The organism is Thermocatellispora tengchongensis, from assembly GCF_014202315.1.
Lineage (GTDB): Bacteria > Actinomycetota > Actinomycetes > Streptosporangiales > Streptosporangiaceae > Thermocatellispora > Thermocatellispora tengchongensis.
The window spans coordinates 68,242-183,584 of the sequence record NZ_JACHGN010000021.1; the positions used below are offsets into that span (position 1 = coordinate 68,242).

Annotated in this window: 94 protein-coding genes and 1 pseudogene (1 of these 95 running past the window's edge); 29 read left to right on the top strand and 66 right to left on the bottom strand. The window is 72.7% G+C overall.

The window, feature by feature from the left end; translation table 11 throughout:
* The 8 genes and pseudogenes from HNP84_RS38200 to thrC form a co-directional block, all read right to left on the bottom strand.
* A pseudogene (locus tag HNP84_RS38200) lies at nt 1-1,157 on the bottom strand (hypothetical protein); the annotation flags it as partial.
* 81 nt (nt 1,158-1,238) lie between these two features.
* Nucleotides 1,239-1,907, bottom strand: coding sequence for an L-threonylcarbamoyladenylate synthase (locus HNP84_RS38205; RefSeq protein ID WP_376772021.1), 669 nt, complete (start codon nt 1,905-1,907; stop codon nt 1,239-1,241).
* A gap of 38 nt (nt 1,908-1,945) precedes the next feature.
* Nucleotides 1,946-2,800, bottom strand: coding sequence for a peptide chain release factor N(5)-glutamine methyltransferase (gene prmC / locus HNP84_RS38210; RefSeq protein WP_185054916.1), 855 nt, complete (start codon nt 2,798-2,800; stop codon nt 1,946-1,948).
* A gap of 10 nt (nt 2,801-2,810) precedes the next feature.
* Nucleotides 2,811-3,863 (bottom strand): peptide chain release factor 1, encoded by a 1,053-nt coding sequence (gene prfA, locus HNP84_RS38215; protein ID WP_185054917.1) that lies wholly within the window; start codon nt 3,861-3,863, stop codon nt 2,811-2,813.
* A 111-nt stretch (nt 3,864-3,974) separates the two neighbouring features.
* Nucleotides 3,975-4,193, bottom strand: coding sequence for a 50S ribosomal protein L31 (gene rpmE, locus HNP84_RS38220; protein ID WP_185054918.1), 219 nt, complete (start codon nt 4,191-4,193; stop codon nt 3,975-3,977).
* 242 nt (nt 4,194-4,435) lie between these two features.
* Nucleotides 4,436-6,424 (bottom strand): transcription termination factor Rho, encoded by a 1,989-nt coding sequence (gene rho / locus HNP84_RS38225; protein WP_185054919.1) that lies wholly within the window; start codon nt 6,422-6,424, stop codon nt 4,436-4,438.
* Nucleotides 6,425-6,881: 457 nt separating this feature from the next.
* Nucleotides 6,882-7,817 carry a homoserine kinase gene (gene thrB, locus HNP84_RS38230; RefSeq protein WP_185054920.1) on the bottom strand — a complete coding sequence of 312 codons (936 nt, stop codon included), beginning with the start codon at nt 7,815-7,817 and terminating at the stop codon, nt 6,882-6,884.
* Nucleotides 7,818-7,853: 36 nt separating this feature from the next.
* Nucleotides 7,854-8,912, bottom strand: a complete 1,059-nt coding sequence (gene thrC, locus HNP84_RS38235) for a threonine synthase (RefSeq protein ID WP_185054921.1) — start codon at nt 8,910-8,912, stop codon at nt 7,854-7,856.
* 249 nt (nt 8,913-9,161) lie between these two features.
* Here thrC and HNP84_RS38240 point away from each other — a divergent pair, with 249 nt between their 5' ends.
* A complete protein-coding gene (locus HNP84_RS38240) occupies nt 9,162-10,703 on the top strand; it encodes a glycosyltransferase family 2 protein (protein ID WP_185054922.1) in 1,542 nt (513 codons plus the stop codon).
* 427 nt (nt 10,704-11,130) lie between these two features.
* Here HNP84_RS38240 and HNP84_RS38245 read toward each other — a convergent pair whose 3' ends face one another.
* Together HNP84_RS38245 and HNP84_RS38250 are read right to left on the bottom strand one after the other, a co-directional pair.
* A complete protein-coding gene (locus HNP84_RS38245; protein WP_185054923.1) occupies nt 11,131-12,165 on the bottom strand; it encodes a phosphotransferase family protein in 1,035 nt (344 codons plus the stop codon).
* Complete coding sequence (locus HNP84_RS38250) at nt 12,162-12,791, bottom strand: hypothetical protein (RefSeq protein WP_185055021.1); 630 nt, start codon at nt 12,789-12,791, stop codon at nt 12,162-12,164. The genes HNP84_RS38245 and HNP84_RS38250 overlap by 4 nt, the downstream gene beginning before the upstream one ends.
* A gap of 26 nt (nt 12,792-12,817) precedes the next feature.
* Between HNP84_RS38250 and HNP84_RS38255 the strand changes: the two genes are divergently transcribed.
* A complete protein-coding gene (locus HNP84_RS38255; RefSeq protein ID WP_185054924.1) occupies nt 12,818-12,997 on the top strand; it encodes a hypothetical protein in 180 nt (59 codons plus the stop codon).
* Nucleotides 12,998-13,109: 112 nt separating this feature from the next.
* On the opposite strand, the gene HNP84_RS38260 is transcribed toward HNP84_RS38255, so the two are convergent.
* The 7 genes from HNP84_RS38260 to HNP84_RS38290 all read right to left on the bottom strand — a co-directional run bounded on the left by HNP84_RS38260 (nt 13,110) and on the right by HNP84_RS38290 (nt 22,674).
* Nucleotides 13,110-14,804 (bottom strand): glycosyltransferase, encoded by a 1,695-nt coding sequence (locus HNP84_RS38260; protein ID WP_312926682.1) that lies wholly within the window; start codon nt 14,802-14,804, stop codon nt 13,110-13,112.
* Nucleotides 14,801-16,093, bottom strand: coding sequence for a glycosyltransferase family 2 protein (locus tag HNP84_RS38265; RefSeq protein WP_185054925.1), 1,293 nt, complete (start codon nt 16,091-16,093; stop codon nt 14,801-14,803). The genes HNP84_RS38260 and HNP84_RS38265 overlap by 4 nt, the downstream gene beginning before the upstream one ends.
* 360 nt (nt 16,094-16,453) lie before the next feature.
* Nucleotides 16,454-17,749 (bottom strand): homoserine dehydrogenase, encoded by a 1,296-nt coding sequence (locus HNP84_RS38270; RefSeq protein ID WP_312926683.1) that lies wholly within the window; start codon nt 17,747-17,749, stop codon nt 16,454-16,456.
* Entirely contained in the window at nt 17,746-19,128 is a 1,383-nt protein-coding gene (lysA, locus tag HNP84_RS38275; RefSeq protein WP_185054926.1) for a diaminopimelate decarboxylase, read from the bottom strand. Before lysA ends, HNP84_RS38270 begins: the two co-directional genes overlap by 4 nt.
* A gap of 167 nt (nt 19,129-19,295) precedes the next feature.
* Nucleotides 19,296-20,081: a neutral zinc metallopeptidase gene (locus HNP84_RS38280; RefSeq protein ID WP_185054927.1), complete on the bottom strand. Its 786-nt coding sequence runs from the start codon at nt 20,079-20,081 to the stop codon at nt 19,296-19,298.
* 52 nt (nt 20,082-20,133) lie between these two features.
* Nucleotides 20,134-20,781 carry an anticodon-binding protein gene (locus HNP84_RS38285; RefSeq protein ID WP_185054928.1) on the bottom strand — a complete coding sequence of 216 codons (648 nt, stop codon included), beginning with the start codon at nt 20,779-20,781 and terminating at the stop codon, nt 20,134-20,136.
* A 21-nt stretch (nt 20,782-20,802) separates the two neighbouring features.
* A complete protein-coding gene (locus tag HNP84_RS38290) occupies nt 20,803-22,674 on the bottom strand; it encodes a hypothetical protein (protein ID WP_246519217.1) in 1,872 nt (623 codons plus the stop codon).
* A gap of 94 nt (nt 22,675-22,768) precedes the next feature.
* Between HNP84_RS38290 and HNP84_RS56435 the strand changes: the two genes are divergently transcribed.
* Nucleotides 22,769-24,439 (top strand): asparagine synthase-related protein, encoded by a 1,671-nt coding sequence (locus tag HNP84_RS56435; RefSeq protein WP_185054929.1) that lies wholly within the window; start codon nt 22,769-22,771, stop codon nt 24,437-24,439.
* Between the two features lie 629 nt (nt 24,440-25,068).
* On the top strand, nt 25,069-26,754 hold the full coding sequence (gene treS, locus HNP84_RS38300; protein ID WP_185054930.1) for a maltose alpha-D-glucosyltransferase: 1,686 nt from the start codon (nt 25,069-25,071) through the stop codon (nt 26,752-26,754).
* A 92-nt stretch (nt 26,755-26,846) separates the two neighbouring features.
* Here the strand turns inward: treS and HNP84_RS38305 are convergent, their stop codons facing one another.
* From HNP84_RS38305 to HNP84_RS38315, 3 genes are read right to left on the bottom strand one after another with little or no spacing between them, the layout of a single operon-like run.
* Nucleotides 26,847-29,123, bottom strand: coding sequence for an ABC transporter permease (locus HNP84_RS38305; RefSeq protein ID WP_185054931.1), 2,277 nt, complete (start codon nt 29,121-29,123; stop codon nt 26,847-26,849).
* A 4-nt stretch (nt 29,124-29,127) separates the two neighbouring features.
* On the bottom strand, nt 29,128-29,877 hold the full coding sequence (locus tag HNP84_RS38310; protein ID WP_185054932.1) for an ABC transporter ATP-binding protein: 750 nt from the start codon (nt 29,875-29,877) through the stop codon (nt 29,128-29,130).
* Nucleotides 29,874-30,380 (bottom strand): PadR family transcriptional regulator, encoded by a 507-nt coding sequence (locus HNP84_RS38315; protein ID WP_185054933.1) that lies wholly within the window; start codon nt 30,378-30,380, stop codon nt 29,874-29,876. The genes HNP84_RS38310 and HNP84_RS38315 overlap by 4 nt, the downstream gene beginning before the upstream one ends.
* A gap of 134 nt (nt 30,381-30,514) precedes the next feature.
* Between HNP84_RS38315 and HNP84_RS38320 the strand changes: the two genes are divergently transcribed.
* The 7 genes from HNP84_RS38320 (at nt 30,515) to HNP84_RS38350 (ending at nt 37,953) form a co-directional block, all read left to right on the top strand.
* A complete protein-coding gene (locus HNP84_RS38320) occupies nt 30,515-31,792 on the top strand; it encodes an ABC transporter substrate-binding protein (RefSeq protein ID WP_185054934.1) in 1,278 nt (425 codons plus the stop codon).
* An 88-nt stretch (nt 31,793-31,880) separates the two neighbouring features.
* The gene (locus HNP84_RS38325; RefSeq protein WP_185054935.1) at nt 31,881-33,215 is read left to right on the top strand and encodes an ABC transporter substrate-binding protein; all 1,335 of its coding nucleotides are present in this window, start codon (nt 31,881-31,883) and stop codon (nt 33,213-33,215) included.
* Nucleotides 33,216-33,227: 12 nt separating this feature from the next.
* Nucleotides 33,228-34,913: an ABC transporter permease subunit gene (locus HNP84_RS38330; protein ID WP_376772022.1), complete on the top strand. Its 1,686-nt coding sequence runs from the start codon at nt 33,228-33,230 to the stop codon at nt 34,911-34,913.
* On the top strand, nt 34,913-35,812 hold the full coding sequence (locus HNP84_RS38335) for a carbohydrate ABC transporter permease (protein ID WP_185055026.1): 900 nt from the start codon (nt 34,913-34,915) through the stop codon (nt 35,810-35,812). Before HNP84_RS38330 ends, HNP84_RS38335 begins: the two co-directional genes overlap by 1 nt.
* A gap of 736 nt (nt 35,813-36,548) precedes the next feature.
* Complete coding sequence (locus tag HNP84_RS38340) at nt 36,549-37,226, top strand: uracil-DNA glycosylase (RefSeq protein WP_185054936.1); 678 nt, start codon at nt 36,549-36,551, stop codon at nt 37,224-37,226.
* Between the two features lie 19 nt (nt 37,227-37,245).
* A complete protein-coding gene (locus tag HNP84_RS38345; RefSeq protein ID WP_185054937.1) occupies nt 37,246-37,596 on the top strand; it encodes a hypothetical protein in 351 nt (116 codons plus the stop codon).
* 63 nt (nt 37,597-37,659) lie between these two features.
* A complete protein-coding gene (locus HNP84_RS38350; RefSeq protein ID WP_185054938.1) occupies nt 37,660-37,953 on the top strand; it encodes an MTH1187 family thiamine-binding protein in 294 nt (97 codons plus the stop codon).
* A 277-nt stretch (nt 37,954-38,230) separates the two neighbouring features.
* Here HNP84_RS38350 and HNP84_RS38355 read toward each other — a convergent pair whose 3' ends face one another.
* Both HNP84_RS38355 and HNP84_RS38360 read right to left on the bottom strand, forming a co-directional pair.
* On the bottom strand, nt 38,231-39,034 hold the full coding sequence (locus HNP84_RS38355; protein ID WP_185054939.1) for an SAM-dependent methyltransferase: 804 nt from the start codon (nt 39,032-39,034) through the stop codon (nt 38,231-38,233).
* Nucleotides 39,035-39,203: 169 nt separating this feature from the next.
* Nucleotides 39,204-39,677 carry a MarR family winged helix-turn-helix transcriptional regulator gene (locus HNP84_RS38360; protein WP_185054940.1) on the bottom strand — a complete coding sequence of 158 codons (474 nt, stop codon included), beginning with the start codon at nt 39,675-39,677 and terminating at the stop codon, nt 39,204-39,206.
* Between the two features lie 57 nt (nt 39,678-39,734).
* On the opposite strand from HNP84_RS38360, the gene HNP84_RS38365 reads away from it, so the two are divergent.
* Nucleotides 39,735-40,511: an alpha/beta fold hydrolase gene (locus HNP84_RS38365; RefSeq protein WP_185054941.1), complete on the top strand. Its 777-nt coding sequence runs from the start codon at nt 39,735-39,737 to the stop codon at nt 40,509-40,511.
* A gap of 768 nt (nt 40,512-41,279) precedes the next feature.
* Here the strand turns inward: HNP84_RS38365 and HNP84_RS55510 are convergent.
* Complete coding sequence (locus tag HNP84_RS55510; RefSeq protein ID WP_185054942.1) at nt 41,280-42,155, bottom strand: hypothetical protein; 876 nt, start codon at nt 42,153-42,155, stop codon at nt 41,280-41,282.
* Nucleotides 42,156-42,525: 370 nt separating this feature from the next.
* Between HNP84_RS55510 and HNP84_RS38375 the strand changes: the two genes are divergently transcribed.
* Nucleotides 42,526-44,082, top strand: a complete 1,557-nt coding sequence (locus HNP84_RS38375; RefSeq protein WP_185054943.1) for a choice-of-anchor I family protein — start codon at nt 42,526-42,528, stop codon at nt 44,080-44,082.
* Here HNP84_RS38375 and treZ read toward each other — a convergent pair.
* From treZ to glgX, 3 genes are read right to left on the bottom strand one after another with little or no spacing between them, the layout of a single operon-like run.
* Nucleotides 44,079-45,824, bottom strand: a complete 1,746-nt coding sequence (treZ, locus tag HNP84_RS38380) for a malto-oligosyltrehalose trehalohydrolase (protein ID WP_185054944.1) — start codon at nt 45,822-45,824, stop codon at nt 44,079-44,081. The two genes, HNP84_RS38375 and treZ, sit on opposite strands and share 4 nt — an antisense overlap.
* The gene (gene treY, locus HNP84_RS38385) at nt 45,817-48,030 is read right to left on the bottom strand and encodes a malto-oligosyltrehalose synthase (RefSeq protein ID WP_185054945.1); all 2,214 of its coding nucleotides are present in this window, start codon (nt 48,028-48,030) and stop codon (nt 45,817-45,819) included. The genes treZ and treY overlap by 8 nt, the downstream gene beginning before the upstream one ends.
* Entirely contained in the window at nt 48,023-50,128 is a 2,106-nt protein-coding gene (gene glgX, locus HNP84_RS38390; RefSeq protein ID WP_185054946.1) for a glycogen debranching protein GlgX, read from the bottom strand. The genes treY and glgX overlap by 8 nt, the downstream gene beginning before the upstream one ends.
* Before the next feature lie 185 nt (nt 50,129-50,313).
* On the opposite strand from glgX, the gene HNP84_RS38395 reads away from it, so the two are divergent.
* Nucleotides 50,314-51,258: an alpha/beta fold hydrolase gene (locus tag HNP84_RS38395; protein ID WP_185054947.1), complete on the top strand. Its 945-nt coding sequence runs from the start codon at nt 50,314-50,316 to the stop codon at nt 51,256-51,258.
* A gap of 177 nt (nt 51,259-51,435) precedes the next feature.
* Here the strand turns inward: HNP84_RS38395 and HNP84_RS38400 are convergent, their stop codons facing one another.
* Nucleotides 51,436-51,729, bottom strand: a complete 294-nt coding sequence (locus tag HNP84_RS38400; protein ID WP_221337275.1) for a hypothetical protein — start codon at nt 51,727-51,729, stop codon at nt 51,436-51,438.
* 435 nt (nt 51,730-52,164) lie between these two features.
* Here HNP84_RS38400 and HNP84_RS38405 point away from each other — a divergent pair, with 435 nt between their 5' ends.
* The 4 genes from HNP84_RS38405 to HNP84_RS38420 all read left to right on the top strand — a co-directional run bounded on the left by HNP84_RS38405 (nt 52,165) and on the right by HNP84_RS38420 (nt 54,280).
* Nucleotides 52,165-53,037: a helix-turn-helix domain-containing protein gene (locus HNP84_RS38405; protein WP_185054949.1), complete on the top strand. Its 873-nt coding sequence runs from the start codon at nt 52,165-52,167 to the stop codon at nt 53,035-53,037.
* A 55-nt stretch (nt 53,038-53,092) separates the two neighbouring features.
* Entirely contained in the window at nt 53,093-53,296 is a 204-nt protein-coding gene (locus HNP84_RS38410) for a DUF397 domain-containing protein (protein ID WP_185054950.1), read from the top strand.
* A gap of 577 nt (nt 53,297-53,873) precedes the next feature.
* Nucleotides 53,874-54,089: a DUF397 domain-containing protein gene (locus HNP84_RS38415; protein WP_185054951.1), complete on the top strand. Its 216-nt coding sequence runs from the start codon at nt 53,874-53,876 to the stop codon at nt 54,087-54,089.
* Entirely contained in the window at nt 54,086-54,280 is a 195-nt protein-coding gene (locus tag HNP84_RS38420) for a DUF397 domain-containing protein (RefSeq protein ID WP_185054952.1), read from the top strand. The genes HNP84_RS38415 and HNP84_RS38420 overlap by 4 nt, the downstream gene beginning before the upstream one ends.
* An 89-nt stretch (nt 54,281-54,369) precedes the next feature.
* On the opposite strand, the gene HNP84_RS38425 is transcribed toward HNP84_RS38420, so the two are convergent.
* The 6 genes from HNP84_RS38425 to HNP84_RS38450 form a co-directional block, all read right to left on the bottom strand.
* Complete coding sequence (locus HNP84_RS38425) at nt 54,370-55,986, bottom strand: trypsin-like peptidase domain-containing protein (protein ID WP_185054953.1); 1,617 nt, start codon at nt 55,984-55,986, stop codon at nt 54,370-54,372.
* A gap of 98 nt (nt 55,987-56,084) precedes the next feature.
* Complete coding sequence (locus HNP84_RS38430) at nt 56,085-57,992, bottom strand: hypothetical protein (protein ID WP_185054954.1); 1,908 nt, start codon at nt 57,990-57,992, stop codon at nt 56,085-56,087.
* Nucleotides 57,993-58,097: 105 nt separating this feature from the next.
* Nucleotides 58,098-60,551 carry a GcvT family protein gene (locus HNP84_RS38435; protein ID WP_312926692.1) on the bottom strand — a complete coding sequence of 818 codons (2,454 nt, stop codon included), beginning with the start codon at nt 60,549-60,551 and terminating at the stop codon, nt 58,098-58,100.
* 117 nt (nt 60,552-60,668) lie between these two features.
* A complete protein-coding gene (locus tag HNP84_RS38440; RefSeq protein WP_221337276.1) occupies nt 60,669-62,609 on the bottom strand; it encodes an alpha/beta hydrolase in 1,941 nt (646 codons plus the stop codon).
* A gap of 64 nt (nt 62,610-62,673) precedes the next feature.
* Nucleotides 62,674-63,342, bottom strand: a complete 669-nt coding sequence (locus tag HNP84_RS38445; protein ID WP_185054955.1) for a DUF998 domain-containing protein — start codon at nt 63,340-63,342, stop codon at nt 62,674-62,676.
* A gap of 84 nt (nt 63,343-63,426) precedes the next feature.
* Nucleotides 63,427-65,643, bottom strand: coding sequence for a rhamnogalacturonan lyase family protein (locus tag HNP84_RS38450; protein ID WP_446697328.1), 2,217 nt, complete (start codon nt 65,641-65,643; stop codon nt 63,427-63,429).
* 167 nt (nt 65,644-65,810) lie between these two features.
* Here HNP84_RS38450 and HNP84_RS38455 point away from each other — a divergent pair, with 167 nt between their 5' ends.
* A complete protein-coding gene (locus tag HNP84_RS38455; protein ID WP_185054956.1) occupies nt 65,811-68,675 on the top strand; it encodes a glycoside hydrolase family 2 TIM barrel-domain containing protein in 2,865 nt (954 codons plus the stop codon).
* On the opposite strand, the gene HNP84_RS38460 is transcribed toward HNP84_RS38455, so the two are convergent.
* Together HNP84_RS38460 and HNP84_RS38465 are read right to left on the bottom strand one after the other, a co-directional pair.
* A complete protein-coding gene (locus HNP84_RS38460) occupies nt 68,672-69,952 on the bottom strand; it encodes a hypothetical protein (protein WP_185054957.1) in 1,281 nt (426 codons plus the stop codon). The genes HNP84_RS38455 and HNP84_RS38460 overlap by 4 nt on opposite strands.
* Nucleotides 69,953-70,206: 254 nt before the next feature.
* On the bottom strand, nt 70,207-70,869 hold the full coding sequence (locus tag HNP84_RS38465) for an NAD(P)H-binding protein (protein WP_185054958.1): 663 nt from the start codon (nt 70,867-70,869) through the stop codon (nt 70,207-70,209).
* A 90-nt stretch (nt 70,870-70,959) separates the two neighbouring features.
* On the opposite strand from HNP84_RS38465, the gene HNP84_RS38470 reads away from it, so the two are divergent.
* A complete protein-coding gene (locus tag HNP84_RS38470; RefSeq protein WP_185054959.1) occupies nt 70,960-71,325 on the top strand; it encodes a cupin domain-containing protein in 366 nt (121 codons plus the stop codon).
* Nucleotides 71,326-71,340: 15 nt separating this feature from the next.
* Here HNP84_RS38470 and HNP84_RS38475 read toward each other — a convergent pair whose 3' ends face one another.
* From HNP84_RS38475 to HNP84_RS38535, 13 genes are all read right to left on the bottom strand, one after another.
* Nucleotides 71,341-72,345, bottom strand: coding sequence for a LacI family DNA-binding transcriptional regulator (locus HNP84_RS38475; protein ID WP_185054960.1), 1,005 nt, complete (start codon nt 72,343-72,345; stop codon nt 71,341-71,343).
* Nucleotides 72,342-73,415, bottom strand: a complete 1,074-nt coding sequence (locus HNP84_RS38480) for a Gfo/Idh/MocA family protein (RefSeq protein ID WP_246519236.1) — start codon at nt 73,413-73,415, stop codon at nt 72,342-72,344. The genes HNP84_RS38475 and HNP84_RS38480 overlap by 4 nt, the downstream gene beginning before the upstream one ends.
* A gap of 13 nt (nt 73,416-73,428) precedes the next feature.
* A complete protein-coding gene (locus HNP84_RS38485; RefSeq protein WP_185054962.1) occupies nt 73,429-74,271 on the bottom strand; it encodes an amidohydrolase family protein in 843 nt (280 codons plus the stop codon).
* Complete coding sequence (locus tag HNP84_RS38490) at nt 74,268-74,735, bottom strand: VOC family protein (protein WP_185054963.1); 468 nt, start codon at nt 74,733-74,735, stop codon at nt 74,268-74,270. The genes HNP84_RS38485 and HNP84_RS38490 overlap by 4 nt, the downstream gene beginning before the upstream one ends.
* Nucleotides 74,732-75,922, bottom strand: coding sequence for an ABC transporter permease (locus HNP84_RS38495; protein ID WP_185054964.1), 1,191 nt, complete (start codon nt 75,920-75,922; stop codon nt 74,732-74,734). The genes HNP84_RS38490 and HNP84_RS38495 overlap by 4 nt, the downstream gene beginning before the upstream one ends.
* Complete coding sequence (locus HNP84_RS38500; RefSeq protein ID WP_185054965.1) at nt 75,912-77,519, bottom strand: sugar ABC transporter ATP-binding protein; 1,608 nt, start codon at nt 77,517-77,519, stop codon at nt 75,912-75,914. The genes HNP84_RS38495 and HNP84_RS38500 overlap by 11 nt, the downstream gene beginning before the upstream one ends.
* Nucleotides 77,513-78,496: a sugar ABC transporter substrate-binding protein gene (locus HNP84_RS38505; RefSeq protein WP_185054966.1), complete on the bottom strand. Its 984-nt coding sequence runs from the start codon at nt 78,494-78,496 to the stop codon at nt 77,513-77,515. The genes HNP84_RS38500 and HNP84_RS38505 overlap by 7 nt, the downstream gene beginning before the upstream one ends.
* Before the next feature lie 70 nt (nt 78,497-78,566).
* Nucleotides 78,567-79,565 (bottom strand): alpha-ketoacid dehydrogenase subunit beta, encoded by a 999-nt coding sequence (locus tag HNP84_RS38510; protein WP_185054967.1) that lies wholly within the window; start codon nt 79,563-79,565, stop codon nt 78,567-78,569.
* Nucleotides 79,558-80,505, bottom strand: a complete 948-nt coding sequence (locus HNP84_RS38515; protein WP_185054968.1) for a thiamine pyrophosphate-dependent dehydrogenase E1 component subunit alpha — start codon at nt 80,503-80,505, stop codon at nt 79,558-79,560. Before HNP84_RS38515 ends, HNP84_RS38510 begins: the two co-directional genes overlap by 8 nt.
* Complete coding sequence (locus HNP84_RS38520; RefSeq protein ID WP_221337277.1) at nt 80,498-81,877, bottom strand: lyase family protein; 1,380 nt, start codon at nt 81,875-81,877, stop codon at nt 80,498-80,500. Before HNP84_RS38520 ends, HNP84_RS38515 begins: the two co-directional genes overlap by 8 nt.
* 3 nt (nt 81,878-81,880) lie before the next feature.
* Nucleotides 81,881-82,639, bottom strand: a complete 759-nt coding sequence (locus HNP84_RS38525; RefSeq protein WP_185054969.1) for an SDR family NAD(P)-dependent oxidoreductase — start codon at nt 82,637-82,639, stop codon at nt 81,881-81,883.
* Nucleotides 82,640-82,835: 196 nt separating this feature from the next.
* Nucleotides 82,836-83,084 carry a PASTA domain-containing protein gene (locus HNP84_RS38530; protein ID WP_185054970.1) on the bottom strand — a complete coding sequence of 83 codons (249 nt, stop codon included), beginning with the start codon at nt 83,082-83,084 and terminating at the stop codon, nt 82,836-82,838.
* A 200-nt stretch (nt 83,085-83,284) separates the two neighbouring features.
* Entirely contained in the window at nt 83,285-84,220 is a 936-nt protein-coding gene (locus HNP84_RS38535; protein WP_185054971.1) for an RNA polymerase sigma-70 factor, read from the bottom strand.
* A gap of 258 nt (nt 84,221-84,478) precedes the next feature.
* On the opposite strand from HNP84_RS38535, the gene HNP84_RS38540 reads away from it, so the two are divergent.
* Entirely contained in the window at nt 84,479-85,330 is an 852-nt protein-coding gene (locus tag HNP84_RS38540; protein WP_185054972.1) for an SDR family NAD(P)-dependent oxidoreductase, read from the top strand.
* A 143-nt stretch (nt 85,331-85,473) separates the two neighbouring features.
* Here HNP84_RS38540 and HNP84_RS38545 read toward each other — a convergent pair whose 3' ends face one another.
* The 4 genes from HNP84_RS38545 to HNP84_RS38560 are packed head-to-tail and all read right to left on the bottom strand — an operon-like array spanning nt 85,474 to nt 87,619.
* On the bottom strand, nt 85,474-86,364 hold the full coding sequence (locus tag HNP84_RS38545) for a phosphotransferase family protein (protein WP_185054973.1): 891 nt from the start codon (nt 86,362-86,364) through the stop codon (nt 85,474-85,476).
* A 13-nt stretch (nt 86,365-86,377) separates the two neighbouring features.
* Nucleotides 86,378-86,860 (bottom strand): glycine-rich domain-containing protein, encoded by a 483-nt coding sequence (locus HNP84_RS38550; RefSeq protein WP_185054974.1) that lies wholly within the window; start codon nt 86,858-86,860, stop codon nt 86,378-86,380.
* The gene (locus HNP84_RS38555; protein ID WP_185054975.1) at nt 86,857-87,162 is read right to left on the bottom strand and encodes a hypothetical protein; all 306 of its coding nucleotides are present in this window, start codon (nt 87,160-87,162) and stop codon (nt 86,857-86,859) included. Before HNP84_RS38555 ends, HNP84_RS38550 begins: the two co-directional genes overlap by 4 nt.
* 43 nt (nt 87,163-87,205) lie before the next feature.
* Complete coding sequence (locus tag HNP84_RS38560) at nt 87,206-87,619, bottom strand: ATP-binding protein (RefSeq protein ID WP_185054976.1); 414 nt, start codon at nt 87,617-87,619, stop codon at nt 87,206-87,208.
* A 412-nt stretch (nt 87,620-88,031) separates the two neighbouring features.
* On the opposite strand from HNP84_RS38560, the gene HNP84_RS38565 reads away from it, so the two are divergent.
* Complete coding sequence (locus HNP84_RS38565; protein WP_185054977.1) at nt 88,032-89,363, top strand: NsdA family TPR-like regulatory protein; 1,332 nt, start codon at nt 88,032-88,034, stop codon at nt 89,361-89,363.
* Complete coding sequence (locus HNP84_RS38570; protein ID WP_185054978.1) at nt 89,360-90,253, top strand: phosphotransferase family protein; 894 nt, start codon at nt 89,360-89,362, stop codon at nt 90,251-90,253. The genes HNP84_RS38565 and HNP84_RS38570 overlap by 4 nt, the downstream gene beginning before the upstream one ends.
* A gap of 381 nt (nt 90,254-90,634) precedes the next feature.
* Here the strand turns inward: HNP84_RS38570 and HNP84_RS38575 are convergent, their stop codons facing one another.
* Nucleotides 90,635-92,422 carry an aldehyde ferredoxin oxidoreductase C-terminal domain-containing protein gene (locus HNP84_RS38575; protein ID WP_185054979.1) on the bottom strand — a complete coding sequence of 596 codons (1,788 nt, stop codon included), beginning with the start codon at nt 92,420-92,422 and terminating at the stop codon, nt 90,635-90,637.
* Between the two features lie 291 nt (nt 92,423-92,713).
* On the opposite strand from HNP84_RS38575, the gene HNP84_RS38580 reads away from it, so the two are divergent.
* On the top strand, nt 92,714-93,763 hold the full coding sequence (locus HNP84_RS38580; RefSeq protein WP_185054980.1) for a CHAP domain-containing protein: 1,050 nt from the start codon (nt 92,714-92,716) through the stop codon (nt 93,761-93,763).
* Here HNP84_RS38580 and HNP84_RS38585 read toward each other — a convergent pair.
* The 9 genes from HNP84_RS38585 to HNP84_RS38625 all read right to left on the bottom strand — a co-directional run bounded on the left by HNP84_RS38585 (nt 93,726) and on the right by HNP84_RS38625 (nt 102,992).
* Nucleotides 93,726-94,799: a glycosyltransferase family 9 protein gene (locus HNP84_RS38585; protein WP_185054981.1), complete on the bottom strand. Its 1,074-nt coding sequence runs from the start codon at nt 94,797-94,799 to the stop codon at nt 93,726-93,728. The genes HNP84_RS38580 and HNP84_RS38585 overlap by 38 nt on opposite strands.
* Nucleotides 94,796-96,232 carry a D-glycero-beta-D-manno-heptose 1-phosphate adenylyltransferase gene (gene rfaE2 / locus HNP84_RS38590; protein WP_185054982.1) on the bottom strand — a complete coding sequence of 479 codons (1,437 nt, stop codon included), beginning with the start codon at nt 96,230-96,232 and terminating at the stop codon, nt 94,796-94,798. The genes HNP84_RS38585 and rfaE2 overlap by 4 nt, the downstream gene beginning before the upstream one ends.
* 85 nt (nt 96,233-96,317) lie before the next feature.
* Nucleotides 96,318-97,508 carry a rod shape-determining protein RodA gene (rodA, locus tag HNP84_RS38595; protein WP_312926703.1) on the bottom strand — a complete coding sequence of 397 codons (1,191 nt, stop codon included), beginning with the start codon at nt 97,506-97,508 and terminating at the stop codon, nt 96,318-96,320.
* Nucleotides 97,505-99,388 carry a penicillin-binding protein 2 gene (gene mrdA / locus HNP84_RS38600; RefSeq protein ID WP_185054983.1) on the bottom strand — a complete coding sequence of 628 codons (1,884 nt, stop codon included), beginning with the start codon at nt 99,386-99,388 and terminating at the stop codon, nt 97,505-97,507. The genes rodA and mrdA overlap by 4 nt, the downstream gene beginning before the upstream one ends.
* 28 nt (nt 99,389-99,416) lie before the next feature.
* Entirely contained in the window at nt 99,417-99,920 is a 504-nt protein-coding gene (locus HNP84_RS38605; RefSeq protein ID WP_185054984.1) for a rod shape-determining protein MreD, read from the bottom strand.
* Nucleotides 99,917-100,723, bottom strand: coding sequence for a rod shape-determining protein MreC (gene mreC / locus HNP84_RS38610; protein ID WP_185054985.1), 807 nt, complete (start codon nt 100,721-100,723; stop codon nt 99,917-99,919). The genes HNP84_RS38605 and mreC overlap by 4 nt, the downstream gene beginning before the upstream one ends.
* Before the next feature lie 13 nt (nt 100,724-100,736).
* Entirely contained in the window at nt 100,737-102,032 is a 1,296-nt protein-coding gene (locus tag HNP84_RS38615) for a rod shape-determining protein (protein ID WP_185054986.1), read from the bottom strand.
* 161 nt (nt 102,033-102,193) lie between these two features.
* Nucleotides 102,194-102,658 (bottom strand): SRPBCC domain-containing protein, encoded by a 465-nt coding sequence (locus tag HNP84_RS38620; RefSeq protein ID WP_185054987.1) that lies wholly within the window; start codon nt 102,656-102,658, stop codon nt 102,194-102,196.
* A gap of 1 nt (nt 102,659) precedes the next feature.
* Nucleotides 102,660-102,992, bottom strand: coding sequence for an ArsR/SmtB family transcription factor (locus HNP84_RS38625; protein WP_185054988.1), 333 nt, complete (start codon nt 102,990-102,992; stop codon nt 102,660-102,662).
* A 156-nt stretch (nt 102,993-103,148) separates the two neighbouring features.
* On the opposite strand from HNP84_RS38625, the gene HNP84_RS38630 reads away from it, so the two are divergent.
* Nucleotides 103,149-104,420, top strand: a complete 1,272-nt coding sequence (locus HNP84_RS38630; RefSeq protein ID WP_185054989.1) for a serine hydrolase domain-containing protein — start codon at nt 103,149-103,151, stop codon at nt 104,418-104,420.
* Between the two features lie 483 nt (nt 104,421-104,903).
* Here the strand turns inward: HNP84_RS38630 and HNP84_RS38635 are convergent, their stop codons facing one another.
* Nucleotides 104,904-105,545 (bottom strand): TetR/AcrR family transcriptional regulator C-terminal domain-containing protein, encoded by a 642-nt coding sequence (locus HNP84_RS38635; RefSeq protein WP_185054990.1) that lies wholly within the window; start codon nt 105,543-105,545, stop codon nt 104,904-104,906.
* A gap of 74 nt (nt 105,546-105,619) precedes the next feature.
* Between HNP84_RS38635 and HNP84_RS38640 the strand changes: the two genes are divergently transcribed.
* Complete coding sequence (locus HNP84_RS38640) at nt 105,620-107,047, top strand: FAD-dependent monooxygenase (protein WP_185054991.1); 1,428 nt, start codon at nt 105,620-105,622, stop codon at nt 107,045-107,047.
* Between the two features lie 161 nt (nt 107,048-107,208).
* Here HNP84_RS38640 and HNP84_RS38645 read toward each other — a convergent pair whose 3' ends face one another.
* Complete coding sequence (locus HNP84_RS38645) at nt 107,209-110,034, bottom strand: ATP-binding protein (protein WP_185054992.1); 2,826 nt, start codon at nt 110,032-110,034, stop codon at nt 107,209-107,211.
* Between the two features lie 19 nt (nt 110,035-110,053).
* Complete coding sequence (locus tag HNP84_RS38650; RefSeq protein ID WP_185054993.1) at nt 110,054-110,392, bottom strand: hydroxyisourate hydrolase; 339 nt, start codon at nt 110,390-110,392, stop codon at nt 110,054-110,056.
* 226 nt (nt 110,393-110,618) lie between these two features.
* On the opposite strand from HNP84_RS38650, the gene HNP84_RS38655 reads away from it, so the two are divergent.
* Complete coding sequence (locus HNP84_RS38655; RefSeq protein ID WP_185054994.1) at nt 110,619-110,780, top strand: hypothetical protein; 162 nt, start codon at nt 110,619-110,621, stop codon at nt 110,778-110,780.
* Nucleotides 110,781-111,092: 312 nt separating this feature from the next.
* The gene (locus tag HNP84_RS38660; RefSeq protein ID WP_185054995.1) at nt 111,093-114,053 is read left to right on the top strand and encodes an AfsR/SARP family transcriptional regulator; all 2,961 of its coding nucleotides are present in this window, start codon (nt 111,093-111,095) and stop codon (nt 114,051-114,053) included.
* A gap of 74 nt (nt 114,054-114,127) precedes the next feature.
* Here HNP84_RS38660 and HNP84_RS38665 read toward each other — a convergent pair whose 3' ends face one another.
* A complete protein-coding gene (locus HNP84_RS38665; RefSeq protein ID WP_185054996.1) occupies nt 114,128-114,517 on the bottom strand; it encodes a hypothetical protein in 390 nt (129 codons plus the stop codon).
* Between the two features lie 233 nt (nt 114,518-114,750).
* Here HNP84_RS38665 and HNP84_RS38670 point away from each other — a divergent pair, with 233 nt between their 5' ends.
* Nucleotides 114,751-115,343, top strand: the 5' portion of a protein-coding gene (locus HNP84_RS38670; protein ID WP_185054997.1) for a PhzF family protein. The gene runs 202 nt beyond the window's last position; only the first 593 of its 795 coding nucleotides appear in the window; it begins with the start codon at nt 114,751-114,753; the stop codon falls past the right edge of the window.

The following is a 115,343-nucleotide window of genomic DNA, read 5'->3' on the forward strand; positions in this document are numbered from 1 at the left end:
ACCTGCTGCCCATCGGCGCCCGTCGCGGGAGGCGCCACCTGCTGCCCATCGGCGCCCGTCGCGGGAGGCGCCACCTGCTGCCCATCGGCGCCCGTCGCGGGAGGCGCCACCTGCTGCCCATCGGCGCCCGTCATAGGAGGCGCCACCTGCTGCTGTCCGTCGGCGCCCGTCGTGGGGGGTGCCGTCGGCTGGGGGGTGGTGTCGGTCGTGGCGGGGGTGCCGGTGCCGGGGGGTTGGACGGTCTGGTCGGTGGCGGGCTCGGCCTGGTCGAGGACCGGGGTATCGGGCTGGCCCGGATTGGTGGGGCCCTGGGGATCGACCTGGCCCGGCGGGCCGTCGGGGGTGGGGGCCTTGCCCTGCTCCTCGAACGTCACCACCGGCATGTCGAGGGGCTGGGCGTTCTCCAGGTTCTGCACGATGTCACGCAGTTCGTCCATGGTCGGCGGATCGAGCGGGACCGCGACGACCTTGACGCCGTCCACCTCCAGCACCTGGGGCTTGCCCACCTGGGAGGTGTCGGTGTCGTCCGGGTGGTCCTTCTGCGGAGTATCGATCTTGTCGGAGCCGGAGTCGCGGGTGTCCTGCTTGCCGGGGTCCTGCGGGTCGGTCTTCTCCCCCTTGTCGGGGTCCGCGCGATCCGCGTCGGGCTTCTTGTCGGCGTCCGACTTCTCCGTCTTGTCGGACTTATCAGACTTGTCGGTGTCCGACTTATCGGTCTTGTCGGTCTTATCGGTGTCCGTCTTGTCGGTGTCCGCGCGACCGGTGTCGGTCTTGTCGCTCTTATCCGTCTTGTCGGTCTTGTCGGCCTTGTCTGAGGCGCCGGTCTTGTCGGAGGTGTCGGTCTTCGCGCCCTGGTCGGTCTTCGGGGCGGGGTCGTCGGCGGGCCTGTCGTCCTTCTTGGGCTGGGCGACGTCGGTGGCCGTGTTCTGCTGTTCCTGCTTCTCCAGAAGCTGGAGGCGGGCCGAGACGTCGCGGACCATCTCGTCGCAGGCGTCGGCGATCTGGACGGGGCGCTGTGTGGCCGGCGCGGAGACGCCCGCCACGCTCAGCACACGGGCGATCTTGCCCTCGGCGGTCCGCATCTGCGTGGCCGCGCGCTGCACCTCGGCCAGCATCTGACGAACGAGCTTGGGTTCCATTCCGTCGAACTTGCCCATGCGCGTCTCCCGGAAGTGTCGGCCCACCTCACGGTACCTGCGCTACGCCCGTTCGTCTCGGGGATAATCAGCCGGTATGGCTTAGTCGCCGCCCGTATTGTCGCCGTCGGTCGCGACATATCCCACAACGCCGCGCAGCTTCTCGACGGAGATCGCGCCCTTGCGGAGCAGACGCGGCACGGCGGTGGTGAGGTCGAGGATCGTCGAGGGCACGTTGTCGGCGCACGGGCCGCCGTCGAGGTAGACCTGGACCGACTCGCCGAGCTGGTCCTCGGCCTCCTTGGCGGTGGTGGCGGGCGGGGCGCCGGCGCGGTTGGCGCTGCTGACCGCCATCGGGCCGGTCTCCTTGAGCAGGTCGAGCGCCACCGGGTGCAGCGGCATGCGCACCGCGACGGTGCCCTTGGTGTCGCCGAGGTCCCACGACAGGGAGCGGTTCGCGCGGCAGACCAGGGTCAGCGGGCCGGGCCAGAACGCGTCGATGAGGTCCTGCCCGTACGGCCCGAGGTTCTCCACCAGCGCGTTCGCCGCGCGTACGGTGCCGACGAGCACCGGGGTGGGCATGTCGCGCCCGCGGCCCTTGGCTTCGAGCAGCGCGGCGACGGCCGTGGGCGTGAAGGCGTCGGCGCCGATGCCGTAGACCGTGTCGGTGGGCAGCACGACCAGCTCGCCGCGGCGTACGGTGGAGGCCGCGTCGGTCAGGCCCGCGGCACGCTGGTCGGGGTCGGCGCAGTCGTATCGTCGGATCGTCACGATAGGCATCCTTCCAGGTGGCCGGGGTGCTCCTGACGTCACTCCTGGCCGAAGCGCGCGGTCAGGAAGCGGTCCCTGCGGGTGAGGTCCTGGTGCACGCGGGTGTCGCGCCAGCCGTGCTCCTCGGGGAACAGCAGGTAGACCGCCGAGCCCTGGACGTCGGCGTGCTCGACGGCGACGAAGCCGCCGGGACGCAGCAGGCGGCGCGCGGTGCGCTCGACCGCGCGCACCTCGTCCAGGCCGTCGGGGCCGGAGCCGTACAGGGCGCGGCCGGGGTCGTAGTCGCGGACCTCGGGGTCGCGCGGCACCGCCCCCGGCGGGATGTACGGCGGGTTGGAGACGACCAGGTCCACCTGGCCGTTCAGCTCGGGCAGCGCGTCGGCGAGGTCTTCGGGGTGCAGGGTGACCCGGCCCTGGCCCAGCTCGGTGATGTTGCGCTTGGCCCAGGTGTAGGCGCCGGGATCGACCTCGACGGCGTGCACCCGCGCCAGCGCGACCTCCTGCGCGATCGACAGCGCGATGGCCCCGGAGCCGGTGCCGAGATCGACGACGATCGGCGAGGCGACGTCCATTTCGCGAAGCCGGTCGATCGCCCACCCGGCCACGACCTCGGTCTCGGGGCGCGGCACGAAGACGCCGGGGCCGACCTCCAGCGACAGGTAGCGGAAGTAGGCGCGGCCGGTGATGTGCTGCAGCGGCTCCCTGGCCTCGCGGCGGGCGATGCCCTCCCAGAACAGGGCGTCGAAGTCGGAGTCCTTGACGGTGTGCAGCTCGCTGCGGCGCACGCCGTGCACGAAGGCCGCGATCTCCTCGGCGTCGGTGCGCGGCGACGGCACCCCCGCCTCGGCCAGGCGGGCCGTGGCGAGGGCGATCTCGTCGAGGAGCAGGCTCATGGCGTGATGATCAGGAGTGGGCCGCCAGCTTCTCGGCCATCTCGGCGTCGAGCAACGCCTGGATCACCGCCGACAGCTCGCCGTCGAGCACCTGGTCCAGGTTGTACGCCTTGAAGCCCACCCGGTGGTCGGAGATGCGGTTCTCGGGGAAGTTGTAGGTGCGGATGCGCTCGGAGCGATCGACCGTGCGCACCTGCGACTTGCGCTCGGCGGCGGCCTCGGCCGCGGCCTCCTCCTCGGCGAGGGCCTGCAGCCGGGCGCGCAGGACGCGCATGGCCGACTCCTTGTTCTGGAGCTGGCTCTTCTCGTTCTGGCAGGAGACGACGACGCCGGTGGGGAGGTGCGTGATGCGCACCGCGGAGTCGGTGGTGTTCACGCTCTGGCCGCCGGGGCCGCCGGAGCGGAAGACGTCGATGCGCAGGTCGTTGGGGTCGATCTGGACATCGACCTCCTCGGCCTCGGGGTAGACGAGCACGCCGGCCGCGCTGGTGTGGATGCGGCCCTGCGACTCGGTGGCAGGCACGCGCTGCACGCGGTGCACCCCGCCCTCGAACTTCAGCTTCGACCACACGCCCTCGTCGCCCTTGCCCTTGATGGCGACGGTGACGTCCTTGTAGCCGCCCAGGTCGGAGTGCTGGGCGTCGAGGATCTCGGTCTTCCAGCCGACGCGCTCGGCGTAGCGCAGATACATCCGCAGCAGGTCGCCGGCGAACAGCGCGGACTCCTCGCCGCCCTCGCCGGCCTTGATCTCCATGAGGATGTCCTTGGAGTCGTTGGGGTCGCGCGGCACCAGCAGGTGGCGCAGCCGCTCCTCCAGCGGCGCGATCCGCGACTCCAGCTCCTTGGCCTCCTCCGCGAACGCGGGGTCCTCGGCGGCCAGCTCCTTCGCCGCGGCCAGGTCGTCGCGTACGCCGTTGAGCTCCCGGTAGGTCGCCACGATCGGGGTCAGCTCGGAGTAGCGCCTGCCGAGGGTACGCGCCTGCGCCTGGTCGGCGTGCACGGCGGGGTCGGCGAGCTTGGTCTCCAGCTCGGCGTATTCACTGAGCAGCTCGTCCAGATTCACCGTGCGTACCTCCACAACTACAACCACGACGACAACAGCGGCAACATCGCAAACGCCGACCCGGACACGCCTCGACGGGGCGAGGCGACGCCGGGCCGGCGCATGGTCGGGCTACTTGCCCGCGGCCTTCTTCCCGAACCGCTTCTCGAAGCGGGCCACCCGGCCGCCGGTGTCGAGGATCTTCTGCTTGCCCGTGTAGAACGGGTGGCAGGCCGAGCACACGTCGGCGTGGATCACGCCGTTCTTGGCGGTGCTGCGGGTCGTGAAGGAGTTGCCGCAGGTGCAGGTCACCTGGGTCACGACGTACTCGGGGTGGATATCGGGCTTCATGTCATCGTCCTCTCGCAGGCCGCGGTCGCCGGGTCGCCATTCGTATCGTGCCGAGGGGCACTCACGCGCCTTCCGCACACCGGTGTGGGCGCGGGCGGGAACCGGTACCGCTGCGGTTCGGCTACCAGTGTGCCAGATTCGACAACCACCCCAGGCCGCGTCGCATTCCCGGGAGGGCGCCGATCCGGCGGCACGGCGACGGCGGGCCGGGAATCCGGCCCGCCGTGCCGCGCGTACGCTCGTCAGTCGCGGTCGTTGCTCACGGTGGTCTTCTGGACCTGGAGCAGGAACTCCGCGTTGGACTTGGTCTCCTTCATCTTCTCCAGCAGGAGCTCCAGGGCCTGCTGCATGTCGAGCGCGTGCAGCACCCGGCGCAGCTTCCAGACGATCTGCAGCTCCTCCTTGGCCATGAGGATCTCCTCCTTGCGGGTGCCGGACGCGTCCACGTCCACCGCGGGGAAGATCCGCTTGTCGGCCAGGGACCGGTTGAGCTTGAGCTCCATGTTGCCGGTGCCCTTGAACTCCTCGAAGATGACCTCGTCCATCTTGGAGCCGGTCTCGACCAGCGCCGTGGCGAGGATCGTCAGCGAGCCGCCGTTCTCGATGTTGCGGGCGGCGCCGAAGAAGCGCTTGGGCGGGTAGAGCGCCGTGGAGTCGACACCACCCGACAGGATGCGCCCGCTCGCCGGGGCGGCGAGGTTGTAGGCGCGGCCGAGACGGGTGATCGAGTCGAGCAGCACGACCACGTCGTGACCCAGCTCGACCAGGCGCTTGGCGCGCTCGATGGCCAGCTCGGCGACCGTGGTGTGGTCCTCGGCGGGCCGGTCGAAGGTCGAGTGGATGACCTCGCCCTTCACCGACCGCTGCATGTCGGTGACCTCTTCCGGACGCTCGTCCACCAGGACGACCATCAGGTGGCACTCGGGGTTGTTGCGGGTGATCGCGTTGGCGATGGCCTGGAGCACCATCGTCTTGCCGGCCTTGGGCGGCGAGACGATCAGACCGCGCTGGCCCTTGCCGATCGGCGAGACCATGTCGATGATCCTGGTGGTCAGGACGTTCGGCTCGGTCTCCAGGCGCAGCCGCTCCTGCGGGTACAGCGGCGTCAGCTTGTTGAAGTCGGGCCGGTTGCGGGCCTGCTCGGGGTCCATGCCGTTGACGGTGTCGAGGCGGACCAGCGCGTTGAACTTCTCGCGCCGCTCGCCCTCGCGCGGCTGCCGCACGGCGCCGGTGATGACGTCGCCCTTGCGCAGGCCGTTGCGCCGGATCTGGGCCAGCGAGACGTACACGTCGTTGGCGCCCGGCAGGTAGCCGCTGGTGCGCACGAACGCGTAGTTGTCGAGGATGTCCAGGATGCCGGCGATCGGGATCAGCACGTCGTCGTCGCCGATCACGGGCTCGTTGGCGTCGAAGCGGTCGCGCCCGCGGCGGTTGCGCTCGCGGAACCGGCCGCGCCGGCCGCGGCGGCCGCCCTCGTCGTCCGGCTCGGCGCCGTTCCGCGCCTGGTCACGCGTCTGGTCACGGCTCTGGTCGCGGGTCGCGTCGCGCTGCTCGCTCCGGCTCTGCTCGCCACGGCTCTGCTCGCCGCGGCTCTGCTCGCCGCGGCTCTGGCCCGCGTCGGCGGCGCGCTGGTCGGCGCGGCTCTCGGCACGCGCGGACTCGCGCTCGCGGCGCTCGCCCCGCTCGCTGTTGCGCGCGCGGCGCTCGCGGCGGCTCTCGCCGCGCTCCTGCCGGGCCTCGGCCTGCACGGTCTCGGCCTGCTCGACGGCGGGCGCGGACGCGGCGGCCACGGGCTCGGCGGCGGCCACGGGCTGCTCGGCGGCGGGCTGCTGCTCGGCGGCGGGCTCGGCCACGGCGGGGGCGGCGGAGCGGGAACGTTCCCTGCGGGTGCGGGTGGGGCGCTCGGCCGGAGCGGCGGGCTCGGCCGTCGCCGCGGGCGCGGGGGCCGCCGCCGGGGCCGCGGCCTCGGCGGGAGCGGCGTTAGCGGTCGCGCCGGAGTCGGCGGAGACGCCCTGCTTCTCCTGGATGGCCGCGATGAGCGCGCTCTTGCGCATCCGCCCGGTCCCGCTGATGCCCAGGCTCGACGCGAGCTGCTGCAGCTCGGGCAGCACCATGGCGGACAGGCCGGTGCCGGAGCGACGGCGCGGCTTCGCCGCGGCGCGGGTGGGGGTATCGCCGGCCGCCGGCTGCGCTGAGCCGGTGTCGGAGAGGAGTTCGGTGGTGTCGCTCACTAAGGGTCCTTCCCAGGGGTCGGGCGTCGGCTGCGATAAGCCGTCCGTCCCGGAGGTGCGATCGATCCGGTGGGACAGACCGGTTCGGGGTGCACATTTCGATCCTTGGCCGCCCCGAGGGACGGCTGCCACTGTCGGGGACATGCGCGTCCGCGCGGTCACCGTCAACGACTGCCGACGGTGGGTGCGTGGAGGTCACCCCCCGGATTGTTGCCGCCGGCCAGATATGGCCGCAGCCGATATATCCCCGCATTCGCCGCCCCTCGACGCGCCAACCGGATGTGGGCCAACCGGAGACGACGGATTCGGGGAGGGTGTGCTGCCCACGTCTGACGAGGTGGAGCATGATGCAGCGATGTGTGGCTGACAAGCACGCACCCATCATGGGGGCATCTGGTGCGGCTATAAGCCTAACATCACCAGCGCACACGGCTATTCCCTGAAGGTCGAAGAGGTATCAGCGTGTCTCGGGAAACTGGACGCTCGCACCGTCGGTGGCGACGTCCAGTGGCTGGATGTGCCAGTCATTACCCACTTCTGGCGCGATCAAATCCTGTGTGCCGGCTGTCGCGAAGGCGAGAACCGTGGGCCCCGCCCCCGACACGACGGCGGGAACGCCGATCGCGCGCAGTCGTTTGACCAGGTCCGCGGTCTGCGGCATCGCGGGCGCGCGGTAGTCCTGGTGCAGCCTGTCCTCCGTCGCGGCGAGCAGGAGCGGGGTCTCCGGCCGTTGCGTGACCGCGGCGACCAGCAGCGCCGCGCGCCCCGCGTTGGCGGCGGCGTCGGCGTGTGGCACGTGTTCGGGCAGGCATCCCCTGGCCACCTCGGTGGACAGCCGGTGACCGGGGATCACGACCACGGGCCGGATCCCGGCATGCGGTCGTAGTTTCACCATACGCGGTGGCCCGGCGGGTTGCGTCCACGCGATCGTCAGACCGCCCGCCAGGCACGGCGCGACGTTGTCGGGATGCCCTTCCAGCTCGGTGGCCAGGGCGAACACGTCGTCGTCTGAGAACACGTCGTCGGAGAACCGCGCCTCGTCCTTGGCGGCCAAGGCGCGCGCGGCGAGGATGCCGGCGCAGATCGCGGCCGACGACGAGCCGAGGCCGCGCGCGTGTGGGATGCGGTTGCGGCAGCGCAGCGCGATCCCCGGCGGCTGCGGCGCGCCCATGCGGTCGAACGCCGCGCGCATCGCGCGTACGACGAGATGCCCCTCGCCGAGATCCAGCTCGCCCGCGCCCTCACCGGCGACCTCGACCCGCGCGGTGGTGCCCGTCAGCTCGGCCTCGACCTCGTCGTACATCGCCAGGGCCAGGCCCAGCGAGTCGAATCCGGGGCCGAGGTTGGCCGAGGTCGCGGGCACGCGGACCACCGCGGTGGCACTGGAGGACATCGATCACCTTCTGTGGGGGGCGGGAACCTGAGGGCGTCAGGCGAGTTCGAGGGCGCCGGCGGCGGCGTGGGCGTCGACCGGGATCGTGACCGGCGCGGGCGCGCCGGCGATGGCCCAGTCGGGGTCCTTCAGGCCGTTGCCGGTGACGGTGCACACGACGCGCTCGCCGCCGCGTACGAGGCCCTGCTCGTGCGCCTGCAGCAGGCCCGCCACGCTCGCCGCGGAGGCCAGCTCCACGAACACGCCCTCCTCCTGGGCCAGCAGCTTGTACGCCGCCGCGATCTGGCGGTCGGTGACCGACTGGATCGCGCCGCCGGACTCGTCGCGGGCGGCCTCGGCCAGCTTCCAGGAGGCGGGGTTGCCGATGCGGATCGCGGTGGCGATCGTGTGGGGGTGGGTCACCGGGGCGCCGTTGACGATCGGCGCCGCGCCGCTGGCCTGGAAGCCGAGCATGCGCGGGGTGCGGGTGGCCACGCCGTCGGCGGCGTACTCCTTGTAACCCATCCAGTACGCCGAGATGTTCCCGGCGTTGCCGACCGGCAGGCAGTGCACGTCGGGCGCGTCGCCCAGGACGTCCACGATCTCGAAGGAGGCGGTCTTCTGACCCTGCAGCCGGAACGGGTTGACCGAGTTGACCAGCGCGATCGGGTAGCTCTCGGACAGCTTGCGGGTCATGTCGAGGCAGTCGTCGAAGGAGCCGTCGACCTGGAGCAGCTTGGCGCCGTGCACCAGCGCCTGGGCCAGCTTGCCCATCGCGATCTTGCCGCGGGGCACGAGCACCGCGCAGGTGAGCCCGGCGCGCACGGCGTACGCGGCGGCGGAGGCGCTGGTGTTGCCGGTGGAGGCGCAGATGACCGCCTTGGCGCCCTCCTCGACGGCCTTGCTGATGGCCATCGTCATGCCGCGGTCCTTGAAGCTGCCGGTCGGGTTGAGCCCTTCGACCTTGAGGTAGACCTCACACCCCGTGAGGGCGGAGACCCGCTTGGCGGGCACGAGCGGCGTGCCGCCTTCGAGGAGGGTTACGACGGGCGTCGTGCTCGTCACCGGAAGTCGGTCACGGTACTCCTCGATGAGGCCACGCCACACCCTGGTCATGATCGGCTCCTCTCGCGCGCGGCCGGTGGGGCCGGGCCGCCTGCGCGCCAATGCTGCCAACGCTCGCTTGCGCTGCATCCGCTACCTGCGGTGTTGTGCACAGAGTCTACGGCGTGCGGGGTCGGCCCGCTCCAGGCCGGGCATCGGATGACCGTTAACCGTGTTTCGTCCGGTAGACGGGTGAGCCGTGGGGACCGGTAGGGTTCGGCCAAACTTGTCCGCCGTAACGCGCACGAGGAGCTGTTGACCATGACAGGTGGATCGGGCACCGACGCCTGGTCGAGCCACCGGCCCCTGATCCGGCACAACGACTACTCGCCGCTGGAGCCGCCGCGTCTCGGCGAGTGGCAGCCCACCCTCCCGGTGAGCGTCATCATCCCGGCGCACGGCGGGCAGCGGAAGCTGGACCTCACCCTGGCCGCCCTCGCCGCGCAGACGTACCCGGTGCACCTGCTGGAGGTCATCGTGGTGGACGACGGCAGCACGCCACCGCTGCGGCTGCCGGAGATCGCCCCGATCGACACCCGCATCGTCACCCCCGATCCGGGCGGCTGGGGCATCGGCCACGCGCTCAACGCGGGCGCGGCGGTCGCCGACGGCGTGCTGATCCAGCGCCTCGACGCCGACATGGTCACCTGCAAGGAGCACATCGAGGCCCTGGCTCGCTGGCACCACCTGACCGACTACGTGGTCACCATCGGCTACAAGTCGTTCGTGGAGTTCGACGAGGCGCGCGAGCCGACCCCCGAGCAGGTCCACGACGCCGTACGCGGCGAGGGGCTGGGCGCGGTCTTCGACCTGTCGGCCGCGCTGCCCAGCTCGACCGAGGCCACGATCGCCAAGCTGGACGGCCTGCGCGCCAGCCGCAACCCGTACCACGTGTGCACCGGGCCCACGCTGTGCCTGCACCGCAAGCTGTTCCACAAGGTCGGCGGCATCGACCCCGAGGTGCCGCGGGGCGAGGACACCGAGTTCGCCTACCGCCTGGCCGCGGCCGGCTCGGTCTTCATCCCCGACCCGGCCGCGCGTGCCGTCCACCTCGGGCTCCCGGGCCAGCGCACCGACAAGGAGCGCACGGTGCGGGTCGCGGGCACGTACCTGGCCCACCGCGTCCCGCTCCGCCGCGACCTGCGCAAGGACCGCGGCCGGCACTGGAAGGTGCCGTACGTGGAGGTGGTGCTGGAGGTGGAGGGCGCGAGCGAGGAGTCGGTACGCGCCGCGGTGACGGCCGCGTTCGCCGGCACGGTGGACGACGTGCTCGTCACCCTCGTCGCCCCCTGGTCCAAGCTCCCCGCCGGGCGCCGCCCGGTCCTGGACGACCCCGACCTGGACCTCAGGCTGATCCGCGAGCTGTTCTCCCACGACGAGCGCGTCCGCTTCGCCGACGAGCCCGCCCCCTCCCCCGCGCCCATCGCCTTCCGCTACACGGGCCCGGTGACCACCCCCCTGGGCCCGGACACCCTCAAGCGCATGATCGAGGAACTCCAGGAGCACCGCGCCGGCTCCCTGATCACCGACGTCCCCGGCGACCCAGCCGCCCAGGCCCGCCTGGACCGCACCGAGGCCCTGAGCCGTGCCCACCTCCTGACCACCCCCGACACCACCGTGGACGAGACCATCGAGGCCACGCACGGCATCCGCCACGGCACCCACACGGCGTACTGGCCGGCCCCCGAACCCCCCAAGCCCACCCCGGCCCCCGCCCCCGCCCCGCCCGCTCCCCCCAGACCGCAGCCGGCGGACCGCCCGTCACTGTTCCGCAAAATCCGCAACACCCTGAACTCCGACTGACTCCGATTCGGGGTGCCCGCTTGTCTCCGGGCTCGTGCGGCCGGCGGAACATATGCGCCATTTCCGGGATGCGGCCGAATACCGGGCCCCCAAGCTCCGCACGGCCTTTTCCGCCGTCACCGGAATTCGCCGTCGGCCGTCTCGGATATGGCGCCGGGGAGTGTGCGGGCAACGGTGGATCTTCCGCATGGGCGGGATGGGGGTGAATGCCGGAACCTCCCGCGCTCCCGTGGGTGGTGGCCGGCATGGGGTGGGGTACCACCATGCCGGGCGGCGGCTCGCCCAGTCGCGCGGGACACTCCTCGCGTTGACGTGGCCACGTGGTCCCGGACCGGCGGGCGGTCCGGGCCGACACGCACCGGCACCACCTCGCGCCGTACCTGGTGCTGGTGGGTCCTCGCCGCCTGCCGGCCCGGCACAGAAGAGGTCAGTACGGTCGGGTGGCCGGGAGGGGGCGAAGGGTGGGGTGGTTTGTGTGGAGGGCTCGGCGCATGGCGGTGCACAGGGCGGTGAAGGCGCGCAGGTGGGGGGACGGCGTGGTGGTGGCCCTGGCCAGGCGGTGGGCGAGGCGTTCCCGGGCGGTGGCGGTGCCCCATTCCCAGTCGGTGGTCACGAGGGCGGCCAGGTGGTCCGCGGTGCCGCGGCGGGCGCGTTCCACCAGGCTGTCCCCGCGTAGCAGCCAGCCCGCGCACGCGTCGGCCAGGTCGCCGGTCACGTGGGCGCCGGTCAGGGCGTGCCAGGTCGCCCGGTACGCCGCCTCCGCCTCCGACAGGGTGGGCTCGCGGATGTCCATGGCGCACCAGCAGGTGGGGAAGGCCGCGCGCAGGTAGGCGAGTTCCACCAGGCCGTTGCCCAGGGACGCCTGTTCCAGATCGACGAAGCGCACCCGGCCGCCGGAGTACCTGGAGTTGTCGGGGCACGGGTCGCCGTGCAGCAGGGCCTGCGGCTGCGGCCTCTCCGACAGCCGGCCGAGCAGATCGCGCAGTTCGGCGGGGGTCCCGGGCGGGATGGGGACCCCCAGCGCGCCGGCCAGGGCGAGGAACGCCTGCGCGTCCTGCTCCGAGGGCGGCTGCCAGGAGGGCAGGCCGGGGGTGTGCCGGACCGCGGCGGCGTGCAGGCGGGCCAGCGACTCGGCGTACCGGATCGGCCAGTCGGGGCCGGGGGGCTCGTCGGGCAGGTGCTCCAGGATCAGCACGTGGGCGGTCTCGTCCTGGCCCAGGAGGGCGCAGGTGGCGGCGTCGGGGGCGGTGCCCGCGAGGCCGAGGGCGGTGACCTCGCGGGCGAAGCGCTCGGCGGGCGTGCGGAGATCGGCGCCGGGGCCCCCGGTGATCCGCTTGACGATCACCTGGCGGCCGGGGTACGAGACCTGCCACACGTGCGAGCGGGGGCTGCTCGCCAGCACCCGTACGCCCGACGGCTCGCCGAGGGCCGCCACCGCGGCCCGCGGGAGGTCCGGGGTCACCGGGGAAGATCCACGTTGACCCGGATCTCGCCTCCCAGGTGGGCGCCGGGGCACAGGTCCAGGTCGTCGCCGCTCCAGAAGCGGCCGGGGTCGTACCAGTTGGGGCGGCGCCCCTTGGGCAGCAGGCCCATCTCCTCGTACGTCACCGCGACGACCTCGGCGCAGTAGGCGCTCTCCAGCGACTCCTCGCGCACCCGGCGGAGCCTGGGCAGCCGCCCTCGCAGCCAGCGGCCCGCGAGCCGGGCCGTGGACGGGAAGGGCGTGCCGTCCAGACGGGCGATCACGCGCAGCAGCGCGTCCTCCATCTCGCGGGTGACCGGCGGTTCGAGCTGGCGCAGCCAGGCCCGCTGGCCGTACTTGGAGGCCCACACCTCCACCGCGGCGCGCAGGTCGTGGAGTTGCACGCCGCGCTGGTGGGTGCCGGTCCACATGTCGGGCAGCGAGCGGCCCAGCTCGGCGTGCCACATCAGCGGCGGCATGTCGTCGATCACGACCGACATCCCGACATGGTTGACCGGGCTGTTGGTGGTCAACTGGATCGCACGGTCGGGCGCGCTGCGCCCGCGAAACAGCCATATGTCGCCCGTGTGGGTGACCCTCAGCGCCTCGTCGAGGCTGATCCGCATGCTCGGCATCTGGCTACCCTAGACACATGCGTCTGTGGAAGGTACTCGGGCTGGCGGGATTCGCGGGGGTCGCGGCGACGGGGGTGCTGATCGCGCGGGCCGAGCGGCGGCGGCGGGCGTACACGCCGGAGGAGATCCGCGCCCGGCTGCACGAGCGCCTCGCCGAGGCCGAGGCCAAGCCCCAGGCCGATTCGGGCACGAAATGAGGCGCCTTTTCCGGCGCGGTTGACCGGGCGTCATTTCCGCGCCGCCGTCGGCCGGGCGTTCTCTTCGCACTGCTCTCGGGCGGGCTCGTTTTCTGCCGCTCCCGGCCGGCCGTCATTTCTCCTCGGAGCCGCGGGAAAGGGCACGTTTGAGGGTGGCGGCGAGTTTCGCCGGGCCGCCGGTGCGCTGTTGCGTTTGCGCGGCCTTTTTCGCCGCGGCCAGCTCCTTGCGTGCGGCGCCCAGCTCGCGGCGGAACTCCACGGCGCTCTTGCGCCATTTGCCGGCCTCGTCGCGCCAGCGGGTGACCTGCTCGCGCAGCCGCTCGGCCTCGCGGGTCAGCCGGGCGACCTCGGCCGCGGCCTCCTGTCGGGCACGGTACGCGCTGCGCCTGCCGGTGATCGGCGGGGCCTCGGCGGCGGGGGTGAAGTCGTACGCGCCGCCATCGACCCACAGCACGCCGAAGACGTCCTCCACGGCGTCGTCGAGGTCCTCGCCCTCTCCGGCCACGATGACGGCGCGGGAGAAGGCGGCCGTACGCTCCAGGCGGGCGGCCGTCACCCCCTCGGCGGTCTCGGCGAGCAGCACGTTGACCAGGCCGTAGCCCTGCTCTCTGGCCAGGTCGAGCAGCCGGGCGACGGAGTCCTCGCCCGGCACCCACCCGGCGGGCACCCGCAGGTGGTAGGGCGCGAAGGACTGCTCGGAGAACGCGCGGAGGCGCACCCGGCCCTCGTGCGCGTAGTGGCCCCGGATCAGCACCAAATCGAGATCGGGGTCGGTGAGGGGGGCGCGGCGCTCGGGCACGAGGGTGTCCCATGGGCCGATGATCTCGACGGCGACGTCGGGGATCGTGCCGGCCAGCACGGCGTCCACGGTCGCGCGCACGGCGTCGTACCCGGCGTCGGCCTCCACCGTGACCTGCACGTACGGCACCTTCCAGCTCCGCCCCGGATGCGAGCGCAACCACCGGTACGACGGGATGCGGTCGGCGATGAAGGCGTGGCTGACCCGGTCGATCGGGGCCTTGTCGCGCATGCGCATGGAGGGCCCGAGGTGGTAGCCGACCGCCTCGGGGTCGGGCACGAAGACCGCTCCCGCCTGGGCCAGGCGGTAGCCCAGCTCGGTGTCCTGGCCGAGCACGAGATCGACGTCCATGGGGCCGGTGCGGCGCAGCAGCCGGGCGTTGACCGAGGTGGCGCCCCCGACGTGCAGGCTGAAGGCGCGGTGGGGGTCCTCGACCAGGCCGCCGGTGCGTTCGAGCAGGTCGATGAGCCACTGGTGCGGCTCGGCGGGCTCGAACAGCGCGGCCAGGTCGGCGGTCTCGGCGACCACCTCGGGCGCGGGCGGCTCGGCGGAGGTGAAGCGCAGGTAGCTGGCCACCACCAGGTACGGCGCGAGGTGGTGCCAGCGCATGTGGGCCTCGACCGCCTGCCGGGCCGGGACCACGTCGGAGTCGAGCCAGTGGATCACGTCGCCGGTGGCCGCGGCCAGGCCCGCGTTGCGCGCGCTGGGCCGGCCGGGCGACTCGCAGGTGATCAGCCGGGTCAGCTCGGGCCGGATCGGGCCGAGGCGCAGCGGCGGGTCGCTGCCGTTGTCCACGACCACGACCTCGATCAGCTCGGCCGGGTAGGTCTGCGCGGCCAGGCCCGCCAGCACCAGATCGAGCTTGCGCTGGCCGTTGTAGGCGGGCACGACCACGCTGACCGTGAGCGAGGGGGTCCACGAGCCGAGCGCGGGCGGGGCCAGGGCGGTGTAGTCGTTGCCCCGGATGCGGGCGCAGGCGGGTGCGGTCGCGGCGGCGCCGGCGGTCACGGCCTGTCCTCCTTCTCCCCTGGCCCGGCCTGACCGGGCTCGTCGGGCTGATCGGGCTCGCCGGGGGGCCCGGGATGCTCCAGGATGGCGCTGGGCCGGAAGCCGCGCCACTGGTTGGCGGCCACGCGCAGGAAGTGCCCGAGCGGCAGCCGCCAGGTGTGCTCGCCCTCGTGGGAGCGGCGCAGGACGTAGCCCAGGCCGTGGGTGCGGTAGATCCGGCCGCCCTCGGCGTGGATGCGCTTGAGCAGGTCGGCGTCCACGCCGCGGTCGAGCGGGGCGAACCCGCCGCAGTCGCGGTACGCCGCGGCGCCGAGCAGGATCGTGCCGCCCGCGACGTGGTCGCTCCACACCTCGCTGGTGTAGTCGGTGCGCCGGACGGTGGCCTTCAAGGGCTCCAGGTAGAAGAACTCCGCCGCCGTGCCCACCACGTCGGCCCCGGAGTAGGTCTTGGCCAGCAGCAGGTCGGCGAGGTGCTCGGGGCCGTACCAGTCGTCGTCGTCCCACTTGGCGAGGTGGTCGCCGCCGGCGCGCTCGGCCGCCCGGTGCAGCAGCTCGCCGAACGGGGTCGCGGCGGGGGCCTCGACGACGGTGAGCGGCAGCGGGAAGCCCGCCACGGCGCGGCGTACGCGCTCGTCGGTCTGGGCCACGCCGTGCAGGCCGAGCACCACCTCGACCTGGACGTGGCGCTGGCGGGCGATCTGGCGCAGCGCGCCGCCGAGCAGGTGGGGGCGCATGCTGGACATCACCACGGTCACCGACGCCGGGCGCTCGCGCGTCTCGCGGTGGGCGTGGCGGCGCAGCCGTACGCTGTGCTCCTCGCGGCGCAGGTCGGCCACCGACCGGATCGGGGCGGGGGCCTCGGCGGGGGGCGGCCCCGGCCGCCAGGCGCGGAGCAGGGCGGCGAGGCCGGGGTCGGCGTCGTCCACCCATCGGGGGACCTCGTCGGAGTACAGGGGCACGCCGGCGGCGGCGAGGGCGAGCACGGGCGCGAGCGGCGCGGGCGCGGCGGGCCAGGCGACGCGCACCCCCTGGGCGGGCCGCAGCGGCGCGACGCGCCCGGCCGTGAGCGGCGCATCGCCCGGCACCGCCTCGCCGGAGGCGCGCACCGCCGACCACCCGCCGCCGGTCCAGCTCAGCACGGCCGGAGGCTCGGCCGGGGTGCGGGTATAGCCGCGCGGCGTCGCCGGCTCGGCCGGTCCGGACGCCCCGGCCCCTGCGGCCGGCTCCCCGGCCCCGCCCGGTCCGGACGCTTCAGGCGGGGGTGGCGCGGTGTCCGCGACAGCGCTCATGCGGCCTCCTGCGTCGGCCGCACGAGCGCACAGCGACCGTGCCTACTTGTTCGCTCGCCACGCTCGCTCATGCGGCCTCCTGCCTCGGCCGCACACCGTGCTCACTGGTTCGCTCGCTCATGCGGCCTCCTGGGTCGGCCGCACGAGCGCCCGGCAACTGTGCTTACTGGTTCGCTCGCTTCGCTCACTCATGCGATCTCTGCGGTCGGGGGTCTCCGGGTCGGGGGCGCCGCCCCATGGGCCCGCGGCCCTGGAGCTGCCCGGACACCCTACTAGGAGTCGGCGTGCCCGGTCAGGCGACGTCCCGACTTCACCGCCGGAATGCGGCCTCCGCGGAGAAAGTCCCTGCGCTCGCGGGGGCTACGGCGTCTCGTCGCCCTCCACCCGCATCACGCTCGCCACCGCGCGTACGATGTCCAGCTCGCGCAGGCTCTCGATCGTGCCCGACAGGGCGGCGTCGGTGGCCCGGTGGGTGACCAGGACGAGCTGGGCGTCGTCGCCGTGGCCCTCCTGGCGGACGGTCTGGATCGACACGTCGTGCTTGGCGAACATGTCGGCGACCCGGGCGAGCACGCCGGGCTTGTCGGCGACGTCCAGGGAGACGTGGTAGCGGGTGACGGTCTCGCCCATGGGGTGCACCGGCAGGCCGGCGTAGGTGGACTCCTCTGGGCCGCGGGCACCGGACAGGCGGTTGCGGGCCACGGCCACGATGTCGCCGAGCACGGCCGAGGCGGTGGGGGCGCCGCCGGCGCCCTTGCCGTAGAACATCAGCTCGCCGGCCGACTCGGCCTCGACGAACACCGCGTTGTACGCCTCGCGCACCCCGGCCAGCGGGTGGGTGCGCGGGATCATCGCCGGGTGCACCCGCACCCCGACCGAGCGGCCGTCGTCGGAGCGGGCGCAGATGGCCAGCAGCTTGATGACGTAGCCCATGGCCTTGGCGCTGGCGACGTCGGTCGCGGTGACCTCGGTGATGCCCTCGCGGTGCACGTCGGCGGCGGTCACCCGGCTGTGGTAGGCGAGCCCGGCCAGGATGGCGGCCTTGGCGGCGGCGTCGAAGCCCTCGACGTCGGCGGTCGGGTCGGCCTCGGCGTAGCCGAGGGCCTGGGCCTCCTCCAGGGCGTCGGTGAAGGACGCGCCGGTGGAGTCCATCTTGTCGAGGATGTAGTTGGTGGTGCCGTTGACGATGCCGAGCACCCGGCGCACCCGGTCGCCGTTGAGCGATTCGCGCATCGGGCGGATCAGCGGGATCGCGCCCGCGACGCTGGCCTCGAAGTACAGGTCGGCGCCGCCCGCCTTGGCGGCGGCGTGGATGGTGGCGCCGTCCTCGGCGAGCAGGGCCTTGTTGGCGGTGACCACGGACTTGCCCCGGGCCATGGCGGCCAGGATCAGCGACCGGGCGGGCTCGATGCCGCCGATGACCTCCACGACGATGTCCACGTCGTCGCGGGTGACCAGCGCCTCGGCGTCGGTGGTCAGCAGGGCGGGATCGACGTCGGCGTCGCGCTTGCGGCCCAGCCTGCGCACGGCCACGCCGGCGAGTTCGAGCGGCGCGCCCACGCGGGCCGCGAGGTCGTCGGCCTGCTCGTGCAGCAGGCGCACCACCTGCGACCCCACCACGCCACAGCCCAGCAGGGCCACTTTCAGCGGTTTCACAACTGCCCCCTCAACAGGTCGTCCTCGGTCTCCCCGCGCACGATCACCCTGGCCGCGCCGTCCTTGACCGCGACGACGGCGGGCCTGGGCTGGTAGTTGTAGTTGCTGGCCAGCGAGCGGCAGTAGGCGCCGGTGGCGGCGACGGCGATCAGGTCGCCGGGCACGATGTCCTCGGGCAGCCACAGGTCGCGCACGACGATGTCGCCGCTCTCGCAGTGCTTGCCGACGATCCGCGAGAGCATCGGCGCGGCCTCGCTCTCGCGGGAGGCCAGCACGGCGGTGTACTCGGCGCCGTAGAGTGCGGTGCGCACGTTGTCGCTCATGCCGCCGTCCACGCTGACGTACGTGCGCAGCCCCTCGACGTTCTTGACCGTGCCGACCTCGTACAGGGTCACGCCGCCCGGCCCGATGATGGCGCGGCCCGGCTCGACGGTGAGGCGCGGCACGGGCAGCCCGGCGGCGGTGCACACCTTGGCGACGATGTCGCGCAGGGCGTCGGCGATCATCTTGATGTCGGGCGCCTCGTCGCCGTCGGTGTAGGCGATGCCGTAGCCGCCGCCGAGGTCCAGCTCGGGCAGCACGACGCCGTGCTCCTCCTTGATCTGGACGAGCAGCCCGGCCAGGCGCTGGGCGGCGACCTCGAAGCCGGCGGTGTCGATGATCTGCGAGCCGATGTGGGAGTGCAGGCCGGCGAGTTCGAGCTGGGGCAGCGCCAGGATGCGGCGCACGGCCTCGGCCGCCGCGCCGCTGTTGAGCGACAGGCCGAACTTCTGGTCGTCGTGGGCGGTGGCGATGAACTCGTGGGTGTGCGCCTCGACGCCGGTGGTGACCCGGACCAGCACCTTGGGCCGGGCGCCGTGGCGCTCGGCGAGGAAGCCGAGGCGGGCGATCTCCTCGAAGGAGTCGACGACGATGTGGCCGACCCCGGCCTCGATCGCGCGCTCCAGCTCGGCGGCGGACTTGTTGTTGCCGTGCAGGGTGATCCGCTCGGGCGGGAAGCCGACGCTGAGCGCGACGGCCAGCTCGCCGCCGGTGCACACGTCGAGGCCCAGGCCCTCCTGGTCGATCCAGCGGGCGACCTCCTTGCACAGGAACGCCTTGCCCGCGTAGTGGACGTCGCTGTCGCCGAACGCGATGGCGTAGTCGCGGCAGCGGCTGCGGACGTCGTCCTCGTCCACCACGTACAGCGGCGTGCCGTACTCCCTGGCCAGGTCGCGCACGTCGACGCCGCCGACCATGACGGCGCCGCCCGCGCGCCCGGACGTTCGGGGCCAGATCGCGGGGTTGAGGGCGTTGAGGTCGGCGGGAGACATCGGCGGGCGCTCGTGCGGCAGCATCTCGGCGTGCCGGTCACCGGCGGGGTGGGCGAAGGGACTCACCCGAACGAGGCTATAGGACCCGCTGATCCGGATGGGACGCCTGACCACACCGTGAGACGCGATCACCGGAATTCATCCCGGATTCAACGCCGTTATCCGAATATTATCCGGTTTCGCGTCACCGCAGGTCAGGAGACTCAGGAGACTCAGAAGACCGGTCAGGAGTCTCAGGAGACCTCGTCGGCGGGGGCCGCCCACGTGTTGCAGGCGCCGATCGTGCCGCTGTCCTGGCCGCGGTGGATCCAGATCGCGCTGTTCCTGGCCGAGCCGTGGGTCTGCCGCTGGGTGATCGCGTTCTCGTCCTCCACGGAGTGGGCCCGCAGCACCATGAGCCCCTGGGGGTCGATGCCGCGCAGGGTGACCGCCGCCAGGCAGTCCGCCTGGAGTTCCAGCCGCCGGGACCACGCCTCGTCGAACACCTCCGGCCCGCTCTGCGCGGCGATGCCGGTGATCTCCTGTACGTGGTGGGCGTACTCGTGGGCGAGGGTGAACATGGAGGTGAACGACCAGTCGTCCTCCACCAGCACGTTGACCGAGTGGATGTCGGGGCAGTAGATCCCGGCCCAGTCGTAGTCCTCGGTGCCGCATCCGGCGTTCTCGGGGGTGTCGATCAGGTTGACCTCCTCCGGCGGCTCGTACTCGTAGCCGGCGGCGGCCAGCGCGGCGGTCCAGGTGCGGTCCAGGCACGGGATGAGCGCGCGCAGCGTGGCCGTCACGTCGGCCTCGCGGTCGGCGGGCAGCGCGCACCGGCTCTCGACCGGGCCGGTGTAGTACAGGGGGTGGGTGGCGGCGCCGGACCTGGGCGAGCCGGGGGCGGTGCCGAGCGCGTCGCGCAGGTGCGGGGCGAGCAGGGCGAGCCCGGCGATCACGGCCGCGAAGGCCAGCGCCACCGGCAGCAGCCGCCGGACGAGGCTTCGCCGGCTGCCCTCGTGCACGACCACCCGAACCCCCATCTCCCCGGCGACTCCCCCACAATGCCGCTTTTTCGCGACCCGGGAGGGTCTATCACAGGCGATCGGGCGGTGTCTCGCCAATTGCGGCGAGCCCGGCGGCGAGCACCGCGCGCACGGCCCGCGCCTGCCAGACCCGGGCCGTGTGCACCGGCAGCACCGGGGCGTCGCCCACCGGGTGGGCCGGGGCGTGCTCGTGCGCGTCGTGGTAGGCCGTGGCCAGCCGCACCAGGTACGCCGGCGGCGCCGGATCGCCGCCCTCACGCCGGCCCGGCACCTCGGCCAGCACCCGCAGCACCGCGCGGTCGTGGCGGCCGGACAGCTCCCCGGGCTCGAACGGCCCGTCCACCGGCACGCCCAGCTCGCGCGCCCAGCGCTCGGCCCAGGCGGCGCGGGCGTGCGCGTAGCGCACCGCGAAGCCGGGGTTGGCCCAGGTGCGCGGCCGGTCCGGCCACGGGGACGGCCGGGGGCGGGCCGCGACCGGGTCCAGCAGCTCGGGGACCAGCGCGCCGGGCACGCCGGCCACGATCTCCAGCATGCCGCCGGGCCGGGCCCGGACCTCGGTGACGCCGGGCAGGGCGCGCACCCGCTCCGCCGCCGCGGCGTCCGGGGCGTGCGCGACGTACACGGCCTCGCGCTCCCACGAGCCGCGCGGCGCGGGCGGGCCGCCGAGGACCCCGGCCAGCAGCCGGATGGACGTCATGCCGAGGAGCCTACGGGCCCCTCAGGCCAGGGCGTGCGGCTCGGCGCGGCCGTACTCCACCAGCCTGGCCGAGGAGAGCAGGGCCGGATCGTCCTCGCGCACGCGCACATAGTTGAACCGGTCGGCGGAGAAGACCCGCACGCCGTCCTCGCGGCACTGGCGCATCAGCACCTCGTCCCACCCCTCGGACAGGTCGGCGATGCCCAGGCCGCGCAGCACCGTACGCCGGGCCAGCAGGGTGCCGCCGCAGATCTCCGGCAGGTACCGGTACGCCGCATCCGGCTGGCGCAGCACCGTCGCGCCCGGCCCGCGCAGGTAGGCGTAGTAGGACGCCTTGCCCACCACGTCGGCGGTCGTGTACAGGAACGACCTGGCCAGGTCGGCGAGGTAGTGCTCGCCGTAACCGTCGCGCGGGTCCATGACCGCCACCAGGTCGCCCTCGCACAGGTCCAGCGCCCGGTTCAGCAGGCCGCCGGTGGTCAGGCCGGGCTCGGCGACCCGGACGATCACGTCCACGCCGGGCATCGCGTCGCGGGCGTGCTTGCCGGCCTCCTCGGCGGCGCCCTCGTCGGCGGTGACGATCACGGCCTGGGCGACCCCCGACTGCGCCGCGACCTGGGCCAGCCCGTGGTCCAGGTCGCCGCCCGCCGTGGCCGGGACGATCACCGAGACGTTCAGCGTGGCGCGGGCGGCGGGCAGGCCGATCTCCTCCAGGAACTCGTCCACCCGCTCGGTCATCGTGCCCCGCGCGTACGCCTGCCGGATCGCGGCGTGCGCCCGCCGGTCGTCCGGAGTGGGCCCGATCGGGGTACCGCAGGCCGCGATCTCGGCCAGCCGCCAGTCGGGCGTGCTCTGCGGCACGGTGACGGCCTTGGGCCACCGGTAGGACGTGAGCACGTCCGGATACGACAGGTGATCGGGCAGCATCTCCTCCAGCGTGAGCACCCGGTCGAACCGGTCGCCGGCCAGTGGCAGCGGGTTGTGCACGCGGGGCTGGATCGCGAACGGCAGCAGCCCGGCGCGGCGGTGCACGGCCCGCCAGCGCGGCAGGTCGGCGTGCACGGCGGTGAAGACGTACTCGAACAGCTTGGCCGTGGCCCGGTAGTCGGCCAGGTCGCCGCCGGTGTGCCAGAACGCGGTGCGGATGCCGCGCTCGGCGCACCAGGCCAGCAGCGCGCGCAGCCCCTCGCCCGGCTCGCCGATCACCTCCTCGGCCCACGGCCCCTCGGTGACCGAGCCGACCAGCAGCAGGTGCGGCACCTCAAGCGGCAGCACCCGGGCGAAGTCGCGCGGGGTGAACCCGACGGTCTGGCGCCACTCGTAGCGCAGCAGCGCCTCCTCGTGCGGGTCGAGCACGGCGGCGACGGTGAGGTGGGGGCGGGTGTTGGGGCCGGTCGGCACCCGGAACGGCTTGAGCTTGACCGACCTGCCCTCGATCGTGCGCACCGAGGACCTGGCCTGGAACGCCGCCCCCGGCGCGGCCTGCTTCTCCGCGGACGCGGGCGCGGCCACGGGCTGCCGCTTGGGCGCGGCCGGGCGCGGGGCCGGGCGGGCGGCGCCGCGCAGGCCGCGCGCCAGCCGTACCGGGTTGCTCTTGCCGGTCTTGATCGCGTCGCCGAGCCGGGACCAGCGGGCCACCTGGATCGAGGAGAGCTTCCACTTGGCCACCTCGGTCTGGTAGCGCTGCTCGGCCAGCTCGCGGCGCAGGCGCTCCTCGCTCGCTCGGGAGCGGGCCAGCTCGTCCTCCGCCGCGGCCAGGCGCTCCTCGACGGCGCGCAACTCCTCGGTCGCCCGCTCGGCCTCGGCCAGCTTGGCCTGCGCCGCGTCCAGCAGGCGCGCCAGCTCGGCGGCGCGTTCCGCCTGGGCCATGGCGTCGCGCAGCGCCCGCCTCAAGCCCTCTACTTGCTCGCCCGCCACGTCAGTCCTCCGATCCTGAGCGGTGCAAAAGGATACCCTTCGGATAATCGCCATCAGAAGGAGTTGGACCGTGCGCAAGGGTGAGTGGCCCGCGTTCACCGTGCGGCCGTACGTGTGCGGCGCGATCGGTGAGGCCGACCCCGCCGCGCTCGACGCGCTCAAGGCCGCCGGGCCCAGGGTGCGCGCCGCGCTGCACACCTCGGGGGCCGCGCTGTTCACCAGCCGTCCGCTGCCGCCCTACTGGCGCACCGGCGAGCGCGACTACGCCTTCGCCTGGGGCGAGCGCCGTCCGCTGGTGTCGGGATCGTGGATCTCGGTGGCGGAGACGTACGAGACGCCGGGGCTGATCGACGACGGCGAGCGGGTCACGCTGCACGCGGGGGCCCTCGGCCTGGTGGACGTGTACTACCTGGCGGCGGGCGGCGCGGTGTACTTCAGCTCGCTGCTCGAACCGCTGCTGGCGCTGGTGCGCGGGCCGTACGAGGTGGACTGGACGGCGTGGGCGGCGATCCTGCGGGTCACCTTCCCGCTCGGCGACGACACCCCGTACGCCGGGGTGCGGCGGCTCGCGGGCTCCAGCGCGCTGGTCTACGAGCGGCGTACCGGGCGGATCTCGCTGGACCGGCGCCCGCCGCGCTGGGTGCGCGAGGAGCCGTACGAGGCGGGGCGCAGCGCGGGCGAGATCCTGGCGATCCTGCACGAGGTCTACAAGGAGTTCGAGGACCGGCCGCTGCTGGTGCCGGTGAGCGGCGGCTACGACTCCCGGCTGCTGTGCTCGGTGGCCGTTGCCCGGGGCGCCGACGTGGAGTCCTGGACGACCAGCCCCGACGACGGCACCGACACCGACATCCCGTTCGCCCGCGCGATCTGCCGCGAGCTGGGGGTGCGGCACCGCGTGATCGCGCAGGACCCGGCGGCGTACCCGGACGACGCGCGGGCCGTGGCCCGGCGCCTGGAGTACCTGACCCCGCACCACGCCTGGTACGCGCCCTTCGCCCGTGAGGTGCACCGGGCGGGCCGCACCCTGGTGGACGGGCTGGCCGGGGGCCCGCTGCTGAAGAACTTCATGGTCAGCGGCGACGCGCTGACCGCGTCCTCGGAGGCCGAGCGCAAGGCGGCGGTGCTGAAGTCGCTGTCGCTGGGCGCGCCGTCGGTGCCGTTCCTGGCCGAGCCCGCCGCCGCGTGGATCGAGGACGCCGTGCGCGCCTCGTTCGCCGCCGCGACCTCGATGCTGCACGGCCACCGCGCCGAGCTGCCGCTGTCGGTGCTGCACACCCGCACCGTGCGCGGCATCGCCCGCTCGCCGGTCAACCTGGTCGGCCCGGAGGTGTCCTTCGTGGCCCCGTTCATCCACCCGGAGTTCTTCGACGCCGCCCTGTCGGTGGGGGTGGCGCGCAAGGACCGGGGCCGGTTCTACCGGGAGGTGCTGCACGCGGCGAACCCGCGGGTGGCGGCGCTGCCGTCCACGAACGTGGTCAAGCAGCCGCTGACCCGGGTGCCGCTGCGCTCGACGGCGGCGCCGGCGCGGGCGTACGGGCACCGGATGCTGACCACGGTGGCCGAGCGGGTGCCGGACCTGCTCTCGCCCGAGCTGCACGCGGTGGTGGCCGAGGGGCCGGACGCGCTGGCCCGGTTCAACGGGTGGAACGACCGGTTCTGGGTACGCGGCCTGGTGCTGTTCGGGGCGTGGCTCGACGACTACGCGGACGTACTGGGCGACCTGACCCCGCCGTGGCGCTGACACGCCCGCTGAGCACGTGTTTCACCGGGGAGAACGGAAGGTAACACGGTAATTACGGGCCTGGGCCGCGAATGTGCGCGACTTCTCCCTCGTACCGCCCTTTATCGTGCTTCGTCCGGCGGCCTGCGCTGGTAGTGTTCGGCTGAAAGCACGCCATAGGACGGGACAGAACCACGAATTCGGTCCCGGCGTGGGCGTTGGAGCTCGTGGGGATGACGGCTCCGGGCGGGCGTGCTCCTCCAACATCACAGCCGGATCTTCCGGTGACTGTCGTTCTGCCTTCTTTCAAGTGAGCGAGAGTTGACCTCCTCCCCACACCCAACGGCGGGGGGTTCCAGCCCTCACGGGCCGGATCTTCCTGCTTCACCGGCGACTGCCCGCGCGCACCGGAGGGTGCGCGACCGGTCTTGCACGGCCTCCACAGGCTTCGCATCCCGCCGGCCCGGCCGTAGGCCCGGACAGGCCGAGTTGGTCATCGCCAGACCACCCGGATACCCGAATATTACCATCAGTGAGGTTGTCGTGACGAACAGTGCGCGAGATCGATGCACCGTTCAGGCATCAAGGGCCTTCCCGGGCTCTGGAGTCCTCCCCATGGCCGCATCCTGGGCTCTCCTTGGGAGTCACCGATGACAATGACATCTCCCGGCGCCGAGCCGGTCAGCGAGACCTTCGTCTCGGCCGATCCGCAGTGGTACAAGCGGGCGGTGTTCTACGAGGTGCTGGTCCGGGGGTTCAAGGACTCCAACGGCGACGGCACCGGCGACCTGCGCGGCCTGATCGACAAGCTGGACTACCTGCAGTGGCTCGGCGTCGACTGTCTGTGGCTGCTTCCGCTGTACGAGTCGCCGCTGCGCGACGGCGGATACGACATTTCCGACTACATGAAGATCCTTCCGGATTTCGGGGATCTTGGGGACTTCGTGGAGTTGGTCGAGCAGGCCCACGCCCGCGGCCTGCGCATCATCACCGACCTGGTGATGAACCACACCAGCGACCGGCACCCCTGGTTCCAGGCGTCCCGGCACGACCCCGAGGGGCCGTACGGCGACTTCTACGTCTGGTCCGACACGCCCGAGCGCTACCCGGACGCGCCGATCATCTTCATCGGGGCCGAGGAGTCCAACTGGACCTACGACCCGGTGCGCAAGCAGTACTACTGGCACCGCTTCTTCCACCACCAGCCGGACCTGAACTACGACAACCCGGCGGTGCAGGAGGCCATGCTGGAGGTGCTGCGGTTCTGGCTGGACCTCGGCATCGACGGCTTCCGGCTGGACGCGGTGCCGTACCTGTTCGAGCGCGACGGCACGGCCTGCTCCGGCCTGCCCGAGACCCACGCCTACCTGCGCCGCGTCCGGGCCGAGGTGGACCGGCTCTACCCCGACCGGGTGCTGCTGGCCGAGGCCAACGGCTGGCCCGAGGACGTCGTGGAGTACTTCGGCGACCCGGCCACCGGGGGTGACGAGTGCCACATGGCCTTCCACTTCCCGCTCATGCCGCGCATCTTCATGGCGGTGCGCCGGGGCAGCCGGGAGCCGATCTCCGAGATCATGGCCCGCACCCCGAAGCTCCCGGAGAAGGCGCAGTGGGGCATCTTCCTCCGCAACCACGACGAGCTGACGCTCGAAACGGTCACCGAGGAGGAGCGCGACTACATGCACGCCGAGTACGCCAAGGACCCGCGCATGCGCGCCTACCTCGGCATCCGGCGCCGCCTGGCCCCGCTGCTGGACAACGACCGCGACCAGATCGAGCTGTTCACCGCGCTGCTGCTGTCGCTGCCCGGCTCGCCGGTCATGTACTACGGCGACGAGATCGGCATGGGCGACAACATCTGGCTGGAGGACCGCGACGCGGTCCGCACCCCGATGCAGTGGAGCCCCGACCGCAACGCCGGGTTCTCCTCCGCCGACCCCGGGCGGCTCTACCTGCCGGCCGTGATGGACCCGATCTACGGCTACCAGGCGGTCAACGTGGAGGCCCAGGAGCGCAACCCGGCCTCGCTGCTGCACTTCACCCGCAAGATGCTGGAGATCAGGCGGCAGCACCCGGTGTTCGGCACCGGCGCGTACAGCGAGCTGTGGTCCTCCAACCCGGCGGTGCTCACCTTCGTCCGCGAGGAGGGCGAGGACCGCATGCTGTGCGTGAACAACCTGTCGAAGTACCCGCAGCCGGTGGAACTGGACCTGCGCAGGTTCGCCGGGGGCACCCCGGTCGAGTGCCGGGGCGGAGTGCCGTTCCCGGTGATCGGCGAGATCCCCTACCTGCTCACCCTGCCGGGCCACGGCTTCTACTGGTTCGCCATCAAGTAGATCCCTCTCAGTCAGGGGGCACGGGCCTGTCGCCCGTGCCCCCTGAGCGTTGTGGCGAGCGGCACTCTGGAGCGCGCGGGCCCTGTTCCCCCTCAGCGTGTTGCTAGCGGCACCCTGGAGCGGGCGGCGCGGTGGGCGGGGATCAGGGCGACCAGGAGCGCCGCGCCCACCGCGACCAGCATCGTCACCGCGAGCGTGGCCGCCGGCGGCGTACGGCCGATGCCCGCCCCCACGCCGCTGGTGTGGCCCTGGAGGTCGATCAGGCCGCTGCTGACCGAGGCCCCGGCGAGCGTGCCCGCGAGCACGCCGAGCAGGACCAGCAGGCCGGTTCCGGTGACCAGCGTGGCGGTCACCTGGCGCGGGGTGAGGCCCATCGCCTTGAGCACCGCCAAGTCGAGGGCGTGGTCACGCAGGCCGAGCGCGCTCGCGGTGAGCAGGTTGGCCAGGCCGATCAGCGCCAGCACCGCGATCAGCGCGACGATGACCACCCGGATCACGGCCAGCCGCTCGGCCGGGTTCTCCACCCGGGTGACCTCCAGGTCCTGCCCGGAGGCGGCCAGCAGCCTGGCCCGGGTCTCGTCGGGGTCGGCGCCCGGCTTGAGCACCAGCGCGTAGAACTCGGGCGGCACCGCGTCCTTGGCGGCCAGGCTGTCCAGCCCGAACGACAGCACCTCGCCGTCCTGGTCGGGCTCCACCACCCGGCCCACGATGCGCAGGATCAGCGGCGTGCCGCCGACGGTCACCCGTACCCGGTCGCCGATCTTGACGTCCAGCAGGTCGAGCAGGCCCTGCCCGGCCACGGCCTCGCCCCGGTCGGCGTACCCGCGCCCCTCGACGGCCACGAACGGGTACGGCTGCGCGGACGTGCCGATCGCGCGGGCCAGCACGGTGCGGGTCTGCTCGGGTTCGAGGGCGTCCACCTCCGAGCCCGGATAGTACGCCGCCACCCCCGGATCGGCCTTGATCAGCCGCTCGGCCTCGGCGGCGGGCAGCTTGCCGGGGCGCACCGTGAGCGCGGCGGCCTGCCCGACCCGCTCGGGCTGGTCCAGGAAGCCGTCCAGCGTGGCCCAGCAGCCCAGCCCGATCGTGATCATGGTCATCGGGATCGCGACGCCGAAGGTGGTCAGCAGGGCCGGGCCGCGCCGGGTGAAGGCGTCGCGGGCGCCCAGCACGAGAGCGGGCGGCAGGCGTACGAGGAGGGCGAGCCTGGCCAGCTTGGACAGGTGGCCGCGCGGCGGCGCCGCGGGAGCGGCCGGGATCGGCGGCGTGCGCCCGCCGCGCCAGGCCGGCACCGCGACCGCGACCAGCACCGTCGCGGCCGTGCCCGCGGCGATGGCGGCCGTGGGGCCCAGCGACAGCGGCAGGCCCGCGCCGTCGAGCACCAGCATCGTCACGAGCTGCCCGCCCGCCAGCCCGAGCGCCACGCCGAGCAGGCCGAGCGCGCCGTGCTCGACCACGAGCATGCCGGTGATCTGGCCCCGGGTCAGGCCCAGCGACTTCAGCGTGGCGAAGTCGCGCGACTGCATCAGCACCCTGCCGCCCACGGCGTTGGCCACCGCCAGCGCCGCCGCGACCAGCCCGACCACGCCGAACAGCGCCAGCAGCAGGCCGAGCAGCCGGTTGTCCAGCTCCATCGACGCCCGCACCTCGCGCCAGGTCGAGACGCGCTGGATCTTCTCCGCCAGCAGCGTCACCGCCCCCTGGGCGACCAGGCGGGCCGACTCGGGGTCGGCCAGCCGCAGCCCGATCACCGACTCGCTGCGCCCGGCCGCCGGCTCGACCCGGTCCAGGGTCTCGGGCAGCACCCAGGCCAGCCCCGGCGTCCACTCGGGGTAGAAGCCCTGCTCGGCGGTCTCGGCGATGCCGGCCACGGCCAGCTCGTGCCGGGCGCCGTTCAGCGCGGTGACCGTGAACGGGCTGCCCAGGCGCAGCCCGGTCGCCCTGGCCAGCGAGCGCTCCACCACCACGCCGTCAGGGTCGGCGGAGTCGAGCCAGCGCCCCTCGCGTACGACGGGGTGGGCGACCTTCGGCGGCGTGGCGGGCAGCGCGCGCAACGCGACCGGCGACTTCTTGCCGTCCTGCACCAGCGTGACCGGCGCGCTGCGGTACGGCCCCGCCACGCCGGTGACGCCGGGGAGCCCGGCCAGCTTGCCCGCGTCGGCGGTGTCCTGGGCGCTGATCCACACGTGCGCGCCGTCGGTCTGGGTGAACAGCCCGCGCCAGGGGTTGGTGCCGTCCTCCAGCAGGGTGGCCGAGGTGATCAGAGCGGTGACGATCCCGGCCACGGCGAGCACCGTGAGCAGGGCCTGGCCGCGCCGTGCCCGCAGGTCGGCGCGGATCCACCTCCGGGACGCCCGTAGCGCGCTCACGCGCTCAGCTCCGCAGCTCGACCACGTCGCCGGCGCCGCCCCTGGGCCTGCGGACCGGGCGCGGGATGGCGCCGTCGTCCACGATCTGGCCGTCGAGCAGCGAGACCACGCGGTCGGCGAGGCTGGCGACGCGGGCGTCGTGGGTGACCATGATGATCGTCTGGCCGTCGCGGTGCACCTCGCCGAGCAGGCGCAGCACGTCGCGGGTGTTGCGGCTGTCGAGGTTGCCGGTCGGCTCGTCGGCCAGCAGCAGGCTGGGCTTGTTGGCCAGGGCGCGGGCCAGCGCGACCCGCTGCTGCTCGCCGCCCGCGAGCTGCGCGGGCGAGGCGTCGGCGCGCTCGGCCAGGCCCAGGGCGCCCAGCAGGTACTCCCTGCGCTCGCGCGCCTGCCGGGGCGTGGCGCCCGACAGCAGCGCGGGCAGCTCGACGTTGTCGGCCACGGTCATGTTGGCGACCAGGTTGAAGAACTGGAACACGAAGCCGACCTTGTCGCGGCGCAGCACCGCCCAGGCGCTCTCGGAGAGGGTGTCCACCCGCTTGCCGTCGAGCCAGATCTCGCCGCTGGTGCGGGTGTCGAGCCCGCCGAGCATGTGCACCAGCGTGGACTTGCCCGATCCGGACGGCCCCATGATCGCCACGAACTCGCCCGGATCGACCCGCAGGTCCACGCCGTCCACGGCGGTGACCGGGACACCGCCGGTCTGGTAGATCTTGACCAGGTTGACGGTTCTGACGACCGGTTCGGGACCGCTCACGCCATCTCCTCCTGGCAGCGCTGGAGCCAGTCGAGATCGGCCTGCAGGTGCATCATGGCGCCCTCGACCAGGAGGTGGGCCACCCGGTTGGCCGGGTCGGTGGCGGCGGCCAACTCGTTCAGCTCGCGCATCTGGCCGAGGTAGTGGCGGCGCTGCCGGTTGATCAGCGCCATGCGGTCGGCGACCCCGGTCAGCGGAGCGAGGACCAGCTTCATGAAGAACTCATCGCGCACCCGGGGGCCCTCGCTGGGCTCGTCCACCCAGGTCTCCAGGCGCTCGCGGCCGGCCGCGGTCAGGTAGTAGACCTTCTTGTTCGGCCGGTTGGACTGCTCGACGTCCACGGCGCGCACCAGGCCGTCCTTCTCCAGCCGGCCGAGCGTGACGTAGATCTGCCCGATGTTCGGCGAGGGGTAGGCGCCGCCGAAAGTCTGCTCCAGGGCCTGTTTGAGCTCGTATCCGTGGGCAGGTTCCTTGGCGAGAAGTGCCAGCAACGGCAGCCGCAACGCCTTACCTCCTCGAAAAGGCTCGTTACCTGAGCGTTACTGGAACATCGGTTGACTCCCACATTACCGCTGTGCATAACATGCATGCATCTACCTAACACGTATGTAACAGCAAGGAAACCGAGGGGTAGCACGTGCGCCGACTGGTCCCGATCGCGCTCGCGGCGACGCTGCTCGCCGGCTGCGCCGCGGTGACCGGCGACGACGCCGACACCGCCGAGGCCGGGTCCGGGTCAGGAGGCACAGGCCCGATCACGCTGGTGATCGGCCGCGACACCACGGCGTACCTGCAACCGCTGCTCGACCGGTGGAACCGCGACCACCCCGCCGAGCCCGTCACGCTGCTCGAACTGCCCGAGGCGGCCGACGAGCAGCGTGCCCAGATGGTCGCCAACCTGCAGGCCAAGAGCGACCGCTACGACGTGCTCGGGCTCGACGTGGTGTGGACGGCCGAGTTCGCCGACGCCGGGTGGATCGTCCCGCTGGAGCGGGGCATGTTCCCCCTCGACCGCTTCCTGTCACCGGTCGTCGACACGGCCGTCTACCAGGGCAAGCTGTGGGCGGTCCCCTACTCCAGCAACGCCGGGCTCCTCTACTACCGCAAGGACATCCTGGACAAGGAGGGCCTCAAGCCGCCCAAGACCTGGGCCGAGCTGCGCGAGCAGGCGATGACCCTGTCCGCGAAGTACGACATCGGCGGCTACGCCGGGCAGTTCCTCGCCTACGAGGGCCTGACGGTGAACTTCGCCGAGGCGTACCAGTCGGCGGGCGGAGAGGAGATCATCCGCTCCGACGGCGCCGAGGTCACCCTGGACACCGGCAAGGCCGAGGCCGGCCTCGACTTCCTCGTGCGCGGGTTCCGGGAGGGGTGGATCCCGCGCGAGGCCCTCGGCTTCAAGGAGGAGGAGTCGCGGCTGGCCTTCCAGGAGGGCCGGCTGCTGTTCGCGCGCAACTGGCCGCACGCGTACGGCCCGGCCACGCACTCCTCGGTCAAGGGCAAGTTCGCCGTGACCCGCCTGCCCGGCCGCGACGGGCCGGGAAGCAGCTCCCTCGGCGGCTACAACCTGGCCATCAGCGCCTATTCCAAGCGGCAGAAGTCGGCGCTGGCCTTCATCCGCTACTTCACCGGGCTGGAGAACCAGCGCCTGGTGCTCACCGAGGGCTCGTTCCCGCCGGTGTGGGCCGAGCTGTACGACGACCCGGCGCTCATCAAGCGCTTCCCGTACCTGCCGGTGCTCAAGGAGAGCATCCTCACCGCCCGGCTGCGTCCGGTGAACGCCAACTACAACCAGCTCAGCCTGGCCATCGCCAGCTCGGTGAGCCGCGCGCTGAGCCCGCCCTTCCAGGAGTCGAGCGGCGACATCGCCGCGTCGATGAGAACCGAGCTCAACGAGATCGTCCGGGCCCGCTAGGCGGAGGCGACCCCTCCGTAAGGCAGGCCGTCATCCCCTTCTTACTCACCGTTCCGGCATCGGGGGCATAACGCAGGAGGTATTCAGGATGCGCAGAGCCAGATCCCTGGCAGTCGTCAGCGGTGTGGCGGTGCTGGCGCTCGCGGCGGCGGCGTGCGGCAGCGGCGGCGGCGAGGGCGCGGCGCCCGCCGCCACCACGTCCGGCAGCGGCGCCCCCGCGGCCAAGCCCCTCGACGGCGTGACCATCGAGGTCGCGGCCAAGTGGACCGGCGAGGAGCAGGCGAACTTCCAGAAGGTGCTGCAGGCGTTCCAGGACAAGACCGGCGCCAAGGTGACCTACGCCTCCACCGGTGAGGACACCGGCGCCTACCTCGGGCCCCGCATCGAGGGCGGCAACCCGCCCGACATCGCGATGCTGCCGCAGCCCGGCCTGTTGCAGCAGTACGCCGAGGAGAAGGCGCTCAAGCCGCTGTCGTCCGAGGTGCAGGCCGAGATCGACAAGAACTACACGCCGTACTGGAAGGAGCTCGGCTCCGCCGACGGCCAGGTGTACGGCGTGCTGGTCAAGGCCGCGCACAAGTCGCTCATCTGGTACCGCACCCAGGCGTTCGAGGACGCCGGCGTGCAGCCGCCCACCGACTGGGCCGGCCTGGTCAGCACCGCCCAGACCGTCGCCGACTCCGGCACCCCGCCGTTCTCCCTGTGCGGCGCCTCGGGCTGGACGCTGACGGACCTGTTCGAGAACGTCTACCTGTCCACCGCCGGTCCGGAGAACTACGACAAGCTCTCCAAGCACGAGATCCCCTGGACCGACCCGACGGTCGGCACCGCCCTGACCAAGATGGCCGAGATCGTGGGCAAGCAGGAGTTCGTGCTCGGTGGCAGCTCCGGCGCGCTGCAGACCGACTTCCCGACCTGCGTGACCGCGGTCTACGGCCAGAAGAAGGCCGCCATGGTGATCGAGGCCGACTTCGTCGCCGCCTCCGCCACCGAGTCGGGCGCCACGGTCGGCCAGGACGCGCGGTTCTTCCCGTTCCCGGCCGCCGGCGACACCAATCCGGTCGTGCTCGGCGGCGACATCGCGGTGGCGCTGAAGGACTCCAAGGGCGCGATGGCCCTGCTCGCCTACCTCGCCTCCGTGGAGGGCGGCTCGGTGTGGGCCAAGCAGCCGGGCTACCTGTCGGCCAACCGCAACGTCTCGCCGGACAACTACCCGAGCGAGGTCACCAAGCAGCTCGCACAGACGATCATCGATGCGGGCGAGGACGTCCGGTATGACATGTCCGACCTCGCGCCCAGCGCCTTCGGCGCCACCGACGGCAAGGGCGAGTGGAAGGTCCTGCAGGACTTCCTCCGCAACCCCACCGACGTCAAGGGCACCCAGGAGGCGCTCGAAGCCGAGGCCGAGAAAGCCTGGAAGTAGGAGGCGAAGGCCGTGACCGACCGGTTAGACGGCCCGCAGGAGCCGACCGGCGACGCCACCGTCGCCGGCGGCCCCTCCCCCGAGCCGCACCACCGCGACCACACCGCCACCGGCGCCCGGACCACCCGGACCGCCCGTGACGCCGGCGCCGAGGACGAGAATCGCGACGCCCCGCCCGCAGGCGGCGGGCGTAAGGGATCGGACGCGCCGCCCGAGCGCGACGCGCGTACGGGATCGGACACACCGCCCGCGCCCGGCGGGCGTACGGGGTCGGACACACCGTCCGAGCGCGACGCGCGTACGGGATCGGACACACCGCCCGCGCCCGGCGGGCGTACGGGGTCGGACGCGCCGTCGCCCCGGGTGGCGACGGGGGGACCCGCGGCGCCGACCGCGGCGTCCGCCAGGACCGCGCGCCTCGGCCCCTCGCCCCGGCTGGCGATCCTGTTCCTGCTGCCCGCGCTCATCCTGCTGGGCGCGATGGTGGTCTACCCGATCATCTACTCGATCTTCCGCAGCCTGTACGACGCGCCGGGCGACACCTTCGTCGGCCTGTCCAACTACGGCACGATCTTCAGCGACCCGTCCACGCTCACCACGATCAGGAACAACCTGATCTGGGTGGTGGTCGCGCCCATCCTGGTCACCACGCTGGGACTGATCTTCGCGGTGCTGACCGAGCGGATCAAATGGGCGACCGCGTTCAAGCTGATCGTGTTCATGCCGATGGCGGTCTCGCTGATGGCCTCCGGCGTGATCTTCCGCCTGGTGTACGACCAGGACCCGGACAAGGGCGTGGCCAACGCGGTGATCACCACCGTGCGCGACGTGTTCGGCTCCAGCACCGGCTACCCGGGCGCCAGGCCCAGGGAGAACGACCAGTCGCCGCTCGTGCAGAACGGCGCCGTGGTCACCCGGCAGGCCGTCCAGGCGGGTCAGCCCGTGGCGCTGCCCCTGGTCGGCATCCGCCCGGACGCCCTGCCCGACGACGCGGCACCGGCCAAGGCCCCGGCGCAGAGCGGCGGCGGCCTCGCGGGGACCGTGTGGCTGGACTTCGCGCCCGGCGGAGGCGGCCAGGCCGGCCAGGTCGATCCCAACGAGCGGGGCTTGCCCGGCGTCACGGTCGAGGCGCTGCAGAACGGGGCGGTCAAGGGCACGACCACGACCGCGGCCGACGGCAGCTTCAGCTTCACCGGGCTGCCCGCCGGCGAGTACACGCTGCGGCTGCCGCCGTCCAACTTCACCGCGCCGTTCAACGGCCTGTCCTGGCTGGGCCCGACGCTGATCACTCCGGCGATCATCGGGGCGTTCGTGTGGGTCTGGGCGGGCTTCGCCATGGTGCTGATCGCCGCCGGCCTCGCGTCGATCCCGCGCGACGCGCTTGAGGCGGCCCGCATCGACGGCGCCACGGAGTGGCAGGTGTTCCGCCGGATCACCGTGCCGCTGCTGTCGCCGGTGCTGCTCGTGGTCTTCGTCACGATGATCATCAACACGCTGAAGGTGTTCGACCTGGTCTTCGTGATCGCACCGGGCTCCGTGCAGCAGGAGGCCAACGTGATCGCGCTGGAGATGTGGCGGGTGTCCTTCGGCGGCGGCAACAACCAGGGCCTCGGCTCCGCGCTGGCGATCTTCCTGCTGGTGCTGGTGCTGCCGTTCATGATCCTCAACATCCGGCGGTTCAGGAGGGAGCAGCAATGATGACGACCGCGACCCTCGACAGGACCGTCGGACGGCAGGCGGGAGCACCGGCGCGCGGCGTCGTCGGCCGGGTGATCGACCGGGTCGGCGGCGGACTGGTGCAGACGCTGCTGATCCTGATCGCGCTCTTCTGGCTGGTGCCGACGCTGGGCCTGCTGGTCGTCTCGCTGCGCGGCGAGACGTACAACAACGCCTCCGGCTGGTGGACGGTGTTCACCGAGCCCGCCCAGCTCACCCTGGAGAACTACAGCAACCTGCTGGCGACCGGGTTCACCGCCTCGTTCTGGAACACCGTGTTCATCACCGTGCCGGCCACCGTGCTGGTGATCGGCATCGCGGCGATGGCGGCGTACGCGTTCGCGTGGATCGACTTCCGGGGCCGCGACGCGCTGTTCCTGGTCGTGGTCGGCCTGCTGGTCGTGCCGATCCAGATCGCGCTCATCCCGATCGCCAAGCTGTACGGCGCGCTGAACATCTTCGGCTCGATCGCGAGCGTGGTGCTGTTCCACGTCGCCTTCGGGCTCCCCTTCGCCATCTTCCTGCTGCGCAACTTCTTCGCCGGCATCCCCAGGGAACTGCTGGAGGCGGCGCGCATGGACGGCGCCGGGGAGTGGAAGATCTTCCTGACCGTGGTCTTCCCGCTGGCCAAGCCGGCGGTGGCCTCGCTGGGCATCTTCCAGTTCCTGTGGGTGTGGAACGACCTGCTCGTGGCCCTGGTCTTCGCCAACACGGACAACCAGCCGATGACCAAGGCCCTCCAGTCGCAGATGCGGCAGTTCGGCACCAACGTGGACATCCTCGCGCCGGGCGCCTTCCTGTCGCTGATCATCCCGCTGGTCCTGTTCTTCGCCTTCCAGCGCTACTTCGTGCAGGGCATGCTCGCGGGCTCGGTCAAATGAGCCCGCCGAGATGACCCTCGCGGCCGAGTGCCCGCCCCACGGGGGCAGGCGGGCACTCCAACGGCCGCACCACCAGCCGCGAGTTCGCCCCCACAAACCGGCTCCCGCACACCGCCGCCGTCGTCATCCCGGTGCGGCCGGACCTTCCGGCCGCCGCCGGGCTGACGCACGCAGGGCTCCTCACGACCTGGCACCACGCTCGCCATCACGGCGACCGCCTGGGCTGCGCCACCGATCCCCTCGTGACCGCATCCGCCGAGGGCCCCACGCCGCCTTTCTTCCAGCCCGTACGCGGCGCCGCGCCCCCGGCGGCGTCCTCGTGTCCGACGTGCGCCTGGCCGGGCCGAGCCCATGCCCGCGTGGCGTGCAGCGAGGCGGAGGACCGGGCCGTGGCTCTCCCGCGCCCGAGAGGACGCCGTACGGGCTGACCCGTGAGATGACCGCCTTCCGCGCCGCGCCGGCGCCCTCTGGCCCCGCTCCCCCGACGAGACCCACCACCTGCGCCTCTACACCACCGGCGAACTCACCGCCATCTCCACAGCGCGAGGCTCACCGCGATGGCAGCCTCCCCGCTACGGCCCCGCCACCCCGCGCCCGCCCGCAGCCAGCGTCACCACCCGCCCCCGCCCCCGCCACGGGTCACCCCCCCGGCTCCACGGAAACCCCATCTGTCGCGTTTGATCATTTTTCCGGTAGTCGGCGCGGCTGTCGGTGCGGGCCACTAGAGTTTCGGACCATGGTCGCACGTCCGTTGCACGAAGTCGTCGAAGCAGGTTGGGCCGCCGCTTTGGCCCCCGTCGCCGAGCAGATCGCCGCGTGTGGCGAGTTCCTGCGCCAGGAGATCGCCGCCGGCAGGCAGTACCTCCCCGCCGGAGCCAATGTGCTCCGCGCCTTCCAGCAACCGTTCGACGAGGTCAAAGTGCTGATCGTCGGCCAGGACCCGTACCCGACGCCGGGTCACCCGGTCGGGCTGAGCTTCTCGGTGGCGCCCGACGTGCGCCCGCTGCCGGGAAGCCTGGTCAACATCTTCAAGGAGCTGATGGAGGACCTCGACCTGCCCAAGCCGAGCAACGGCGACCTGACCCCGTGGACCGAGCAGGGCGTGCTGCTGCTCAACCGGGTGCTCACGGTCATGCCCGGCAAGCCCGCCTCGCACCGGGGCAAGGGCTGGGAGCAGGTCACCGAGCAGGCGATCAAGGCGCTCGTCGCCCGTGACAAGCCGCTCGTGGCCATCCTGTGGGGCCGTGACGCCCGCAATCTGCGTCCGATGCTCGGTCAGTATCCGGCGATCGAGTCGGCGCACCCAAGCCCTCTGTCCGCGCGCAGCGGCTTCTTCGGCTCCCGTCCCTTCAGCCGGGCCAACGAGCTTCTGGAGCGGCAGGGGGCCACACCGGTGGAGTGGAAGCTCCCCTGAGCCTGCGAGGATATTCACTATGAGCGACGAGTCCGACGGCGAGCGTTTCCTGCGCATCGCCGTGGAGCTGACCGTCGAGGTGCTCGACGTCGCCGCGCTACAGGCGGCGGCGCTGGCCGAGATCCGCAACCCCGAGACCGAACTGGACGACGACGAACGCCTGGAGCAGGCGGAGCTGGTCCGCAGCGACGAGACCGGCGCCACCGCCCTGCAGTGGCTGATCGACCCCGAGCACGTGGTGGGCCTGGTCGAGCACATCACCGAGGTCGAGCCCCGCGAGGCCATGCTGGGCGTGGAGCCCTCCGACGGCCCCGACGACGACGCCGAACACGCCCACGACCACGACGACGACCACCCCCACGACAACTGAGCGCATCCGACTCCGGGCACAATCGGCGATGAGCCGAAGATCCATCGCCGATTGGAGCCAGTCATGATCGTCGCATTCTCGGTGACCCCGCTCGGCGTGGGCGAGGCCGTCGCCGAGCCCGTCGCCAGGGCGGTCAAGGTCGTGCGCGACAGCGGCCTGCCCAACCGCACCGACGCCATGTTCACCACCCTCGAAGGCGAGTGGGACGAGGTGATGGACGTGGTCAAGCGGGCCGTGGAGGCCGTCGCCGAGGTCGCCCCCCGGGTCAGCCTGGTGCTCAAGGCCGACATCCGCGAGGGCGTCACCGACGGCATGACCGCCAAGCTGGAGTCCCTGGAACGACACCTCGGCTCCTGAGCACAGCCAGGCGGCGGAACCCCGTACGCGGCGGCCGAACTCCCGGACTCACCATGGCCGCCCGCTTCGGCGTACGCACCCACTTCCCGCCGCCCCCGCTGCGCCCTGGCGCCCAGGGGCGAAAGGCCCAGCGCACGCCACGAAACCTGATACGCACAGCCGACCCGGAACCTGATGCGCTCAGCCGACCCAAACCTGTGCGCACAACCGACCCGCCGCACCCGCGAACCCACCCCCACCTCGGCACGCACCGAGCAAAGGTGCGGCAGTGCGGCGGTCAGGGCTTGCGGGCCAGGCCGCCCCAGCCGAGCATGGCGAACTCGCGCTGGAGGTGGGAGGAGATGAAGGCGTCGGTGTCGAGGAACTCGAAGTCACCGAAGAAGCGCTTGATCTCCGAGACCGTGCGCGGGAACAGGGCCGCGTTGGAGTGCTCGTAGACCTCGGTCAGCTTGCCGGTGTCGTCGCTGCGCGACTCGCCCGCGGTCATGTGGCTGATGGCCAGGTAACTGCCGGGGGCCATCATCTCGCGGAGCTTGGCCACCTGGTCGTACGGGTCGGGGATGAAGTGCAGCATCGCCATGAGCAGCACCGCCACCGGCTTGCCGGGGTCGATCAGACCTCCGGCGACCGCCTGCTCCCAGATCTCCTCGGGGCGGAGCAGGTCGCCTTCGACGATGGCCACCGTGGGCGAGTTGGCCAGCAGCGCCCGCCCGTGCACGCAGACGACCGGGTCGTTGTCCACGTAGACCACCCGCGCGTCGGGCGCGATCGAATGGGCCACTTCGTGCACGTTGCTCTGCGTGGGCAGCCCGGCCCCGATATCGATGAACTGCCGGATGCCGGCCTCACCCGCCAGGTGGCGTACCACGTTGCCCAGGAACTCCCGGTTGTGCCGGACACCGTCGCGGGACTCGGGGAACGCCTTGATGATCTGCTCGGCCGCCTCGCGGTCGGCGGCGAAGTTGTCCTTGCCTCCGAGCATGTAGTCGTAGATGCGGGCCACGTTGGGGACCTTGCTGTCCACCCCGGTGGGGACGCGCTCCGCTTCACGCTCGCCTTCAGTGGGGGTGTGCTCGCCCATGACCCTCCCTCGCCGACGGCCACCGCGTCCACCTCCCGGCTGGGCCCCGCCCATCCGGTCGGCTCTTCCTCCTCGCGCCGCGAGCGTACCGCAGCCGACCGACACAATCCCGGCATTTGTGACACACGACTCCACTCCCGGCCGATCCTGTCCGGTGCGGCACACCAGCTCAGTCCACCTCGACGTGGTCGAGGAAGTGGAGGAGGTGCGACAGGACCCGGATGCAGGCGGCGACCTCGGCTTCGGTGAGGTCACCGGCGGCCTGGCCCAGCACTGCGCGCTCGCGGTCGGCGACGGCGGTGATGGCGATCCGGCCCTGCTCGGTCAGGCGGATCAGGGAGGACCTCTTGTGCGCCGGGTTGGGGACGGACTCGACCAACCCGCGTGCGGCCGCGTCGTTGATCATGCGCTGGACGAACTGGCGGCTCAGCGCCTGGGCGCGGCCCATCTGGGGGACGGTCATCGGCCCGTGCTCGCGGAGCATGGTGAGCACCGCGCGCACCCCCACTGAAAGCCCCTCGATCGGGGAGTCCAGCTCCACCTTGCGATAGGCACGCCGGTACAGCGGCCCCACCAGGTCGAACACCTCGGCGAGCCGGTCGGCCAACTCTGGGGCGGCCGGGCCGCCGTCTGTCTCACTCACCCCACCATGATGACACCTAGGTTGTCATCTTCGGCCAATAATGACACCTTAGTTGTCATGAAGGATCTGTTCTGGCTCGACACCGGCACCGGCCGTCCGCTCGTCCTGCTGCACGGCGGCTTCATGGACCACGGCATGTGGGACCCCCAGATCCCGGTCTTCGCCTCGCGCTACCGGGTCATCGCCCCCGACGCCCGGGGCCACGGCCGCTCCGCCAACCCCATCGAGCCGTACCGGCTCACCGACGACCTCGCCGCGCTGCTGCGCCACCTGAACACCGGGCCCGCGATCCTGGTGGGGGTCTCCATGGGCGCGGGCATCGCGGTGGACACCGCGCTGGAGCATCCGGACCTGGTCAGCGCCCTGGTCATCAGCGGGGCCGGCACCAGCGAGCCGTACTTCGACGACCCCTGGACGACCCAGGCCCTGGCCGCATGGCGCTCGGCGATGGCCTCCGGCGATCTGGACGCCTCGGTCGAGAGGTTCATGCTCCTCGCCGCAGGCCCGCATCGCACCCTCGACGACCTCGACCCGGACGTCTTGAGCCACCTGCGCCGGATGACCCGGACCACCATGTCCAAACACACCACCGACGAACCCGACCTGCTCGTCCCAGTGCGCGACACCTGGGCCCGCGCCGCCGGCATCGAGGTCCCCGTACTGGCCGTCAACGGCGCCCTCGACTCCCCCGACCACATAGGCATGGCCGAACGCCTCACCCGCACTGTGCCCAACGGCCACGCGATCTCAATCGACGGCGCCGCCCACTACCCCAACCTGGAGCGCCCGGACGCCTTCAACAAGATCGTGGAAGACTTCGCCCGCGACGTGTGATCGCCCTGGCGGGAGAGAGCTGCCCGAGCCGGGAGCGTCCGGGCAACGGTGCGTCTTCCTTGCGCGCAAGGCGGGTGGGGTAGGTGCCGGAACCTGCGGCAACGCCATACCCTCCCGCCGCCGCCTCCTCCCGAACGGGGCACACGGGTGTGTCCGTGTTCGGGAGGGGGCGGTGGGAGGGCGTCGCGTACGCGCAGGTTCCGTCACCCGCCCCCATCCCGCCTTGCGCAAGATCCACCATTGCCCGGACGTCCCGGGCACACCTGGACACACCCCTCGGGGTCAGGGGGTGGCAGTCGGAGGCGGGGATGTCCTGGTCCAGAGGGTGGCGGCCCGAGACGGGCATGACCTGGCCCAGCAGGTGACCGCCCCAGACGGGCACGCCCCGGTTCAGGGGGTGGCGGCCCGACGCCGGGATGACCTGGCCCAGAAGGTAGCGGCCCGAGACAGGAACGTCCTGGTCCAGGGGGTGGCGGCCGGACGCCGGGATGACCTGGCCCAGAAGGTGGCGGCCCAAGGCGGGCATGCCCTGGCCCAGAAGGTGGCGGCCCGAGACGGGCATGCCCTGGCCCAGAAGGTGGCGGCCCGAGACGGGCATGCCCTGGCCCAGGGGATGGCGGCCCGAGACGGGCATGCCCTGGCCCAGGGGATGGCGGCCCGAGACGGGCATGCCCTGGCCCAGGGGATGGCGGCCCGAGGCGGGCATGCCCTGGGGATCCGTCCTACGCCTCCCTGTACGCCCCTGCTGTGTGTGCAGGCGGGGAGGCATCAGGCGGCCTCCTGGGTGGTTTGGGGGGTGGGGCAGAGGGCGGCGGGGAGGTGAGAAATGCGGGCCGGTGTGGGGAGTGGGCGGGTGGGGGTGGGGACCTTGGCGCAGGCGGTATCGGCCGGAGGGCCGAGGGGGTGGACGGTGAGGGTGGGGGCGGGAGTGGGGTGGCCGGGTTGCCAGCGGAGGGTGAACTCCATGCCGTCTATACGCAGGGAGTCGTCGATCGTACGGGTCGGTGCTAGCGGGTGGTCGCGGAGGAAGGCCAGGTGGGCGGTCAGGAGGCGGTCGGCCACCAGGCGGGCGCCCGTGACCGTGCACAGGGTGTGGCCGCATGCCGCGGCGGCCATGACGATCTCGGGCATGCCGAACCTGCGCAGGCCGCGGCCGGCCACGGTGCCCTGGGGGCCGGGGCGCCAGCCGATCCAGTCGTCGGTGACCGTGAAGTCGGGGCGTTCGCCGGCGCAGTCGGTGCAGTGGAAGACGACCGCGCCGGTGAGGGGATCGACCACCACGCCGTCGCACTCCGTGGCCAGGGCGCGGGCCGCCGCTCGTGCGGTGGGGGCCACGTCCACCTGGTCGGCGGGCGCGGCCGTGGCGGTGACCACGATGTGGTGCGCGGCCCGGCGTACGCGGTCGCGTTCGGGGCCCTCCTCGCCTGCGGCGCCCAGCATGGCGTGCACCTGCCGCCACGGTGAGTCCTTCGCCCGGCGGCGGGACAGGCGGAGGCGGTCGGAGCCGAGCCACTCGGCGGCGCAACGGCGGTGCGGACGGCACATCCGCCAGGGCACGACGGAGCCCAGACCTGACGGGACCCGGTCTATGGCGACCACGAATATCGAGGTGGTCTGGCGGGGCACGGCGAATGTGAGCTGCATTGAGCCCTCCTAGGCGGTGCGGCTTGCGGAAATCTCGGGAGTGTGGGTTTCCTTGCGCGGCGGCTCTCTTGTGGAGCAGCTTGCGCCGAGTCGAGGGCGCCTGGTTGGACCGAACGCGGTTCTGTGGATGGCGGGAGAGCCTGCCGCGATGCTGTGGATAAGTGCGGCGGAGTGCCTACGGCACGCGGAGGCGGCACACGTGTTTCGTACGACGGTATGCGGGCGGGGCTGCGGTGGGGACTGCGGTGGGGAGGGCGGCGTATCTGCGGGGCGTCGCGGAGAGTGGGGCAATGTAGTGGATTTGTGGGGTTAACGGGGTGGTCACGCCTTAGGCAGCGGCAAGTCATGGAATTTCGTGACACTCCGTCGCATGCGTATCTCCACCCCGTTCCGCGTCGGCGCGGTCACCCTGGCGTTGTCGGCGTTGTTGCCCGCCGGTGTCGCCTTCGGGCAGGCTCGGCCTGCTGGTATTGAGTTGTCGTTGCTCGGCCGGTATTCGGCCGGGGCCGTCGGTGTCGGTGCGGCGGAGATCACGGCGTACGATCCGAAGACCCGGCGGGTCTTCGTGGTGAACGCGGAGCAGGGCACGGTGGACGTGCTGGACATCGGCGATCCGCGTGACCCTCGGAAGATCATCACGCTGGCGACGCCCGGGGCGAACAGTGTGGCGGTGCACGGTGGGCTGGTGGCGGTCGCGCAGCAGGCGGAGGACAAGACCGCGCCCGGCAGTGTCGCGTTCTTCGACGCGCGCAGCGGGAAGAAGAAGGGGCAGGTCACGGTGGGGGCGCTGCCCGACATGCTGGCCTTCTCCCCCGACGGCCGGTACGTCGTGGTGGCCAACGAGGGCGAGGCCGCCTCCTACTGCGCCGGGGCCGTGAACGATCCGGAGGGGTCGGTCGCGGTGATCGACGTGCGGCGGGGCACCGTGCGTACGGCGACGTTCCGGGCCTGGAACGGCAAGGAGGACGAGCTGCGCGCGAAGGGCGTGCGGATCAGCGGGCCGGGCGCGAGCGCGAGCCGGGACCTGGAGCCGGAGTACGTCACCGTCGAGGGCGGGACCGCCTGGGTGACGCTGCAGGAGAACAACGCGCTGGCCGTCGTGGACCTGAAGCGGGCCGCGGTCGTGGGCATCGTGCCGCTGGGGCTGAAGGACCACGCGCGCGCAGGCATCGACGCCTCCGACCGCGACGGGAAGATCGACATCCGGCCCCGGCCGGTCAAGGGCGTGTACATGCCCGACTCGATCGCCGACTTCCGCGCCCGCGGGCGTACGTACCTCGTCACCGCGAACGAGGGCGACAGCCGCGACTGGGACTGCCACTCCGACGAGGTGCGGGTGAAGGACGTCCAACTGGCGCCGGAGAGGTTCCCGGACGCGGCCACGCTCAAGAAGGACTCCGAGCTGGGGCGGCTCACCGTCCTGGCGGACTCGCCGAAGGACGCGAACGGCGCCTACACCGACCTGTACGCCTTCGGCGCCCGCTCGGTGTCGATCCGCACGACCTCCGGTGAGCTGGTGTGGGACTCCGGCGACGAACTGGAGCGGCTCGTCGCGCAGGAGCTTCCCGAGCAGTTCAACTCCGACAACGAGGAGAACGACTCCTTCGACTCGCGCAGCGACAACAAGGGCCCCGAGCCCGAGGGCGTGACGGTCGGGTCGGTGCGCGGGCGTACCTACGCCTTCGCGGGGCTGGAGCGGGTGGGCGGCGTCGTCGCCTACGACGTGAGCGACCCGCGTGCGCCGCGCCTGGCCGGCTACGTGAACACCCGGGACTTCGCCGGCTCGGTGGAGGACGGCACGGCGGGCGACGTCGGACCGGAGGGCGTGCTGTTCATCGACGCCCACGACAGCCCGACGCGTACGCCGCTGCTGGTGGTCGGCAACGAGGTGAGCGGCACCACGGCCGTGTACGAGGTGCGTTCCTAGCCCTGGTTCACTCTGAGAACGGCCAGCGATCTGGGCGGCAGGAGCAGGCGGTCGCCGTCCAGGATGATGTCCTCGTCGGAGCCGAGCAGGACCTTGGCCGGCGCGATGGGCACCGTCGCGCGGGCCGGGCCCAGGTTGGCCGCGACGCGCAGCGACCCCCGGTGGACGACCAGCCACCGGGCGGTCTCGTCGTAGTCGACGTGGACCCGGTCGAGGCGGGGGTCGGTCAGCTCGGGCAGGACCTTGCGCAGCGCGATCAGGTCGCGGTACCAGTTCAGCAGCGAGCGGTGCGGCTCGCGGTCGAGCTCGCTCCAGTCGAGCTTGCTGCGCAGGAAGGTGGTCTTGTCCTGCGGGTCGGGGGCCTTGTCCGCCCAGTCGGGGTAGCCGTGGTCCACGAACTCGCGCCTGCGCCGGTCGGCCTCGCCCGCGGCCAGCTCGGGGTCCTCGTGGTCGGTGAAGAACAGGAACGGGGTGCGGGTGCCCCACTCCTCGCCCATGAACAGCATCGGCGTGAAGGGGCCGGTCAGCAGCAGGCCGGCCCCCACGCGGAGGAGTTCGGGGGGCAGGCGGTCGCCCTCGGCGCGGTTGCCGATCTGGTCGTGGTTCTGCAGGGCGCACACGAAGCGGTAGCCGGGCACGTGCCGGGCCGGACGGCCGTGGCTGCGGCCGCGGAAGGTCGAGTACGTGCCGTCGTGCAGGTAGGCCGAGGTGAGCACCTTGGCCAGGACCTCCAGCGAGCCGAAGTCGCAGTAGTAGCCGTGCCGCTCCCCGCTGAGCGCGGAGTGCAGGGCGTGGTGCACGTCGTCGTCCCAGACCGCGTCCAGGCCGTAGCCGCCGGACTCGCGCGGGGTGACCAGGCGGGGGTCGTTGAGGTCGGACTCGGCGATCAGGGTGAGGGGGCGGCCGAGGCTGGCCGCGAGGAGGTCCACCTCCACCGCCAGCTCTTCCAGGAAGTGCACGGCCCGCTTGTCGTGCAGCGCGTGCACGGCGTCCAGGCGCAGGCCGTCGATGTGGTAGTCGCGCAGCCATTGCAGGGCGTTGCCGATGAAGTAGCGGCGCACCTCGTCGGAGCCGGGCGCGTCGAGGTTCACCGCCTGGCCCCAGAAGCTGCCCAGGCCCTCGTGGAAGTACGGGCCGAAGGGGTGCAGGAAGTTGCCGGAGGGGCCCAGGTGGTTGTAGACGACGTCCAGGATCACGCCCAGGCCCGCGGCGTGGCAGGCGTCCACGAAGACCTTCAGGCCGTCGGGCCCGCCGTAGTTCTCGGTGACGGCGTAGAGGTCCACGCCGTCGTAGCCCCAGTTGTGCCGTCCGGGGACCGGCGCGACCGGCATCACCTCGACGAAGTCCACGCCGAGCTGGACGAGGTGGTCCAGGCGGGCCGCGGCCGACTCGAAGGTGCCCTCGGGGGTGAAGGTGCCGACGTGCATCTCGTAGATGACCGAGCCGCGCAGGTCGCGCCCGTGCCAGTCGTGGTCGCTCCAGGTGAACCGGCCGTGGTCGTAGACGCGGCTGGGCCCGAACACGCCGTACGGCTGGCGCCGGGTGCGCGGGTCGGGGCGCGGCTCGCCGCCGTCCACCCGGAACGCGTAGTCGGTGCCGTGGTCCACGCCCTCGATCTCGGCGGTCCACCAGCCGCCCCGCGCCGGCCGCATGGGATGCCGGACGCCGTCGATCTCGACCTCCATGGTGGTGGCGGCCGGCGCCCACACCTCGAACAGGTTCGGTGTCCACGCGTTAGGCATCTCGGGGGGCATCCCTTTCCAGTAGTGCGACCGGGTACCGGGACAGCAGGTGGGCGAGGGGGAGCCGCCCGGTGTGCACGCAACCGGTGAGCAGGTCGTGCCACCGGCCGGGCGGGAGCATGATCGTGGTGCCGCGCCAGCCGCCCTCGCGCTCCAGGCGCACCGGGAGGCGGGTGGCGACCGCGACGGCCCGCTCGTCGCCGCGGAAGAAGGCGATCACATGCCCGGCGGCGGGGCCGTCGGCCTCCAACGGCTCGTACGCCGCGCCGGGCCCGAGCCTGCGGCGCACGGCCAGCGCCGCCTTGGTGAGCCGCAGCTTGGCGGAGTCCCATTCGGTGACCGGCTCGCACGGGTAGCGCACCGGGCGCCGGTTGTCCGGATCGACGAGGGAGAAGTCGGTGATCTCGTTGCCCTGGTACAGGTCGGGCACGCCGGGCATCATGAGCTGGACGATCTTCTGCCCGAGCGAGTTGGACATCGCGTACGGCTCGATGGCCGCGGTGAACGCCGCCACCGACTCGCCGCACTCCTCGATGGCGCGGGCGGCGAAGTCGCGGATGCCGCGCTCGTAGTCGGGGTCGCCGGACATCCAGGAGATCGCGGTCTTGGCCTCGCGGGCGGCCTTGAGCAGGTACGCGGCGAAGCGCTCGGCGTCGATCGGCCAGGCGCCCATGAGGTTCTGCCAGGCGAGGTAGTCCAGCGCGGGATCGAAGGCGACCCGGGCCGACCACGCGGTGACCGCCTCGCGCCACTCCGCGTGCATCTCCGACAGGACCGCGAGGCGGGCGCGTACGTCCTCCGAGCGCTTGGTGTCGTGGGTGGACAGGGTGGTCATGGACGCGGGCGGCATGGCGTCGCAGTAGTCGTGGAAGTCGGCGACCGGCAGCCCGAAGTGGTCGGGCTCGCCGCCGACCTCGTTCAGGCAGGCGAGGGGGTACCAGCGGTAGAGCGCGGTGTCCTCCACGCCCTTGGCCATCACCGGCCCGCAGGTCTGCTGGAAGCGCACCACGGCCTCGGCCGGGCCGTACAGCACGCGACGCTCGACCTCGCTCACGGCCTCCCGGTCGCCGAGGCGGGCCGCCGCCTTGCGCGCGGCCACCTCGACCAGGCCGGCCGACTCCTCCGGCACCGGCTCCCCCGGCACCACGTACGCCCGGTAGACCGGCATCGCGGCCAGCAGCTCGACCAGGGCCGGGCGCAGCTCCGGCCGGCCCCCGATCGCGGCCAGCAGCCGGTCCACCTCGGAGGTGAAGAACAGGTCCAGCACGTGCCGCTTGGAGGTGTAGGTGACCTCGGCGTAGTCGTGCGGCATGCCGGTCTGGCGCACGAACAGGTCGATGAGGGGTTCGCGCCCGGCCGGGTCCACGAACAGGCCGGTGATACGGTTCAGCGCGTCGTAGCCGGTGGTGCCGGCGCAGGGCCAGTCGTCCGGCAGCAGCTCCGGGCCGACCAGGATCTTCTCCGCGACCGTCCACACCCCGCCCGTACGCTCCGAGAGCCGGGCGAGGTAGCCGCGCGGGTCGGCCAGCCCGTCGGGGTGGTCCACCCGCAGCCCGGCCACGATGCCCTCCTCGACCAGCGACAGGATGACCTGGTGGGTGGCCTCGAACACCTCCGGGTCCTCCACGCGCAGCCCGATCAGGGAGGAGACGTCGAAGAAGCGCCGGTAGCCGGGGCCCTCGCGGAAGCTCACCAGGCGGTAGTGGTCGTCGGGCAGCGGGAACTCGTGGTCGTGGTAGCGCAGCACGTCGCCGTCGGCACGCACGGCGTCGGGCCCGTCGTCGCCGAGCACCGGCATGGCCATCTTGCCGTCGCGCCAGTCGATGTCGAACCAGCGCGCGTACGGCGACTTCGGCCCGTCGCGCAGCACCCCCCACAGCGCCGCGTTGCCCGACTCCGGCACCGGGACGGTCATGTGGTTGGGCACGATGTCCAGCACGATGCGCAGGTCGTGCGCGGCCAGCCGCTCGGCCATGGCGCGCAGGCCCTTGATCCCGCCGAACTCCTCGCGCACCCGCGAGTGGTCGGTCACGTCGTAGCCGTGCCGCGACTCGGGCACGGCCTGGAGGATCGGCGACAGGTAGACGTGGGTGACGCCGAGATCGCGCAGGTACGGCGCCAGCTCCGCCACGTCGTCGAAGCCGAAGTCGGGGGTGAGCTGGAGCCGGTAGGTGGAGATCGGCGGGGCGTAGGCATCCTCAGACACGGCGCAGCACCCGCACCGAACGGCCGGCCACGGCCACGCCCTCTCCGGCCCGGCACGCCCGGGTATCCAGCGTTATCGGCATCGCCGTGTCGATCTCGGTCAGCCACATGTCGCCGTACCCCTCCGGAATCGTGAACCTGATGACCTCGTGGTGTGCGTTGAACAGCAACAGGAAAGAGTTGTCGGAGATGCGCCGGCCGCGCCGGTCGGGCTCGGTGATCGCGTCGCCGTTGAGGAAGACGGCCAGCGACTTGGCGTAGCCGACCTTCCAGTCGGCGTCGGTCATCTTCTCCCCCGCCGGGGTGAGCCAGGCGATGTCGCTCAGCCCGTCCTCCGAGCCGCGTACGGGACGGCCGTAGAAGAACCGCCTGCGCCGGAAGACCGGGTGCTCGCGGCGCAGCCTGGCCAGGCTCTTGGTGAACTCCAGCAGCAGCCAGTTCTCCTTCACATCCGACCAGTCCACCCAACTGATCTCGTTGTCCTGGCAGTAGGCGTTGTTGTTGCCGCGCTGGGTGCGGCCCAGCTCGTCGCCGTGCGAGAGCATCGGCACGCCCTGCGACAGGAACAGCGTGGTCAGGAAGTTGCGCTTTTGCTGCTCGCGCAGCGACTCGATGGCCAGTGACGCCGGCCCCTCCACGCCGCAGTTCCAGGACCGGTTGTCGTCGGTGCCGTCGCGCCCGCCCTCGCCGTTGGCCGCGTTGTGCTTTTCGTTGTACGACACCAGGTCGCGCAGGGTGAACCCGTCGTGGCAGGTGACGAAGTTGATCGAGGCGGCGGGACGGCGGCTGTCGTCCTGGTACAGGTCGCTGGAGCCGGTCAGCCGGGAGGCGAACTCGGGCAGCGCGGCCGGCTGCCCGCGCCACAGGTCGCGGATGGTGTCGCGGTAGCGGCCGTTCCACTCGGTCCAGCGGGCCGGGAAGTTGCCCACCTGGTAGCCGCCGGGGCCGACGTCCCACGGCTCGGCGATCAGCTTGACCTGCGACAGCACCGGGTCCTGCTGCACCAGGTCGAAGAACGCGCTCAGCCGGTCCACCTCGTGCAGCTCGCGGGCCAGGGTGGCGGCCAGGTCGAACCGGAAGCCGTCCACGTGCATCTCGGTGACCCAGTACCGCAGCGAGTCCATGATCATCTGCAGTACGTGCGGCGAGCGCATCAGCAGGCTGTTGCCGGTGCCGGTGGTGTCCATGTAGTAGCGCGGGTCGTCCTCGACCAGCCGGTAGTAGTCGGCGTTGTCGATCCCGCGGAAGCTCAGGGTCGGGCCCAGGTGGGAGCCCTCGGCGGTGTGGTTGTAGACGACGTCGAGGATCACCTCGATGCCGGCCTCGTGCAGCGCCTTGACCATGGCCTTGAACTCCAGCACCTGGCCGCCGCGCTGGCCGGTGGAGGAGTAGGCGTTGTGCGGGGCGAAGAACCCGATGGTGTTGTAGCCCCAGTAGTTGGTCAGCCCCCGCTCCACCAGCACCTGGTCGGTGACGAACTGGTGCACCGGCATCAGCTCGATCGCGGTCACGCCCAGCCCGGTCAGGTGGTCGATGATCTCGGGGTGGCCGAGCGCCGCGTACGTGCCGCGGATGCGCTCGGGGATCTTGGGGTGCTTGATGGTCAGGCCGCGGACGTGCGCCTCGTAGATCACGGTGTCGTGGTACGGCGTCGCCGGCGGGCGGTCGTGGCCCCAGCCGAAGAACGGGTTGATCACGATCGAGCGCGGCACGTACGGCGCGGAGTCCTCGTCGTTGCGGCTGTCGGGCTGGCCGAAGTTGTAGCCGTAGACGGCCTGGTTCCAGGTCACCTCGCCCTCGATCGCCTTGGCGTAGGGATCGAGCAGCAGCTTGGCGGGGTTGCAGCGCCGGCCGCGGGCGGGGTCGTACGGGCCGTGGACCCGGTAGCCGTAGCGCTGGCCGGGGCCGATGCCGGGCAGGTACGCGTGCCAGACGAAGCCCTCGCACTCGGTGAACTCCACCCGGCTCTCTTTGCCGTCCTCATCGAACAGGCACAGCTCCACCTTCTCCGCCGCCTCGGAGTAGAGCGCGAAGTTCGTGCCCGCGCCGTCGTACGTGGCGCCGAGCGGGTAGGGGTCGCCCGGCCAGATCTCCGTCATCACACCGCCTTTCGACCCCGTGTTTCCCGCCTTACCCCGGCCAGGGGCGTCAGCGGTGTGGGGTTATGCCCATACTTTCCACCCCCCATGCCTTCCGGCACACCCCGGCACGCCGGTCGGGGCCGCTTCATCCGGCGCTTACACGTTCGTACGTGCGGCGTAACACGCCGGCGGAATGATGTTCCATGCCTTCCGGTACGGAACCCGCGGACGGCGGCCTGCTGTTCCGCGAGGTGCACGGTTACCGGCGCGCGTTCCGCATGGCCGGTGACGGGCCCCCGCTGCTGCTCATCCACGGCATCGGCGACAGCTCGGCGACCTGGGAGCCGGTGCTGCCGCTGCTCGCCCGCCGGTTCACCGTGATCGCCCCCGACCTGCTCGGCCACGGCGAGTCGGACAAGCCGCGGGCGGACTACGCGGTGGCGGCGTACGCGTGCGGCATGCGCGACCTGCTCAGCGTCCTGGGCGTGGACCGGGTGACGGTGGCCGGGCACTCCCTCGGCGGCGGCATCGCGATGCAGTTCGCCTACCAGTTCCCCGAGCGGTGCGAGCGGCTGGTGCTGGTGGACTCCGCGGGCGTGGGCGCCGAGGTGCACCCGCTGCTGCGCGCCGCCAGCGGCCCGCTGGCCGACACCGGGATCAGGCTGGTGACCTCGCCCCCGGCGCGCGCGGCGGCGCGCCTGGCCGCCCCGCTGCTGCGGCTGGGACTGGGGCTGGGCACCGACTTCGACTACGTGATGGAGCGCTACCAGAGCCTGACCAGCGCGACCGCGCGCACGGCGTTCCTGCGCACGCTGCGGGCGGGCGTGGACTTGCGCGGGCAGGCGATCACCATGCTGGACCGCTGCTACCTGACCGCGGGCCTGCCGACGCTGATCGTGTGGGGGGCCGGCGACCGGGTGATCCCGGTGCGGCACGCGTACGTGGCGCATGCCGCCATGCCGGGCAGCGTGCTGGAGGTGTTCGACCGGGCCGGGCACTTCCCGCACCGTGACGACCCGGAGCGCTTCGCCAAGCTGGTGGAGTCGTTCATCGAGACCACCGCGGCGGCGGAGTACGACCCGGAGAAGTGGCGCGCGCACCTGCGCGCGGGCCGTCCGGGCGACGGCGGCCCGTCCAGCGGCTCCTGACCGCGCGCCGCCGATCTCATGGTGCGAGCCGATCTCATGGTGCGATGGGTACGGCTTGCGCCCCTCCCGCGGCACGCAAGCCGTACGTCCATCGGTGCCGCCGTGGTCACCGCGGCATCGGGTCCGGTGCGCACGCGCGCCGGACCCGCCCCCACAAGCCGCCGCGGTCCGTGGCGCTCATCCCTCGCCTTTGGGCATGTCGAGCAGTATCAGGTGGCCCGTCCCGGAGCAGACGCGGCACTCCCTCGCGGCGTCGGCCGCGATGCCGCCGTGGCAGGCGGAGCACTGGACCAGCGAGTCGAACAGCCGGTCCCGGTAGACGTGGCGGGTGAGATGGCGCTCGATCCGCCATTCCTGCGTCCAGGCGAACGCGTCCACTTCCGCGAAAGCCGCGTCACTGCCGTTCCAGAGGGCCTTGTAGAGGAAAAACAGGGGGTTGAGGTGTAACCCGGGCGGGTTACCATGGAGCATTGAGACATCGCCTCCGTTCGAGCAGGAGCGAGCGGCGAAGTGAATCGGCTGGGTCGATGGAGCGAACATCGACCCAGCTTTCCGTCTGCGCCGCGAGGGCGGCCCCTGCCCTGTCTGCCGCGGCACAGCCGCCGTCATTCGTGAGCCGTCATTAGTGAGCATCGCCCCCTTCCCACCGAGACGGACGCCTGCGGTGCGGGCGGGCCCGTCCGGTCCGCCCGCCGACTCGGCCCCTACTTCGGATGGTGCAGGGTCACCGGCTGCTTGGCAAGGGAATTCTGGCAAATTGCCAACGGCAAATTGCCAGAGCACAAGTGTGCATCCGGAGTACACATCCGCGGGCGCGGAGGTATCTTCCCTACTACAGGCGCTATGAACAGGCGGTTTACTCAGCGCGCGGACACTCGGACGCATTCGCGGAAGGGGAGGACCGGGATGACAGCCCCTAACCCAACTCTCCGTCAACGTCAACTTGCCACAAGGCTACGTCAGTTGCGCGCGGATTCCGGGTTGACGATCGAGGACGTCGCCAAGCACCTCGACTGCTCCCCTTCGCGGATCAGTCGATGGGAGACCGCGCAGCGCGGCGTGCAGGCGCCACTGGTCAGGCAGCTCTGCCAGTTGTACGGGATCACCGACCAGCAGCAGATCGACTCGCTGCTCAACCTGGCGCGCAACGCCAAGCGGCACGGGTGGTGGCAGGAGTTCGACGACCTGGACCTCACGCCGTACATCGAGCTGGAGGCGAAGGCGGCGGCGATCAGCAACTACGAGACCAGCATCATCCCCTCGCTGGTCCAGACCGAGGACTACGCGGTCGCGATCATCCGCGGCAGCCTGCCCCGGATCAAGGACTCGGTGCTCAAGACGCGGGTCGAGGCGCGCATGGAGCGCCGCCAGCGCATCCTGCACCAGGAGAACCCGCCCGACTACTGGATCCTGCTGGACGAGGCGGCGCTGCACCGCCACGTGGGCGGCCCCGACGTGATGCGCGAGCAGCTCGAACAACTCCTTAGATATGCCGAAAAGCCCGATATAACGCTTCAAGTCATCCCTTACACCGAAGGTGCGCACATGGGGATGAATGCGGCGTTCATCCTGCTAGAGATCCCAGAACCCGGCATTTCGGACACTGTGTATATCGAGAGCCTATTGGGCGGCATTTACTACGAAAAGCCCACAGAAGTGGATAAGTTTCGCGAAGCGCTGGATCATCTACGGGCCATCGCACTCAACCCGCAACGTAGCCAAGATTTGATCAAGCGCGTGGCGGCGCGCATTGGCACCGAGCCCGAGTATCCGCGATGATGTTGCTCGCTCGCAACACCAACCTCAACACCACCAAAGGTGACAAATGACACCGATGACTCATATTCCGCCGCATGGGCTCGACTGGCGGATCTCCAGCAAGTGCAACGGTGGCGCTTGCGTCCGGGTCGCCGTGGACGGCGACACGGTATATCTGGGCGACACCAAGAACCCCGCAGTGGCCCTGAGGTTCACCCGCGAGCAGTGGCAGGCGTTCACCGCCGACATCGCGTCCGGCGCGGTATCCGCGTCCCGTTGACATCGCGAAAAGGGCGGGCCGGTTTCGGCCCGCCCTTTTCCATGCCCTGCCGCGCTCCCAACCGCCTGACCGTAATACCGGATTAACGGATGTTCTATCCGATTTGATGAGGCTAAGGTAAAATTCTGCTGGCGCGGTAGCGAGGAATGATCTGGCCGACCTCTGGAGGATGGTGTATGGAGACCCGGCGGATCTCCTACAGCGAACGGCAGGAATCCCGCCCACGCGCGGGCGCCCTGAGCACGGCGACCCTCCCCCAGCGCATCGCCGCCGGCTCAGCCGTGGCCGCGCCCGCCGGCAGCGCCGCCGGCCCTTCCTCAACGCGCACGTCGAGGTGCGCACGCCACCAGGCGGTACGCCGCCTGTCGGCCACCTAGGCGCCCGCCGGGCGCCCGCTCCATGCCGGCCGGCCTCCTGCGCCGAGGCCCCCGGGAACGGACTACGGACAACGAAGGCGGCTAAGGGCGACCCACTATGGCAGATCCATAGCGAAGGGCAGCAGCAGGCAGTGATCACACCGTAGAGATGGCATTGACCTCCTTAGTCTCGTCGGCCACAACGAACATCAGGAGAGACGATGAGACCATCCGAAACCGCACCTTCGGATCTCGACTGGCAGACGCCGCCGAACTGCGCCGGCGGCAACTGCATCCAGGTCGCCCGCAGCGGCGACGGCGTGCTGATGCGCGACTCCAAGAACCCCGACATGCCGCACATCAGGTTCTCCCCCGAGTCCTGGGCCGCCTTCGTGCGGAATGTGAAGACGGGGAGGTACGACCGCGAGAGTCGATGAACACCCCGCAGCCGGATCGGCCCGGCGGGCGCGCCCTGCCGCAGCCCGACGCCGACGACCAGATGGAGATCACCTTCGAGGACGACTGCGTACGGCTGCGGTCGGGGCTCGACGGGACGACCCTGCGCTTCTCGCTGCAGGAGTGGGACGCGTTCGTCTCGGCGGTCAAGAGCGGCCACCTCGCGCTCTGACCGCCTGACGCGATCCCACCCCGCCATGCCCGCGATCAGCACCGGCTCACTACCGGCTCAGTACCGGCTTACCACCGGCTCAGTACGGCTCAGTACCGGTTGCCCGACGGGGGCCAGGGCCGCTGGCCGACCGGCGGCGGGTACCCGCCGGGCTGCCCGCCCGGGTAGGGCCGGCCCTGGTACGGCTGGCCCTGCCACGGCTGCGCCGGCGCCGACGGGAACGGCGCCACGGCCGCCGCCTGACGGCGCTGGAACGCCCGCCGCCGCGACGAGCTGATGATCAGTGTGATGATCAGGATCAGCAGCAGGACGCCGCCGCCGATGATGGCCAGGCCCAGGCCGCCGATCTGGAAGCTGAAGCCGCCCTCGCCCGAGGCCGGGGAGGCGTTGACGTCGGCGGGCGTCTTGTCGCGCCCGGCGGCGATGGCCTCCTGGCTGTCGGTGACGTAGTTCGCGACGTACGGGTGGTCCGGGTAGAGCTGGGCCACCTTCTGGAACTTCGGCAGCGCCGCCTTGTAGCGGTCGGCGAAGAAGTCGTCGAGCGCGGAGTTGTAGACCTTGGTGGTCTCCGACTGCACCGGCTTGACGTTGTTCGCCGCCAGGAACTCGTTGACCTGGCCCACCGGCAGGATCCAGCTCTGGTTCTCCTGCGACTCGCCGGTCTCGCTGCCCAGCCCGCCGACCAGGACCCCGATCACCTTGCCGGCCTCGTTGAACACCGGGCCGCCGGAGTTGCCGCCCCAGGACGGCGCCTGCGCCTGGATGTAGGGCACGCCGCCGGTCGTGGTGCGCTCGGCGTTGAAGGCGCCCTCGGTCAGCGACGGGTACAGCTTGGACTGCAGGCTGACGAACGAGGCGTTGGTCACGATGCCGGGGAAGCCGCTGATGAACAGCTTGTCGCCGACCCGGGCGTCGCCGTCGGTGCCGAGCGTCAGCGTGGGCACGTTGCGGACGGTGCTCGACTTCAGCAGCGCGTAGTCCTTGCCGGGGTACACCTCGCCCTGCGCGATGACCTCGATCGGGGTCTGCGTGGCCGTGCGGTCCATGCCGCCGCCGGGCAGCGCCGAGATGACGTTGAGCGACTTGGTCACGTCGCTGAACTCGGCGTTGGCCGCGTTGAACTTGGTGTAGACATCGACGATCAGCTCGGTGAGCTCCTTGTCCGGCTCCACCGACCCCATCAGGTTGTTCAGCAGCTCGGTCGCGTCCTTGGTGGTCACGTCCTGGATGGACGCGGCGAAGGAGGCGCGCAGGTCCTCGTCCGACTGGCCCACGCAGTGCGCGGCGGTGACCATGTAGCCGTCGGGCGTGATCCACCAGCCGGTGCACCAGAAGGAGAGCTCGCCGTCAACGGGGCGTACCGGGTTGATCGGGGCGAGGTAGGTGTTCACGTCCGCGGAGATCTTCCGGAACACCCACTTGAAGATGCTCTGCGAGTCGGAGGGGATGCGGCCCGCCGCCACGTGCTTCTGCGCCTGATCGAAAAGGCCCTGGTAGGCGTCGGTCACGCCCGCCGTGGGCACGCTCATCTTCGCCGTGTAGGCGAGGTTGAGCAGTTGCACGGCCGGGTTGGCCTGCGCGGCGAGCCTGGTGCCGATGGCGACCTCGCGTGGCGGGTCGTCCTCGGCGTATGCCCCTCCGCCGAGCACCGCCATGTACGCCGCCAGCGCCGCCACGACCAGGGCGCGCCCTCTCCATCGCTTCACGGTTCCACCCAGTACGTCCAGATTTTTCACCACTCGCAGGACAGTGTGCGGGACGCCACTTGCGTGCGGCTTGGAGCCCGCCTGATCGCGGGGTGAAATCAGGGGGCCTGGAAGACCGGTGTGGCGGCGCCCTGGAGGGTGCGGGCGGACAGGCGCGGCGTGCGGGACGGCTCGGGGCCGCGCCGCGGGCCCCTGACGGCCAGGAAGGCGCCGTCGCCGTCGTGGCGGCCCACGGTGATGCCGGTCACCTGGCGGCTGCCCGCGGCCAGGTAGTACCAGCGGCGCGAGGGCGCGCGCCACCAGGTGCCCGAGACGATGTCGCGGCCCAGCCGGCTGCAGTCCCAGGTGTCGCGCCGCTGCCCGGTCGTGATGGCGCGGGTGCGGCCCCGGGCGGTCACCAGCAGCACGCCGCGGGTCACGCTGCCGCCGTCGGCGCCGGTGAACCGCAGGCAGATCCACCGCCCCCGCGCCCGCTCCGGCAGCCGCCCGGCCCAGAACTCCCAGGCGGTGGCCGAGCGCACCTCGCCGGCGGGCCAGCGCACCGGGCACCCGGCCCGCGTCCACGCGCCGAACCCGGCCGGCGCGGCGCTCAGCTCGTACGGCCCCGGGGCGCCGGCCTCGGCGGGCGGCGGCGGCTCGTACCGGATCGCGGCCATCCCGGCCCCGCCGAGATCGATCATCGTGTACGGGGCGCCGCCCGCCACCGCAGGCGCCCGCAGCCGGAACACCGGCCCGCGCCCCCCGCACCGCTCGCGCCCGGCGGCCACCACCTCCGCCGGCACCGGGTCGGTCACCCCGTCGCGCACCCCGAGCGCCCGCCACCGCGGCTCCGCCCCGGCCAGCGGCGCCACGGCGACCTCGGTGACCCACGGCGGCAGCAGGTAGCGCCCCGGCGCGACCTCCAGCGGCCCCGCCGCGCCCCGCCGGGCGCCCCGCGGCTCGGCGAACACCGCGACGGCGGGCCTGCGGGCAGCGGTCCCATCACCGGTGGCCCCGTCAAGGGCACTGGCGGAGGGGGTGGGGGCGGCGGACGCCACGGACGGGATCGGTGTCGCGGGCGCGGCCGGCGCGACGGGCTCGGTGTAGCGGGCCACGCGGCCGGGGACGCGCAGGAGCACCACCCGGCCGCCGCCGACCGTGCCCGCGTACAGGAGCTGGGGCGGGGTGCGGGCGGGGGCGCCCCAGGCGGCGAGGGCGCGGCCGAGGAGGGCGCGGTCGGCGCGGAGGTCGCCGCGGGGCTCCCAGGACTCGGGGCCGGGGTCGGGGGTGGCGCGCCAGGCGCCGGCGGGGACGAGCGCCACGCCGGGGCCGCCGGACCCGGGGTGGCCGGCGGGGGCGGCGCCGCGGGCGGGGGTGTGGCCGCCGCCGGAGAGGCCGAGCCAGATCGGGATGGTCGCCGCGAGCACCGCGGCCACGGTGACCGCGACCATCACCGGACGCGCCCGGGAGCCGGGCAGGCGGGCGTACACGCGGGCCAGCGTGGGGTCGGCGGACGGGCGGCACAACCGCCCCGCCGCGCCGTGGCGGGCCTCCAGCCCCGCCACGGCCGCCAGGGCGCGGGCCGGATGCGCCAGCCCCGCCGCCGCCAGCTCCTCCGGGCGCAGCCCTTCGAGCCGGGTCAGCGCGTACGCCGCGCGCGCCGCGGCCGGGAGCCGGTCCAGCTCGGCGGTGAAGCCGACGTCCTCGCCGCGCACGGTGGCCGGCACGATCTCCAGCCCGGCCCGCCACCAGGACGTGCGCCACGGGCGCCGCCGCCCGCCGGGGGCGAGGGCGTGCAGCCGGTCGCGGCGCAGGGCGGCGCGCAGCACCCGGCGCCGGGCGAGCGGGTAGAAGTCGTCACCGGCGCGGGCGGCGCGGGCCAGCGCCCTGGCCGCGAGCCGGTGCGCGGTGACGAGACGGCGCTCGGGATCGTGCTCGCGTGGCGGGAGCACCAGGTAGGCGAGCCAGACCAGGTCACGGTACGGCCGCGCCAGCGCCCGGTCGTCGCGCACCGAGCGTCTCGCCACCTTCGACCTCCCCACGATCGGTAGCCGGGCGACCACCTGATGTGACACCAGATGGTAGGCGGCGCCCCGGCGGCGCGTCCCGGATAACCGGAAAATCCCTCGGGGCTACAGGGTCCGGACGCGGGCCGAGGTGGGGTCGAACAGGGGCTCGGGCGTCACCGTGCCGGTGGCCCTGGCGCCGAACAGGTCGATGGTGATCTTGGTGCCGGGGTCGGCGTGCTCGGCCGGGAGATAGGCGTAGGCGATGGAGGCGTCCACGGTGTAGCCGTAGCCGCCGGAGGTCACCCGGCCCACCACCGTGTCGCCCACGCGGACGGGCTCGTTGCCGAGCGCCACCGCGCGGGGGTCGTCCAGGACGAGGCAGCGCAGGTGGCGGCGGGCGGGGGCCTCGCGGGCGCGCAGCAGGGCGTCGCGGCCGAGGAAGCCGCCCGGCTTGTCGGGTTTGACGCAGAAGCCCAGCCCCGCCTCGTACGGCGTGACCTCCGGGCCGATGTCGGCGGCCCAGACGCGGTAGCCCTTCTCCAGCCGCATGCTGTCGATCGCCCGGTAGCCGCCCGCGACCATGTCCTCGATCTCACCGGCCTCCCACAGGGTGCGCCAGAGCGCGGCGCCGTACTCGCTGGAGCAGTAGAACTCCCAGCCCGCCTCGCCGACGAACGTCACCCGCAGCGCCATCACCGGCACGTCGCCGAGCGTGATCTCGCGCATGGACATGAACGGGAAGTCCATCGGGTCGGGCGTCAGTTCGGCGACGATCGCCCGCGCCGACGGCCCCCACAGGCCGAAGCAGGCGTACTGGCCGGTGACGTCGGCCACCCGCACGGCCGCGCCGCGCTCGGCCGCGCGCGAGCGCAGCCAGCCGAGGTCGTGGGTGCCGAACGCGGTGCCGGTGACGATCAGGAAGTCGTCCTCGCCGCGCCGGGTCACGGTGAAGTCGCACTCGATGCCGCCGCGCGCGTTGAGCGCCTGCGTGTACGTCACCGCCCCCACGCCGCGCGCCACCTCGTTGTCGCACACCCACTCCAGGAACGCGGCCGCGTCGGGCCCGGTCACCTCGATCTTGGCGAACGACGACTCGTCGAACAGCCCGGCCCCGGCCCGGGTGGCCAGGTGCTCCGCCCCGATCGCGGTGGACCAGTGCCGCCCGGCCCACCCGCGCGGGCGCAGCCGCTCCAGCGCCGGATCGGCGTTGCTCTCGTAGTAGTTGACCCGCTCCCAGCCCGACTTCTCGCCGAACACCGCGCCGTGCTCGCGGTGCCAGGCGTACGCCGGCGAGGTGCGCAGCGGGCGCCCGGCGGAGCGCTCGTGGCCGGGGTAGCGGATGTCGTAGTAGGTCTCGTAGTTCTCCACCGTGCGCTTGAGCGTGTACGACGGCGAGCGGTACTGCCGCCCGAACCTGCGCACGTCCATGTGCCACACGTCGTACCCGGGGTCGCCGTCGGCGATCCAGCGGGCCATCACCATGCCCACGCCGCCCGCGCCCGCGATGCCGTGGGCGCAGAACCCGGCCGCGACGAAGAACCCGCCGACCTCGCTCTCGCCCAGGCAGAACTCGTTGTCGGGGGTGAACGCCTCGGGGCCGTTGATCAGCTTGCGGATGCCGATGTCGGCCATGGCGGGCACCCTGATCCGGGAGTTGGCCGCGATCTCCTCGAACCGCTCCCAGTCCTCGGCCAGCAGCTTGCCGTTGAAGTCGGCCGGGACGCGGTCGAAGGAGCGCGGGGTGGCGGTCCAGGGCGCGGAGCGGCGCTCGTACCCGCCCATGACCAGGCCCTGGACCTCCTGCCGGTAGTAGACGAGCAGGTCGGGGTCGCGCAGGTTGGGCACGGCGCCGAGGCCGCCGGGGAAGGGCTCGGTGACGATGTACTGGTGCGACATGGGCACGATCGGCACCCGCACGCCGACCATGCGGGCGATCTCGGCGGCGTACATGCCGCCGCAGTCGACCACGATCTCGCACTCGATGTCGCCCTGGTTGGTGCGGACCCGGCGCACCCGGCCCCGCTCGGTGTCGATGCCGAGCACCCGGGTGCGGGTGTGGATGCTCGCGCCGCCCTTCCTGGCGTGCGCGGCCAGCGAGTTGCACAGCGCCGCCGGGTCCACCTGGCCGTCGGAGGCGAGGTACGCGGCGCCGACGACGCCGGTGGGGTCCATGGGCGGGAACAGCTCCGCGGCCTCGGCGGCGGAGATCTCCTGGAGCGGCAGCCCGAACGTGCGCGCCCAGCCGATCTGACGCCGGATCTCCTCCATCCGCTCCGGCGTGGACGCCAGCCGGATGCCGCCGCACTCCACCCACCCCGGTGGGTGCTCGCTCGCCTCCAGCCGGCGGTACAGCTCCACCGAGTACTGGTTCATCCGGGTCAGGGTGGGGTCGGCGCGGAGCTGGCCGACCAGGCCCGCGGAGTGGAAGGTCGATCCGCTGGTCAGCTCGTCGCGCTCCAGCACGACCACGTCGCGCTCGCCCAGCTCGGTGAGGTGGAAGGCGACGCTCGCCCCGCCCACGCCGCCACCGATGATCACGATTCTGGCCGAGGCCGGCAACGCCCTGGCAGTGGCCACCCGCTCGCTCCCGTCGGATCAGGTCCGGCACGCGTTGGGGTCCGGCACGGATCCGGCCCGGCATAGACGCTAGGCGAGCCGGGCCGGAATGTCACGACACCTGACACGTGAGGACGATCACGAACGCGGGTCGGCGGCGATCACCTTGTGCAGCCGGATGGTGTCGGCCTCGGTCCAGCCGTCGGGCGGCGCCACCGCGGCCCAGCCGTCCACGACGTTGGCGCCGTACTGGTGGCCGTGGCCGGGCGGCACGTTGTTGGCGAACATCAGGTCCACCACCACCTGCCAGAACGTGACCACCGGGTACCAGCGCATGGCGGGCGCCACGTCGGGGCCGCGCGGCTGGACGTCCAGCCAGGCGGGTTTGTCCCACAGCAGGTCGGGGGTCCACCAGACCACCGGGTCGGAGGCGTTCTGCAGGTAGACGACGTGCGGCTGGGGCGGCCCCGCCAGGTCGGCGGGGAACTGGCCGAACCTGACCTCGCGCCCGCCCTGGTAGACCGGCCGCCACATCGGCGTGCCGGGCTCGCGGCCGGCGATGAGCGAACGCCAGATGGGGTTGGCGTTCGGCGGGCCGACCAGCAGCGCGCCGTCGGTGCCCTCGACCAGCGAGCGCAGGTCGCGGAAGTGCTCCTCGAAGCCGTAGGAGCCCAGGCTCTCGCCGAAGACCAGCAGCTTGGGCCGCTCGTCCGGCGCCATGGCCTCCCACCTGGCCCGCACCTCGCGCACCAGCGCCCCGGCGGCCTGCGCGGCCTTCTCGCGGTCCACCACGAACGACAGCCAGCTCGGCAGGTAGGAGTACTGCATGGCGACGAGCGCGGTGTCGCCGGCGTACATGTACTCCACCGCGTCGGCGGCCTTGGCGTCCACCCAGCCGGTGCCGGTGGTGTTCATCAGCACCAGCACCTCGCGGCGGAACGCCCCCGTACGCTCCAGCTCGTGCACCGCCAGCCGGGCCTGCTTGTCGAACGTCGGCGCCGACTCCAGGCCGACGTACACCCGGATCGGCTGGGTGGCCCTGCGCCCGGCGAACGCGCTCAGCTCCTGCACCGTGGTGGCCCGGCCGGTGAACTCGCGCCCCTCGCGCCCCAGCGTGTCCCACGGGATCAGCGAGCCCGGCCCGCCCGACAGCGCGCCCGAGCGGGGCGGGACGGTGCCGGGGTCGGTGGTGCCGTTGGCCAGTGAGGAGGTGTTGTTCATCACCTCGACGAAGTTGGCGAACAGCACGTCGTCGGCGAAGACCCCGACCAGGAACACCGCCATCGACAGCCCCACGACCTGGGCGACCAGCTTGGGGATGAACCGGCCGAGCAGGCTGATCAGCTTGCGGGTGCCGAGCCTTATCGAGCGCGCGATGGCGAGCAGCCCGGCGAAGGTCAGCGCGGCCAGCACCGCGATGACGGGCGGGAACCAGGAGATGCCGGTGTCCATCGCCATGGTCCGGCGCACCTCGCGCTGCCACTCGGCGCTGTAGAAGAGCATCAGCACGCTCAGCACGGCGGCCGCGGCGATCAGCAGCCGCCACGCGAGCGCGCGCGCCCGCGGGCTCGGCGTCAGCCCCAGCGCCCGCCGCTGCACCGCGGTGATCCCGCTGCCGAGCCCGTACCCGAGCACGGCCGCGATCCCCGAGACCGCCCCCTGCAGCACCCACGACCGCGGCAGCAGCGACGGCGACAGCGACGCGCAGAAGAACCCGAGCCCGACCAGGCTCCCGCCCAGGCCGAGCGGGCGCCGCACGACCCGGGCCTCGACCCGGACCGCCCGAGTCCGGCTCCGCGTGATCGCCCGGCCCCGGCCCTCGCCGCTCTCGCCGCTCTCGCCGGCCTCGCCGCCCTCTTCCTCGACGCCGCCTTCCTCGGCCTCGCCGTCGGTGCCGCCCTCCTCGGCCGTACCCTTCTCGGTCGCGGCGCCCTCGGCCGCATTCTCCTCGGCCGCATTCTCCTCGGCCGCGTCGTCAGGGCCGGGGCGCTCCTCGTCGCCGCGGCGCTCGGCTCCCGCGCTCCTCAGCCCGGACGCGACCCAGGCCCACGCGGCCGCCGCCGCGGCTGCCGCCGCCATCGTCCTCGGTGAGGACCGACCCGCACCCAAGCCGCCTCACCCTCCCCGATCAGGGACACGGCTGTCACCCTTCCTGCCCGACCCTAACCCTTGGGGGGATCACGCGTGCGGGCCGGCCGGGGTGGAGCGCGGCCCAGGCGCCCAGGGCGAGCACCGTGGCGACCTCGGTCACGGCCAGGCCCCGCTCGACCAGGCCGAGGGGCATGACCCGCCACCACGCCAGGCCGTTGAGCCCGGCGTGGACGATCACGGCGGTGATGCCGGCGACCCAGAGCAGGGAGGCCAGGCCGAGCAGGGCGGCCACGCGGGCGGCGGGGCGGCGCCACCAGGGCCGGGTGAGGAGCAGTGCGGCCACCGGCAGGCTGGCGAACGCGACCACGCTGGCGATCCGGTGGATGGTGCCGCTCATGCTCGGGCCGACCGTCCAGTCGTGCTTGGGGAACCAGGCGACCGTGACGAGGGCGGCGCACCACAGGAGCAGCGCGAGCATGCCGAGGGAGAGGGCGGCGGCCAGGCGCCGGCGTACCAGGGAGACGCCGATGGCCAGCGAGCCGGCCGCCAGCGCCACGACCGCGAGGGCGAAGATCCAGCCGCCGGGGCCCAGCCCGTGCTGGCTGATCGTGCGCCGTGCGAGGTCGAACTCACCGGTCGTCATGGCGTACGCGTCGAGCGCCAGGATGACCGCGCTCCCCGCCCCGACCGCCCACAGCCCCGCGCGAGCGCCTGCCTGCACCTTCCGGCCCCCTTCCCGGCTCGTCCGTCTCCCTCAGGATGCCGCTCGGGGGATAAAAGCCGCATTCAGCCGGGGGTCATGACGTCACCTCACGTAGATGTTCGGCCGGGGCGGGGTGGACATGCCGTCGCCGATGAAGAAGCTCGGGTGCGGCGGCTGGTTGTAGGCGGTGTTCTGCCAGGCCAGGGCGGTGCGGTACTGGGCGTCGTGCAGCAGCGTGACGATCCTGCGGTCGGTGGGCGTGGTGGTGGCGTGGATGCGCAGGGCGGTGTCGTCGGCGGTGGGCCAGATCACCTCTTCGCGCCAGTCGCCGAGCAGGTCGCCGGAGAGGGACGGGGTGGACTTGGTGCCGTTGTTGGAGTGGACGCCCGACGCGGTGAGCAGGCGGGTGTCGCCGCCGGCGCCGTACTTGTCGATCCTGGTCGCGTCCACCAGCTCGCGCAGCGGGTCGCCGTCCCACCAGGCCAGGAAGTTCGCCGAGGAGGGCTGGCGGCCCGCGGCGGCGCCGGTGCCGGTGTAGGTGCCGGACATGTTGGTGCCCGAGCCCCAGAACTCGGCCCCCGCGGTGGCGGCGGAGATGTCGGCGGCCACGCCGCGGCCGGGGCCCTCGGCGCCGCCGTTGTTCGGGCGCCTCCAGATGATCTGCCCGGTACGCGCGTCGTGCACGTCGGCGGAGGGCTGGCTGCCCGACTCGTGGATGGTGAACACCTCCAGGCCCTGCCGGGACGGGATCAGGTCGCCGACGTGCAGGGCGTCGCCGTGGCCGTAGCCGGTGGAGTACAGGCCGGCGCCGTTGTCGTCGATGGTCGCCGCGCCGTACACGATCTCGTCGCGGCCGTCGGCGTCCACGTCGGCGATGGAGAGCTGGTGGTTGCCCTGCCCCGCGTACGCGCCGTTGCCGGAGGTGTTGGAGTCGAACGTCCAGCGCCTGGTCAGGGTGCCGTTGCGGAAGTCCCAGGCGGCGATCACGGCCCGGGTGTAGTAGCCCCTGGCCATGATCAGCGACGGGCGGGCGCCGTCGAGGTAGGCGGTCCCGGCCAGGAACCGGTCCACCCGGTTGCCGTAGGAGTCGCCCCAGGACGAGACCGAGCCCCGGCCCGGCACGTAGTCCACCGTGGACAGGGCCGCGCCGGTGCGGCCGTCGAACATGGTCAGGTACTCCGGCCCGGTGATGATGTAGCCGTCGGCGTTGCGGTGGTCGGCGGAGGCGTTGCCGATGGCGACGCCGCGGCCGTCCACGGTGCCGTCGGCGGTCTTCATCGCGACCTCGGCGCGGCCGTCGCCGTCGTAGTCGTAGACCTGGAACTGGGTGTAGTGCGCCCCGGCCCTGATGTTGCGGCCGAGATTGATCCGCCACAGCCGCTGCCCGGTGAGCGTGATGCCGTCCACGTAGACCAGGCCGGTGGTGCCGGCCTGGGAGTTGTCCTTGGCGTCGTCGGGCTCCCACTTCAGCACCAGGTCGAGCCGGCCGTCGCCGTCGAGGTCGCCCACACTGGCGTCGTTGGCCGAGTGCGCCGAGCTGGGCGGGCTGATCGGCACGTCGAGGTGGCCGCCGCCGGTGAAGCGCAGCGACGGCTCCGACGGCGCCTGCTCGGTTCCGTTCACCACGGCCCGCACCGTGTACGAGGCGTCCGCCGCCGCGCCGCCGTCGAGGTAGTTGGTGGACCCGGTGATCGGGCTGGAGTTGACCCTGGTCGAGCCGCGGTAGAGGTTGAAGGACACGTCGGCGGGGTCGGTGCCGAGCAGCCGCCACGACACCAGGTTGCCGCCGCCGCTGCGGACGCTGATCAGACCGCGGTCGAGGTCTTCCATCTGCCTCGCCCCGGGGGGCGGGGTCGTGGGGGTCACAGTGGGGGTCACCGTGGGGGTCACGGTCGGCGTCGCCGTGGGGTCCACCGTGCCGGTGCAGGTCGTGCCGTTGAGGGCGAAGGACGCCGGGGCCGGGTTGGCGCCGGTCCAGCTCGCGTTGAACCCGAACGACACGCTGCCGTCGGTGGGGATGCTCGCGTTGTAGCCGGCATCGGCCGCGGTCACGGCCGCGCCCGACTGGGTGACGGAGGCGTTCCACGCCTGCGTGATCTGCTGGCCCGCGGTGAAGCTCCAGGTCAGCCGCCAGCCGTTGACCGGATCGCCGAGGTTGGTGACGGTGACGTTGCCGGTGAAGCCGCCGGGCCACTGCGAGCCGACGGCGTACGCGGCGCGGCATCCGGCCGCCGCGGCGTGCGCGACGACGGTGGTGACGCCCGCGGCGAGGGTGACCGCCGCCAGGACCATCAGGGGGGTGAATCGGGTCAAGCGCACGATGTCTCCTCATCGGGTCAGGTAAGCGCTTCCCCACAGTGTTGGGCCGTCCTGGCACGGGGTCATGGGTCTCCGGGCGGGGCGGGCCGCCACCTGCGGGGGGCATGCCCTCCGGCTGAAAATTTCAAGCCTGCCGATGCCGGGCCGCATGGTGAACGATCAGGAGCATGAGCGAATACCGTGATTTCTCTCCCGGGTCCGGCCGTCGCGCCCCGCGCGCCGCGTTCGCCTCCGACGCGCCCCGGATCGACCTGAACGGCGTGTGGCGCTTTCACCTGGCCCCGGCGCCCGGGGCGGCGCCCGAGGGGTCGCACCTGCCCGGGTTCGACGACTCCGGGTGGGGCGAGCTGCCCGTGCCCGCGCACTGGCAGCTCCACGGGCACGGCCGCCCGGCGTACACCAACGTCGTGTACCCCTTCCCGCTGGACGCGCCGCACCCGCCGGACGAGAACCCGACCGGGTGTTACCGGCGGGAGTTCGAGCTGGACCCGCAGCGGGCCGGGCGTGGCGGGGTGCTGCGGTTCGAGGGGGTGGACTCGTTCTTCACGGTGTGGCTGAACGGGCGGGAGCTGGGGTGCTCGGCCGGGAGCAGGCTGCCCGCGGAGTTCGACGTGACGGGGGCGCTGCGGGCGGGGCGGAACGTGCTCGCCATACGGGTGACGCAGTGGTCCGCGGGGAGCTACCTGGAAGACCAAGACATGTGGTGGTTGTCCGGGATATTTCGTGATGTGGTGTTGCTTGAGCCGCCGGTCCTGAATGACTTCTTCGTCCACGCCGACTACGACCACACCACCGGCGGCGGGACCGTACGGATCGAGACCTCCGTCCCCGCCACGCTCACCCTCCCCGAGCTGGGCCTGCACGGCGTGCCCTCGGACGAGCCGCACTCCATCCCCGCCGTCGAGCCGTGGACCGCCGAGACCCCCCGCCTGTACGACGCCGAGCTCGCCACCGGCGGCGAGCGGGTGGCGCTGCGCATCGGCTTCCGCACCGTACGCGTCGAGGACGGCCTGCTCACCGTCAACGGCAGGCCGATCCGGTTCCGGGGGGTGAACCGGCACGAATGGCACCCCGAGACCGGCCGGGCGGTCTCGGAGGAGACCATGCGCGCCGACATCCTGCTGATGAAGCGGCACAACGTCAACGCCGTGCGCACCAGCCACTACCCGCCCCACCCGCGTTTCCTGGAACTGTGCGACGAGCTGGGGCTGTGGGTGGTCGCCGAGTGCGACCTGGAGACCCACGGCTACTTCTTCGTGGACTGGCGCGGCAACCCCAGCGCCGACCCGCGCTGGCGGGAGGCGTACCTCGACCGGATGCGGCGCATGGTGGAGCGGGACAAGAACCGGCCCAGCGTGATCATGTGGTCGCTCGGCAACGAGTCGGGCACCGGCGACAACCTGCGCGCGATGGCGGAGTGGACCCGCGAGCGCGACCCGTCGCGGCCGATCCACTACGAGCACGACCACGACAGCACGTACGCGGACGTCTACAGCCTCATGTACCCGCCGGTGGACGAGGTGGACCGCATCGGCCGCCGCGAGGAGGAGCCCCTGGCCGATACCGCCGCCGACGCCCACCGCAGGGCGCTGCCGTTCGTGCTGTGCGAGTACGCCCACGCCATGGGCAACGGCCCCGGCGGCCTGAGCGACTACGAGGAGCTGTTCGACCGGCACCCGCGCTGCCAGGGCGGCTTCGTGTGGGAGTGGATCGACCACGGCATCGTCCACCCGGAGCACGGCCACGCGTACGGCGGGGACTTCGACGAGGAGGTGCACGACGGGAACTTCGTCATCGACGGTTTGGTCTTCCCCGACCGCACCCCCTCCCCGGGGCTGATCGAGTACAAGAAGGTGATCGAGCCGGTACGGATCTCGGTCGGCGGCGACGCGATCCGGATCGAGAACCGGCACGACTTCCGCGACCTGTCCCACCTGGCCTTCCCGTGGACGTGCGAGGAGGAGGGCGTGGTCGTCGCGGAGGGCGTGCTGGAGGACGTCACACCAGGGGAGGTCCCGCTGCCCAAGCTGCCCGAGCTGCCGGAGAACGCCGGTGAGACCTGGCTGACCGTGCGCGCGGTGCTCGCCGCCGCCGAGCCCTGGGCGCCCGCCGGCCACGAGGTCGCCTGGGGCCAGGGGCGGGTGCGCCCGGTGCCGGCGCGGCCCCGCCGCCCCCGCCGCGACCTGGACCTCGACGCGTTCGACCCGCTGACCGGGAGGCTGCGCGCGGTCGGCGGGCTGGCCGTGGCCGGTCCCCGGCTCGACCTGTGGCGCGCGCCGACCGACAACGACCGCGGCGGCCCGCTGCCCGACGAGCGCGTGTGGCGCGGCGCGGGCCTGGACCGGCTGCGGCACCGGCTGGTGGGCATCGAGCGCGACGGCGGCGACGTGGTGGTGCGCACCCGGGTGGCCGCGGCCGGGCACGACCGCGCCATGTCGGCCACCTACCGCTGGTCCGCCGAGGAGGGCGGGCGGCTGCGGCTGGAGCTCGGCGTCGAGCCGGAGGGCGAGTGGAACTTCGCGCTCCCCCGCCTCGGCCTGCGCATGGAGCTGCCGTCCGGGATCGACCGGGTCGCCTGGTACGGCGGCGGCCCCGGCGAGGCGTACGCCGACAGCAGGCAGGCCGCCCGGATCGGCCGGTACGCGATGACGGTGGAGGAGATGCAGATTCCGTACGTCTTCCCCCAGGAGAACGGCAACCGGATGGACGTGCGCTGGGCCGAGCTGACCGGCGGCGACCCCGGGCACGGGCTGCGGATCGAGGGCGAGCCGGTGTTCGGCCTCACCGTGCGCCGCTGGACCTCCGAGGACCTGGACGCCGCCCGGCACCACGCCGAACTCGTCCCGCGCGAGGCGGTCTACGTCAACCTGGACCTGGCGCAGAACGGGCTCGGCACGGCGTCGTGCGGGCCGGGGGTGCTGCCGGCGTACCGGCTGACGGCCCGGCCCGCGACGTTCGCGCTCACCTTCGCGCAGGTGACCGGCCAGCGATCTCGCGGCGCGATGCCCGGGATGCCCGGGACGGCCGGCTAGGGGATCTCGCGCAGCCGGATGCCGTGGCCGTCGGCCCGCTCGGTCCCGCCCGCGTCCACGTTGCCGATCGGGACGTGGCCGCGCACCTGGCCGTCGCGCCCGCCCGCGGTCACCCGGATGATCAGCATGCCGGGGTCGGTGCCGTGGGAGGAGTGCGGGTCGCCGGACAGCGGGTTCGGGCCGCGGGCGGAGGCGAACAGCCACTTGTGGTCCGGCGAGCTCGCGAACAGGTCGAGGGTCGGGTCGGCGCTGTGGGAGGACACCAGGTCCACGGTGTTCACGTGCGCGCCGGTCCGGCCGTCGAACACCTCGGCCACGTTGGCGTCGCGGTCCACCACCCACACGTACCGCTCGCCGGCGGTGACCGCGGTGCCGTGCGCGTCGCGCTCGGGCGAGTCGTCGTCGTACAGGATCTCGACGGCGGGGGTGTTGGGCGGGTTGGCGGCCGAGTATCCGGTCATGGGCAGCCGGAACACGGTGAACTGGTCCAGGTTGGCGGCGGTGCCCCCGCCGCCGTCGCCGTACACCCAGCCCTGGGCCTCGATGAAGCCGCAGCCGTTGGCGGGGATGTGCTCCTTGTCGTACTCGGCCACGATCGACATCGGGGTGGTGCGCCAGTCCACCGCCAGCATGCCGCCGCCGCGCAGGCTGACGAACACCGGCCCGTTGTCGGAGGCGATGAACGGGCAGATCGGCGCGTTGTCGGGACGCAGCTCGGCCGACTGGCACGGCGCGCCGTTCGGGGTGGTGCACCCGGCCAGGTCCAGGGTGGCCGCGGGCTCCTGGGTGAACGTGCCGGAGGCCCAGTCGGTGCGGATGCGCTCCAGCTTCTTGCCGTTCTGGTTGGCGATCACCAGGTAGCGGTCGTCCTCGGTGGGCCACAGCGCGTGCGCCTGCCGCGCGCCGCCCGCGCCCACCTCGGTCTGGAAGCAGGCGACCGGCTGCCGGGTGGCGGCGTCCAGGATGGCGACGTGCCCGCTGGCCACGAACGCGATGGCGGCGTGCGTCTCGGCCTTGTTGAACACCAGCATGTGCGGGCGCACCGGGTTGCGGCCGGTGCTCGCCAGGCAGGCGGCCGAGGTGGCCGCGCCCAGATCCACCGTTCCGGCCGGGGTGGCGCGGGTGCCCTCGTAGATGTGCACGGTCCCGCCGTACGCCAGGCCGTTGGTGTCGGACTGGTCCATCAGCCACACCTCGAACGACGGCCTCGGCGTCTCGGCGGCCCCCAGGACGAACGCCAGCAGCACCCCGACGGCGGCGGCTCTCCATCTGCCCATGCCCGGAGTGTCACCGGCTCCGGGGGACCGATCAAGGGTGGTGTCCCAGGTGGGCCACCCCTCTGGCGCCGGGGACCGCCGTACGGTAATACAACAACCATGGGAAGCAGCACCACGGCCTCGACTCCCCTCCCCCGCCGCGAAGATGCCGTGCGCTGCGAGAGCGTCGCCGGTGAGCGCCGGTGCGTGTTACCGCCCGATCACCTCGGCGACCACGTCTACCCCCCGGTTCGCGACGAGCCCGACTCCGGCGCCTAGGCTCCCCCGGCCTCGCGCACGGCCTGCTCGATCGGGATCTCTCCCGCCGTGAGCTCCAGGATGCGCCGCCGTACGCCGGGCGCGCGCAGCAGCGCGGCCAGCACCTCGGCCACGTCGTCGCGGGTCACCTTGCCCGGCGGGATGCCGGGCTCGGCCAGCCGCACCAGCCCGCGCCCCGGATCGTCGGTCAGACCGCCCGGCCGGACGATCACCCAGTCGAGGTCGCGCCCGCGCAGGTCCTCCTCGGCCCGGGTCTTGGCCTCGATGTAGGCGGCCCACACCTCGTCGCTCCCCTCGCGCGGGGGCCGGCCCGCGCCCATCGACGAGATCTGCAGGAACCGCCGCACGCCCGCCCGCTCGGCGGCGTCGGCGAGCAGCGCGGACGCCGCGCGGTCCACGGTGTCCTTGCGCGCGACTCCGCTGCCCGGCCCCGCGCCGGCCGCGAAGACCGCCGCGTCGGCCCCGGCGAGCACCCGCGCCACCTCCGCGACGCCGGCCCGTTCCAGGTCGCACACCACCGGCTCCGCCCCGGCCCGCCGCAGGTCCTCCTGCTGCGCGGGATCGCGGATGAGGCCCACGGCCTCGTCGCCCCGCGCGGCGAGCAGCCGCTCCAGCCGCAACGCGATCTTGCCGTGCCCGCCCCCGATCACCACACGCATACCTCGATGCTAGTGCTCGGCGACGCCGGGCCTTGTCCGCTCCCTCCGCCGGTGCAAGACTCGAACTATGGGGACAAAAGGGGGCAAATCATGCTAGAAGTACGCAATCTCGACAAGCCTGACGAGCGCCGGGACTTCCCGATGGGCCACCTTGAGATCTACAACCTGACCGGCCTGACGTTCGGCATCGCCACGTTCGAGCCGGGCTGGCGGTGGTCCGCCTCCGTCAAGCCGATCGCCGGCACGGAGTCCTGCCAGTTCCACCACAGCAGCTACGTGCTGCGGGGACGCCTGCACATCCGCATGGACGACGGCACCGAGGCCGAGGCGGGCCCCGGCGACCTGTTCGTCGCCACCCCGGGCCACGACGCCTGGGTGGTCGGCCAGGAGCAGTGCGTGGTCTACGACTTCGCGGGCGGCGCCGCCGAGTACGCCAAGACCGCTCCGACCGCCTGAGCGCGGGCGCCCGGGTCAGCCGGGAGGCGGCGCCGTGGAGGCCCTGGGAATGAGCTGGATGGGGCCGTCGAGGATCTCCTCGACGGTCTCGTCCGGTTTCAGGGAGCCGAGCAGGGCCACGCCCCGGCGGCCCAGCTCCTCCAGGGGCATGCGCACCGTGGTGAGCGGGGGATAGAGGTAGCTGGCCAGGTCGAGATCGTGCACGGCGACCATGGACAGGCGGGCGGGGATGTCGAAGCCGGCCGCCCTGGCGGCCTCCAGGGCGCCGATGGCGGAGGCGACGTTGGCCACGAAGACGGCGGTGGGGGGCTCGGGGGCGGCCAGGATCTCGGCCATCGCCGCCGCGCCGCCCGCGGGGGTGTAGTCGGCCTGGACCACCGGGCCGTCGGGCAGGCCGGCGTCGCGCATGGCGGCGGAGTAGCCGGCCGAGCGGCGGGTGGCGGTGTCGGCCGTGGCGGGGCCCGCCAGGTGGGCGATGCGGCGGTGGCCGAGGCCGACCAGGTGCTCCACGGCCAGGCGGGCGGCGCGCTCGTCGTCCAGGATGACGTAGCGGCGTGCCGAGGGGATGCGGCGGTTGAGCATGATCCACGGTACGGCGGCGCGGTCGAGCTGCTCGGTCAGCTCCGACTCCTCCTCCGCGCCCGCCAGGAGCAGGCCGTCGATGCGGCCCTGGCCGAGCTGGTCCATGTAGCCCTTCAGGCCGGCCCCGGTCGCGCTGCCGGTGACCAGGACGTACCCGAGCGAGGCCGCGGCGGCCTCGGCGCCCTTGATGATCTCGGCGTACACGGGGTTGGCGAAGTCGGGGATGAACAGGCCGAACATGTGCGCCCTGGCCGTGCGCAGGCTGCGGGCCGCCGCGTTGGGGCGGTAGCCGAGCGCGGCCACGGCGCGCAGCACCCGCTCGCGGGTCTCGGGGCGGATGTTCAGCGTGGGATCGTTGTTGATCACGCGCGACACCACGGCCCGGTCGACCTTCGCCATGGCGGCGACGTGGGCCAGGGTGACCCGGGTGGCCTTCACGCTGATCCCAATCTCTGGCTCTCGCCGGTGTCCATCGAGCGGTACAGGGCGTGCAGGAGGCGCAGCGTTCCCAGGTTATCCGCCGCGGCGGTCTCGGGCTCCCCTCCTTCGGCGATCGCCCGCAGCAGCGAGCCCATCGGCCCGGCCACGGCGTCGGGCAGCCAGCGGGTGGTGACCGGGTAGGGCAGCCAGCCGTCCGTACGCCCGCGCCCGTTGACCTCCAGGGTGTCGGGACGGCCGTGCGGGTAGTCGTACAGCAGGCCGAGGGTGCCCTTGATCGCGCCCTCGGTGCCGTCGATGCGGAAGGCGGCCTCGTGGTCGCCGGTGCGGTTCTCGTGCGTGACGTGCACCAGCGCGCGCACGTCGCCGGGGAAGACCAGCGTGCTCATGGTGCGGGTCTCGCCCTTGGGGAGCTGCCCGGCGGTGCGGCTGCCGGTGCAGAAGACCAGCTCGGGATCGCCCAGGATGGAGCGGATGGCGTCCAGGTAGTGGATGGAGTGGTAGACGATCTCCAGCCGCTCGGTGCCGACCAGCCAGTCCCAGCCGCTCCAGTCGGTGAAGATGTTCACGGTGAAGGTCATCGCGGTGGGCGCGCCGATCCACCCGGCGCGCACCATGGCGCGGGCGGCGGCGATGCCCTCGTCGAAGCGGAGCTGCTGGTTGACGGCCACCTTGACGCCGCCGGCCGCGGCCAGCGCCACCAGCTCCTCGCCGGTCGCCACGTCGGGGGCGAACGGCTTCTGGCACAGCAGGTGCCTGCCGGCCGCGATGGCGGCGCGGGCGATGGCGGGCTGGGCCTCGGGGGCGACCGCGATGTCCACGACCCGCGCCCGGTCGTCGGCCAGCAGGTCGTCCAGGGAGGCGTAGACCTTCGGCACCCCGTGGCGGGCGGCGACCTCGGCGGCCTTGGCGGCGTCCAGGTCGTACAGGCCGGTGATCTCCAGCCCGGCGGCGCGGTACGCCGGCAGGTGCGCGACGTCCACGATCGACCCGGCGCCGACGATCGCGATCGGCAGGCGGTGCTCCGGCGGGATGGTCAGGTCGGCGGCGGCGGCGATCGGGGCGAGCATGTCGAGCACGGCCTCAGCCCCCGATCCCGTAGCAGCGGGCGGCGGTGCCGCCGAGGATCGCGTCGCGATCGGCCTGCGGCAGCCCGTCGAGCAGCGCGTTGGTCTCGCGCCACACCTTGGCGTAGTCGCCGGCCAGGATCGCCACCGGCCAGTCGCCGCCGAACATCAGCCGGTCGGGCCCGAACACCTCGATGGCGTGCTCCACGTACGGCCGCAGGTCGGCCGCCGTCCAGGTCTCGGCGTCGGCGGCGGTGTTCAGGCCGGACACCTTGGCGTACACGTTGGGGTAGGACGCGGCGCGGGCGAGCAGCGACGCCCACGGCTCCCAGCCCTTGTCCTTGATCGGCGGCTTGTTCAGGTGGTCGAGCACCAGGCGCAGGCCGGGCACCTTCTCCGCCAGCGTGGGCACGTGCTCCAGGTGGCGGGGCAGCACCCCAACCACGTCGTACGGCAGGCCGGCGTCGGCCAGCAGCTTCAGGCCCTCGATCACCTCCTCGCGCACCACCCAGTCGGGGTCGGGCTCGTCGTGGATCAGGTGCCGCACGCCGGCGAAGCGCGGGTGCGCCCGGTAGCGCTCCAGCGCCTCCGCGGCCTCGCCGGGGCGGTCCAGCGGCACCCAGCCGACCACGGCCGCCACGAAGTCGTACGCGTCGGCCTGGGCGAGCATCGCGTCGGTGTCGGCGTAGGTGTTGGCCGACTGGACCAGGACGGTGCGGTCCACGCCGCAGGCGGCGAGCTGCGGGATCAGCTCCTCCGGCTCGAAGGTGCGGTAGATCGGCCCGGCCTCCGGGGTCAGCCACGGGTACGACCCGGTCTCCAGGTTCCAGAAGTGCTGGTGGGCGTCGATGACCGTCATCCGATCCTCCCCTTCGGCGGCTGGACGAGCTCCAGCGTGATCTCGTCAGGGTCGAGAAAGTAGCAGGCGTAGCCGCCCGCGTTGATCCCGGCCGTGATCGCGTTCGGCGGCGAGACGAAACGCACCCCGGCCGCCGACAGCCGCTCGTGCTCGGCGAGGGCGTCCTCGACGGTGAGGGCCAGGTGGGCCGCCCCGGGCAGGTGCCGGGCCGGGCCGGGGCCCGCGCCGCGCGGCACGACGTACTCCACCAGCTCCAGGTCATGGGTGGAGACGCCGCGCGGCTGGCCGGGGACGGCGAGCTGGGCGATGCGCAGAACCGCGTCCGGGTAGCCGACGAGGCTGCGGGTGTAGGCGTTGTCCTGGTCCTGGGTGTGCACCAGCTCGAAGCCGAGCAGGTCGCGGTAGAAGGCGACCGACCGGTCCAGGTCGGAGACGGTGAAGGAGAAGTGCCACACGCCCCTCATCGCAGCGCCTCCTGCGGCTCGCGTTCCGGCGCGGGCTCCCCGGCCTTGGCCTGGCTCTCGCGCACCCGTTTCACCTGCCGCTGGCGGCCGGCGATGGTGTAGATCGCGGCGGCGACGATGACGACGGTGCCGACGATCACGCCCTGGTAGTTGGCGCCCAGGTTGAGCACGTTGAACCCGTTGTCCAGGGTGAACAGGATCAGCGCGCCGACCACCGACTTCAGCACGCTGCCCAGGCCGCCGAACAGCGAGGTGCCGCCCAGGATGGCCGCGGCGAGCACGGTCAGCTCGGTGCCCTGCAGGCCGGTGGGGTTGATGGCGAGCAGCTTGGCGGCGAACAGCACGCCGACGAAGGCCGAGCCGAGGCCGTTGAGCACGAACGCGCCGATCTTGTACCGGTTGACGTTGATGCCGGACAGGCGCGCGGCCTCGGCGTTGCTGCCCACGGCGTACAGGCGGCGGCCGATGACGGTGTAGCGCAGCACGGCCCAGGTGACCGCGGCGATCACGATCAGGTAGTACGTCGGCTTGCTCAGCCGCAGGTCCCAGCCGACGAGCGGGCTGAGCGCGGCCAGCACCACGCCGGCGCCGGCCAGGACCAGGCCGCGCCGCGACTTGCGCAGCGCCAGGATCGCGCCGATGACCAGCAGGATGCCGCCGACGACGGCGAGGATGTGCGGCACGGTCCAGTAGCCGGCCTGCAGCGCGATCAGCGACTGCTGGGCCTCGGGGTCCTTGGCCGTGACCGTACGCCCGTCGGTGACGATCAGCACAAGGCCGCGCACCGCCGTCATGGTGCCGAGCGTGACGATGAACGCGTTGATCCCGACGAGCTGGACGATCACCCCGTTGACCACGCCGCAGACCAGGCCCGCCCCGAGCGCGATGGCCATGGCCGCCGGCAGCCCGAGCGAGCCGACCAGGCTGAGCGCGGTCGCGGCGGAGAACGCGGCCACCGAGGCCACCGACAGGTCGAAGTTGCCGCTGATCAGCACGACCGTGGTGAACACGGCCAGGATCGCCACCAGCGAGGACTGGTCCAGGATGTTGACGATGTTGGTCTCGGACAGGTAGCTCGGCCGGCCGAGCCGGGCCGACAGCACGGTCAGCGCGCCGACGATGAGGATCAGCGCGTAGACCACGCCCGCGTTGCCCGGTCTCAGGGCCGCCAGGAGCCTAGGCCGCATGGGGCTCGCCCCCCGCGTCGAATCCGTTGGCCAGCATCAGCAGTTCCTCCTCGGATGTCTCGTGGGCCGGCCGCTCGGCGACGACGCGGCCCTCCCGGACCACGAGCACGCGGGTGGCGACGGCGAGGATCTCCTCGAACTCGCTGCTCACCACGAGCACCGCGCCGCCGCCCTGGGCGAAGCGGCGCACGAGTTCCAGGATGTCGGCCTTGGCGCCGACGTCCACGCCGGCGGTGGGCTCGTCGAGCATGAACACGCGGGCGCCGCCGTAGAGCCACTTGCCGAAGACGACCTTCTGCGCGTTGCCGCCGGACAGTTCGGTGACCATCGCGTCCGGCCCGGGGCAGACGATGCCGAGGTCCGCGATGGCCCGGCGGGCGCGGTCGCCTTCGGCCCGCTCGCTGGGCAGGGCGCGGGCCGAGGACAGCGCGGGCAGGTCGGGCAGCGAGATGTTCTTCCAGATGGGGAACGCGCCGACGAGCCCCTGCGCGTTGCGGTCCTCGGGGACCAGGGCCATCCCGGCGGCGACGGCGGCCCGGGGCGTACGGCGTACGTGCCTGCCGCCGACCAGGACCTCGCCGCGGGCGCGCGGGTCGGCGCCGTACACGGCGTGCAGGATCTCCGAGCGGCCCGAGCCGAGCAGGCCGGCGATGCCGACGACCTCGCCCTCGCGCACGTCGAAGGAGACGTCGCGCACCCCGGCCGGGGAGTTCAGGCCGCGCACCGACAGCAGCACCGGCGCCTCGGCCGCGACCGGCGCGGCGGGGACCCGCTCGCCGGCGAGCAGGTCGCGCCCGGTGCTCCTGGGTCGCTCGCCTTCCTCGCTCGCTCCGCGGCCCGCGCGCCGTCCCTCACGGCCCACCCCGCTCGCCGCGTAGGCTTCGCTCAAGATGGCCTGCACCAGCCGGTCCTCGTCGTAGCCGGCGGTCTCGCCCTCCTCCACGACGGTGCCGTCGCGCAGGACCGTGACCCGGTCGGTGAGCGAGAGCACCTCGTCCAGGAAGTGCGAGACGTACAGGAAGGCGGTGCCCTGCGCCGACAGGCGGCGCACCACGTCGAAGACGACCTGGCGCTCGCCCTCGGCGAGGGAGGCGGTGGGCTCGTCCATGACCACCAGCTCCGCGCCGGTGGCCAGGGCTTGCAGGATCGCCACCATCTGCCGCTCGCCGATGGCGAGGTCGGCCACCTCGGCGTCGGGGTCGATGCGGTAGCCGACCCGGTCGAGCAGGTCGGCGAACTCGCCGCGACGGCGGCGCGGCAGCCGCCACGGCCCCCTGCTGCCGAGGAAGACGTTCTCCAGCACGGTCAGGGTGGGGGCCAGCGGCACGTGCTGCATGATCGTGGCGACGCCGGCGGAGCGGGCCGCTCCCGGGTCGCGCCAGACGACCCGCTCGCCCTTCCAGCGCACGGTCCCGGTGGTCGGGGCGTGCGCCCCGGCGATCACCTTGATCATGGTGGACTTGCCCGCGCCGTTCGCGCCGACCAGGCCGTGCACGCTGCCGGGCATCACGGTCAGCCGCGCTCCGCGGAGGGCGACGGTGCCGTTCGGGAACGACTTGCCGACGCCCTCCAGGGAGAGCAGCGGGGTGGTCACCATTGCGGGGTGCAGTCGGCGACGTTGTCCTTGGTGATCGGCGGCGTGTCGTAGGTGACGAAGGCCGCGTTCTGCTTCTTCTCGCCGGTCAGGTGCTTGTAGAGCGTGTCCAGCGCGAGCTTGCCCAGGTCCTCGGGCTTGAAGCAGACGGTGCCGGACACGTCGCCCGACTTGACCGCGTCGATGCCCAGCTTGCTGCCCCCGATGCCGATCACCTTGGCCTTCGACCCGGCGGACTTCACCGCCTTGGCGCAGCCCACCGACATGTCGTCGGACTGGGCGTAGAAGAGCTGGATGTCGGGGTTGGCGGCCAGCATGTTCTGGCAGGCCGACTGCGCCTTGTCCTGCACCCAGTCGCCCGGCTGGCGGGCCACGACCTCGAACGTGGCGCCCTTGGCCTCGGCCGCCTTGGGGAACTCCTGCCAGCGGTTGACGACCTCGGCGAACCCGGCCGCGCCCTCCACGACCGCGATCTTGCCGCCGCCGGGGAGGACCTGGGCGGCGATCTCGCCGGCCTTGCCGCCGGCGGCGTACTCGTCCTGGGTGACCAGCGCGACCAGGCCCGGGTAGACGTCCTTGAGCGGGCGGGTCTTGGGGTCGCCGACCTGCGAGGCGACGGCAACGGTGGGGATGCCCGCGGCCTTGAGCCGGTCGGCCAGGCCCTGGGCCACGCCGGAGTCCACCGGCAGCATCAATACGCCGTCGGGCTGCTGTGCCATGAGGTCCTGGATGTCGTTGCTCTGCTTGTCGGCCTTGCCCTGGGCGTCCAGCTCCACGATCTTCACGCCGAGCCGGGCGGCCTCGTCCTTGATGCCCTTGCCGATGGCGGCCGGGAACGGGAAGCTCAGCCCCAGGTTGGACACGCCGATCGTGTACTCCTTCTTGCCGCCGTCGCCGGCCTGGGCGGAGTCGCCGCCGCTGCCGCCGCAGGCTGTCGCGCCGATCGCGATGGCGGCCACGAGGAGGAATGCCTTCTTCACTGTCTCTCCTGCTTGTGGGAGGTCAAACGTTTGACTTGATGGGACATGAATGCCTCGCCATGGGGGCCGATCAGCCCCGGACGAGCGTTCGCACCTCCCCCGCGATGCGATCCGCGTCGGGCAGCAGGGCCTGCGCCAGCACCGGAGCGGCCGGCATCCGGACGTCCGGCGCGCCGATCCTGATCGGCGGCGCGAGCAGCGGCACGCCCGCCTGCGCCACCCTGGCCACGACCTCCGCGCCGAAGCCGCCGGTGACGTTGGCCTCGTGCACGACCGCGAGCCGGCGCGTACGCCCGGCCGCGGCGACGACCGCCTCGGTGTCGAACGGGTTCAGCCACGGCGTCTCGACCACCTCGACGCCGATGCCCTCGCCCGCCAGCAGCTCGGCGGCCTCCACGGCGCGCCAGGTCATCGCGCCCCAGGTCACGACGGTCACGTCGCTCCCCGGGTGCCGCACCCGCACACCGCCCATCGGCGGCACCGGCCCGCCGACGGTCACCTCCTGCCTGGCCCCGAAGTACAGCGTCCGGTTCTCGATCACGAGCACCGGGTCGTCGCAGTGCACCGCCGTCACCAGCAGGTCGTAGGCGTCCTGAGGCGTGGACGGCATGCACACCCGCAGCCCCGGCACGTGCAGGAACAGCGCCTCAAGGCACTGCGAGTGCTGCGCGCACGCCCCCGGCGCGTTGCCCTGCTGGGTGCGGATCGTCAGCGGCGCGGTCAGCCTGCCCGCCGAGACGTAGCGCACGTTGGCCGCCTGGTTCACGATCTGGTCCAGCGCGACCAGCGAGAAGTCCGCCCACATGATCTCCACGATCGGACGGCGGCCCATCATTGCCGCGCCGACCGCGCTGCCCAGGATCGCCGCCTCGCTGATCGGCGTGTCGAACACCCGCGCGCCGAAGCTCTTGCGCAGCCCCCGGGTCACCCCGAACACCCCGCCGGGCACGCCCACGTCCTCGCCGTAGACCAGCGTCTCCGGCAGCTCCTCCATCAGCCGGTGCAGCGCCGCGTTGACCGCCTCGCCGTAGCCGAGTTTCCGGATCTCGGGCTTGCTGGTCTCAGGCATACAGGTGCTCCCTGGCGGTCGCCGGGTCGGCGTACGGCGCGGCCATGGCCGCCGCGGCGGCGGCCTCGATCTCTCCGCGCGCCTTCTCCTCCACCGCGTCGATCTCCGCCGCCGGCACGCCGTCGGCCAGCAGCCCCTCCTTCAGCCGCGCGATCGGCTCGCGCCGCCTGATCCGGTCAAGCTCGCCCGGCTTGCGGTAGTTCTCCGCGTCGCCGATGTAGTGGCCGACGATGCGCTCGGTCATGCACTCCAGCAGCGTCGGCCCGCCGCCCTCGCGGGCGACCTCCAGCGCGTCGCGCATGTGGAACCGGACCGCCTCGGCGTCGTTGCCGTCGATGCGGTACCCCGGCATCCCGTACGCCGCCGCCCGGTCGGCCAGGCGCGGGGCGCGCACCATGTCGGCGATCGGGGTCAGCTCGGAGTAGCGGTTGTTCTCGCACACGAACACCACCGGCAGGTCGAACGCGGCGGCGAAGTTCATCGCCTCGTGCACCGCGCCCTGGTTCATCGCGCCGTCGCCGAACACCGTCACCGCGGCCCGGTCGGAGCCGTCGAAGCGCCCGGCCAGCGCCGCGCCGCACGCGATCGGCGCACCCGCCCCGACGATGGAGTTCTCGCCGTGGAAGCCATGGTCGGCCGCGGTGAAGTACGCCGAGCCGCCCCGGCCGCCGTTCACGCCGGTGGCGCGCCCCATCAGCTCCGCGAACAGCGCCTCCACCGGCACCCCGCGCGCGATGGCCCAGCCGTGCCCCCGGTACGTCGCGTACAGGGCGTCCTCGGGTTCGAGCACGTCGCACGCCCCGACCGGGATCGCCTCCTGGCCGATGCACAGGTGCACCGAGCCCACGATCGGCCCTTCCAGCCGCAGGTCACGCACCTTCTCCTCGAAGGCGCGGATGCGCCACATGGCCAGCAGATCCGCGAGCCTGCGCTCACTCATCCTCGCTCTCCTCACTCCGCCACGCGGCGAGCGCGGCCTCGCAGACGCTCTCGGCGTCGCCGATGTAGGACTCGGGCGGCAGCGGCAGCTCGCCCAGCACGGCCAGCTCGGCGGGGCCGGCCAGCTCGCGCAGCGTGTCGGCCAGGGTCCTGCCGCCGGCGCGCGCCTCGTGCGCGGCCTGGTAGACCAGGTCGTGGGCCTGCTCCCGGCCCAGCGCCGAGGCCAGCCGCATCATGTACGCCTCCGCCATGATCAGCCCGCCCTCGGCGTCCAGGTTGCCGCGCATCGCCTCGGGGAAGACGCGCAGCCCGCCCGCCACGTCGGCGGCGGTGGCCAGGGCGCCCGCGCCCAGCTCGGCGAGCTGCGGCACGACGTACCACTCGACCTGCCACTCGCCGGCGGCGCGCTCGTGCCCGGCCTCCATCGCCCGGAACAGCGCCGAGCCCAGGGCCCCGGCCGTGCCGGACATGCCGATGATCGCCTCGCACCCGATCGGGTTGGCCTTCTGCGGCATGGTGGAGCTGGCCCCGCGGTGGTGCCCGCCCGCCTCGCGCACCTCGCCGACCTCGGTGCGCGACAGGTCCACGATCTCGCGGGCGAAGCGGGCGGCGGTCGCGGCCACGCCCGCGCACACCACGCCGAACTCCGCCACCCCGTCGCGGGCGACGTGCCAGGGGACCTCGGTGGTGCTCAGCCCGAGCCGCAGCGCCATGCCCTTGCGGATCTGCGCCGCCTGCGCGCCCAGGGCCGCGGAGGTGCCCCCCGCCCCGAACAGCGACACGACCGACACCCGCCGCGCCGCCGCCCGCACCCGCGCCCGCTGCCGCGTCACCTCGGCCAGCAGCACCGCCATCTTCGCCCCGAAGGTGGTGGGCACGGCCTGCTGCGCGTGGGTGCGCGCGGCGATCACGGTGTCGGCGTGCTCCTCGACCAGCCGGGCCAGCGCGTCGCCGAACGCGTGGAGCAGCGTCTCGATCCGGCCCAGCGCCTCGCCCATCTGCAGCGCGAGCCCGCTGTCCATGATGTCCTGGGTGGTCGCGCCGTAGTGCACCCGCCCGTTGGGGCCGTCGGGCAGCGCCGCCGCGATCATCCGTACCAGGGGCAGGATCGGGTAGCCGACGTTGACCGCCTCCCGCCACAGCCGGTCCAGGTCGATGGTGCGCAGCACGCACGCCTCGGCGATGGCCTCGGCGTCGGCCTCGCCGATCACGCCCGCCTCGGCCTGGGCACGGGCGAGCGCCGCCTCCACCCGCAGCCAGGCGAGCACCGTACGCTCGGCGGAGAAGATCTCCGCCATGCCCGGGTCGCCGAACAGCTCGGGCAGCAGCTTGAAGGTCTGCATGGACCGCGTGGGTCCGGTGGTGGCCGCCATGCGTCAGTCCATCTCCAGTCCGCCGTCAACGTTGATCGCCTGCCCGGTGACGAAGGAGGCGAGGTCGCTGGCGAGGAACAGCACCACGTTGGCCAGCTCCTCCGGCATCCCGTGGCGGCGCAGCGGGGTGCGGTCGTTGACCTCCTTGAAGTACTGCCGCCCGGCGTCGGGCCCGAACCGCTCGTCGCGGTCGGCGATGATCTCCTCCCACATCGGGGTGAGGAACACCCCGGGGCAGACCGCGTTCACCCGCACCGGCGCCAGCGCCTCCGCCGCGCTCTTGGTCAGGCTGAGCAGCGCGGTCTTGGTCGCCGCGTAGTGCGCCGCGTTCGGCCGCCCCGACCGCGCCGCCACCGAGGCCAGCGTCACGATCGACCCGGCCCCCCGCGCCGCCATCTTCCGCCCCACGGCCTGGGTGAGCCAGAACGCGCCGTTCAGGTTGACGTCCACGATCCGCCGCCACTCCGCCACGGGCACGTCGAGCAGCGGCGTGGTGCGCATGATCCCGGCGCAGTTGACCATGATGTCGATCCGCTCCAGCCCGTCCGCCAGCCCCGCCGCCTGGCCGGGATCGGCGATGTCCGCGGCCCGCGCCGCCACCCCCAGCGCCGCCGCGGCCTCCTCCAGCCGCGGCCCCCCGAGGTCGGAGAGCACGACATCGGCGCCGGCCTCGGCCAGAGCCCGGGCGCACGCCACACCGAGCCCTCCCGCCGCCCCCGCGACGAGCGCGGTACGCCCCGTCAGGTCGATCGTGACAGCCATTACCTCGACGCTCTCCTTCACAAGTCAATCGATTGACCAGAAGGTAGCAGCCGCCTCACAAACCGGACAAGAGCCAAGTCAATCGTTTTTCTACGATGTTTCCGCACGGTTATCGGCGTGAGTACCACCAGCGCGCATCGGTCACGCAGGTACGCACGTGTACCGCCGTACCGCGAGTACCGCCGTCGCGGCTCGTTCAGGCTTCGCCCAGGTCGGCGGTCAGCTCGCCGGGCGGCGTGACAGGGGTGCGCGGCTCGCGCACCCCGCCCTCGCCGCCATCGCGCATCCGGACTCTGACCGTGGCCCAGCGGGGCACGAGGGTGCCGGGCCGAGGGTCCTGGGCGACGACGATCCCATTGGTGACCGATCCCGGCCCGTCGGGGTCGGGCCCCAGCAACAGCACGCCCGCGTCGTGACCGAGAAGCCAGGCGTTCAGCGCCTGCATCCCACGGAAGTCTGGAACCCGGACCTCGGTCAGCTCATCGTCACCTCGCCCCGATTCTAAGTCTCCCGCGGCACTCCCGCGAGGCCCGCGGGGAACGCCGCAGACGCACCAGGAAGGGGCCCAGGCGCAGTGACAGCCCCGCCAAGTCCGTCCCGCACCAGTAAACCGGCGTAAAGCGGCGTGCACCGGCGTGCACCGGTTCACCGCAAGGTGAGCGGAGTCTCGGAGTCGATGCGGGTCAGCTTCTCCGGGTTGCGGACGTAGTACAGGCCGGTGATGCGGCCGTCCTCGACGCGGATCGCCATGACGCCGTCGATCTCGCCGTCCACGTGAAGGACGAGTGACGGGTTGCCGTTCACCACGGTGGGCTCGCCGGTGAGGGTGACGCCGGCCTTGCCGAGACCGCCGACGATGAGGCGGGCCACCTTGCCGGCGCCGCTGATCGGCCGCGGCGCGGCCTGCTTGACGCCGCCGCCGTCGCTCACCAGGACGACCTCGGGGGCGAGCACGTCAAGCAGGCCCTGCAGGTCCCTGGTTTCGAGCGCGCGCTGGAACGACTCCAGGGCCGCCCGGGTCTGGCCCGGGGAGACGACCTCGCGAGGCCGCCGGGCATCGACGTGCCGGCGGGCACGGTGCGCGATCTGCCGGACGGCCACGAGGCTCTTGCCGACGGCGCCCGCGATCTCGTCGTAGTCCAGATCGAACACCTCGCGCAGCACGAAGACGGCGCGCTCGGTCGGCGACAGCGTCTCCAGGACGAGCATCAGCGCCATCGACACGCTCTCGGCGAGCTCGACGTCCTCGGCCACGTCCGGCGCGGTGAGCAACGGCTCGGGCAGCCAGGGGCCGACGTACGCCTCCTTGCGCCGCCTCATCGTGCGCAGCCGGTCCAGCGACCGCCGGGTGGTGATCCGGACCAGGTACGCGCGCTGGTCGCGCACCTGCTCCATGTCGACCTTCATCCACCGCAGCCAGGTCTCCTGCAGCACGTCCTCGGCGTCGGCCGCCGATCCGAGCATCTCGTACGCGACGGTGAACAGCAGGTTGCGGTGGGCGAGGAATATCTCGGTAGCGGAGTCCATCCCATCGGCGCACGGCTCCGCCGTGCCCGTCGTCGGCTCACTGTGCTCGTTCATCTCCGGCTCCCACCCGTTCGCTCTCAACCGTGCTACCAACCCACAAGGCGCCGGCCCCCGCCGCCGTGTGACACCCCTCATGGGTGGCGTATGTCACAGAACCGCACTGTCACAGGGATCGGGCCGCCGGCGCCTCATGGTCGTCAGGACGCCGCGCGAACGATCCGCGCGCACAACTACACCACTGATCGCCTGGGCCTCGTTGCGCGGCCACCGCCGCGCGACCGCCACCGCTCGCAGAAAGAACGGGAACTAATCATGAGCAAGGTCTGGTTCGTCACCGGTTCCTCCCGCGGCCTCGGCCGCGAATTCGTCAAGGCCGCCCTGTCCCGCGGCGACAAGGTCGCCGCGACCGCCCGGAACCCCGAAAGCCTCGGCGAACTGGTCGCGGCCCACGGCGACGCGGTGCTCCCGCTCGCGCTGGACGTCACCGACAGGGCCGCCGTCTTCGACGCCGTCAAGCGGGCCAGGGAACACTTCGGCCGTCTCGACGTCATCGTGAACAACGCCGGCTACGCCCAGATCGGCGCGATCGAGGAGCTGACCGAGCAGCACCTGCGCGACCAGTTGGAGACCAACCTGTTCGGCCCGGTGTGGGTCATCCAGGCCGCGCTGCCCTACCTGCGCGAGCAGGGCGCGGGGCACATCATCCAGCTCTCCTCGGCCGCCGGGCTCATCGCGATGCCGCTCGGCGGCGCGTACCAGGTCTCCAGGTGGGCCGTGGAAGCCCTGAACGAAACCCTCGCCCAGGAGGTCGCCGACTTCGGCATCAAGGTGACCGTGATCGAGCCCGGCGGCTTCGCCACCAGGTCCGGCAAGAACCCCGACCCCCTCGCCAACGGCCACATGGCCGAGCCCAGCCCGATCTACGACGGCCTCCGCCGGCGCATCGCCGCAATGGCGGGCAAGCAGCCCGCCGGCGACCCGGCCGCCGCCGCCCAGGCCCTGCTCAAGATCGTCGATTCCGACAACCCACCCCTGCGGGTCCTCTTCGGCCTGGGCTTCTACCCGATGCTCCAGCAGGTCTACGCCGACCGCCTCAAGACCTGGGCCGACTGGCAGGACCTGTCGGCGGAGGCACAGGGCAACCTCGATCAAGAAGCCAAGTGAACGACCACCCCTGTTCCGGGCGGTGAACCCATGAGCTGTACGGCCGACACCGGCCGTACAGCCGCCCCCTTCGGAAACACCTCCATCCAGGAGGACGGATGAGCCTGCGATGGCAGGCCGTCTCATGGTCTCCAGCGGAACGCTCAGGCGGTGGACAGGCAGTGCTCCATCCACACCCGCCCGGCCGCCGCCGCTCGGCGCCGTGCCCCACGCGCGTCCGGCGGGCCGTGCTCTGCCTTGTACGCGCGGAACAGCGTCCACGCCGCAGCCAGACCGGCGACCACATCGCGCGGCGCGGCCTGCCATGCGGGCACGTCGGCGTACAGAGCCTCGACCTGCCTCGGCGGGTGGCCGGCCTCGACCAGGCGGGGCGCGAACAACGCCGCGTCCAGCCAGTCGGCACCCGTGCAGGCGAACCCCCAGTCCAGCACGGACGCCGCGCCCTCGTGCACCTTCAGGTTCCCCGCACTCAGGTCGTAGTGCACCAGCGTGTCCCCTGCCACGGCCTCGACGCCGAAGCCATGGAGGGCGGCGGCGTACCGGCCATGGCCGGGCAGATCCTCCCGCGTGAGCATGTGCCGGGCCTTGGCCAGCAGCGCCTCCACGTTCTCCGCCGCCGGGACGGCGAACTCCTCCGGACACGGAGTGAGGAACGACCCCAGCCCGGCCACCAGGTCGATCACCGCGGGCAGGTCCGGCGAGCCCGGGGCGAGGTCCGGCCGGCGGCCGGGCTGGTACGCGAACAACAGCGTGATCCACCCGTGGTCGTGACTGGACCACTCCAGGCGCGGCGTCGGCACGGCGGCGGGCATGACCTCGCCCGCCCACCGCTCCCGGGCGTGAAGCCGACCGGCGGGGTGCCCGGCCGGGCACCCTTTGAGAAACAGAGACCCGCGCTCGGCGCGCAGGCGGGCGGCGACGCCCGGCATGATGCCCGCCGATGCCGGCTCGATCTCGACCAGTTCGCCGTACCGTTCCCCCAGCACTTCACGGACGTCGTCCCGGGCCGCCTCGGGGACTTCTTCCCACCCCATCCGCGCCATGGGTTCAGCCCTCCGTCTTCGGGTCGTCGGCGCAGCCCTGGTAGCACTGGCTGCACAAGCCTTCGCCGCACTCACCGGCGCACGTCCACAGATCCTCATCCACCGGCAGGCCGGCCGCGCGCATCGCCTCGACGGTAGCGGCGAGCCGCTCGGCGCCAGGGCCGCGCTCGCCGGGCGTGTCCTCAGGCCGGTGGTGGATGAACCGCCCGGCCACGGCGTAGCAGAAGCCCGCGTACTCGGCGGTGTAGAGGATGAAGGCGTGCCAGCCGATGTCCACCTGCGGCGAGGGAGTCAGGCGGGCGCCGGGGTTGGCCGCGCATACGCGCAGGAACGCGAGCGCCTGGTCCATGATGCGCTCGGCGTGGTCGATGGGGATGTTCTGCTCGCGTGCGATGCGGGCGACGAGACGGACGAACAGATCCGCGCTGATGCTGTCGCGGGGTGTGATGGCGCCGGCCCCAGCGGGCCGGTCGGTCAGGACGGTCATGGCCTCTCCTTGTCACGTTGAGACGGTTGCAGGGGCATCGGGGTCCGGCCGTCGAGCCATTCGGCGGACGTGGGCTGATGCGACGGCCGGTGGCCGGGATCGTCGGCACCCAGCTCTTGGGCGGTACGGTCCTCGGCGCGCAACTCCACCACCAGTTCCACCGCGCTCGGCCGGCCGATGGCGGGCCGCAGCCCGGCGGCGCGCAGGCGCGGGGGCAGCGGGTCACGGCGGACCGCCCACCAGATGGGCCCGGGAGTGATGGCCCAGGCGGGCCATGTCCCGGTGATGATGTGGAGATACACCGCGTCTTGGCATGACAGCGGAACACCCCGAGGGTGCCGGCCGTCACGCGGCGCAGGGGTCATGGGTCGTCACCGCCGCCCACACCGTCCGCCGCCGACCGAGGGTGTAGTAACCCCACCGGGCGGCCAGGTTTTCGACAAGAGCGAGCCCGTACCCGGACTCCTCCGCCGCGTACGAGCGCCGCACGCACGGCTGGGTGTCGGAGCCGTCGTCGGTGACCTCCACCACGGCGTACTCGACGCCGGTGAAGCCCATCCCCTCTGCCACGCTCACGTCCACCCGGCCACCCGGCTGCCTGGAGCGGGTATGGCGCACCGCGTTGGTGATCAGCTCGGACGCGATCTGGACGAGGTCATCGGCGCGCGGGTGGCCGGACACCGCCTTAGCGACGAACTCGCGCCCGTCCCGGGGCGCGGCGTGCGTCCCGGCGAGTTCGCATGTGCAGATAGTCGGCATTGCGGGGGTGCTCGTCATGTGGATGCCTCGGCTGGGGGCTACGAATGCGGGGTCGTTGTCCGGATTCGCCGGCGCTGGGGAGGGCAACGGCGACCTGGGCGATCTCGGGGCGTGTCCGTCGGCGAGGCACGACGGCACCGACACCCGCCACAGCGGGTCGGATCGTCGGAGTTCGTCATGGCCGCGACGAGGATCATCCGGCACGCGGTTCTGGCGCATGGCCGCGTCAAGGGCATGCATTCGCCGCTCCTCACGAATAGTGATGGCTTGGCTCCACTGTGGAGTGCCGCAGTCGCCCTGGGAACACCAGATAGCGGGTCAGTCAAGGGGCAGAACCGGGGCAGATTGGAGTCAGATTCGTAAGGTCTCGCGTGACGGGGTGTGCGACGATGCCCCCGAAGGGAGATATGCGATGACGCAGCCCAACCTGCAATTCCAGCGGGCCCGGAAACAATTGTCCTCCCCCTCCGCCCCGGGCGAGAGCGCGTCACGCCAGGACATCGCGGACCTGGCCAACGCCTGGATATACGACATGTACCGGCGCGAAGGTGGGCTGAACCGACATTACATCGGCAAGCTTGAGCGCGGTGAGGTGCGGTGGCCGAATTCTGACTATCGGGCCGCTTTACGGCACATTTTCGGGGTCGAGCGTGACAGCGACCTCGGGTTTCACCGCCCTCAACGCACGAAATCAGCGTCGGAACCGGCCATTACCGAGGAAGATGTGGATCGGAAAGGGTTCATTCGCACCGCACTCGGGGCGGCCGCGGCCGTCTCGCTCGTTGAGCTGTCCGAGCCGGCCTCCCCCGCCAGGTCGTCCGGCCTCCCTGCAGTGGTGACCGAAGGCGACATCCGAAAGCTTCGCCACATCGCCGGCGTCTTTTCCTCATGGGATCACACCTATGGCGGCGGACTGGTCCGCGAGGCGGTGGCTGCGCAGCTCCGCTACTCGGTGGGGCTGCTGCGTCACTCTCGTTGCCCGAACAGCCTGCGTAACGATCTGTTCAGCGCCGTCGGCCACCTCGGGCACGTTGCCGCGTTCATGGCTTTCGACAGCTTCAGCCATGATGACGCGCGCCGAATGTTCGGGATGGCGCTGGGATGCGCGGAAGAGGCCGGTGACTGGCACCTGCGCGCCAAGATCCTATCCTCGATGGCCAGGCAGGCGATCTGGACCGGCGACGCCGACAACGGTCTCACCTTGATCGAGTTCGCCATGGTTCGGTCGGACCGGTTGACTCCTGCCGAGCGCGCCATGTTGATGTCGGCCAGGGCTCGGGCGCTGGCCAAGTTGGGCCGGGTGCAGGAGACCTTGGCGACGGTGGGCAGGGGCGATGAGGAGTTCGCTCGCGTCAAACCGTCCGAGGAGCCGCCATGGATGCGGTACTACGATGCCGCGCAGCACGCCGGGGATACCGGACACGCCCTCTACGACCTGGCGATCAACGGGAAGTTCGTCAGCGAGGCGACGGGTCGCCTGGCGAGCGCCGTCGCCGGGCACACCTCCGCGTACGTACGGTCCCGGGCGATCAGCGGCATCAAGCTCGCGTCCCTGACCATGGTGACGGGCGACCCGGTGGAAGCCGCGCACATCGGCGCCCGAGCGCTCACCGACGCGGGTACCGTCCGCTCACGCCGCGCGCAGACGGACATGGAGGAGCTGTCCCGGCTCGCCCTCCCGCACCAACGGCATGGACAGGTGGTCGAACTGCGGCGCCGCATCACAGAGGCGACGCGGTCATGAGCCAGAGCGCCGACGCCGGGACGCGGGCCGTGCTGGACGAGGCCGGCCGCCGCGCCGGCCTCGATGTGGCCGGGGCAGAGCTGGTCCGGCTGGGCGAGAACGCGCTCTACCGGCTCCCCGGCGGGATCATCGCCCGCATCACCCGCGCCGGCCAGGCCGCCGCCGCAGCCCGCGAGGTGGCCGTGGCCAGGTGGCTGGAGGCCAGCCAGGTGCCTGCCGTACGGGTGTGGTCCGGGGTCGAGCAGCCCGTCGCCGTGGACGGCCGCGCGGTCACCTGGTGGCGAGAGCTACCGCCCCACCGACCCGGGACCGCGTACCAGGTAGCCACCGCGCTCCGCCGCCTGCACGACCTACCGCCCCCGGCCGGGATCGACATCGGCCGGTTGGACCCGTTTGTGCGGCTGACCGAGCGGATCGACCGGGCGGTCACCCTCGACGAGGCGGACCGGCGGTGGATGCGCCGCCACCTGGAGGAGCTGGAAGCGCGGTACCTGGAGCTGCCCCCGGGGCTGCCCGAGTGCGTCGTGCACGGCGACGCCTGGATCGGCAACGTCGTCTCCACCGCCGACGGTGAGGTGGTGTTGCTCGACCTGGAGCGGTGCTCGATCGGCCCGCCCGAGTGGGACCTGGTCTCCACGGCGGTGAAGGCACTGACGATCGCCGGCATCACGCGCGAGGATTACGAGGTGTTCGTACAGGCGTACGGGCACGACGTGACCGCGTGGGCAGGGTTCACGACGATGCGGGACATCCGCGAGTTTCGAATGACATGCATGGCCGCGCAGGTCGCGGCTGAGAATCCCGCACGGCAGGACGAGGTGGTGCTGCGGCTGGCCTGCCTGCGCGGTGAACGTGGGCCACGCCCGTGGCCGTGGCAACCTGTGCCGTAGGCGCCCGGTGCTACGGCTGCCCTGCCATCGCGCGCGACGCGCGCGGGCCCGGGTGGGCGCCAGGTGGGCTATCAGAGGTGGTGGGCAACGGGTGGGCGCATTGGGCGCTAGCGTCGGGCGAAGCCCGACACTCAGAAAAACGGCCGAGCGAAGCGAGGACCTTTTGCCCGCGCGCCACGCGCGCGGGCCCGGGTGGGCGCCAGGTGGGCTATCAGAGGTGGTGGGCAACGGGTGGGAGCGTTGGGCGCTAGCGTCGGGCGAAGCCCGACACACAGAAAGACGCCCGAGCGAAGCGAGGGCCTTTTGCCCGCGCGCGACGCGCGCGGGCCCGGGTGGGCGCCAGGTGGGTTATCAGAGGTAGTGGGCAACGGGTGGGAGCGGTTACCAGCCTAGTTCGGTCTTGAAGGCCGTCAGGGCTTCTGACCAGGACTTGCGGTCCAGGCGGGCGCCCTGGTACGGGCCCGTCTCCACGGGGGTGTCGTGGAAGCGGGACGGGAGGGATTCGGCGGTCACGCCCTCGCGCAGGGCGTAGGCGTGCATGAGGTCCAGGCGGGTCTGGCCCGCCTCAAGGAGGCCGGGGAGGGTCATCGGGGTGCCGGAGGCGGCCTCTACCAGGGTCAGGATGTCGTCGATGGTCAGGGGGCGGGTGGGGGTGCTCGCGAACAGGCAGATGTTGAGGGCGTCCAGGGCGCTCCACAGGCGTAGCAGGCGGGCGGTGCGGCGGCCCCGGTCGGCGTCCAGGGTCAGCACCGGGGCGGGGTGGGCGCCTACCCGGGCGGCCTCGGGGAGGCAGTACGGCAGGCCCTCCTCCGGGTCGAAGTCGAGGTCGTGCTCCAGGGCGTCGTAGCGGGGGCCGCCGGGGGCGGCGGCGTAGCCGAGGCCGATGCCGGGCTGGATGCGCGGGTCGAAGCCGGGCAGCTCGCAGTCCTTGGCGACCATCGCGTACGGCGCCGCCTCCTCGCCGATGGCCCGTGCCGCGCGTGCCGAGCCCTCCGCCAGCAGGGCGCCGTACGGGCCCGACCGGTGGGCGATGTCGTGGATGAGGGCCGGGAGGGCCGTGGGCTCGCCGAAGGCGGGGGCGCCGGCGGGCAGGAGGCCGCGTTCGGCGCACTCCATGGCGAAGGCCAGGGTGCCGCCCAGGGAGACCTGGTCCAGGCCCAGGTCGTTGGCCAGGGCGTTGGCGTCGAGGATGGCGTCGAGGTCGTCGATGCCGAGGTTCCAGCCGAGCGCCAGGAACGCCTCCTGGCCCAGGCCGCCCGACCTGCGCTCGCGGGTGGTGGGCGGGGCGTAGACCTTCAGGCAGTCGGTGGGGCAGCCGGGGCAGTTGCCGGCGGTCGCGAGCGCGCGCCCCGCGTACGACTCGGCCACCGGCAGGCGCAGGCCGGGCTCGCCCGTGACGCTGAAGTTGCGCACCGAGCCGTAGCCGGGGGCGAGGCCGTCGCTGACCCAGGCGGCGAAGCCGGGCTCGGCGTGCTGCCAGGAGGCGAGCGGGTTGCCGGGGATCGCCTCCCGGTACGCCGCCGCCAGCCGGGCCAGCGTGACCGGGTCGGCGCCCGGCACCGGGCCGTCGCCGCCGGGTCCGGGTACGCAGACCACGGCCTTGAGGTTCTTGGCCCCGAGCACCGCGCCCAGGCCGTACCGGGCCGCCGGGAAGGCGTAGTCGGTGACGACGCTCGCGTACCGGACCAGGTTCTCCCCGGCCGGGCCGATCGCGGCCACGTGGGCGTGGACGCCGTGCCGGGCGCGCAGCGCGTCGGTGGTGGCGGCGGTGCCGAGGCCGCGCAGTTCCCCGGCGTCGCGCACCGACACCTGCCCGTCCTCCACCAGCACGTACGACAGCGCCGGCGCGCGCCCGGCGATCGCCAGCGCCTTGGCCCCGGCCGCGCGCATGCCGGCCGCGAAGGGCCCGAGCGCGTGGGCCTCGCCGGCGGCGCCGGTGAGCGGCGACTTGGCCAGGAACACCGCCTTGGCCAGTCCGGGGGCGTCGGTGCCGCCGAGCATGCCGGCCGCGATGTAGACCAGGGCCTCGGGCGCGTACGCGTCGAGCCCGGCGGGCGTCCGCTCGGACAGCAGCCGCAACCCCAGGATGGAGCCGCCGAAGTGGCCCCGCTCGCGGGTGCGGTCCTCCCGCTCGACGGTCCGCCGGGTCAGATCGACGACGAAAGGCATGCGCTCACTCCGGTGTGCAGGATCGTGTGACCGGGCGGATACTACTCATTTCTCCACGGCGTCACATAGGCCACCCTGGGTATCCCAGGTCACAGAGCGTGAGCATCGATGATAGCCAATCAGCGAGCGATTTTCGCGTAAAACATCAAAACCGGCATAGCCGACAAATTCCCAGAATGTCTGATTAAAGTCCATCGATAGCGAAAGCGATCACCCTGTGCGGGGCGGGCGCGCCGCCGTACGCCGTCGGATGAGGAGTCATGTGGAGCGTTCCTGTGCCCGGGGACTCACTTGAGCGGCTCGGATGACATCACCGGCAAGCTGCTCAAGGTCATAAAGCCGGAACTCGGTTACAAGGAGAGGGCCGGACAGCACACCAAATTCGGCGCGTGGTACTCCAAGGCGGTTGACGACCCGCAGTACAAGAACGCCCCCTGGTGCGACATGTTCATCGCCTGGGCGGCGAACAGGGCGGGCGTGGCGGAGTTCGTCGGCGAGTTCGCCTGGACGCCCTCGCACGCGCGCTGGTTCGAGCAGCGCGGCGCCTGGACCTCCGAGCCCGAGGTGGGCGCGCTGGTGTTCTTCGACTGGTCGGGCTCGAAGAACATCAAGAAGATCGACCACGTCGGCATCGTGGAGCGGGTCGCGGGCGGCAAGATCCACACCATCGAGGCCAACGTGGACCGGGTGTGGCTCAAGCGCAAGGTGCGCGATGAGAGCAAGGTCGTCGGGTACGGCGTGCCGCGCAAGGTCAAGGAGTTCGTGGAGGCCGAGGCGCTGCGGGTCCAGGCCGGGCACACGGCCCCCGAGCCGGTGCCGCCCCAGGCGGTGAGCGCGGCCGGGATGAGCGGGCGGGAGGCGGTCCCGGTCGAGTTCGTGCCGACGACCGGCCTGATCGCGCTGGGCGTGATGGTCGGCACGATCGTGCTGGTCGCCCGGCGTACGGTGGCGCGGCCCCAGCCCGCCACGGCCGGACGGCACCGCAGGCGGCGACGCGCCCAGCCGCCCCCGGCCGGACGGGTCTCCGCGGCCCCGGCCGAACGCGTCCCGGCCGCTTCGGCCGAACACGTCCCGGCCGCCCCGGCCGAACACGTCCCGGCCCCGCGGGTGCCGGCACGCGCGGGCGAACGGGTGCCACAGCCTTCGGGCGAACGGGTGCCGGCGCCTTCGGGTGAACGGGTCTCACAGCGTGCGGGTGAACGCGTCTCACGGCCTGCCGGCGAACGGGTGCCGCAGCCTGCCGCCGTACGGAGCCCGGCGCCCGGCGGTGGGGAGGGTGCCGAGCGGGTGGAGTACTACCTGCCTATCCCGGCGCCAGGAGGTCGAGGGCCTGGTCGATGACGTCGTCCACCGGCACGTCGGTCACCCAGGACACGTCGTGCGGGCAGCGTTCCGCGCCCGGGTCCAGGCCGCAGGCCCCGCACACCGGGCAGGCCGCCGTCCAGGAGATCAGCGGGCGGTGCCGGGCGCGGCCGAGCGGGCTCGCGGTGATCATGTTGCCGCACCAGTAGACCGACACCGTCGGGGTGCCCACGGCTCCGGCCAGGTGGCGCGGGCCGGTGTCGTTGCCGACCAGCAGGGCGCACCGCTCGTACAGGGCGGCCAGGCCGCCGATGGACAGCGCGCCGACGAGCGGGCGGGCCGGGACGCTCATCCCGGCGACCACCTTCTCCACCACCTCGCGCTCCGGCTCGGTGCCGGTGACCACGAACGAGATCGGCCCCGCCGTGGCGGCGAGGTGGTCGGCGACGGCGGCGAAGCGCTCCGGCGGCCAGCGGCGGCGCGGATCGACGGCGCCGGGGTGGATCGCGACCAGGCGGGGGCCGGCGGCCGGCGGGCCGAGCACCCGGGCCGCCTCGGCGCGGTCGGCGGGCGTCACGGCGACGCGCGGCTCGTACTCCGCCGTGGCGCCGCCGACCAGCGCGGCGACCTCCAGCAGCCGGTGGGTCTCGTGCTGGTGGTAGACGTAGGGCACCCACCGGTCCAGCGGCTCGGCGCCCTCGGCGCGCAGGCCCGCCGTGACCCGGGCGCCCAGGGCGCGTACGAACGGGTTGGAGTTGCCCCCGCCGCCGTGCATCTGGACGGCCAGGTCGAAGCGGCGCCCGCGCAGGGCCTCCAGCAGGCGCGGCGGCGGCCGGGAGCCGTCCTCGGGGCCCGAGACGCCCGAGATGGGCGGCAGCGCCACCACGTCGTCCACCGGGCCGGGCCGCCCGGCGAGGAAGGCGGCGTGCCACTCACGGCCGAGCAGGGTGAGCCGGGCGTCCGGGTAGGCGTTCTTGAGCGCGTGCAGCGCGGGGAAGGCGAGCAGCAGGTCGCCCAGGGCGTTCGCGCGCAGCACCGCGATCCGGCGCACGCCCGGCACGGTCGTCGCGCTCACCCCACGTCCTGCGCCTTCATCCGGCCGATGATCGCGGTGCTGGACCGGTCGGGCACGTAGTCCAGCACCCGCACCTCGCCGCCCAGCTCGCGCACCAGGTCGGTCTCGGGCAGCATCTCGGGCGTGTAGTCGCCGCCCTTGACGTACAGGTCGGGGCGGATCATGCGCAGCAGCCGCTCGGGGGTGTCCTCGTCGAAGCTGGTCACGTAGTCCACGGGCTGCAGCGCCGCGAGCACCGACATCCGGTCCTCGCAGGAGTTGACCGGCCGGTCGGGGCCCTTGAGCCGGGCCACGCTGGCGTCGCTGTTGACCGCGACCACCAGTACGTCGCCCAGCCTGCGCGCCTGCTCCAGGTACGCCACGTGGCCCCGGTGCAGCACGTCGAAGCAGCCGTTGGTGAAGACGATCCTGTGCCCGCGGCGGCGGTGCTCGTCCACCCGCCTGGCCACCCGCTCGGGCGGCTGCACCAGGCCGTCCTCCTGGCGCAGCGCGCGCAGCAGCTCGTGCCGGGAGCAGGTGGCGGTGCCGGGGCTGCGCACGACCACGCCGGCCGCCGCCTGCGCGGCCTCGGCGGCCTCCTCCGGCGGGGCGCCGCCGGCCAGCCACAGCGCGAAGGCGGCGGTGTAGGTGTCGCCCGCGCCGGTGGTCATGTGCTCGGGAGCGGGCTCGGCGTACGTACGGTACGGCTCGCGCCCGCGCCGGTGCAGCAGCGTGCCGTCGCCGTCCAGGGTGGTGACCACCATCTGGGCGCCGGTGACCTCCAGCAGCCGCTCGGAGCGGGCGGCCAGGTGGCGCACCCGGTCGGCGGGCTCGCCGCCGTCCTCGCCCGCCTCCGCGAGGAGCTGCAGGACCTCGCCGTAGCTGGGCAGTACGGCCGTCGGGGCGCACTCCCGCCACGGCCCGACCGCGTGCGCGTCCACGACGAGGAGGGGCGGGGCGAGCGCGGCGAGCGCCCGGCGCAGGCCCGGGGTGCACACGCCGCTCCCGTAGTCGCACACGATCACCACGTCGGCGGTCTCCGCGGCGGCGGCCAGCCGCCGCGTCAGCTCGCGCTCGACCGGCTCGGGCACCGGCCCGCGGTCCTCCTCGTCGTAGCGGGCGACGAGCTGGCCGCCGGCCATCAGCCTGCGCTTGTGCGAGGTGCGCCGGCCGGCCACCGCGGCGAGCCAGGTATCGACGCCGCGCAGCCGGAGCATGCCGGTCAGCCGCTCCCCGCACTCGTCGGCGCCGACGACGCCGAGCAGGCGCACCCGGGCGCCGAGCGCGGCGAGGTTGGCGGCGGTGTTGGCCGCCCCGCCGGGCGCCTCGTCCACGTTCTCGACGCTGACGACGGGCACCGGGGCCTCCTGCGCGATGCGCTTGACCGGGCCGCGCAGCCACGAGTCGAGCATCACGTCGCCGACCACGACAGCGTGGATGGTTCTGTCCGCCATGACAAGCGGCTACCCGGACAGAAGTGAAAAAACCACCTCTTACACAATGATGGTGCGATATCTCCCACTAAGTCACTACTGACGGTTACGGCATTCCCCGGCCCACCTGCCGGTGCACCGCCTGGAGCAGGCCGACCGCGACCAGCCCGGAGATCGTGGCCGACCCCCCGTACGAAAGGAACGGCAGCGGCACCCCGATGATCGGCATGATGCCGAGCGTCATGCCCACGTTGACGAAGGTCTGGAAGGCCAGCCAGCACACCGTCCCCGCCGCGATCACGGTCCCGTACGGCGTGACGCTGCGCGCGGCGATCCGCAGCCCCCGCCACAGCAGCGCCAGCATCACCACCAGGATCGCCCCCGCCCCCACGAAGCCCAGCTCCTCGCCCGCCACCGTGAAGATGAAGTCGCTGTGCTGCTCGGGCACGAACTCCCCCGCCGTCTGCCCGCCGCGGAACAGCCCCTGCCCGGAGAACCCGCCCGAGCCGATCGCGATCTTGGCCTGGGCCGCGTTGTAGCCGGCGCCGAGCGGGTCGGCGTCCGGGTCGGCCAGCACCAGCAGCCGCTGGAGCTGGTAGGGCCGGATCAGGCCGAGGAACCAGGCCAGCGCCGCCACGCCCACGCCCGCGGCGGCCAGCGCGCCCAGCCACACCTTGCGCACCCCGGAGACCAGCACCATGCCGGCCGTCATCGCCACGAACACCAGCGCGGTGCCGAGGTCGGGCTCGGCCAGGATCAGCAGCGCCGGCAGCGCCGCGAGGACCAGCGCGAGCAGCAGCGCGCCCACGCCCGGCCGCCGCTCCCCGTCGCGCAGCTCGCCCAGCGGCACGGCCACCCCCAACACCAGCGCGAGCTTGGCGAACTCCGACGGCTGGAACTGCACCCCGCCGCCCAGCACGATCCACGACTTCGACCCGTTGACCGTGCTGCCCAGCGGCGAGAGCACCACCGCGAGCCCGAGCAGCGCCACGACGTACAGCATCGGCACGTACGCGCGCAGGATGCGCAGGTCGGAGCGGGCGATCAGCACCATGAGCGCCACGCCGATCCCGGCCGCGATCCCCTGGCGGCGCAGGAACCAGGACGGGTCGCCGCCCTGCTGGATCAGCCCCGGCCGGGTCGCCGACCAGATCAGCAGCAGCCCGGTCAGCGTGAGGGCGGCCGCGCAGCCGTACAGGACCCAGTCGGGCCGCTTCAGCCTGTCCACCACCCGCAGCGCGAACGGCCGCCGCCACGTCCCGCCCCGCTCCCGGTACGCCGCCCGCGCCGCGCTCACCGCGGGTCCTCCAGGCCGTACATGCCGGCCCAGATCTCCCGGGCCACCGGCGCGGCCACGTCACCGCCCTTGCCGCCCTGGGAGACCATGACGACCACGACATACTCCGGGGACGCGGCGGGGGCGAAGGAGGCGAACCAGGAGGTGTCCCGGCGACCGGCCACCTCGGCCGTGCCGGTCTTGCCGGCGACGGCCAGCTTCGCCCGGGGGAAGCCCTTGAACGCCTCCTCGGCCGTGCCCACCCGGGTCACGTCCGCGAGCGCCGACCTGATGTAGGCCAGGACCTGCGCCGAGACCGGCAGCCGTCCGACGACCTGCGGCTCGATCTCGCGCACCACCTCGCCGTCGCGCTGCACCCGCTGGGCCACGCGCGGGCTGAACAGGGTGCCGCCGTTGGCGATGGCGGCGTACGCGCGGGCGAGCTGCACCGGCGTGACCAGCACGTCCCCCTGGCCGATGGAGAAGTTGGCCGCGTCGCCCGGCCACCAGGTCGCGGCCTCGCGCCGCTCCGCCTCCGTGGCGGCGCCCTCGGCCCGCGCCTTCTTCCAGGCGCGGCCCGGCACCCGCCCGGCGGCCTCACCTGGCAGGTCGATGCCGGTCGGCTCGCCGAAGCCGAACGCGCGGGCCGTGCGCTGCATCACGTCCGCGGGCCTGGCGACCGGGCTGAGCCCGCCGTCGCGCCGCCACAGCTCCTCGGCGAACCGGTAGAAGATCGTGTCGCAGGACACCACCAGGGCCTTGCGGATGTCCATCGGGCCCAGGTCCAGGCCGCGGTAGTTGCGGAAGTCGCGGGCGCCGACGCGGTAGGAGCCGGGGCAGTCGTACCAGGCGGTCGTGCTGTACCCGGCGTTGATCGCCGCCGACGCCGAGACCACCTTCCAGGTCGAGCCCGGCGCCCACTCCCCCGCGACCGCCCGCGCGAGCAGCGGCCTGCCGCCCTCCGCGCCGAACAGCCGCTCGTACTCGGCGGTGGTGATGCCGCCGGTCCACACGTTCGGGTCGTAGGTGGGCGCGCCGGCCAGCGCCACCACCCGGCCGGTGCGCGCCTCCATCACCACCGCCGCCCCGCCGTCGCCCGCCCGCCGGGTGGCCCGGCCGAGCGCCTGCTCGGCGAGCTGCTGCACGTCGGCGTCGATGCTGGTCACCAGGTCGTTCCCGGGCACCGGATCGGTCTGCCGGAGCTGACGGCCCACCCGGCCCGCGCTGTCCACCGCGACCAGGCGGCGGCCCGGCGTGCCGGCGAGGTCGCGCTCGTAGACCGCTTCGAGGCCGGCGCGGCCCACCATGGTCACCCCGGTGGCGTCCTTCGGGGCCGCCTCCTCGCGCGGGGCGGGCTGGAGGTAGCCGAGCACCTGGGCGGCGGCGGTGCCGTACGGGTAGGACCTGATCGGCTGCAAGCCGGTGCTCACGCCGGGGAACTCCCGCGCGCGCTCCATGATCTGGAACGCGGTGCGCACGTCCACGTCGGCGGTGACCGGGATCGGCTCGTACGGCGAGCCGGGCCAGCAGGGCCGCGGCACCTCCCGCGTGCACAGCCGGGTCTTGGCGGCCAGGTCGGCGTACGACTGGCCGAGCACCCCCGCCAGCCGGGTCAGCACCGCGCGCCCGCCGTCGGGCTGGTCGCGCAGCGCCATGTGGTCCACCGACACCACCGGCAGGCTCCGGTTGGCGACCAGCGGGCGGCCCTCGCGGTCCAGGATCTGGCCGCGCAGCGCGGGCAGCGCGATCTGCCGCACCCGGGTCTCCACCGCGGCCTCCTCGTACGCCGCGCCGCTCATGATCTGCACCTGCCACAGCCGTCCGAGCAGCGTGAGCAGCAGCGCGACCACCACGACGTGCAGCACCGCCAGCCGTGCCCGCGGGGCCCCGCGCCGGTTCACCGCGCGGCCTCCCGCTCCGGCATCCCGTTCACCGCGCCGTCTCCCGCTCCCCTGGGCCGGCGGCCCGCGCCCCCAGCAGATACGCCAGCCCCAGCACGAGCGGCACCGCCACCGCGCCGCCCAGCAGCGACAGCGGCAGCAGCGGCTCGATCGCGGGCCAGGTCATCCGGGGATCGCCGAGCAGCATGCCGAGCCCGGTCTCCAGACCGAGCGCGCACAGCACGCCCACCACCGCCGCGGCGGCCTTCCACGGCAGCGGCCGGTCGGCGGCGGCCCAGCCGCAGAACAGCCCCACCACGCACAGCACGAACGCCGTGCGCCCGATCGTGCCGTCGGAGGGCGGCACCAGGTCGGTGAGCAGCCCGGCGGCGAAGCCGGTCGCCGCGCCCCAGCCGGTGCCCAGCGCCAGCGCCGCGCCGATCGCCAGGACCAGCGCCAGGTCCGGCGCCGGGAACGGCAGCCGGTTCACCAGCGTCACCTGGAGGACCGGCAGCACCGGGATCAGCAGCGCGACCGCGATCCGGCGCCTCATCGGTTCGCCCCCCGGCCGCCGGGCCTGAGCACCGCCACGCCGTCGAGCGCGGTGTAGCGGGCGAACGGGCGTACCAGGGCGACCAGGGCCGGCTTGCGGTCCTCCACCGCCACGATCTCGCCGATCGGCACCCCCGGCACGTACGGGCGCGAGCCGGCCGAGCCCAGCGTCACCACCCGCTGGCCCTGGGTGAGCCGGGCGTTGGAGTTGAGCAGGCGGAGCCGGAGCAGTCCCGCGCCGGTCAGGCCGTCGCCCCCGCCGGTGACCACGCCGACCTCGTCCGTGTCCTCCAGACGGGCGCCGAGCGAGGTCGTCGCGTCGGTGGCCAGCACCACCACGGCGCTGCCCGTGCCCGCCTGGGCCACCCTCCCCACCAGCCCGTCGGCGTTCACCACGGTCGTCTCCGCCTCCACGCCCGCCTCGGAGCCAGCGTCGATGGTGACCGTGTCCTCGTACCCGGCGCCGCCGCCCACGGCCACCACCCGGGCGGCCACGGCGTCCCGCCCGCCCGTGCCCGCGGCGGGCGGGGTCTGCCGGGCGACGGCGGCGGCCCGCTCCCCGGCGAGCCGGGCGTTCTCCCGCTCCAGTTCGTCGATGCGCGCGTACGCGCCGGGGGCCACGGCGACGGCGCCCGCGACGGCCGAGACGGATCTCTCGACGGGGCCGTACACGGCGGCGGCCAGGTCCCGCAGCGGGATCAGCGGCGAACGTTCGCCGCGGGTGTGGTCCAGGGCCATGAGCGTGAAGGCGACCAGGACGAGCAGGACGGGGGCGACCCTCGCCACCCGGGAGCGGCGCTGCATCCCACCCGCTCCGTCACCTGCGCCGATCCGGCAGGAAGACGTCCTGGTAGGCGCTGAACCTGTCCACGCACCTGCCCGCGCCCAGCGCGACCGAGTGCAGCGGCTTCTCCACCCGCCTGACCTGCATGCCGGTCGTCGCGGCCACCCGCTCCAGCATTCCCTTCAGCATGGCGCCGCCGCCGGTCAGCACGATCCCGTTGTCCAGCAGGTCGCCCGCCAGCTCGGCGGGGCACTGGTCCAGCGTCGTCTGAACGGCGTCCACGATCGTCTGCACCTGGTCGTCGATGGCCTTCTCCACCTCGCCCGGCGAGATCACCGCCGTCTTCGGCAGCCCCGTGACCAGATCCCGCCCCCGGATCGTGATCGGCGCCCCACCGGCCGCGAACCGCGCCCGCGCGTTCATCAGCCGGTCGATCGGCCGATCCCGCCGCACCGGCGCCCGGCTCGCGAGCTCCTGCGACTCCCCGTCGCCGAACGCGGGCCCGTACAGCGGCCCGAACACCCGAGCCGCGCTCCCCCGCTCCCCGTACCCCCACTCGCCCCCATCGGCCCGGCCGAACTCCGCCTCCGGCGGCCGGGCGACCTGCCGGGACACGGCTGACGCCTCGCCGTCCAGGTCGTCCTCCGGGGGCCGCTGCCCGTCCACGTCGGCCGCCACCGACCCCATGCTGATCTTCAGATGCTCCGCCGTACGCTCGCCGAGCAGCAGCCCGTGCTCCTTCTTCGCGTACGCGATGATGGCCTGGTCGATCTCGTCCCCGCCGACCCGGATCGACTGCGACACCACCACCCCGCCCATGGCGATGATCGCCACATCGGTCGTCCCGCCGCCGATGTCCACGATCATGTTCCCGACGGGCCCGTTCACCTTGAGTCCCGCCCCGATGGCCGCCGCCATCGGCTCCTCGATGATGTGCACGTGGCGCGCCCCGGCCTCGTACGCGGCCTCCCTGACCGCCCGCTGCTCGACCCCCGTCGTCCCGCTCGGCACCGCCACGACCACGCGCGGCTTGGCCAGGAACCGGGACGGATGCGCCATCTGCAGGAACTTGCGGAGCATCCTCTCCGCGACGTCGATGTCGGCGATGACCCCGTCCTTGAGCGGCCGGACGACCTCGATGTGCGACGGCGTGCGCCCCATCATCCTCTTGGCCTGCTTGCCGACCGCCACCAGCCGGTCGCTGTGCCGATTGATCGCGACCACCGAGGGCTCGTTCAGCACGATCCCCTTCCGGCGGACGTATACCAGGGTGTTAGCGGTACCAAGATCCACTGCCAGGTCACGGCCCAGCAGGCCCCAATATCCCATAACCCACGCAGCCTTCCACGAGGCCAGAGGCGCACCCGATCCAGTTGTCAACCACCGGCCCGACGTGTGCCCGTACGCCCCACCCCCAAACGCCTCACCACCGTTTCCCCAGCTAGGAGCAAAATCCCGAGCACCGCGCGATCCCCGTCGGCGCGGTCAGGTCACCCCGCCGCGACCACGGCGAGTTGTTCGGTGACCGAGCCCCAGCCCTCGGCGAAGCCGAGCTCCTCGTGGCGGGCGCGGGCGGCCGGATCGCCGTGGCGGACGACGACCCGGTAGTCCGTGCCGTCCGGGTGATCGCGCAGCGTGATCTCGGCTGTCATGGGCACCGGCGCGGGGTTCGCCGGGCGCCAGGCGCTGTCGATCGCGTTGGTGAACACGATCCGCTCAAGCTCGTCCACGACGAGGAAGCTGGCATCGACGTGCGGGACGAACTCCACCCCGTCCTCGCTCAGCCGCGTCACGAGTGCGCCGCCGGGCCGGACGTCCAGGCGATCGACCCGGCACACGGTGGGGGCCGGGAGCCACCACTTCTCGAATTCGGCCGGGTCGGTCCACGCGCTCCACACGGCGGCGCGGGGGGCGCGGATGATCCGTCCCAGGGTCAGGTCGAGATCGGGGTTCATGTCAGGTCTCCTCTGGATCGGTGACCAGGCGTTCGAGCCGGTCGGTGCGTTCCTCCCAGATCCGGCGCTGTTCCGCGAGCCAGTCCTCGACAAGGGAGAGACGGTCGCGGTTGAGCACGCAGGTGCGTACGCGTCCGGACTTGACCGTGCGGATCAGGCCGTTCGCCTCAAGCGTCCGCACGTGCTTCATGAAGGAGGGGAGGGTCATGGGGAACTCGCGGGCGAGATCGCCCACACTCGTCGGCCCTCGTCCGAGGCGCCGGATGACGCCGCGCCGGGTCGGGTCGGCGAGGGCGACGAACACACCGTCGAGCTCCGCCGAATACTGTGCCACACGGCTAACTATTGTCCACCGGAACACTTAGCGCAAGGGCAAAGTATCCGCGGCCCCGCCGCGGACGCGCGCGGCTTGATCAAAGCGCACCTGTCACGGCGGTCCCGTCGTTACCATCAGCACCACATTCGGACATGTCTACTGATCGGGGGCTGTGTGCTTAATCGGCGAGACGTCCTGAAGGCCGCGCTGGTCGCGCCGATCGGAATCGCGGTCGGGCGGCCGGCCCTGGCGTCCTCCGCGGAACCCTGGGAGGCCGTGGTCGCCAGGGGGAACGTGCCTTCCGCTCTGATCCCCTTCGACGTCGCGATGAAGAAGTTCATGTACGCCCGCGGGATCACCGCCGGACAGCTCGCCATCGCCCGGAAGGGCAAGCTGGTCTTCACCCGCGGCTACACGCTGTCCACGGCCGCGACGCCGGTTCCCGGGGTGGCGCCGACGAGCCTGTTCCGGATCGCGAGCCTCAGCAAGCACATCACCGCGACGGCGATCCTGCGCCTGGCCCAGGAGGGGAGGCTGAACCTCGGCACCCCGGTGACCAGCCTGCTCGACCTGAAGCCGATGGCGGGCAAGACGGCCGACGCGCGGCTGGCGAATGTGACCATGTGGCGGCTGATGCAGCACTCCGGCGGGTGGGACAAGGCGATCTCGGGAGACCCGACCTTCGCCGACCGGAAGATCGCCACCACGCTCGGCACCGATCTGCCGAGCAGCCACGCCGACATGATGACCTACATGACGAGCCTGCCGCTCGACTTCACGCCCGGCTCCAAGTACGTGTACTCCAACTACGGCTACATGCTGCTCGGCCGGGTGATCGAGGAGATCACGGGGATGAGCTACGGGTCGTACGTCACCAGCAAGCTGCTCACCCCGCTGGGGATCACCCGCATGTGGCTGGGCCGCACGCTGAAGGCCGACACGGCCCGCGAGGTGCCCTACGAGTCGAGGTACACCGCCACGACGGTGCTCGACGAGTCCGGCGCGACCGTCCCGTACCCCTACGGCGGGTTCAACATGGCCAACCTGGACGCCACCGGCGGCTGGGTGGCCACGGCCATGGACCTCGTCAGGTTCCAGCGCGTCTTCGACACGCCGTCGTCGGTGAACCTGCTGAGCTCCCTGTCGATCTCCCGGGCCTTCGCCAAGCCCGAGTGGGGCACCTTCTCCTCCGGGTCGTGGTACGGCGGAGGCTGGTACGTCCGTTCCGCGAACGGCGGGCTGAACACCTGGCACAACGGCAGCCTGCCCGGCACCTACACCTTCCTCGGCAGAAGGTACGACGGAATCACCTACGCCGCCTTCTTCAACCGCCGGGGCGAGAACGACGGCCTGCCCGACTTCGCCGACATCGACCCCATCCTGTACGACGTGGCCGACCAGATCACGACCTGGCCGTCGGTGGACTACAGCTCCATCTACTTCTGATCCCCCGCGGGTCCCGGGCCACGCGCATACCGCGTACCTCCTGGTACCTCCTGAACCCTCTCGTAACTAGAAGGGTGACGCCCTTGCCGGCCCGACCGGACCGGCAAGGGCGTCTTTCCCGCAGCCGCCACCATGGCGGCGGCCACCGAACCGATCCTGGACGTTCTCATCCACTTCCGCCGACTCCTGAGGCCCGCCACCGCCGCGAGCACCGGACGGTGTGCGGACTCATCCGGCCCACGCCCAGGGCCCCCATGGCCCGCCCGCCCCTCGGCGCGGGCGGCGTGCCCGCCCGCCCCTCGGCGCGGGCGGCGTGCCCGCCCGCCCCTCGGCGCGGGCGGCGTGCCCGCCCTGCTCACCCCCTCCCGGAGCCGGGATGCGGCTTCCATCGCGGGGCCGTGACGATTGCTCTTCGGTGATCGCTTGCCGGCACCGGTGATCGCCGTCGTCTTGCCCGCGCGTGGGCGCCGTCGAGCCGAATGATCACGGGACGGCCTTCTGGCGAACGGCCTCGATGCCCGCCAGCACGATGTGCAGGCCGTACTCGAAGTTGTCGTCGCTGTCGAGGGCGTAGAGCTCCTTCGTCACGCTTGCCGTCAGGGGATACCGGGTCTCGTCGATGGTCATCTTCTGCGCATACGGGTTGGGGCCTTCGTAATTCTCGCCCGTGCGCGCTTGTTGCTCGATCGTGAAGCCCACGACGTAGTGCAGGACGGCGGGGAACGCGCGGGCCGCCTCGGTGGTCGAGAAGCCGGCGTCGGTGAGCGTGCGCAGAACCAGTTCGAACGTGCGCCCGATGGACGGACCCGTCGAGTAGGACCCGGCGGCGACCCTGGCGCCGTCGCGGTAGCGAAGCATCGCGTCGCGCATTCTGCGGGCGAGGCCGGCGATCCATTGCTGCCAGGTCTCGTTGCGACCGGGGGCTTCGACGCCGTCGGACGCCTCGGCCACGATCAGCCCGGCCATCAGGTCGAGCAGCTCGTGCTTGTTCTTGACGTGCCAGTAGAGCGTGGGCGCCTGGACGTCCAGCTCCTTGGCGAGCATCCGCATGGTCAGGCCGTCGAGGCCGACCTCGTTCAGCAGCCGCAGGCCGGTCCGGGCGATCAGGTCGGGTGTGATGGGCACGGTTGACAATCTAGCACCGTTAGAGCTAAATCTAACGATGTTCGAGATTACTCTAATGTCGTTAGGGGACGATCATGGAGGACGTAGTCATCGCCGGCGGCGGCCCGACCGGCCTGATGCTGGCGTGCGAGCTGCGGCTCGCCGGGGTGGACGTACTGGTGATCGAAAAGCTGACCGAGCCCACGCGTGACTCGCGGGCGGGCGGGCTGCATCCGCGGTCGCTGGAAGTGCTCGATCAGCGGAGGATGCTCGACCCGTTCCTGGCCGAGGGGCGTCCGTTGCCGGGCACGCGCTTCGCCGGACTGCCGCTCGACCTGTCGGAGCTGCCGACCCGGTATCCGTTCCTGCTGGTGATCGTTCAGCGCCGGATCGAGCGGCTCATCGAGGCTCGCGCCCGGGAGCTGGGCGTCCGGATTCGCCGCGGGGTCGAGGTGACCGGCCTACGCGCGGGGCCGGGGTCGGCGGGTGCGGCGCCGCCGGCCGCGAAGGCGGCGTCGGCGGCCACGGCTGCGGCGTTGGCCGCCGCGGAGTCGGTCGTGGTCGAGACCACGGCCGGGCCCGTGGAGACGCGTTATCTGGTCGGTTGTGACGGTGGCCGCAGTGTGGTGCGCCGGCTGGCGGGCATCGACTTTCCGGGCACGCCGGCGACCACCACGTCGATCCTCGGGGACGTCGAACTCGCCGACCCGCCCGCGGAGCCGTTTCTGCTCCAGCGAACGCCACGGGGAAACTTCTCGGTGCTCGGCTTCGAGGAGGGGTGGCGGCGGGTGATCGTGGACGAGGCCGGGGCGACCGTTGCCGACTCGGCGGCCATCGGCTTCGACGATCTGCGGGCGATGCTCATCCGGGTGGCGGGCACCGATTTCGGGATGCACAGTCCACGGTGGATCTCGCGATTCACCGACCTCGCGCGGCAGGCGGCGTGTTATCGCGCCGGGCGTGTGCTGCTGGCCGGGGACGCCGCCCACATCCACTCGCCGGCCGGGGGTCAGGGGCTGAACACCGGGCTGCAGGACGCGTTCAATCTCGGCTGGAAGCTGGCGCTCGTCGTGCGAGGGCGTGCCGACGAGGAGTTGCTCGACACGTACCACGAAGAGCGGCACCCCGTGGGCGCCCGGGTGCTGTCGAACACGCGCGCGCAGAGCGCGTTGAGCGCACCCGGCGCGCATGTGGATGCGCTTCGCACGCACGTGGGCGACATGCTCGCGACGCCGGACGCGAACCGCAAGATCGCCATGATGATCACGGGGCTGGACATCTCCTACGGACTCGGACCGCGCGTACCCGACCGGGACCTGCCCGACGGGACGCGGCTGTTCGAGCACCTTCGCACGGGTCGCCCGATCTTGGCCGATGTCTCGGGCGAGCCTGTGGACAGCAGCCTTGTGAGCGAGCTCAAGGGATTCGGAGAACCGCTGCTGATCAGGCCCGACGGGCACCTGGCCTGGACAGGCTCGCTGGGCCGTGAAGCGTTGTCCGCGGCCCTGCGACCCTGGCGTTGACCGGCCCCGTTGTGGCGAGGGCGGCCCTGTAGCACGTGACCGTCTCCCGAGCTCCCGAGTTCCGCGGCCGGGTCCGGCAACGCGGAACGCGTCACCCGGTCCCGAAGGGGTGGGCGTCAGGCGGGCGATCAGAGGTAGGCGGCAACGGGTGGGCGTCTTGGTCACGGGTCGCCGGTGAGGAGGCTGGCGGGCAGCCCGGCTCTTCTTTTGATGTTGAGTTTGCGGTACGTCCTCGTCAGGTGGGCCTCCACCGTGCTGACGGTGACGTACAGGCGGTCGGCGATCTCGCGGTTGGTGTAGCCGATCGCGGCCAGGGCCGCCACGCGGCGTTCGGCCTCGCTCAGCAGGGCGTCGGCGCGGCTCGGGCCGGGTTCGAGGGGGCGGGGCGGGGGCGTGGCGAGGGTGCGGGTCAGGGGTTCGGCGGCGCACTCCTCGGCCAGGGCGCGGGCGCGGCGGGCGATCATGCCGGCGCGGCGCGACTCGCCCGCCTCCTGCAGGGCGGCGCTGAGGTCGGCGAGGACCCGGGCGAGCTCGTACCGGTCGCCGCCGCTGGACTGGAGCAGGTCGGCGGCCTGGCGCAGCGGGGCCGCGCGGTGCCTGGGCTCGCCGGCGGCGGCGCGCAGGCGCAGGGTCATGCCCTGGACCCGCGGGGCGCCGGAGCAGCGGGCGAGCTGGTCCTCGATGAGGCGGCGGGCCTGGCGGTGGCGGCCCATGCGCAGCAGGGTCTCGGCGGCGCCGGCCCGCCACGGGACGAGGCCGGGCACGTCCAGGCCCCAGCGTTCCATCAGCTCGCCGCACAGCTCGAAGTCGCGCAGGGCGAGCGCGAGGTGGCCGGTGGCCAGCTCGTACGCCGCCCGCGCGTGCAGGTAGTGCAGGCCGTAGCGGGTGTGGAACATGGCGTCGGGGACCGGCCGGTCGAGGTGGTCGCCGCCGACCTCGTAGCGGCCCATGGCGGTCGCGGCGAGGACCAGGGTGGCCAGCGGGGCGCCCACGGCCACGCCCCAGCTCGGGATGGGGATGATCTCCAAAGCGTGCGCGGCGTGGCGTTCGGCGGCGGGCAGGTCGCCGCGGCGCAGCGCGATCTCGGCGCGGATCGCGGCCAGCCTGGCGCGGCGGCCGGGCGCGTTCCTGGTGGCGGCGTCCTCGGCGAAGCGGTCGCACCACGGCTCGGCCCGCTCCGGGTGGCCGCCGTAGGTGAGGGCGAGCAGCGCGTTCTCGACGGTGTCCATCGACATCTCGTCCGGGCGGGAGCCGCGCAGGACGCGCTCGACGGCGCCGGCGACGTCGGCGCGGGGGCCGCGGGTGAGCACGGTGGCCAGCGCGGATGCGGCCTGGAGGCGACGGCTGAGCCCGACCGAGGGCATGGTGGCGCGCTGCTGCGCGGGACCGGGCCGGCGCAGGCAGGCCAGGAAGGCCGGGTGGGAGCAGCGCAGCCAGGGGCGTACGACGGCCAGCTCCGCCGCCGTCTCGCGGTCGTGCGGGTCGGCGCACTCGCCGAGGCGCTCCAGGACCTCGCGGGCCTCGTCGTGCCTGCCGTGCCACAGCAGCGCGCGGGCCAGCACGACCGCGTCGCCGCCGCGCAGGTGGCCGCGGTGCATGGCGTCGGTCAGCTCGGCGAAGTGGGTGACGGGCGCGCCCGGGTTGATCCGCCACTCGGCCTGCACCAGCACTGTGGTGATCTTGACGCGTTCCTGCTCGTCGGCGCAGGCGGCGCGGGCCAGCCTGAGGTACGCCACGGCGGCCTCGACCGCGCCCTCGCGCAGGCTCTGCCTGGCGGCGTCCTGGAGCACGGGCACCACCCAGGGGCGGCCGGGCCGGCGTACGTCGTGCGGGCCTGCGTTGCGCAGGTGCTCGGCGACGACCGTGGTGGGCGCGCCGGCGGCGTGGGCCAGCTCGGCGGCGCGACCGTACAGGAGGGTGCGCTCGGGCGGGGTCAGCTCGGCGAGCACCGCCGCCGTGGCCGCGGGATGCCGGAAGGCCCCGTCCTCGTCGAGCAGGCCGGCGTACGCGAGCGCGTGGATCGCGCGCCGGGCGTGCTCGGGCGGGATGCCGAGCAGCGCGGCGGCGCCGGCGGGCCCGTCGGGGACGCCCGGGGCGCCGGGGCCGCCGAGCACGGCCAGGGCGCGCGCGACGCGCAGCGTGCCGGGCTCGGCGCGATGCAGGCAGGACAGCACGGCCCGCCCGTAGCGGCCGGCGGCGACGGCCTCGTCCTGCCGCTCGCTGCCGGTGACGCGTACGGCGTCGCGGTGGTCGTCCAGCAGCGCCGCGGCGAGCAGCGGGTTGCCGCCGCTGAGGGTGTACCAGCGGAGGGCGAGCCTGGCGGCGGTCTCGGCGCCGACCTGGCGGGCGGCCAGTTCGCGCACGCCCTCGCGCGAGAGCGGGGTCAGCCGGACGCGGCGGCAGTGGGGCAGGCGCGGCAGCTCGGTCTCGAAGAAGGTCTCGGCGTGCGGGCCGTGGTCGGCGTGGGAGAAGACGGCGGCGATGCGCGCGAAGCGTACGCGCCGGGCGAGGTAGGCCAGGCAGAGCAGGGACGCGCGGTCGGCGTGGTGGACGTCGTCCACGGCGATGAGCAGGGGGTGGCGTTCGGACAGGTCGATGAGGGCGCCGCAGAGGGCGTGCACGAGGGCGGCGTCCATCTGGCCGAGCGTGGCGGTCTCGGGCGCGGCGGAGGCGACGGCGTGCGCGCCCTCGCCGAGCAGCGCGCGGGCGCGCTCGCGGTCGGCGGCGGGCAGCGGGGCGTCGTGCAGGAGCTGGCCGAGCACGCCGAAGGGCAGGTCGCGTTCCACCGGGGAGCCGAGGGCGGTGACGGGCAGGGCGCCCAGGCCGGCGGCCCGCTCGGCGAGCACGTGGAGCAGGGCGCTCTTGCCGGTGGCGACGGCGCCGCCGACGAGCGCGACGCGTCCGCGTCCGTCGCGGGCGTCGGCGAGCAGCCCGGCGAGCCGGGTCAGCGCCTCCTCTCGCTCCACGAGCCGCTCAACCAGGACCATGCGCCATCTCCCTTGATGCTCAGACGAGGGTTCCGAAATAGGTCGAGTACGAATGCGGGGACATCAGCACCTGGATCTGGCAGGTCTCGAAGTCATCATGCATCCGGAAAACAACGGAAATTTCGGAATATGCGGCGTTCACCCCGAATCCCACGTAGTACTGATCGCTGTCGAACACGATGCGGTAAAGCCCGCGCCCCAGCGCCCGGCCCTCCCAGTCGTCGATACGTCCCTCGGCGTCGGTCTCCGCATCGGCCAGGGACGCCCAGGACCCGTCCCTGGCCCATTCCAGGCGCGCCCTGAGCCCGGCCGCGGAACGGCCGTAAACGCTGTCCATCGCCTGCGCGGTGATAGTCATTTAAAAGGACCTCCGCCTACCCGTCCGGATGCGGACCCTGCCGGTTCCTCGCATTGATTGTCACCGGCGCCGCTATCGATCCGCCTTCGGTCGGTTATCAGACCCTCCGCGACCCCGCTGACCTGGTTCGATACCAGATCAGAAGCCAGCCGATAATAGCCGGATGGCGAGCCTCCATAGCGTTTCGCAAGCACGAGCCCCACGAACGAAACGAGAGGCCAGCGAAATGAACGAGCACGCCGCGTCCCGCGCCTTCCGTCTGATCGCGTCCGTCCTCATCGTCAGCACCACGCTCGGCGCGGGAGCCGTCTTCGCCGGCGCCGCCGCGGCCGGCGTCCTCGCCTCGGCCGCACCGGCCGCCATGTACGCCAACACACCGTGGGGCTGAGCGACGGCGCCGACCGCGCCCGCGACGCGGCCGGAGACGGGAACGTCTCCGGCCGCGTTTTCGCGTTCACGCTCCGGAATCGGCAATTTCACAGGAAGTTCGCTTCGGGTGTGGCCGGCCGTCCGCGAGGACAGGCATAGCTATATGCGCGCTTGCGTGGAACGTCGCCAAAGGGAGTTGTACGATCCGCGCATAGGCGACGGCATACGTATGGGGGTGGAGATCGGCCACACCCGCCGCCTCGCTACTCTCGGACCGTCGGAGGTCGGCCGATTCGAGCGCACACCGCTGTCGTCCCGCAAGGAGTTGTGGGTGGAGTTTCGCGTTCTGGGTCCGCTTGAGGTAGCCGTCGATTCGCGGCTGCTCGACCTCGGGGGCATACGCCAGCAGATCGCGCTGGCGACCCTGCTGCTCGACGCCAACCGCGTCGTGCCGGTCGGCCGCCTCGCCGAGGCCATCTACGACGAGGACCCGCCGACCACCGCCCGCGCCCAGGTCCAGATCTGCATCTCCGCGCTGCGCCGGATGTTCGGCGCGTACGGCGCCGGCGAGATCATCGCCACCCGCGCCCAGGGCTACACGCTGCGCGTGCCGCCCGAGCTGATCGACGCCCACCGGTACGAGGAGCTGGCCGCGCAGGCCAGGCGCGAGCGCGACCACGAGAACTACGACGCGGCCGTCAAGCACTACCGCGAGGCCCTGTCGCTGTGGCGGGGCGACCCGCTGAGCGGCATCGACAGCAGATTGGTGCAATCGGCGGCCTCACGGCTGGCCGAGCACCGGATCACCACCAACGAGGACTGCCTGCAGCTCGAACTCGACCTGGGCCGGCACCACGAGCTGGTGGGCGAGCTGAGCGAGCTGGTCGCAGCCCACCCGCTGCGCGAGCGGCTGCGCGCCCAGCTCATGATCGCGCTGTACCGGTCGGGCCGGCAGGCCGAGGCGCTCCAGGTCTACCGGCTGGCCCGCGAGACCATGATCGAGGAGCTGGGCATCGAGCCCAACGAGCAGCTCCAGCAGCTCGAACACGCGATCCTGACCTCCGACGAGAGCCTGAACCCGCCGCCCGCGCCGGTCCGGCTCACCGCCGAGCGGGCGCCCGCGGCGCCCACGCCCGTGCCGTCCATGCTGCCCACCGACATCGCCGACTTCACCGGCAGGGAGCGCGAGATCGAGGAGATCAGGCGGTGGCTGGCCGAGGCGGCGGGCGACCCCGACCGGCTGGCCGTGCCGGTGATCGTGGTGGTGGGCAAGCCGGGCATCGGCAAGACCACGATCGCGGTGCACGCGGCGCACACCGTCGCCGACCGCTACCCCGACGGACGCCTGTTCGCCGACCTGCACGGCGGCGCCCCCCGCCCGGTCAGCCCCATGCACGTGCTCGAACGCTTCCTGCGCGCGCTCGGCGTGCCCGGCGCCGCGGTGCCCGACGGCCTGGAGGAGCGGGCCGAGATGTACCGCTCGCTGCTGGCCGACCGCCGGATGCTGGTCGTGCTCGACGACGCCGGCAGCGAGAGCCAGGTGCTGCCGCTGCTGCCCGGCAACGCGCTGTCGGCGGTGCTGGTGACCAGCCGCAGCCGCCTGGCCGGGCTCGCCGGCCCGATGCACGTCGAGGTGGACGTGTTCGACTCGGCGCAGTCGGTGGAGCTGCTGTCGCGCATCGCCGGGGCCGACCGGGTGCGCTCCGACGAGGGGTCGGCGACCACGCTGGCCCAGCTCTGCGGGCAGCTCCCGCTGGCCCTGCGCATCGCGGGCGCCCGGCTGTCGGCCCGGCCCCACTGGAGCATCGAGCAGCTCGTCGGCCGTCTGGAGGACGAGACCCGCCGCCTCGACGAGCTCAAGCACGGCGACATGGGCATCCGGGCCAGCATCGCGATGACGTACGAGAGCGCGGGCGAGGAGGCCAGGCGGCTGTTCCGGCGCCTGGCGCTGCTCGACTCGCGTACGTTCTCGGGCTGGGTGGGCGCGGCCCTGCTCGACCTGCCCCCGGCCGAGGCGCAGGACCTGCTCGACGACCTCGCCGACGCCCAGCTCGTCGAGCCGACCGGCACCGGCCACGGCGTGCGCAGCCAGTACCGCTTCCACGACCTGATCCGCGTGTACGCCCGCGAGCGCCTGGCCGCCGAGGAGTCCGCCGCCGAGCGCAGCGCGGCGCTCGAACGCGTGCTCGGCACCCTGCTGCACCTCGCCGAGGAGGCCCACCGCCGGGAGTACGGCGGCGACTACGTGCGCGTCCACGGCCCCGCGCGCCGCCGCACCCTGCCGCCGGCGCTGGTGGACAAGCTGATCGAGGACCCCCTCGCCTGGTACGAGCGCGAGCGGCCCAACCTGGTCGCGGGCATCCGGCAGGCGGCCCAGGCGGGCTTCACCGAGCTGTGCTGGGACCTGGCGATCAGCGCGGTGACGCTGTTCGAGTCGCGCATCTACCTCGACGACTGGCGCGAGACCCACGAGATCGCGCTGCGCGCGACCCGGCAGGCCGGCGACCTGCGCGGCCAGGCGGCGATGCTGCACTCGATCGGCACGCTGTACATCACGGAGAAGCGGTTCGACGACGCCCGGCGCGACTTCGACGAGGCGCTGACCCTGTTCGGCAAAGTGGGCGACGACCAGGGCCGGGCGCTGGTGCTGCGCAACATCGCGTTCCTGGACCGGATGGGCGGCCGGTTCGAGGAGGCGGCGGAGCACTACGAGCGGGCGCTGGAGATCTTCCGGGCCACCGGCGACCACGTGGCGGCGGCGTACGTGCTGCACGGGCTGGCCCAGCTCCGCCTGGAGCTGGACGACCCCGAGGGCGCGGGGCGGCTGCTGGAGGAGGCGCTGCGGCTGAGCAGGCACGGCGGCAGCCGCCGGGTCGAGGCCCAGGTGCTGCACCGGATGGGCGAGATGCACCTCCAGGCGGGCGACTTCCCCCGGGCGGCCGAGGTGTTCCGCCGGACCCTGGAGGTGGTGCGCGGCGCCGGCGACCCGACCGGCGAGGCGTACGCGCTGCACGGGCTGGGCGTCGCCCGGCTGCGCCGCGGCGAGCTGGAGGCCGCGGAGTCGGCGCTGCAGGAGGCCCTGACCCTGGCCGGCTCGGTCGGCGAGCGGCTGGCCGAGGGACGCGCGCTGCTCGGCCTGGGCGAGCTCGCCCTGGCCCGCGCCCAGCCACGGCGCGCGACCGGGCACTGCGAGCGCGCGCTGGCCCTGTTCCGGGCGATGGGGGCCCAGGTGTACGAGGCCCGCGCCCTCCCCCTGCTCACCAGGGCGCGCGCGATGACGGCGGGCGAGTAGGCGCAGGCACCCGCGGGCTCAGGCGCGCGGCGGCATGACGAGGCTCAGGCCCGGGGCAGCATGCCCCGCCGGGCTCAGGCGTGCGGCAGCATGGCCGGGCCGGGCTCGGCCGACTCCAGGGTCATGCGCAGGGCGATGAGCTGGCGTTGCAGGCCGGCCACCTGGGCGGCCAGGCGCTCGAACTCGTGCGGGGCGGGGCAGCCGCAGGCGCAGGCGCAGGACCCGGCCACCGTGGGAGCCGGGGCGGCGGGCATGGCGGGCGACGGCCCGGGGTCGAGGTAGGGATCGAGGTCGCGGACCAGGGCGAGCAGGTCGGGATGCCGGTAGATGAAGGTGCGGTCCACGCAGGCCGCGCGGGCGATGCCGGCCACGGTGATCTCGCCGCCCTCCGCTGCGGCCCGCTCAAGGGCGGCGAGAACCCGTTCGCGACGCCGGGCCGAATCGGCCTGGCGCCCCTTCGTCATCCCTCGCACCCGTGCCGCGCGCGCCTCCGCGAGCGTCATGCCGGTCCACTCCCTGCAACGGTCACAGCGATCACTCCGCGAACTCGGGCGTACGAGGGTCGGGTCCATGCTCATGAGCACGACGCGCGGCGGCAACCCCACATCGTGGGGGCGAAACCCTAATCCGGCATGATGAATTGCGATCAGCGTGCCGGGCGGCGGCGGGCGCGGGTGCCATCGGTAGATTGCCTGGCATGCGCCTTTTCACCGTGGACTCTTTCACCGACCGGCCGTTCGCCGGGAACCCCGCGGGCGTGTGCCTGCTTGAGCGCCCCGCCTCCGAGTCCTGGATGCTGAGCGTGGCGCGCGAGATGCGCCACTCGGAGACGGCGTTCGTGCACGGCGACGGCGACGGGCCGCTGTCGCTGCGCTGGTTCACCCCGGCCGTCGAGGTCGCGCTGTGCGGGCACGCGACCCTGGCCACGGCCCACGTCCTGTACGCCCTCGGCGCGACGGGCCGGCTGGAGTTCGCCACCAAGAGCGGCGTGCTGACCGCCGAGCAGGGGCTGGGCGGCCTGGTCACGCTGGACTTCCCGGCCACGCCCGCCGAGCCGGCCGAGCCGCCGCCGGGCCTGGCCGAGGCGCTGGGCGTCAAGCCGGTGTGGGTGGGGCGCAGCGCGTTCGACCTGCTGGTGGAGGTGGACTCGGCCGACACCGTACGCGGGGTGTCGCCCGACTTCGCCCGTCTGCGGGAGGTGGACGCCCGCGGCGTGATCGTGACCGCCCTCTCCGGCGAGCCGCCCGCCGGCGCCTCCGCCGACTACGTCTCGCGCTTCTTCGGGCCGAG

Excerpts from the sequence above, each read along its gene's own strand:
- HNP84_RS38480 (WP_246519236.1), bottom strand. The coding sequence starts at position 73,415 with ATGCTCGCCCCGATCGCCGCCGCCGCCGACCTGACCATCCCGCCGGAG.
- HNP84_RS38285 (WP_185054928.1), bottom strand. The coding sequence starts at position 20,781 with ATGACGTCCATCCGGCTGCTGGCCGGGGTCCTCGGCGGCCCGCCCGCG.
- HNP84_RS55510 (WP_185054942.1), bottom strand. The coding sequence starts at position 42,155 with ATGCAGCTCACATTCGCCGTGCCCCGCCAGACCACCTCGATATTCGTG.
- mreC (WP_185054985.1), bottom strand. The coding sequence starts at position 100,723 with ATGCAGCGCCGCTCCCGGGTGGCGAGGGTCGCCCCCGTCCTGCTCGTC.
- HNP84_RS38335 (WP_185055026.1), top strand. The coding sequence starts at position 34,913 with ATGACGACCGCGACCCTCGACAGGACCGTCGGACGGCAGGCGGGAGCA.
- HNP84_RS38645 (WP_185054992.1), bottom strand. The coding sequence starts at position 110,034 with ATGGTCCTGGTTGAGCGGCTCGTGGAGCGAGAGGAGGCGCTGACCCGG.
- HNP84_RS38240 (WP_185054922.1), top strand. The coding sequence starts at position 9,162 with ATGACAGGTGGATCGGGCACCGACGCCTGGTCGAGCCACCGGCCCCTG.
- HNP84_RS38575 (WP_185054979.1), bottom strand. The coding sequence starts at position 92,422 with ATGCCTTTCGTCGTCGATCTGACCCGGCGGACCGTCGAGCGGGAGGAC.
- HNP84_RS38340 (WP_185054936.1), top strand. The coding sequence starts at position 36,549 with ATGGTCGCACGTCCGTTGCACGAAGTCGTCGAAGCAGGTTGGGCCGCC.
- HNP84_RS38440 (WP_221337276.1), bottom strand. The coding sequence starts at position 62,609 with ATGGCGGCGGCAGCCGCGGCGGCGGCCGCGTGGGCCTGGGTCGCGTCC.
- HNP84_RS38665 (WP_185054996.1), bottom strand. The coding sequence starts at position 114,517 with ATGACGAAGGGGCGCCAGGCCGATTCGGCCCGGCGTCGCGAACGGGTT.
- HNP84_RS38530 (WP_185054970.1), bottom strand. The coding sequence starts at position 83,084 with ATGCAGGCGCTGAACGCCTGGCTTCTCGGTCACGACGCGGGCGTGCTG.
- HNP84_RS38345 (WP_185054937.1), top strand. The coding sequence starts at position 37,246 with ATGAGCGACGAGTCCGACGGCGAGCGTTTCCTGCGCATCGCCGTGGAG.
- HNP84_RS38515 (WP_185054968.1), bottom strand. The coding sequence starts at position 80,505 with ATGAGTGAGCGCAGGCTCGCGGATCTGCTGGCCATGTGGCGCATCCGC.
- HNP84_RS38465 (WP_185054958.1), bottom strand. The coding sequence starts at position 70,869 with ATGCGTGTGGTGATCGGGGGCGGGCACGGCAAGATCGCGTTGCGGCTG.
- HNP84_RS38355 (WP_185054939.1), bottom strand. The coding sequence starts at position 39,034 with ATGGGCGAGCACACCCCCACTGAAGGCGAGCGTGAAGCGGAGCGCGTC.
- HNP84_RS38500 (WP_185054965.1), bottom strand. The coding sequence starts at position 77,519 with ATGGTGACCACCCCGCTGCTCTCCCTGGAGGGCGTCGGCAAGTCGTTC.
- HNP84_RS38350 (WP_185054938.1), top strand. The coding sequence starts at position 37,660 with ATGATCGTCGCATTCTCGGTGACCCCGCTCGGCGTGGGCGAGGCCGTC.
- HNP84_RS38250 (WP_185055021.1), bottom strand. The coding sequence starts at position 12,791 with ATGCGGATCAGCCTCGACGAGGCGCTGAGGGTCACCCACACGGGCGAC.
- HNP84_RS38535 (WP_185054971.1), bottom strand. The coding sequence starts at position 84,220 with ATGAACGAGCACAGTGAGCCGACGACGGGCACGGCGGAGCCGTGCGCC.
- treZ (WP_185054944.1), bottom strand. The coding sequence starts at position 45,824 with ATGCCTAACGCGTGGACACCGAACCTGTTCGAGGTGTGGGCGCCGGCC.
- HNP84_RS38620 (WP_185054987.1), bottom strand. The coding sequence starts at position 102,658 with ATGAACCCCGATCTCGACCTGACCCTGGGACGGATCATCCGCGCCCCC.
- thrB (WP_185054920.1), bottom strand. The coding sequence starts at position 7,817 with ATGTCCTCCAGTGCCACCGCGGTGGTCCGCGTGCCCGCGACCTCGGCC.
- HNP84_RS38605 (WP_185054984.1), bottom strand. The coding sequence starts at position 99,920 with ATGAGGCGCCGGATCGCGGTCGCGCTGCTGATCCCGGTGCTGCCGGTC.
- HNP84_RS38325 (WP_185054935.1), top strand. The coding sequence starts at position 31,881 with ATGCGCAGAGCCAGATCCCTGGCAGTCGTCAGCGGTGTGGCGGTGCTG.
- HNP84_RS38565 (WP_185054977.1), top strand. The coding sequence starts at position 88,032 with ATGACGCAGCCCAACCTGCAATTCCAGCGGGCCCGGAAACAATTGTCC.
- rpmE (WP_185054918.1), bottom strand. The coding sequence starts at position 4,193 with ATGAAGCCCGATATCCACCCCGAGTACGTCGTGACCCAGGTGACCTGC.
- HNP84_RS38650 (WP_185054993.1), bottom strand. The coding sequence starts at position 110,392 with ATGACTATCACCGCGCAGGCGATGGACAGCGTTTACGGCCGTTCCGCG.
- HNP84_RS38485 (WP_185054962.1), bottom strand. The coding sequence starts at position 74,271 with ATGACGGTCATCGACGCCCACCAGCACTTCTGGAACCTGGAGACCGGG.
- rfaE2 (WP_185054982.1), bottom strand. The coding sequence starts at position 96,232 with ATGGCGGACAGAACCATCCACGCTGTCGTGGTCGGCGACGTGATGCTC.
- HNP84_RS38545 (WP_185054973.1), bottom strand. The coding sequence starts at position 86,364 with ATGGGGTGGGAAGAAGTCCCCGAGGCGGCCCGGGACGACGTCCGTGAA.
- HNP84_RS38560 (WP_185054976.1), bottom strand. The coding sequence starts at position 87,619 with ATGCCGACTATCTGCACATGCGAACTCGCCGGGACGCACGCCGCGCCC.
- HNP84_RS38615 (WP_185054986.1), bottom strand. The coding sequence starts at position 102,032 with ATGGGATATTGGGGCCTGCTGGGCCGTGACCTGGCAGTGGATCTTGGT.
- HNP84_RS38655 (WP_185054994.1), top strand. The coding sequence starts at position 110,619 with ATGAACGAGCACGCCGCGTCCCGCGCCTTCCGTCTGATCGCGTCCGTC.
- HNP84_RS38405 (WP_185054949.1), top strand. The coding sequence starts at position 52,165 with ATGACAGCCCCTAACCCAACTCTCCGTCAACGTCAACTTGCCACAAGG.
- HNP84_RS38640 (WP_185054991.1), top strand. The coding sequence starts at position 105,620 with ATGGAGGACGTAGTCATCGCCGGCGGCGGCCCGACCGGCCTGATGCTG.
- HNP84_RS38510 (WP_185054967.1), bottom strand. The coding sequence starts at position 79,565 with ATGCCTGAGACCAGCAAGCCCGAGATCCGGAAACTCGGCTACGGCGAG.
- HNP84_RS38540 (WP_185054972.1), top strand. The coding sequence starts at position 84,479 with ATGAGCAAGGTCTGGTTCGTCACCGGTTCCTCCCGCGGCCTCGGCCGC.
- treS (WP_185054930.1), top strand. The coding sequence starts at position 25,069 with ATGACAATGACATCTCCCGGCGCCGAGCCGGTCAGCGAGACCTTCGTC.
- HNP84_RS38375 (WP_185054943.1), top strand. The coding sequence starts at position 42,526 with ATGCGTATCTCCACCCCGTTCCGCGTCGGCGCGGTCACCCTGGCGTTG.
- prmC (WP_185054916.1), bottom strand. The coding sequence starts at position 2,800 with ATGAGCCTGCTCCTCGACGAGATCGCCCTCGCCACGGCCCGCCTGGCC.
- HNP84_RS38570 (WP_185054978.1), top strand. The coding sequence starts at position 89,360 with ATGAGCCAGAGCGCCGACGCCGGGACGCGGGCCGTGCTGGACGAGGCC.
- HNP84_RS38365 (WP_185054941.1), top strand. The coding sequence starts at position 39,735 with ATGAAGGATCTGTTCTGGCTCGACACCGGCACCGGCCGTCCGCTCGTC.
- glgX (WP_185054946.1), bottom strand. The coding sequence starts at position 50,128 with ATGACGGAGATCTGGCCGGGCGACCCCTACCCGCTCGGCGCCACGTAC.
- thrC (WP_185054921.1), bottom strand. The coding sequence starts at position 8,912 with ATGACCAGGGTGTGGCGTGGCCTCATCGAGGAGTACCGTGACCGACTT.
- HNP84_RS38455 (WP_185054956.1), top strand. The coding sequence starts at position 65,811 with ATGAGCGAATACCGTGATTTCTCTCCCGGGTCCGGCCGTCGCGCCCCG.
- HNP84_RS38550 (WP_185054974.1), bottom strand. The coding sequence starts at position 86,860 with ATGACCGTCCTGACCGACCGGCCCGCTGGGGCCGGCGCCATCACACCC.
- HNP84_RS38400 (WP_221337275.1), bottom strand. The coding sequence starts at position 51,729 with ATGCTCCATGGTAACCCGCCCGGGTTACACCTCAACCCCCTGTTTTTC.
- HNP84_RS38265 (WP_185054925.1), bottom strand. The coding sequence starts at position 16,093 with ATGAGCGCTGTCGCGGACACCGCGCCACCCCCGCCTGAAGCGTCCGGA.
- HNP84_RS38460 (WP_185054957.1), bottom strand. The coding sequence starts at position 69,952 with ATGGGCAGATGGAGAGCCGCCGCCGTCGGGGTGCTGCTGGCGTTCGTC.
- HNP84_RS38490 (WP_185054963.1), bottom strand. The coding sequence starts at position 74,735 with ATGAGGGGCGTGTGGCACTTCTCCTTCACCGTCTCCGACCTGGACCGG.
- HNP84_RS38280 (WP_185054927.1), bottom strand. The coding sequence starts at position 20,081 with ATGGGGGTTCGGGTGGTCGTGCACGAGGGCAGCCGGCGAAGCCTCGTC.
- HNP84_RS38470 (WP_185054959.1), top strand. The coding sequence starts at position 70,960 with ATGCTAGAAGTACGCAATCTCGACAAGCCTGACGAGCGCCGGGACTTC.
- HNP84_RS38395 (WP_185054947.1), top strand. The coding sequence starts at position 50,314 with ATGCCTTCCGGTACGGAACCCGCGGACGGCGGCCTGCTGTTCCGCGAG.
- HNP84_RS38520 (WP_221337277.1), bottom strand. The coding sequence starts at position 81,877 with ATGGCGGCCACCACCGGACCCACGCGGTCCATGCAGACCTTCAAGCTG.
- HNP84_RS38495 (WP_185054964.1), bottom strand. The coding sequence starts at position 75,922 with ATGCGGCCTAGGCTCCTGGCGGCCCTGAGACCGGGCAACGCGGGCGTG.
- HNP84_RS38420 (WP_185054952.1), top strand. The coding sequence starts at position 54,086 with ATGAACACCCCGCAGCCGGATCGGCCCGGCGGGCGCGCCCTGCCGCAG.
- HNP84_RS38525 (WP_185054969.1), bottom strand. The coding sequence starts at position 82,639 with ATGGCTGTCACGATCGACCTGACGGGGCGTACCGCGCTCGTCGCGGGG.
- HNP84_RS38410 (WP_185054950.1), top strand. The coding sequence starts at position 53,093 with ATGACTCATATTCCGCCGCATGGGCTCGACTGGCGGATCTCCAGCAAG.
- HNP84_RS38415 (WP_185054951.1), top strand. The coding sequence starts at position 53,874 with ATGAGACCATCCGAAACCGCACCTTCGGATCTCGACTGGCAGACGCCG.
- HNP84_RS38255 (WP_185054924.1), top strand. The coding sequence starts at position 12,818 with ATGCGTCTGTGGAAGGTACTCGGGCTGGCGGGATTCGCGGGGGTCGCG.